The sequence below is a fragment of the Vibrio sp. 10N.247.310.17 genome (genome assembly GCF_041466605.1).
Classification (GTDB): domain Bacteria; phylum Pseudomonadota; class Gammaproteobacteria; order Enterobacterales; family Vibrionaceae; genus Vibrio; species Vibrio tasmaniensis_A.
Map to the genome: position 1 here is coordinate 1 of NZ_JBFSTC010000006.1, position 104,994 is coordinate 104,994.

Annotated in this window: 97 protein-coding genes and 2 tRNA genes; 20 read left to right on the forward strand and 79 right to left on the reverse strand. The window is 43.7% G+C overall.

Annotation, left to right across the window (positions count from 1 at the left end):
• Window positions 1–101: 101 nt before the first annotated feature.
• The 7 genes from rlmM to pomA all read right to left on the reverse strand — a co-directional run bounded on the left by rlmM (window position 102) and on the right by pomA (window position 7,283).
• Window positions 102–1,193 (reverse strand): 23S rRNA (cytidine(2498)-2'-O)-methyltransferase RlmM, encoded by a 1,092-nt coding sequence (gene rlmM / locus AB6D80_RS03275; RefSeq protein ID WP_029223102.1) that lies wholly within the window; start codon window positions 1,191–1,193, stop codon window positions 102–104.
• Window positions 1,190–1,588, reverse strand: coding sequence for a DUF423 domain-containing protein (locus tag AB6D80_RS03280; RefSeq protein ID WP_135383009.1), 399 nt, complete (start codon window positions 1,586–1,588; stop codon window positions 1,190–1,192). Before AB6D80_RS03280 ends, rlmM begins: the two co-directional genes overlap by 4 nt.
• Window positions 1,578–2,201: an alpha/beta fold hydrolase gene (locus tag AB6D80_RS03285; RefSeq protein WP_029223795.1), complete on the reverse strand. Its 624-nt coding sequence runs from the start codon at window positions 2,199–2,201 to the stop codon at window positions 1,578–1,580. Before AB6D80_RS03285 ends, AB6D80_RS03280 begins: the two co-directional genes overlap by 11 nt.
• Complete coding sequence (locus AB6D80_RS03290; RefSeq protein WP_017063339.1) at window positions 2,194–3,102, reverse strand: transcriptional regulator GcvA; 909 nt, start codon at window positions 3,100–3,102, stop codon at window positions 2,194–2,196. Before AB6D80_RS03290 ends, AB6D80_RS03285 begins: the two co-directional genes overlap by 8 nt.
• A gap of 668 nt (window positions 3,103–3,770) precedes the next feature.
• Window positions 3,771–5,219 carry a tRNA uracil 4-sulfurtransferase ThiI gene (gene thiI, locus AB6D80_RS03295; protein ID WP_372187766.1) on the reverse strand — a complete coding sequence of 483 codons (1,449 nt, stop codon included), beginning with the start codon at window positions 5,217–5,219 and terminating at the stop codon, window positions 3,771–3,773.
• Between the two features lie 339 nt (window positions 5,220–5,558).
• A complete protein-coding gene (locus tag AB6D80_RS03300; RefSeq protein WP_004734407.1) occupies window positions 5,559–6,506 on the reverse strand; it encodes a flagellar motor protein MotB in 948 nt (315 codons plus the stop codon).
• Between the two features lie 12 nt (window positions 6,507–6,518).
• Window positions 6,519–7,283, reverse strand: a complete 765-nt coding sequence (gene pomA / locus AB6D80_RS03305) for a flagellar motor protein PomA (protein WP_004734406.1) — start codon at window positions 7,281–7,283, stop codon at window positions 6,519–6,521.
• A 298-nt stretch (window positions 7,284–7,581) separates the two neighbouring features.
• Between pomA and xseB the strand changes: the two genes are divergently transcribed.
• The 3 genes from xseB to dxs are packed head-to-tail and all read left to right on the forward strand — an operon-like array spanning window position 7,582 to window position 10,634.
• Window positions 7,582–7,824 (forward strand): exodeoxyribonuclease VII small subunit, encoded by a 243-nt coding sequence (xseB, locus tag AB6D80_RS03310; protein ID WP_004734405.1) that lies wholly within the window; start codon window positions 7,582–7,584, stop codon window positions 7,822–7,824.
• Window positions 7,825–7,844: 20 nt separating this feature from the next.
• On the forward strand, window positions 7,845–8,729 hold the full coding sequence (ispA, locus tag AB6D80_RS03315) for a (2E,6E)-farnesyl diphosphate synthase (RefSeq protein WP_004734404.1): 885 nt from the start codon (window positions 7,845–7,847) through the stop codon (window positions 8,727–8,729).
• Window positions 8,730–8,750: 21 nt separating this feature from the next.
• Window positions 8,751–10,634, forward strand: coding sequence for a 1-deoxy-D-xylulose-5-phosphate synthase (gene dxs / locus AB6D80_RS03320; RefSeq protein ID WP_372187768.1), 1,884 nt, complete (start codon window positions 8,751–8,753; stop codon window positions 10,632–10,634).
• 125 nt (window positions 10,635–10,759) lie between these two features.
• On the opposite strand, the gene AB6D80_RS03325 is transcribed toward dxs, so the two are convergent.
• From AB6D80_RS03325 to AB6D80_RS03395, 15 genes are all read right to left on the reverse strand, one after another.
• Window positions 10,760–11,119 carry a putative quinol monooxygenase gene (locus tag AB6D80_RS03325; RefSeq protein ID WP_004734402.1) on the reverse strand — a complete coding sequence of 120 codons (360 nt, stop codon included), beginning with the start codon at window positions 11,117–11,119 and terminating at the stop codon, window positions 10,760–10,762.
• Between the two features lie 50 nt (window positions 11,120–11,169).
• On the reverse strand, window positions 11,170–11,676 hold the full coding sequence (pgpA, locus tag AB6D80_RS03330) for a phosphatidylglycerophosphatase A (RefSeq protein WP_029222743.1): 507 nt from the start codon (window positions 11,674–11,676) through the stop codon (window positions 11,170–11,172).
• A complete protein-coding gene (thiL, locus tag AB6D80_RS03335) occupies window positions 11,676–12,650 on the reverse strand; it encodes a thiamine-phosphate kinase (RefSeq protein WP_065606079.1) in 975 nt (324 codons plus the stop codon). Before thiL ends, pgpA begins: the two co-directional genes overlap by 1 nt.
• Window positions 12,651–12,764: 114 nt before the next feature.
• The gene (gene nusB / locus AB6D80_RS03340) at window positions 12,765–13,232 is read right to left on the reverse strand and encodes a transcription antitermination factor NusB (protein ID WP_004734399.1); all 468 of its coding nucleotides are present in this window, start codon (window positions 13,230–13,232) and stop codon (window positions 12,765–12,767) included.
• Window positions 13,232–13,702: a 6,7-dimethyl-8-ribityllumazine synthase gene (ribE, locus tag AB6D80_RS03345; RefSeq protein ID WP_004734398.1), complete on the reverse strand. Its 471-nt coding sequence runs from the start codon at window positions 13,700–13,702 to the stop codon at window positions 13,232–13,234. Before ribE ends, nusB begins: the two co-directional genes overlap by 1 nt.
• A gap of 280 nt (window positions 13,703–13,982) precedes the next feature.
• Window positions 13,983–15,092, reverse strand: a complete 1,110-nt coding sequence (ribBA, locus tag AB6D80_RS03350; protein WP_004734397.1) for a bifunctional 3,4-dihydroxy-2-butanone-4-phosphate synthase/GTP cyclohydrolase II — start codon at window positions 15,090–15,092, stop codon at window positions 13,983–13,985.
• A 108-nt stretch (window positions 15,093–15,200) separates the two neighbouring features.
• Entirely contained in the window at window positions 15,201–15,857 is a 657-nt protein-coding gene (locus tag AB6D80_RS03355) for a riboflavin synthase (protein ID WP_009847469.1), read from the reverse strand.
• An 84-nt stretch (window positions 15,858–15,941) separates the two neighbouring features.
• Window positions 15,942–17,066 (reverse strand): bifunctional diaminohydroxyphosphoribosylaminopyrimidine deaminase/5-amino-6-(5-phosphoribosylamino)uracil reductase RibD, encoded by a 1,125-nt coding sequence (ribD, locus tag AB6D80_RS03360; protein ID WP_372187785.1) that lies wholly within the window; start codon window positions 17,064–17,066, stop codon window positions 15,942–15,944.
• 40 nt (window positions 17,067–17,106) lie between these two features.
• On the reverse strand, window positions 17,107–17,556 hold the full coding sequence (nrdR, locus tag AB6D80_RS03365; protein WP_004734394.1) for a transcriptional regulator NrdR: 450 nt from the start codon (window positions 17,554–17,556) through the stop codon (window positions 17,107–17,109).
• Between the two features lie 156 nt (window positions 17,557–17,712).
• Window positions 17,713–18,963: a glutamate-5-semialdehyde dehydrogenase gene (locus AB6D80_RS03370; protein WP_102561151.1), complete on the reverse strand. Its 1,251-nt coding sequence runs from the start codon at window positions 18,961–18,963 to the stop codon at window positions 17,713–17,715.
• A 66-nt stretch (window positions 18,964–19,029) separates the two neighbouring features.
• Window positions 19,030–20,214, reverse strand: a complete 1,185-nt coding sequence (proB, locus tag AB6D80_RS03375; RefSeq protein ID WP_017084187.1) for a glutamate 5-kinase — start codon at window positions 20,212–20,214, stop codon at window positions 19,030–19,032.
• 76 nt (window positions 20,215–20,290) lie between these two features.
• Window positions 20,291–20,680 (reverse strand): sigma factor-binding protein Crl, encoded by a 390-nt coding sequence (gene crl / locus AB6D80_RS03380; RefSeq protein ID WP_009847473.1) that lies wholly within the window; start codon window positions 20,678–20,680, stop codon window positions 20,291–20,293.
• A gap of 143 nt (window positions 20,681–20,823) precedes the next feature.
• Window positions 20,824–22,077: an esterase FrsA gene (gene frsA / locus AB6D80_RS03385; protein ID WP_009847474.1), complete on the reverse strand. Its 1,254-nt coding sequence runs from the start codon at window positions 22,075–22,077 to the stop codon at window positions 20,824–20,826.
• A gap of 89 nt (window positions 22,078–22,166) precedes the next feature.
• Complete coding sequence (gene tet(34), locus AB6D80_RS03390) at window positions 22,167–22,631, reverse strand: oxytetracycline resistance phosphoribosyltransferase domain-containing protein Tet(34) (protein ID WP_009847475.1); 465 nt, start codon at window positions 22,629–22,631, stop codon at window positions 22,167–22,169.
• Window positions 22,632–22,715: 84 nt separating this feature from the next.
• Window positions 22,716–24,005 (reverse strand): NCS2 family permease, encoded by a 1,290-nt coding sequence (locus AB6D80_RS03395; protein WP_012604654.1) that lies wholly within the window; start codon window positions 24,003–24,005, stop codon window positions 22,716–22,718.
• A gap of 1,064 nt (window positions 24,006–25,069) precedes the next feature.
• On the opposite strand from AB6D80_RS03395, the gene AB6D80_RS03400 reads away from it, so the two are divergent.
• Window positions 25,070–26,542 carry an aminoacyl-histidine dipeptidase gene (locus AB6D80_RS03400; RefSeq protein WP_012604655.1) on the forward strand — a complete coding sequence of 491 codons (1,473 nt, stop codon included), beginning with the start codon at window positions 25,070–25,072 and terminating at the stop codon, window positions 26,540–26,542.
• A gap of 171 nt (window positions 26,543–26,713) precedes the next feature.
• Here AB6D80_RS03400 and AB6D80_RS03405 read toward each other — a convergent pair whose 3' ends face one another.
• Window positions 26,714–27,253, reverse strand: coding sequence for a DUF3332 domain-containing protein (locus tag AB6D80_RS03405; protein ID WP_041472888.1), 540 nt, complete (start codon window positions 27,251–27,253; stop codon window positions 26,714–26,716).
• Between the two features lie 260 nt (window positions 27,254–27,513).
• On the opposite strand from AB6D80_RS03405, the gene AB6D80_RS03410 reads away from it, so the two are divergent.
• Window positions 27,514–28,560 carry a succinylglutamate desuccinylase/aspartoacylase family protein gene (locus AB6D80_RS03410; protein ID WP_012604657.1) on the forward strand — a complete coding sequence of 349 codons (1,047 nt, stop codon included), beginning with the start codon at window positions 27,514–27,516 and terminating at the stop codon, window positions 28,558–28,560.
• Window positions 28,561–28,734: 174 nt separating this feature from the next.
• Here the strand turns inward: AB6D80_RS03410 and AB6D80_RS03415 are convergent, their stop codons facing one another.
• On the reverse strand, window positions 28,735–29,052 hold the full coding sequence (locus AB6D80_RS03415; protein ID WP_009847480.1) for a DUF3622 domain-containing protein: 318 nt from the start codon (window positions 29,050–29,052) through the stop codon (window positions 28,735–28,737).
• A gap of 347 nt (window positions 29,053–29,399) precedes the next feature.
• Window positions 29,400–30,584, reverse strand: coding sequence for an NnrS family protein (locus AB6D80_RS03420; protein WP_372030765.1), 1,185 nt, complete (start codon window positions 30,582–30,584; stop codon window positions 29,400–29,402).
• Window positions 30,585–30,889: 305 nt separating this feature from the next.
• On the opposite strand from AB6D80_RS03420, the gene AB6D80_RS03425 reads away from it, so the two are divergent.
• Window positions 30,890–31,444, forward strand: a complete 555-nt coding sequence (locus tag AB6D80_RS03425) for a gamma-glutamylcyclotransferase family protein (RefSeq protein WP_017096780.1) — start codon at window positions 30,890–30,892, stop codon at window positions 31,442–31,444.
• Window positions 31,445–31,812: 368 nt separating this feature from the next.
• Here the strand turns inward: AB6D80_RS03425 and AB6D80_RS03430 are convergent, their stop codons facing one another.
• Entirely contained in the window at window positions 31,813–32,739 is a 927-nt protein-coding gene (locus AB6D80_RS03430) for a LysR family transcriptional regulator (protein ID WP_017096779.1), read from the reverse strand.
• 100 nt (window positions 32,740–32,839) lie between these two features.
• On the opposite strand from AB6D80_RS03430, the gene chrA reads away from it, so the two are divergent.
• A complete protein-coding gene (chrA, locus tag AB6D80_RS03435) occupies window positions 32,840–33,988 on the forward strand; it encodes a chromate efflux transporter (protein ID WP_017096778.1) in 1,149 nt (382 codons plus the stop codon).
• A gap of 100 nt (window positions 33,989–34,088) precedes the next feature.
• On the opposite strand, the gene AB6D80_RS03440 is transcribed toward chrA, so the two are convergent.
• The 17 genes from AB6D80_RS03440 to AB6D80_RS03520 form a co-directional block, all read right to left on the reverse strand.
• Window positions 34,089–34,799 (reverse strand): class I SAM-dependent methyltransferase, encoded by a 711-nt coding sequence (locus tag AB6D80_RS03440; protein WP_371707089.1) that lies wholly within the window; start codon window positions 34,797–34,799, stop codon window positions 34,089–34,091.
• Window positions 34,800–34,808: 9 nt separating this feature from the next.
• Complete coding sequence (locus tag AB6D80_RS03445; RefSeq protein ID WP_017096776.1) at window positions 34,809–35,738, reverse strand: glycosyltransferase family 2 protein; 930 nt, start codon at window positions 35,736–35,738, stop codon at window positions 34,809–34,811.
• Complete coding sequence (locus AB6D80_RS03450) at window positions 35,735–37,507, reverse strand: hypothetical protein (RefSeq protein ID WP_371707090.1); 1,773 nt, start codon at window positions 37,505–37,507, stop codon at window positions 35,735–35,737. Before AB6D80_RS03450 ends, AB6D80_RS03445 begins: the two co-directional genes overlap by 4 nt.
• Window positions 37,508–37,533: 26 nt before the next feature.
• Window positions 37,534–38,538: a lipopolysaccharide assembly protein LapB gene (locus AB6D80_RS03455; RefSeq protein ID WP_102249115.1), complete on the reverse strand. Its 1,005-nt coding sequence runs from the start codon at window positions 38,536–38,538 to the stop codon at window positions 37,534–37,536.
• Complete coding sequence (locus AB6D80_RS03460; protein WP_012604666.1) at window positions 38,535–39,506, reverse strand: type II secretion system F family protein; 972 nt, start codon at window positions 39,504–39,506, stop codon at window positions 38,535–38,537. The genes AB6D80_RS03455 and AB6D80_RS03460 overlap by 4 nt, the downstream gene beginning before the upstream one ends.
• A 3-nt stretch (window positions 39,507–39,509) precedes the next feature.
• Complete coding sequence (locus AB6D80_RS03465) at window positions 39,510–40,475, reverse strand: type II secretion system F family protein (protein ID WP_012604667.1); 966 nt, start codon at window positions 40,473–40,475, stop codon at window positions 39,510–39,512.
• A gap of 9 nt (window positions 40,476–40,484) precedes the next feature.
• A complete protein-coding gene (locus AB6D80_RS03470) occupies window positions 40,485–41,936 on the reverse strand; it encodes a CpaF family protein (protein WP_029223095.1) in 1,452 nt (483 codons plus the stop codon).
• Between the two features lie 33 nt (window positions 41,937–41,969).
• Window positions 41,970–43,184, reverse strand: a complete 1,215-nt coding sequence (locus AB6D80_RS03475) for an AAA family ATPase (protein ID WP_012604669.1) — start codon at window positions 43,182–43,184, stop codon at window positions 41,970–41,972.
• 24 nt (window positions 43,185–43,208) lie between these two features.
• Window positions 43,209–43,700 carry a TadE/TadG family type IV pilus assembly protein gene (locus AB6D80_RS03480; protein ID WP_029223094.1) on the reverse strand — a complete coding sequence of 164 codons (492 nt, stop codon included), beginning with the start codon at window positions 43,698–43,700 and terminating at the stop codon, window positions 43,209–43,211.
• A complete protein-coding gene (locus tag AB6D80_RS03485) occupies window positions 43,700–44,128 on the reverse strand; it encodes a TadE/TadG family type IV pilus assembly protein (protein ID WP_029223093.1) in 429 nt (142 codons plus the stop codon). The genes AB6D80_RS03480 and AB6D80_RS03485 overlap by 1 nt, the downstream gene beginning before the upstream one ends.
• Before the next feature lie 2 nt (window positions 44,129–44,130).
• On the reverse strand, window positions 44,131–45,399 hold the full coding sequence (locus AB6D80_RS03490; RefSeq protein ID WP_102579748.1) for a TadE/TadG family type IV pilus assembly protein: 1,269 nt from the start codon (window positions 45,397–45,399) through the stop codon (window positions 44,131–44,133).
• Between the two features lie 16 nt (window positions 45,400–45,415).
• The gene (locus AB6D80_RS03495) at window positions 45,416–45,685 is read right to left on the reverse strand and encodes a hypothetical protein (RefSeq protein ID WP_029223092.1); all 270 of its coding nucleotides are present in this window, start codon (window positions 45,683–45,685) and stop codon (window positions 45,416–45,418) included.
• A complete protein-coding gene (locus tag AB6D80_RS03500; protein ID WP_012604674.1) occupies window positions 45,675–47,129 on the reverse strand; it encodes a type II and III secretion system protein family protein in 1,455 nt (484 codons plus the stop codon). Before AB6D80_RS03500 ends, AB6D80_RS03495 begins: the two co-directional genes overlap by 11 nt.
• A gap of 8 nt (window positions 47,130–47,137) precedes the next feature.
• Window positions 47,138–47,887, reverse strand: coding sequence for a Flp pilus assembly protein CpaB (cpaB, locus tag AB6D80_RS03505; protein ID WP_372187772.1), 750 nt, complete (start codon window positions 47,885–47,887; stop codon window positions 47,138–47,140).
• The gene (locus AB6D80_RS03510; protein WP_012604676.1) at window positions 47,880–49,229 is read right to left on the reverse strand and encodes an ATPase AAA; all 1,350 of its coding nucleotides are present in this window, start codon (window positions 49,227–49,229) and stop codon (window positions 47,880–47,882) included. The genes cpaB and AB6D80_RS03510 overlap by 8 nt, the downstream gene beginning before the upstream one ends.
• A gap of 37 nt (window positions 49,230–49,266) precedes the next feature.
• Window positions 49,267–49,797 (reverse strand): prepilin peptidase, encoded by a 531-nt coding sequence (locus AB6D80_RS03515; RefSeq protein WP_017096676.1) that lies wholly within the window; start codon window positions 49,795–49,797, stop codon window positions 49,267–49,269.
• Window positions 49,798–49,970: 173 nt separating this feature from the next.
• Window positions 49,971–50,141 carry a Flp family type IVb pilin gene (locus AB6D80_RS03520; RefSeq protein ID WP_012604678.1) on the reverse strand — a complete coding sequence of 57 codons (171 nt, stop codon included), beginning with the start codon at window positions 50,139–50,141 and terminating at the stop codon, window positions 49,971–49,973.
• Between the two features lie 193 nt (window positions 50,142–50,334).
• Between AB6D80_RS03520 and AB6D80_RS03525 the strand changes: the two genes are divergently transcribed.
• On the forward strand, window positions 50,335–51,084 hold the full coding sequence (locus AB6D80_RS03525) for an AraC family transcriptional regulator (protein WP_017099534.1): 750 nt from the start codon (window positions 50,335–50,337) through the stop codon (window positions 51,082–51,084).
• 90 nt (window positions 51,085–51,174) lie between these two features.
• Window positions 51,175–52,863: an AMP-binding protein gene (locus AB6D80_RS03530; protein ID WP_372187774.1), complete on the forward strand. Its 1,689-nt coding sequence runs from the start codon at window positions 51,175–51,177 to the stop codon at window positions 52,861–52,863.
• Window positions 52,864–52,910: 47 nt separating this feature from the next.
• Here the strand turns inward: AB6D80_RS03530 and AB6D80_RS03535 are convergent, their stop codons facing one another.
• Window positions 52,911–53,102 (reverse strand): hypothetical protein, encoded by a 192-nt coding sequence (locus AB6D80_RS03535; protein WP_017096672.1) that lies wholly within the window; start codon window positions 53,100–53,102, stop codon window positions 52,911–52,913.
• A gap of 99 nt (window positions 53,103–53,201) precedes the next feature.
• Here AB6D80_RS03535 and AB6D80_RS03540 point away from each other — a divergent pair, with 99 nt between their 5' ends.
• On the forward strand, window positions 53,202–54,107 hold the full coding sequence (locus AB6D80_RS03540) for a LysR substrate-binding domain-containing protein (protein WP_017099536.1): 906 nt from the start codon (window positions 53,202–53,204) through the stop codon (window positions 54,105–54,107).
• Window positions 54,108–54,235: 128 nt separating this feature from the next.
• Window positions 54,236–54,448 (forward strand): VF530 family DNA-binding protein, encoded by a 213-nt coding sequence (locus AB6D80_RS03545; protein ID WP_012604684.1) that lies wholly within the window; start codon window positions 54,236–54,238, stop codon window positions 54,446–54,448.
• Between the two features lie 189 nt (window positions 54,449–54,637).
• Here the strand turns inward: AB6D80_RS03545 and fusA are convergent, their stop codons facing one another.
• Window positions 54,638–56,725 carry an elongation factor G gene (gene fusA, locus AB6D80_RS03550; protein WP_009847514.1) on the reverse strand — a complete coding sequence of 696 codons (2,088 nt, stop codon included), beginning with the start codon at window positions 56,723–56,725 and terminating at the stop codon, window positions 54,638–54,640.
• Between the two features lie 234 nt (window positions 56,726–56,959).
• Window positions 56,960–58,339, reverse strand: a complete 1,380-nt coding sequence (gene radA, locus AB6D80_RS03555; protein ID WP_009847515.1) for a DNA repair protein RadA — start codon at window positions 58,337–58,339, stop codon at window positions 56,960–56,962.
• A gap of 161 nt (window positions 58,340–58,500) precedes the next feature.
• Here radA and AB6D80_RS03560 point away from each other — a divergent pair, with 161 nt between their 5' ends.
• A complete protein-coding gene (locus tag AB6D80_RS03560) occupies window positions 58,501–60,849 on the forward strand; it encodes a PilZ domain-containing protein (RefSeq protein WP_372187776.1) in 2,349 nt (782 codons plus the stop codon).
• A gap of 122 nt (window positions 60,850–60,971) precedes the next feature.
• Here the strand turns inward: AB6D80_RS03560 and serB are convergent, their stop codons facing one another.
• Window positions 60,972–61,952, reverse strand: coding sequence for a phosphoserine phosphatase (gene serB, locus AB6D80_RS03565; RefSeq protein WP_009847517.1), 981 nt, complete (start codon window positions 61,950–61,952; stop codon window positions 60,972–60,974).
• 109 nt (window positions 61,953–62,061) lie between these two features.
• On the opposite strand from serB, the gene AB6D80_RS03570 reads away from it, so the two are divergent.
• Window positions 62,062–62,673 (forward strand): YtjB family periplasmic protein, encoded by a 612-nt coding sequence (locus tag AB6D80_RS03570; protein ID WP_009847518.1) that lies wholly within the window; start codon window positions 62,062–62,064, stop codon window positions 62,671–62,673.
• A 113-nt stretch (window positions 62,674–62,786) separates the two neighbouring features.
• Here AB6D80_RS03570 and deoD read toward each other — a convergent pair whose 3' ends face one another.
• From deoD to AB6D80_RS03630, 12 genes are all read right to left on the reverse strand, one after another.
• Window positions 62,787–63,506 carry a purine-nucleoside phosphorylase gene (gene deoD, locus AB6D80_RS03575; protein ID WP_372030769.1) on the reverse strand — a complete coding sequence of 240 codons (720 nt, stop codon included), beginning with the start codon at window positions 63,504–63,506 and terminating at the stop codon, window positions 62,787–62,789.
• Window positions 63,507–63,569: 63 nt separating this feature from the next.
• Window positions 63,570–64,790 (reverse strand): phosphopentomutase, encoded by a 1,221-nt coding sequence (locus AB6D80_RS03580; RefSeq protein WP_102249126.1) that lies wholly within the window; start codon window positions 64,788–64,790, stop codon window positions 63,570–63,572.
• Window positions 64,791–64,866: 76 nt separating this feature from the next.
• A complete protein-coding gene (deoA, locus tag AB6D80_RS03585) occupies window positions 64,867–66,195 on the reverse strand; it encodes a thymidine phosphorylase (protein WP_135384157.1) in 1,329 nt (442 codons plus the stop codon).
• A gap of 222 nt (window positions 66,196–66,417) precedes the next feature.
• On the reverse strand, window positions 66,418–67,194 hold the full coding sequence (gene deoC / locus AB6D80_RS03590; protein ID WP_102249128.1) for a deoxyribose-phosphate aldolase: 777 nt from the start codon (window positions 67,192–67,194) through the stop codon (window positions 66,418–66,420).
• Between the two features lie 537 nt (window positions 67,195–67,731).
• On the reverse strand, window positions 67,732–68,994 hold the full coding sequence (locus tag AB6D80_RS03595) for a NupC/NupG family nucleoside CNT transporter (RefSeq protein ID WP_009847523.1): 1,263 nt from the start codon (window positions 68,992–68,994) through the stop codon (window positions 67,732–67,734).
• 204 nt (window positions 68,995–69,198) lie between these two features.
• Entirely contained in the window at window positions 69,199–70,011 is an 813-nt protein-coding gene (locus AB6D80_RS03600; RefSeq protein WP_372187779.1) for a TatD family hydrolase, read from the reverse strand.
• Window positions 69,992–70,147, reverse strand: coding sequence for a DUF5363 family protein (locus AB6D80_RS03605; RefSeq protein WP_009847525.1), 156 nt, complete (start codon window positions 70,145–70,147; stop codon window positions 69,992–69,994). The genes AB6D80_RS03600 and AB6D80_RS03605 overlap by 20 nt, the downstream gene beginning before the upstream one ends.
• Window positions 70,148–70,245: 98 nt before the next feature.
• Complete coding sequence (gene prfC / locus AB6D80_RS03610) at window positions 70,246–71,826, reverse strand: peptide chain release factor 3 (RefSeq protein WP_012604694.1); 1,581 nt, start codon at window positions 71,824–71,826, stop codon at window positions 70,246–70,248.
• A 172-nt stretch (window positions 71,827–71,998) separates the two neighbouring features.
• Window positions 71,999–72,454, reverse strand: coding sequence for a ribosomal protein S18-alanine N-acetyltransferase (rimI, locus tag AB6D80_RS03615; protein ID WP_135384159.1), 456 nt, complete (start codon window positions 72,452–72,454; stop codon window positions 71,999–72,001).
• On the reverse strand, window positions 72,447–72,845 hold the full coding sequence (locus AB6D80_RS03620) for a DNA polymerase III subunit psi (protein ID WP_009847529.1): 399 nt from the start codon (window positions 72,843–72,845) through the stop codon (window positions 72,447–72,449). Before AB6D80_RS03620 ends, rimI begins: the two co-directional genes overlap by 8 nt.
• Window positions 72,846–73,000: 155 nt before the next feature.
• Window positions 73,001–73,504 (reverse strand): GNAT family N-acetyltransferase, encoded by a 504-nt coding sequence (locus AB6D80_RS03625; RefSeq protein WP_372187780.1) that lies wholly within the window; start codon window positions 73,502–73,504, stop codon window positions 73,001–73,003.
• The gene (locus AB6D80_RS03630; RefSeq protein WP_009847531.1) at window positions 73,488–74,015 is read right to left on the reverse strand and encodes an SCP2 domain-containing protein; all 528 of its coding nucleotides are present in this window, start codon (window positions 74,013–74,015) and stop codon (window positions 73,488–73,490) included. Before AB6D80_RS03630 ends, AB6D80_RS03625 begins: the two co-directional genes overlap by 17 nt.
• A 257-nt stretch (window positions 74,016–74,272) precedes the next feature.
• Between AB6D80_RS03630 and AB6D80_RS03635 the strand changes: the two genes are divergently transcribed.
• The 3 genes from AB6D80_RS03635 (at window position 74,273) to AB6D80_RS03645 (ending at window position 78,390) form a co-directional block, all read left to right on the forward strand.
• On the forward strand, window positions 74,273–76,312 hold the full coding sequence (locus AB6D80_RS03635; RefSeq protein WP_009847532.1) for a bifunctional diguanylate cyclase/phosphodiesterase: 2,040 nt from the start codon (window positions 74,273–74,275) through the stop codon (window positions 76,310–76,312).
• A 167-nt stretch (window positions 76,313–76,479) separates the two neighbouring features.
• A complete protein-coding gene (locus tag AB6D80_RS03640) occupies window positions 76,480–77,493 on the forward strand; it encodes a peptidase U32 family protein (RefSeq protein WP_009847533.1) in 1,014 nt (337 codons plus the stop codon).
• A gap of 18 nt (window positions 77,494–77,511) precedes the next feature.
• Window positions 77,512–78,390 carry a U32 family peptidase gene (locus tag AB6D80_RS03645; protein WP_009847534.1) on the forward strand — a complete coding sequence of 293 codons (879 nt, stop codon included), beginning with the start codon at window positions 77,512–77,514 and terminating at the stop codon, window positions 78,388–78,390.
• Window positions 78,391–78,474: 84 nt separating this feature from the next.
• Here the strand turns inward: AB6D80_RS03645 and AB6D80_RS03650 are convergent, their stop codons facing one another.
• From AB6D80_RS03650 to rlmE, 17 genes are all read right to left on the reverse strand, one after another.
• Window positions 78,475–79,812: an MATE family efflux transporter gene (locus AB6D80_RS03650; protein ID WP_371707098.1), complete on the reverse strand. Its 1,338-nt coding sequence runs from the start codon at window positions 79,810–79,812 to the stop codon at window positions 78,475–78,477.
• Window positions 79,813–79,901: 89 nt separating this feature from the next.
• Window positions 79,902–80,309 carry a MarR family winged helix-turn-helix transcriptional regulator gene (locus AB6D80_RS03655; protein WP_041472897.1) on the reverse strand — a complete coding sequence of 136 codons (408 nt, stop codon included), beginning with the start codon at window positions 80,307–80,309 and terminating at the stop codon, window positions 79,902–79,904.
• A gap of 174 nt (window positions 80,310–80,483) precedes the next feature.
• Window positions 80,484–81,407, reverse strand: coding sequence for a lipoprotein NlpI (gene nlpI, locus AB6D80_RS03660; RefSeq protein WP_009847537.1), 924 nt, complete (start codon window positions 81,405–81,407; stop codon window positions 80,484–80,486).
• 124 nt (window positions 81,408–81,531) lie between these two features.
• On the reverse strand, window positions 81,532–83,652 hold the full coding sequence (gene pnp, locus AB6D80_RS03665) for a polyribonucleotide nucleotidyltransferase (protein ID WP_012604701.1): 2,121 nt from the start codon (window positions 83,650–83,652) through the stop codon (window positions 81,532–81,534).
• Window positions 83,653–84,012: 360 nt separating this feature from the next.
• On the reverse strand, window positions 84,013–84,282 hold the full coding sequence (gene rpsO, locus AB6D80_RS03670; protein WP_004734493.1) for a 30S ribosomal protein S15: 270 nt from the start codon (window positions 84,280–84,282) through the stop codon (window positions 84,013–84,015).
• A 218-nt stretch (window positions 84,283–84,500) separates the two neighbouring features.
• Window positions 84,501–85,454, reverse strand: a complete 954-nt coding sequence (truB, locus tag AB6D80_RS03675; protein ID WP_012604702.1) for a tRNA pseudouridine(55) synthase TruB — start codon at window positions 85,452–85,454, stop codon at window positions 84,501–84,503.
• Complete coding sequence (gene rbfA / locus AB6D80_RS03680; RefSeq protein ID WP_017097303.1) at window positions 85,454–85,867, reverse strand: 30S ribosome-binding factor RbfA; 414 nt, start codon at window positions 85,865–85,867, stop codon at window positions 85,454–85,456. Before rbfA ends, truB begins: the two co-directional genes overlap by 1 nt.
• 135 nt (window positions 85,868–86,002) lie before the next feature.
• Window positions 86,003–88,693: a translation initiation factor IF-2 gene (infB, locus tag AB6D80_RS03685; RefSeq protein ID WP_009847541.1), complete on the reverse strand. Its 2,691-nt coding sequence runs from the start codon at window positions 88,691–88,693 to the stop codon at window positions 86,003–86,005.
• A gap of 22 nt (window positions 88,694–88,715) precedes the next feature.
• On the reverse strand, window positions 88,716–90,203 hold the full coding sequence (nusA, locus tag AB6D80_RS03690; protein WP_009847542.1) for a transcription termination factor NusA: 1,488 nt from the start codon (window positions 90,201–90,203) through the stop codon (window positions 88,716–88,718).
• Window positions 90,204–90,238: 35 nt separating this feature from the next.
• The gene (gene rimP / locus AB6D80_RS03695; protein ID WP_004734501.1) at window positions 90,239–90,694 is read right to left on the reverse strand and encodes a ribosome maturation factor RimP; all 456 of its coding nucleotides are present in this window, start codon (window positions 90,692–90,694) and stop codon (window positions 90,239–90,241) included.
• 238 nt (window positions 90,695–90,932) lie between these two features.
• Window positions 90,933–91,009: transfer RNA gene (locus tag AB6D80_RS03700), tRNA-Met, on the reverse strand.
• A gap of 53 nt (window positions 91,010–91,062) precedes the next feature.
• A tRNA-Leu gene (locus AB6D80_RS03705) sits at window positions 91,063–91,147 on the reverse strand.
• A gap of 16 nt (window positions 91,148–91,163) precedes the next feature.
• Window positions 91,164–91,496, reverse strand: a complete 333-nt coding sequence (gene secG, locus AB6D80_RS03710) for a preprotein translocase subunit SecG (protein ID WP_009847546.1) — start codon at window positions 91,494–91,496, stop codon at window positions 91,164–91,166.
• Window positions 91,497–91,774: 278 nt separating this feature from the next.
• Window positions 91,775–93,115, reverse strand: coding sequence for a phosphoglucosamine mutase (glmM, locus tag AB6D80_RS03715; protein WP_017101803.1), 1,341 nt, complete (start codon window positions 93,113–93,115; stop codon window positions 91,775–91,777).
• A 21-nt stretch (window positions 93,116–93,136) separates the two neighbouring features.
• Window positions 93,137–93,967, reverse strand: a complete 831-nt coding sequence (gene folP, locus AB6D80_RS03720) for a dihydropteroate synthase (RefSeq protein ID WP_017101804.1) — start codon at window positions 93,965–93,967, stop codon at window positions 93,137–93,139.
• Window positions 93,968–94,056: 89 nt separating this feature from the next.
• The gene (gene ftsH / locus AB6D80_RS03725; RefSeq protein ID WP_371707099.1) at window positions 94,057–96,027 is read right to left on the reverse strand and encodes an ATP-dependent zinc metalloprotease FtsH; all 1,971 of its coding nucleotides are present in this window, start codon (window positions 96,025–96,027) and stop codon (window positions 94,057–94,059) included.
• Window positions 96,028–96,134: 107 nt separating this feature from the next.
• The gene (gene rlmE / locus AB6D80_RS03730; RefSeq protein ID WP_009847548.1) at window positions 96,135–96,764 is read right to left on the reverse strand and encodes a 23S rRNA (uridine(2552)-2'-O)-methyltransferase RlmE; all 630 of its coding nucleotides are present in this window, start codon (window positions 96,762–96,764) and stop codon (window positions 96,135–96,137) included.
• A 114-nt stretch (window positions 96,765–96,878) separates the two neighbouring features.
• Between rlmE and yhbY the strand changes: the two genes are divergently transcribed.
• Window positions 96,879–97,175, forward strand: a complete 297-nt coding sequence (yhbY, locus tag AB6D80_RS03735; RefSeq protein WP_004734509.1) for a ribosome assembly RNA-binding protein YhbY — start codon at window positions 96,879–96,881, stop codon at window positions 97,173–97,175.
• Window positions 97,176–97,299: 124 nt separating this feature from the next.
• Here the strand turns inward: yhbY and greA are convergent, their stop codons facing one another.
• Window positions 97,300–97,773, reverse strand: a complete 474-nt coding sequence (gene greA, locus AB6D80_RS03740; protein ID WP_009847549.1) for a transcription elongation factor GreA — start codon at window positions 97,771–97,773, stop codon at window positions 97,300–97,302.
• Window positions 97,774–98,288: 515 nt separating this feature from the next.
• Here greA and AB6D80_RS03745 point away from each other — a divergent pair.
• Both AB6D80_RS03745 and dacB read left to right on the forward strand, forming a co-directional pair.
• Window positions 98,289–99,317, forward strand: a complete 1,029-nt coding sequence (locus tag AB6D80_RS03745) for a porin (RefSeq protein ID WP_372187783.1) — start codon at window positions 98,289–98,291, stop codon at window positions 99,315–99,317.
• 112 nt (window positions 99,318–99,429) lie between these two features.
• Entirely contained in the window at window positions 99,430–100,863 is a 1,434-nt protein-coding gene (gene dacB, locus AB6D80_RS03750) for a serine-type D-Ala-D-Ala carboxypeptidase (RefSeq protein WP_017101807.1), read from the forward strand.
• A gap of 110 nt (window positions 100,864–100,973) precedes the next feature.
• Here dacB and AB6D80_RS03755 read toward each other — a convergent pair whose 3' ends face one another.
• Window positions 100,974–101,819: a magnesium transporter gene (locus tag AB6D80_RS03755; protein ID WP_009847552.1), complete on the reverse strand. Its 846-nt coding sequence runs from the start codon at window positions 101,817–101,819 to the stop codon at window positions 100,974–100,976.
• 451 nt (window positions 101,820–102,270) lie between these two features.
• Window positions 102,271–103,458 carry a tyrosine--tRNA ligase gene (gene tyrS / locus AB6D80_RS03760; RefSeq protein ID WP_135384165.1) on the reverse strand — a complete coding sequence of 396 codons (1,188 nt, stop codon included), beginning with the start codon at window positions 103,456–103,458 and terminating at the stop codon, window positions 102,271–102,273.
• 129 nt (window positions 103,459–103,587) lie between these two features.
• Between tyrS and AB6D80_RS03765 the strand changes: the two genes are divergently transcribed.
• Window positions 103,588–104,877 (forward strand): peptidoglycan DD-metalloendopeptidase family protein, encoded by a 1,290-nt coding sequence (locus AB6D80_RS03765; RefSeq protein ID WP_009847553.1) that lies wholly within the window; start codon window positions 103,588–103,590, stop codon window positions 104,875–104,877.
• Window positions 104,878–104,994 lie beyond the last annotated feature (117 nt).

Here is a 104,994-nt window from a genome sequence, read left to right on the forward strand (position 1 = left end):
GACAGCTCGGAAGGATCCTTCAACCGATCACTTTGGCTTTAACTGATCGGCATTACCCTTAAAGGAGCATTTTCTTTATCACTGACACACTAACGTAAATATTAGTACGGTGAGATATTCGAAAGCGACTGAATATGAACCGTGATCTCTTCGCGATCGTGGTAAAGGTGCTTCGCCTGCATCTTGAACTTCACTTTGTTATCAATCAGGAACTGCTTTAGGTTTTCGATATCCTGCAGAACTTCATCGTAACGGCCTTTCATTGGCAGTTTAAGGTTGAACAGTGCTTCTTTCGCCCAGCCTTTGATGATCCACTCACCCATAAGGTGTGCAACACGAGCTGGCTTCTCAACCATGTCACAGATAATCCAAGTGACGTTCTTACGGTCAGGTTCGAATTTAAAACCATCCACCATGTGGTGCTTAATTTGACCCGTTTCCATTAGGCTATCTGCCATCATGCCGTTATCAACACAGTGAACAAACATAGAGCGCTTAACCAATTGGTAAGTCCAACCACCTGGACACGCGCCTAAATCTACGCCCCACATACCCGGAGCCAGACGTTCGTCCCACTCATCACGAGGGATGAATACGTGGAATGCTTCTTCTAGCTTCAATGTAGAACGACTTGGTGCATCTGATGGGAACTTCAAACGAGGAATACCCATGAAGAACTGCGAGTTGTTGGTTGGGTAAGAGTAACCAACAAAACAGTGACCCGGAGCGATAAAACATAAGTGAAGCACAGGCTTCTTAACATTGTCTTTCGCTGTCATCAGCCCTTTACCGCGCATTGCTTGACGCATTGGCACAGTAAACTTACGGCAGAACTTCAAAAGCTCTTTCGCTTCATTGGTGTCTGGTGTTTCAATACGGATGTCGCCACAACGTGGGAAACCTTCTTTCTCAGAAAGCGCCTCAAGAATTGGAGAAATACGATCATCAGTCGGCAGATCTTTGATTTCAACCGCTACCGCGATCATTTGACGAGCAAAGATCAACGATTGGAAGTCGATCTCTTTTACCAGTTTATCGGCTTCGCCTGCTTGATAACATTCAAACAATACAAAGCCTGTATTGTTCTTTAAGCGAGGAAAACCAAACACTTCCAGTTGTGTTGCCTTGTCTTGAATTTCGCCAGCACATTCTTTTTCAAAACCAGAGCGACAATAAAGTAGTACGTGTTTCACTGAGTTACCTCTTTTATATTCAAAGCAGCGAAGGAGAAGACTCCCCAACCAATGATAAATAGTAGACCACCAAACGGTGTTATAGGGCCAAACCATTTTATTCCTGTCAGTGCTAAGCCATAAAGGCTGCCACTAAAACAAAGGATGCCGATGATAAAGCAAATTGCCGCAATGAAAAAATATTTTTGTGATTTAGCGCCAAGTTTCATCTGCAGCAGTGCACCACACGCCAATATCGCGAGCGTATGGATAAACTGGTACTGAACACCTGTCTCAAACACGTCTAGCAGATACTCTGGCAAGAGAGCTTTTAACCCGTGAGCGGCGAAGGCACCTAGCATTACGGCTATTGCGCCAGAGATACCTGCAAAAGTGAGTAAATACTTACTTCTCATTAAGTACCTCTTTGATAAACGCCGATAGTTTCTCAACGGTTAAAGCTATGTTCTGCTGTTCGGTGTAACCCGAGCTCTTACGAGGCTTAAAGCTGTGATCGCCATCAGGAATAAACTCAACACGAATTGAATCCGACAGGTCGAAATCAGCAAACTCTTCTCGCTTACCAAAGGTATCGCGTTCACCCTGCAGAATAAGGCATGGCTTTGCTAACTCAGCCAAGTGCTCACCTTTGTATTTCTCTGGTTTGCCTGGTGGATGGAAAGGAAAGCCTAAACAGGCCATTGCAGCCACCTTATCCACTTCAGACAAATGACTCGCCATACGTCCTCCCATCGACTTACCGCCAATAACAAGCTTATCGGCATCTACCTGTCCGATAATCTCTTGGTAAGCTTCGAGCAGTTTAGGGGCTCGATCAGGTGGACGACGCTTACCATCTTCAGCACGCTTGATCATGTAAGGGAAATTAAAACGAATCACTCGTATCCCTTTAAACGCCAGCCCTTTTGCTACCGACTGCATGAATTCATGATCCATGCCTGCGCCAGCACCATGTGCAAAGATAAAAGTTATTGGGTTGTCTTCACCATCAATGATGAGGTTATTCATCAAGTAAGTCCTCTTGTTCACTTTGCGCTTTCGCCAACATCCAATCACGGAAAGTCGCAATACGCCCCATGTCAGCTTGTTTCTCATGACACACCACATAGAAGGCGTTCTTACTTACCAACACTTCATCAAAAGGTGCAATCAAACGACCTGCTTCGATTTCAGGTTGCGCCAACACATTATTACCCAAAGCAATACCTTGCCCGTGAGCGGCCGCCTGCAACACCATGGTTGAGTGACTGAAGATAGGACCATGGTTAACGTTAACCCCATCGATGCCATTTTGCTTGGCAAACTGTTTCCAATCTTTTCGAGATGTATCATGCAGTAGCGTATGACATGCCAAATCACTGAGAGATTCTAAAGGTTTAGCTCCTAGCAACACGGAAGGTGAGCAAAGAGGGATCAAATATTCTTGGTAAAGCTTATCAGCTCTGAGCCCCGACCAATTCCCTCGGCCATAGTAAATAGCCACGTCTACATCATCGGTCAACGAGCCTTCATCCATATCAACGGCTTTGATTCTTACATCAATATCAGGTTCTTGCTGATTAAAGTCAGCGAGCCTTGGTACCAACCATTGAATAGCAAAACTCGGCGGCAAACTGATGGTCAATGCGCCCTTCTCACTTCGCTCAAGCACTTTGTCTGTCGCTTCTGCCAGTGATGTGAAAATATCTTTGATATCCAAGAAGTAGCTTTGACCTTCTTCCGTCAGCAGCAAAGAGCGGTTTCTTCGACGAAACAGCTTCAAAGATAAGAATTCTTCAAGCGCTTTGATCTGATGACTGACCGCGGCTTGAGTAACAAACAACTCTTCTGCGGCACGCGTAAAACTCAAGTGTCGAGCCGCGGCTTCAAACACTCTTAGCGAGTTTAATGGGGGTAATCGACGAGACATAGTTACTCTCTAAATAAGCATTAGTTTTTTTTATCTGAAACATTATAATTTGTCCATTGCCTAGCGGCCAGAGAAATTCTATATTTCATCCCGCAGCAGCTAGCCTGAACGGCTTGATTCTCTCTAGAATCAATTGGTTTAGCTCCTGCGATGTTGTGTTTGCAAACTCGTTCTTTTCGAGTTGGGTAGAGTTCTACCAAATGTTTTGTTGCAGTTCTATACTGAAACGAGGCATGTACTTCCTGTATTTATTTTGACCTGTCTGTCAAATTTGTTTACACCGCCTTATGGGCGGTGTTTTTTTATGTGCAAAGAAAAGTAACAATAAGTTTATCAATAGCTGTGCTAATTAATCTTTATTATTTTTCATCGCTAATCACAGAATCAGACACCCACTCAAATAAACAACTGAACACATACAAATAGCACCATTGAGTTGCACTAAAAAGTAACAGAATACTTCAAGATACTCACACTTCTTCAGTACTTATAGACCCGTTTAGATCTCACCAGTTCTATCAATCAAAAATTTCAAAGCTGAGCATGACGATAGCACGTCCAAACGCATGCCTCTGTCTACTGTCAATCCTTCATCATAGACAATAAAAAAGCCGCTTACTTTTCAGTATGCGGCTTTGCAAAATTATTAACGCTTGGTCAACACACCACTATGGGCGGTAAACCTTAACGTTGTGGAAGCCTTGTTCTTGCAAGTAAAGCGCTTGCAGACGGCTCATGACACCACGGTCACAGTACAACAAGTACTCTTTCGATTGGTCTAGGTCACCAAACTGAGTTGAAAGCTTGAAGAACGGGATGTGTTTGATTTCAACACCATCGATCTCTAGCGGGCTTTCATCTTCTTCGTCTGGGCTACGGATATCAAGAACGACAGCGTGCTCAGCAACGGCTTGAACTTGCTCCACTTCTGGTGCCTGTTCTTGGCTCTCTTTCTCTATATCACGGATATCCATAATACGAGCGTTCTCGATCACTTGATCCAGCACTTCGAAGTTAAACTTAGCTTCTTCCGCTTCTAGTTTGCCTTTCTTCGCTTTCACGGTTGGCTTCTTAGAGATAACACCACAATACTCGGGCATTACTTTAGCGAAGTCTTCAGTACCAATCTTACGAGACAGGTCGATGATGTCTTCTTTGTCCCAGTTGATAAGTGGACGAAGGATCAAAGTGTCCGTCACGTTGTCGATATGACGCAGGTTAGTTAGCGTTTGGCTAGAAACCTGACCAAGAGCTTCACCCGTTACTAGTGCTTCGATACCGAAACGCTCTGCAACCATACCACCAGCACGCATGAACATACGCTTAAGAACAACGCCCATTTGGCCGTCTTCAACGTTCTCAAGGATCTCTGCAACTACAGGTTCAAAATCAATAGAGATGAATTTCACCTTTGCAGATGAACCGTATTTATCCCATAGATAATGAGAAACCTGCTTAACACCAATCTCGTGAGCAGGGCCACCAAGATTGAAGAAGCAGTAATGCACTTTAGAACCACGTTTGATGTGTAAGTAGCTTGAAACACCAGAATCAAAGCCACCAGAGATCAAGCTAAGCAGATCTTCTTGAGTACCTAGAGGGAATCCGCCTAGGCCTTTATGACGTTCAATAACTTGGTTTAGCTTTTCGTTCTCGACTTCAACTTTAACGGTAATATCTGGATTCTTCAGTTTTACTTTTGCTGATTCAACCGCTTGGTTTAAACCACCACCTACGTAGCGTTCTAGCTCGATAGAAGTAAAGTCATGTTTACCACGACGCTTGGCTCGCACAGAGAAAGTCTTGCCTTCAATAAGAGCACCGCTTCGTTCAAGAACTTGCTCGTAAATATTGTGCAGGTCTTTAAATTCTGATTGCTGAACCTCAAGGGAGTGATGAATACCCGGAGTTTGCGTCAATACTTCGAGTGTTTCTTTAAAGTACTTGTCGCTCTCAGACGTCACTTCAATGTAGTCACGGCGGTTGAAGACAGCCACAGACTCAGTACGACGCTGAAGAATAGTACGAATATTACGTTCTAGAATCTTTGTGAAGCGCTTACGCACCGATTCACTTTTAATAAAAATTTCCGGATGAGGCTTAACAATAAATTTCATAGTACTTTCACGCCAATAAGGTTCACAAATTTTAGTAGGTTCATCACCACGTAAAAGGTCATTTCACATAGTTATTGAAGCAATAATAGATCAATATTAAATCTAAGGGCGCGAATTATACATGAGAAAGTGAAGCAAGGAAAAGAGTGGTTGCTTTAACCCGATAATTAAACCGCCTGTTATTAAAAGTAGCAGGTTTCAAAACGACATAAATACCACTGAGAGCATCATTGAAGACCAGAAAACAAAAAGCCCAACCTCATCATAAGGTTGGGCTTTCGATGCTATCTGCTGACTAACGTATGTATACCTGAAGACTAATCGCTGTCTCTCTGCCTACTACTGACCAATAACAGGTACTTCATCACTGTAAAGCGGCTCACCCTGCATAATGCTGATTTCAACACGGCGGTTGAGGCTACGCTGCCATTCAGTATCGTTCGGCTCTACTGGTTCTGTGTCGGCCATACCGCGCACTCTCAAGCGTTGATGAGAGAAGCCACGCACCTTTTCCATCTCTTGAGCCACAGACACCGCACGCTGCGATGATAAGTCCCAATTAGAACGATAAAGCTCTGAATCAAGTCTCTGGTTATCGGTGTGACCAGAAATACGAACAATGCCCGGTACATCTTTTACCAATTCAGCCACCTGTCTAACCAATGGTCGAAACTTAGGTTGTAGGAAAGCAGAACCCGACGGGAACGCGCCTTTCTCACGAATTCGAATAACGATCTGCTGGCCAAGGTTTTCCACCTCAATCGCGCCTTGGTCGATCTCTCGCTCCAACGCTTTCTTGATACTTTCCATCAAGGTTTCCATCTCTTGCGATTGAGCTTCAGCTTGCTGTTGCTGTTGGTCTGACTCAGAGTTTTGATTGTCGTGAGTTGAAACCTCTGGCGACTTGCCTCCCGTCATCTTGCCTTGGTCACGCATTGTGCCGCCAGCACGCTCAGATTCACCCTCATGAAACTCAAGCGTTTGCTGCGTAATATCAATGGTCTGCTGCATGATCACATCGATAGGAGTCGGCTCTGGACGACCAGGGCGAAACTCTTGCGCAATGATGCTAGTCCCTTTAGGAATATCTTTCACTTCCAAGCGGTTTTGTACACCAAACGCAAATTTCATCGATCCAGCGATCTGTTTGAACTTCAGTACGTCCATCTCAGAGAATGAGAGCAGCAGTACGAAGAAACACATCAGCAGTGACATCAAGTCAGCAAATGTCCCCATCCATTGAGGTAACCCCGGAGGAGGACATTTACATGGATTTTCTTCATCCATCTTCAAATCCTCTTACGCGGGTTCACCATCAATCGTGCGCTTACCTTCATTGAGGTAGCTCTTGAGGTAACCATCGATAACTCGTGGGTTCTGACCATCTTGAATCGCTAATACACCATCCATAACCAAACGACGGTTGAGTGTCTCTTGGTCACGACGCAGCGCAAGCTTGTCCGCAATTGGGAAGAACACCATGTTCGAAAGAATTGCACCGTACAGGGTCGTTAAAAGTGCTACCGCCATCGCAGGGCCGATCGCTTTTGGATCATCCATGTTAGAAAGCATGGCAACCAAGCCAACCAAGGTACCAATCATACCCATCGCGGGTGCTACATCACCAAATGCAGAGAACACCTTCGCGCCCTGCTCATGACGCTCTGTGGTTAATGCGATGTCTTTTTGCAGTGCAGCACGCACCACATCACCATCATGGCCATCTACCAATAGGTCGATGCCCTTTTGCATGAAACTGTTGCTGATTTCCATCTCTTCAAGTGCCAAGAAGCCACCTTTACGTGCTGCATCCGCCATCTCTACCACTTTAGCGATAAGATCTTCAGGCTCATCGGCCTTAAACATAAATGCTTTGCCAGCGATTTTAGTTGCTCCAAAGAATTGTCCCATGGTGAACTTCATTAGAACAACAAACGTTGAACCACCCACCACGATCAAAATGGATGTCGTGTCATAGAACATCCCGAGGCTTCCACCTAGGATCATTGCCATGATTACAAAGGCAAATCCACCAATCAAACCTATTAGGGTTGCTAAATCCACTGAGCACTCCTCATGCTTTTTTGTAGCTCTACGTCGACGATAATCTTTTTATCGGCCAGACTATAAGATCTTTTAGTAAATTCTTGGCCTAAATATCACACTTTTCGTTTTTGAATCACAATTATTGGCTTACTTTGCTCTTATCCTTAGCGCATAAACTCGATAAAGCTAAGGTTATTCAACCAAAGTGAGTTCAAGCCCCTTAAAAACGAACTTTCTAGCAAAATTTCTTGGTTACATTTGACCATCTCAGCGGCCTAGGGTAACGTTCGTTCATATTTCCAAACGCAGATTTATTATGGCTACTAAGAAACCTGAAAATATGAGCTTTGAAGCGGCTATCGAAGAGCTTGATGGCTTGGTTGATCAACTAGAAAATGGTGATCTAGCTTTAGATGATGCGCTGAAAAAGTTCGAACGAGGCATCTCCCTCGCTCGTGCTGGTCAAAGTAAACTAAACGATGCTGAACAGCGTGTTAGCATCTTACTGCAAAATGATGAAAATGCAGAACTTAGTGACTTTAACCCACAACCAGAATAACGAATTGTATGAGATCCCCTATGATCGAGACTTTATTGTCTTATCAAGCACGTAATAACGAGCAGCTGAACCTTTGGCTTGATCGCCTGCCACACCAAAATCAGAACCTTATCAACGCGATGCGTTATGGGTTACTTTTAGGCGGCAAACGCGCACGTCCATTTCTTGTCTACATTACAGGGGAAATGCTCGGCTGTACCGCTGAAGAACTCGATACTCCAGCTTCTGCAATCGAATGTATTCATGCCTATTCTCTGATTCACGACGACCTTCCAGCAATGGATGACGATGAACTTCGTCGTGGCCATCAGACTTGTCACATCAAATACGATGAAGCAACGGCAATTTTAACTGGCGATGCCCTACAAACTCTCGCGTTTACTATACTTGCGGAAGGCACATTAAGTGCTGACGGGGAAAGCAATCGCGTTCGAATGATTCAACGCCTAGCTGAAGCGTCTGGTGCACAAGGTATGTGCATTGGACAAGCTCTTGATATTGAAGCTGAAAACCGCTCTGTCACGCTAGAAGAGTTAGAAGAAGTTCACCGTAACAAGACTGGCGCTCTAATGAAGAGTGCGATTCGTTTAGGTGCTCTGGCTGCTGGCGAAAAAGCGTTTGAAGTGATGCCTCAATTAGATAAGTACGCCGATGCAATCGGGTTAGCCTTCCAAGTTCAGGATGATATTTTAGATATCATTAGCGATACCGAAACTTTGGGTAAACCACAGGGCTCTGACCAAGATTTGAACAAAAGCACCTACCCTTCTTTGTTAGGTTTAGAGGGCGCTCAAGAAAAAGCGCAAACTCTGCTACAGGAAGCGCTTCAAGCTTTGGCTGCAATCCCATACAATACCCAGTCACTCGAAGAGTTCGCCCGATACGTCATCGAGCGCAAGAACTAAGACAATAAGCGCGCATTACCTATGACTCTTGATATATCAAAGTACCCAACTCTTGCTTTGGCTGATAAGCCAGAGGATTTGCGTCTACTTCCAAAAGAGACGCTTACACAGCTTTGTGATGAATTACGTACCTATCTTCTTAACTCGGTGAGCCAGTCAAGTGGTCACTTAGCGTCAGGCTTAGGTACAGTAGAGCTAACCGTTGCTCTGCACTATGTGTACAACACGCCTTTTGACCAATTGGTTTGGGATGTTGGCCACCAAGCCTATCCACACAAAATTCTTACGGGTCGTCGCGACCGCTTGTCGACTATCCGTCAAAAAGATGGACTGCACCCATTCCCATGGCGTCAAGAGAGCGAATACGACACCCTATCTGTTGGTCACTCTTCAACATCGATCAGCGCCGGACTTGGTATGGCGATCAGTGCGAAGAAAGAAGGTAAGAACCGTAAAGTCGTGAGTGTGATTGGTGATGGCGCGATTACCGCAGGTATGGCCTTCGAAGCCATGAACCACGCGGGCGATATTCATAATGACATGCTGGTTATCCTTAACGATAACGAGATGTCGATCTCTGAAAACGTAGGTGCTCTGAACAACCATCTAGCTCAAGTTCTTTCTGGCAGTCTTTACACGTCAATTCGTGAGGGTGGCAAGAAAGTGCTATCAGGCGTTCCGCCGATTAAAGAGCTCGTTCGTCGTACAGAAGAACATTTAAAAGGCATGGTTGTCCCTGGCACCATGTTTGAAGAGTTAGGTTTTAACTACATTGGTCCAGTTGATGGTCATGATGTCAATGAGCTGATTAAAACGCTGAAGAACATGAGAGATCTTAAAGGTCCTCAGTTCCTGCATATCATGACCAAGAAAGGCAAAGGCTACGAGCCTGCTGAGAAAGATCCAATTGGTTATCACGGCGTTCCTAAATTCGATCCTGCACACTCAAGTCTGCCTAAGAGCATCAGCTCTAAACCAACTTTCTCTAAGATTTTTGGCGACTTCCTGTGTGATATGGCCGCTCAAGATCCTAAGCTAATGGCGATAACACCAGCAATGCGTGAAGGTTCTGGTATGGTGCGTTTCTCGAAAGAGTACCCAGAACAGTACTTTGATGTAGCAATTGCTGAGCAACACGCTGTGACACTAGCAACTGGTATGGCGATTGCGGGTGATAAACCGATTGTGGCTATCTACTCAACTTTCCTACAACGTGGCTACGATCAACTGATCCACGATGTTGCAATCATGGATCTACCGGTTATGTTCGCTATTGACCGTGCAGGTCTTGTCGGTGCCGATGGTCAAACACACCAAGGTGCGTTCGACTTAAGCTTTATGCGCTGCATTCCAAACATGGTGATCATGGCACCAAGCGACGAAAACGAATGTCGCCAAATGCTATACACTGGCCACCAGCACACAGGCCCAAGTGCCGTTCGTTACCCTCGTGGTAATGGCATGGGTACAGAGATTCAAAGTGAGTTTACTGCGCTAGAGATTGGTAAAGGCCGTATCGTTCGCGAAAGTGCAAAAGTAAAAGGTGGCTCGAAAGTCGCTATTCTGAGCTTTGGTACTTTCCTTGAAAGTGCACTTCAAACCGCAGACGCTATCGATGCGACAGTTGCAGACATGCGCTTTGTGAAACCGCTAGATGAAGCTCTGATCAAGCAACTTGCTGCTGACCACGATGTACTAGTGACTATCGAAGAAAACGCGATTGCAGGTGGTGCGGGTGCGGGTGTGATTGAATTCTTGATGCAAGAGAAGCTGCTAATCCCTGTATTAAACCTTGGCCTACCTGACAAGTTTATTGCTCAAGGTACTCAAGGTGAGCTGCATGAAGAGCTTGGCTTAGATGCGAAAGGTATTGAGAAGTCTATCTCAGACTACCTTGCCAAATAGCTTTCACAAGCAAACAGCATAAGCGACAAAACAAAAAAGGTTGGCCCTAGGGTCAACCTTTTTAGTATCTGCTAACTGATAAACTATTCGTTGTTTAGCTGTTAGTTATTAGCAATTAAGCCTGCTTAGCAACAAGGCTTAAGCACAGGTGCGTCATAGTTCTCTGGTTCGTCAGAGTAGATAGCAACGTTGAAGTTCTCAACTAAGCCTGTCTCTTCAACACACTGCTCTTGGAAGAACTGTTGAATCTCACGACGTTGACAGTGTGCTTCGAATGCTTCGTTGTCCGCCCAGATCTCATTGAATGCAATAGGGAAACTCTCACCCTCTGCAAATGGGCTCTGAATGTGACGAGTCACTGTATATTGGATACAACCGTCTTCACGCATTGTGTTTGGCTCTAGTGATTTCAGAACTTCAAACAACTCGTTCAATTTGCCTTCTTTAGGCTGAAATTGAGCAACACAGTAAACCTTCTTAGACATTGTAATTCCTTGTTTTTATCTATTATTGTTCGTTCTTTGGATATTGATTCTTAAACGAGCCAACCTGAAAAATGAGCCACTGCATACAGCGAAATCGCCGCCATAATACCCGCCACGATATCATCAATCATGATACCTAAGCCGCCGTGAACTCGCTTGTCTAACCAACCAATTGGCCAAGGCTTTACCATATCGAAAAAACGAAACAGAACAAAGCCAGCGAATAGCCATTTCCAATCATTAACAGGAATACCCAACAGCGGCACTAGGCCCATTGTGATCCAAAAGCCTGCAAACTCATCCCATACAATAGAGCCGTGATCGTGCACGCCCATGTCATCAGACGTCACTTGGCATATTTTGATACCAATAATGCAGCTCACAACCACAAGAATGACATAAATAGGGAAAGGTAACTGAACCAGCAATAGATAAAATGGGATCGACGCAAGCGTGCCCATGGTGCCGGGAATAATCGGCGATAAGCCACTACCAAAACCCGTTGCCAATAAGTGCCACGGATTTTTAAGAGAAATAAGAGAAAGTGGGTTTGTCATCAATTAACCTTAAAGTGATCGTAACCAGTTAAGCTCCAGCTTAGTGGTTCACCATTATTGTGTAATTCAAAATATTCTACAGGTCTTATCTGGCCAATGCAGGTGACTTTTGTACCAGTGTGTGACAAAGCACTTTCCAACGACCCTTTATTCTCTTCTGGTACAGTAAAGCACAGTTCGTACTCTTCACCGCTGGTGAGCGCATATTGCTGAGCTGAAGTGATATCAGGAGCGAACTGACGTAACTCTGGAGAGATTGGCAGCGTGCTTACATCAATACTCGCGCCAACTTGAGAACGCTTAAGGATATGTTTTAAATCAGCAATAACACCATCAGAGATATCAATAGCCGATGAAGCAAGGTTCACCAACGCCTGACCAGCCAATACTCGAGGAACGCTCAGGTAGTGCCTTTCTTCAAGTTCAAGAGCATAAGGTCTGACTTTGTTCTGTTCTGGCTCAAGCAATACTTCTAGGCCTGCTTTGCTATCACCTAGGTTACCCGTTACGTAAATCCAGTCGCCCACTTTAGCGCCATCTCTACGCAGTGCTCGACCTTCTGGCACAAAACCTTGTACAGTCAATGTCAGACTTAGTGGCCCTTTGGTTGTATCACCGCCAATTAACTGAATACCAAAGTAGTCAGCGAGCTTGAAGAAGGAGTCACAGAAGGGAGCAAGCCATTCTTCATCGACTTCTGGCATAGTTAACGCAAATGAAACCCAAGCAGGCGTTGCTCCCATAGCCGCAAGATCACTGATGTTCGAAGCCAAGGCTTTGTGTGCCACCCAAGCTGGGTTTGCTTCCGCTAGGAAGTGAGTGCCCGCCACTAAGGTGTCCGTACTGATCGCTATCTCAACATTGCTTGGCGCTTTGACCAAAGCACAGTCATCGCCCGCAGCCAGGTGTACGTCTTTACGTTGTGGTTGTCGATTTACAAAATATTTTTCAATCAGGTTAAATTCGCCAGACATCACATGCCCTATCTTTAGTCTCATAAAAATCGCCGTAATCATGGAGATTACAGAAATTTAGTTACAAAAAAGGCCAGCATAAAAGCTGACCTTTAGATTCAATATACGAACGTCTTATTTCTTACGAACGTGTGGTGCAGCTTTATCAAGCACACCGTTAACAAACTTATGGCTGTCTTCTGCTGCAAATACTTTTGCAAGCTCGATAGCTTCGTTGATAACCACTTTGTATGGTACATCTTCGCGACGAGTCATCTCGTACATAGCTAAACGTAGAAGCGCTAGTTCCATCAAATCCAGATCTTGCATAGGGCGAGATACGAATGGACGAAGCTTGCTATCAAGTTCCATGTGGCTAAGAGCAACACCAGTTAGTAAGTCGCGGAAGTATGCAACGTCTGTTTCTGGCATAGCTAGAGCAGGTTCTGCGGCATGATGCTCTTCTTCATCATACTTACCACCAGATAAGAACTGTTCTTCAACGGTAGCAATATTTTCTTTAGTAATTTGCCAAGAATAAATTGCTTGTAGAGCAAATTGACGTGCGTTACGACGTGCGGCTGGTTTCACACTGGCCCCCATTAGGAATCGATTTCAGAAAGAACGTTGATCATCTCAAGTGCGCTAAGTGCGGCTTCTGCACCCTTATTACCAGCCTTGGTTCCTGCGCGTTCAATAGCTTGATCGATCGTATCAACAGTAAGAACACCAAACGCTACTGGAAGAGAAAATTCCAGAGACACTTGTGCCAAACCTTTATTACATTCACTACAAACATAGTCAAAGTGAGGTGTACCGCCACGGATTACTGTACCAAGAGATACAATCGCATCGAACTTACCTGTTTTTGCAACGCGTTGCGCTACAAGTGGAAGTTCTACTGCACCAGGGCAACGAACAACAGTGATGTTGTCTTCGCTTACTTGTCCATGACGCTTTAAAGTATCGATTGCACCAGAAAGTAAACTTTCGTTAATAAAACTGTTGAAACGAGCAATAACGATAGCAATTTTTGCATTTGGCGCTGGGAAGCCACCCTCGATCACTTTCATAAGCCTTCCTTTAACTATTTTCATCAAGTGAGAATCGCCGGATTCTAGCACAAAACTGTGAGCAATATCTAATGCTAATTTAGAAGAACAGACACCGGAGATGTAAAGATGATAACGCAGCACGGCTCTCAACCATATAGGAGCAACCAGTAGTCAAGCTCGTGTATTTAACACGTTTTGAATCGGGCTTAACTACTTTGCTCTTTTGGCAAAACTAATCACCAAAAGAGCTACTGGAATCATCGGTAAATTATGTTGCTATAAACAGAGATATGTCGACTTACTCGCAAACATACTCAACAACGTTAAGACCAAAACCACCCAATGCGTGGTAACGCTTAGTGCTTGAAGAAAGCAGACGCATATCGTGTACGCCTAGGTCTTGAAGAATCTGAGAGCCGACACCAACACGACGCGAGGTACCTTGCTTCTTCGCCATAGTTGGCTGCTCGTTCTTGTCTTGCGCTTCGAATGTCTTCACTTTGTGAATCAAAGAATCAGACGACTCTTCGTTGCCCAGAATAACCAACACACCGCCTTCATCGCCAATGCGCTTCATCGCTTTATCTAGTGACCAGCTACGCTCAGTACCACGGTCTGAATGAAGCAGATCGGTAAACGTGTCATGCAGGTGAACACGTACTAGAGGAGCGCCTACAGACAAGTCGCCTTTTTGCATCGCGTAGTGGATCTGGTTATCAATCGTGTCACGGTAAGTCACAAGCTCAAAGTCACCAAACTCTGTTGGCAAATGACATTGTGCTACGCGTTCAATCGTCGTTTCTGTGTTGTTGCGGTATTCAATCAAGTCAGCAATGGTGCCTAGTTTGATATCGTGTTTTTCAGCGAAGACTTCAAGATCAGGGCGACGTGCCATGGTGCCGTCGTCATTTAGGATCTCAACGATAACAGATGCTGGCTCACAGCCTGCTAGACGAGCTAAATCACAGCCTGCTTCAGTGTGGCCTGCGCGTGTTAGAACACCACCTTCTTGAGCTGTCAGAGGGAAGATATGACCAGGTTGAACTAAGTCAGCCGCTTTCGCATCTTTTGCCACAGCCGCTTGAACGGTAACAGCGCGGTCTGACGCAGAAATACCCGTTGTTACGCCCTCAGCAGCTTCAATTGAAACCGTAAAGTTCGTCGTGTACTGAGCGTTGTTGTCTTGAACCATAGGCGCTAGACCCATGCGATTTGAACGCTCTTTGGTCAACGTTAGGCAAATTAAGCCACGGCCATACATCGCCATGAAGTTAATCGCTTCTGGCGTGACATGTTCTGCTGCCATGATCAAATCGCCTTCATTTTCGCGATCTTCATCATCCATCAGGATAACCATTTTTCCTAGGCGAATGTCTTCAATAATTTCTTGAGGAGTACTAATTGGCATTGTTCTATATCCTTTGAAATGGTTCTGCTTCCTAGAACCGACACTATTTAAACCTGATGATATTGCTTCGCTTTACAAAGTCTCGCTTAACACACTTTGTACCAACGATTAGGCAAAACCATTCTGCTGTAAGAATTCCATCGTTAATCGAGATTCAGGCTCAGACTCTTGCTGCTGGCCTTGCAGTAAACGCTCCATGTAGCGCGCTAATACATCGACTTCTAGATTCACTTTACGACCAACATTGAATTGATCAATGGTGGTTTCTGAAGAGGTGTGAGGAACGATCGTCAGCTTAAAGGCATTCTTGCGTAAATCATTCACAGTCAGGCTAATACCATCAACAGTGACTGAACCTTTTTGAGCTACGTACTTTGAGATCTCTGCAGGCATTTCAACCCAGAACTCAATCGCACGACCAACTTGGTTACGCTCAACAATCTCACCCACGCCATCAACGTGACCCGATACGATATGACCACCGAAACGCGTGGTCGGTAACATTGCTTTCTCTAGGTTGACCTTGTCGCCCGCTTGGTAATCCACAAAACCCGTTTTTTTAAGGGTCTCAAGCGAAAGGTCTGCACTGTAGCTGTGGTCGTTATACTCAACAACCGTCAAACACACACCATTGGTTGCGATACTGTCGCCTAACTTAACGTCAGCCATATCAAGATGACCAACATTAACCGTTACGGTGATGTCTTCTCCGCGGGGAGTGATTGCACTCAATGTACCTACGGCTTCTACAATTCCTGTAAACATTTTAAAACTCTTTTTGTTGTCAACAACACGTATGCAGTTGGAGTAACTATTTCTACTGTGGTTTCGTCACGATTTATTTCGCGACTATTGGTTAGCCGCAATTGGTTTCGCGACAGTAGGTTTCGTAACAATTGATTTCGCAATAATAGGTTTCGCGACGATGCGAATATCCACACCAACCTGTCGAACATCTTTAATTTCTAGATCAATAACGTCAGACATTGAAGTGAGCCCTAATGCGCCCATCAAACCTCGTCCGTCACTGCCCATAAGTTTAGGTGCTAAATAGAGGATTAGCTCATCCACTAGCCGTGCTTCAATCAAGCTTTTTGCCAATGTCGCGCCCGCTTCTACCCAAATATGATCAATATGGTTCGCTGGCAATTGACGCATTAGATCGTGTAAATCAAGCTGACCTGCCTTTGTGGTTCCGACCTCAATATCAGCAGACGCTTCAGCGACTCTCAATACCGATGTTGGAGTTTGGAATAACTTGAGCTCAGGACGCAGTTGATTTTGACGATCAAGAATCACGCGAATCGGCTGACGCAGCTCGTCTTCAGCGTAATGATCTTTGATACTGCTTGGCAACTCTGCCCAACGAACATTCAACGACGCGTTGTCTTCAATCACCGTCTGGCTAGTTGATAGCACAGCGCCTGACTTTGCTCGGTAATTCTGAACATCACGACGCGCTTCTGGCGATGTGATCCACTGGCTTTGACCATTTTCCAATGCCGTTTGCCCATCAAGGCTAGCGGCCATCTTTAACTGAACGAATGGCATGCCCGTTTGCATACGCTTGATAAATGCAGGGTTCAAGTCGAGAGCATCTTGCTCTAATAAACCGATTTCAACCTCAATACCCGCATCGCGTAGCATTTTGATACCACGACCTGCAACTTTTGGGTTTGGGTCCTGCATGGCACAAATCACTTTGGCTACTTGAGCTTTAATCAAACCTTCCGCACAAGGTGGCGTACGACCATAGTGCGAGCAAGGCTCTAGCGTGACATAAGCAGTCGCGCCTTTTGCCTTATCGCCAGCCATTCGCATGGCATGTACTTCAGCATGAGGTTCACCGGCTTTGGCGTGAAAACCTTCACCAGCGATCTGACCGTCACTTTGTACTATGACACAGCCAACATTAGGGTTCGGGGCAGTGGTGTAAATGCCGCGTTTTGCTAATTGAATAGCACGCGACATCATTTGAAAATCTAGGGGAGTAAAGTTTGACATGATTGAGACGTTAATCCTCTAATTTAGCGATTTCTTCGCCAAACTCTCGGATGTCTTCAAAGCTGCGGTAAACAGAGGCGAAACGAATGTACGCCACTTTATCCAATTCTTTCAATTGGCCCATCACAAGGTTACCAATCATCTCGCTTGGTACTTCACGCTCACCAGTAGCACGGAGTTGTGACTTAATCGTACTGATCGCAAGTTCAATCGCATCAGCACTCACTGGGCGTTTTTCTAGGGCGCGCTGTACACCACCCACCATTTTATCTTCATTAAATGGTTCGCGGTTTCCATTCGACTTTATGACTTTCGGCATCACAAGTTCTGCCGATTCGAAAGTCGTAAAACGTTCACTACATGCAAGGCATTGACGGCGACGACGAACCTGATGGCCATCGGCTACCAGTCTTGAATCGATTACTTTAGTGTCGTTCTCTGAACAAAAAGGACAATGCATATCACCTCCAAATAATTGAATATCAGTGTAACGGAATTGCCAAACGTTAGGAAAGAAAAAGGGCCAATTAAGGCCCTTTTGTGTGGTGATTCATTGATTATTGCTACTCGATCGCCATTTAAAAAATGAGCTGAGGAGTAAAATTAACGACCAGCGTTAACCGCGAATCAAATAGTTCGCTTTACCTACCCATTTGTAGCTTGTCAGCTCTTCTAAGCCCATTGGGCCGCGAGCATGCAATTTCTGAGTAGACACTGCGACTTCAGCACCCAGACCAAACTGTGCGCCATCAGTGAAACGTGTTGATGCATTCACATAAACCGCCGCAGAACCAACAGAGTTAATGAAACGCTCTGAGCTCTCTAGGCTGTTAGTCATGATCGCATCTGAGTGACTCGCGTTGTGTACGCGCATGTGGTCAATCGCCTCTGCCACATCCGCTACCACTTTCACGCCTAACGTGTAGCTTAGCCATTCAGTGTCAAAATCACCTTCAATCGCATCACGTTGATCTTCAAAACCTGCTAGCAGCGATTTTGCACTGGTATCAGCAACCAAGGTTACCTTGCCTGCTAAACGCTGTTTCAGCTTAGTTAGGAAAGCTTCAGCAACAGCTTCATGCACTAGCAGTGTATCTAACGAGTTACACGCTGACGGGCGTTGAACTTTTGAGTTTTCAACCACATCGACAGATTTCTCAAGGTCCGCACTTTCATCAACAAAGATGTGGCTGATACCAAAGCCGCCGATGATCACTGGAATGGTGCTGTTCTCTTTACACATCTTGTGTAAGCCAGCGCCGCCACGAGGAATAATCATATCCACGTAGTCATCCAGTTTAAGCAATTGAGAAACAAGTTCACGATCTGGCTTCTCGATGTACTGCACAGAAGCGGCAGGAAGCTCAGCTTTCTCTAATGCAGACTGGATAACTTTAACCAGTTCCATGTTCGAGAAGAACGTCTCTTTACCACCACGTAGAATGCTTGCGTTACCTGTCTTCAGACACAGAGCTGCAATATCGATGGTTACGTTCGGACGCGCTTCATAGATAACACCAACCACACCAAGTGGCACACGGCGGCGAGAGAGTGACATACCGTTTTCCAGTACCTTACTGTCCATTTCGCTGCCCACAGGGTCGTTAAGGCTAATTACGTTACGTACATCGTTAGCGATGCCGGTTAAGCGCTCTTCATTAAGAAGTAGACGATCAAGCAGTGCATCAGTTAGACCGGCTTCACGGCCTAATTCGATATCTTTTGCATTCGCTTCTAGAATCGTTGCAGCGTTTGCTTCTAGCTCATCAGCGATAATCGCCAATGCTTTATTCTTTTGCGCCGTTGATGCGGTCGCCAGGTGAAAAGCAGCGTCTTTTGCTGCGATACCCATGTTAGTTAAATCCACGTTTAACTCTCCCTAAATTCTGTCTGTCTTTGGATGCAAAAAGGCGATTCGCCTTATCATCACAAGCTACTCTTGGATTACAACAAGGTCGTCACGGTGAATGACTTCTGACCCATAATCGTATCCAAGAATGTCGCCAATATCTTTACTGTGCTTGCCTGCAATTTTTGCTAGGTCTTGGCTTGAATAACTGGCGATACCACGCGCAATTACTTTGCCTTTACTGTCTGTGACTTGGGTGACTTCACCACGAGAGAATTCGCCTTTAACTCGAACAACCCCTTTCGCCAACAAGCTACTGCCTTTAGTGTTAACTGCGTTCACCGCTCCATCGTCGACTACGATGTCACCAGCAGAAGCTGGGCCCGCTAGAATCCAACGTTTACGGTTTTCAAGCGCTTCAGCTAAAGGCAAGAAACGCGTGCCTTGTGGGTTGTCACTCAATGAATCAAACACCACATTTTCAGCACTGCCCGCAGCAATAATCACTTCAATACCCGCACGACGAGCAATATCAGCTGCCTGCAGTTTTGTCGCCATGCCGCCAGTACCTAACGTAGTACCGCTGCCGCCTGCGATCTTACGCAGTGTGTCATCAATAGTTTTCACTTCTTTGATGAGCTCAGCATTTGGGTCTTTACGAGGGTCTGCGGTAAACAGGCCTTTTTGGTCGGTTAATAGCAAAAGCTTATCAGCGCCGCATAAAATACCAACCAATGCCGACAAGTTATCGTTGTCGCCCACTTTAATTTCATTCGTGGCTACTGCGTCGTTTTCGTTTACTACCGGAATAATATCGTGCTCAACGAGCGCGTTGATCGTGTCACGTGCATTCAGAAAACGCTCGCGATCATCGAGATCAGCACGAGTCAGTAGCATCTGGCCAATCTTAAGGCCATAGATAGCAAACAAAGACTCCCAAACTTGAATCAACTGACTTTGCCCAACTGCCGCAAGCAATTGTTTGCTCGCCATTGAGTTGGGAAGTGCGGGGTAACCAAGGTGCTCACGTCCGGCCGCAATTGCACCAGACGAAACCATAACCACAGAGTGGCCTTGTTTTTTTAATTCAGCACATTGACGAACCAGCTCAACCATGTGAGCGCGGTCTAATGCCAATGTTCCACCAGTTAAGACACTGGTACCCAGTTTAACAACGACAGTTTTACGCTGTGTTGTTGTCCCGCTTTGATGATTTGTTGTCATGAAGTCTTTTATGAATAAAACAAATAAGAGGTGATGTTTTAGCAATCAACAGGGGAATTCACAAGCAGAAAAGGTGCGAAATCGCACCTTTTTGCTTTATAGAGAAGAGTAACCTTCAAAATCAGACGAATTCGACAGACTCTTCGTCTAACTGAACGCCGATTTCAAATTTCTTTTGAAGTTCATCAACCAGCTTTTGGTGAAAGGCTTCTTGAGTTCGAGAGACCTCAGCGATCGCCTTTTTAGGTAATGGCAAAGGATCCCAGTTACCATCGATGTTGTATTTACCCGTGTTGTACTTCGCCGAAAATCCTTCTTCCGACTTATCCAACTCCAACCACCAGCCCCAAAACTCACGTTCTTCTGGCGATTTTTTATCGTTCACACACACAGACAAGCAATCAAAAATATAGTGGCCTTCTTCTGATTGCGGCTCCCTTAAGTAAGGGCCTATAGCCTTTAAAACATTTAACAAGCGATAATGCGTAGGTTGTTGTGTCACTTCTGACATATTGAATCTCCATTTCAATGTTAAGAATGACGTTACTCAGAATGTTATACGTAGAAACTACGCAATTGGATTTTATAAATTATTTCTGAGTATCAGGTACTTACTTTGTACACTTTTCATGCTTAACTAATTTAGGAGAAATGTCATCTAAATAATTCATCCTCAAGCCACTTTATCGCCAATTCGAGGGATTGCTCATAACCTTGTGTAATTGATTTAGCTTTGATTTTCTTCGCTTTACCGTAATCACTGTAAATAGCAACAAGTTGGTTATCCATTGGAGGTGATACTGGGTCGCCCTCTAACGCTAATGCCAAGATAGGCACACTGGTTTTACTGTTTGACAGCAAACCTTGTACCTTGAGTGACCACGCCATCAATTGCCCAGAAAGACTATTGATATCAACGGCCCCTTTACCAAGACGTGAAGCCAAAACATCTAAATGCATTTTAGGCATCTGTTTCAGTTTGTCGGCATGAACAAAGATATCGTGAATTGGCGCGCCTAAAGAGATACACGCTTTAAGCTTATGCTGCTCAAGGAAAGATAATCTCACCATCGCATTGCCACCAAAGCGGAAGCCAAACAAGCCAACCTTGTGGTGATCGACCCACGGGATATTAGGCAGTTCATTCAAGACAGCTTGGTGAAGACAAGATGAGTCTTCTGTTAACGGCCAATGTGCACTGTGCCCTATCGATGGCATGTCTACCGTTAGCATTGCAATGTTCTTTGGTGCTAAGTAATCCCTAAACAAACGCCACATATCGGTTTGCAAGCTATCTAGACCAGCGCTGACAATCACAACCGGTTGTGGTTTGTCTGTTTTGGTAAGATGCAAGTTCGCTTTGATCTTCTTGTTTTGGTATGGAATATCAATCTGTTTGACGATCAACTTCGTATGCTTAATTGCTTCAGAATAAGCTGCGTTGGCCAACACTTGAGCCTGAGCCGCCAAATTGTCGTTCTTGAGATGTGGGTAGCCAGCAATGCTGAAGCACAACGATGCTGAAAACAGCTCTTCAGCCATTTCTTCACCCTTCTTCTCGTTCGAGCGATTTTGATGCTGCATACCCAGTTTGGTCCATTCGTATGCCCAGTTACCACTTCGGTAACCCATGACCGTATCAAGCCACTCATCGGTTGTACGAGAGTTATCTGATGACGCGATGCGAGCCAATACCGCTTCTTGCTCAATGGGGTTAACGCCTTGCCATACCCACTGAAGACGTCTTAGGTTTCGGTACCATGATGAGTTTTGCTGTTCACGCTTCTCATCCAATAGCGCTTCAGAGCTTGGCATGTATTGTGTCAGCATTGAGGTCTCTTTAGCCTGCTTGTGCTTTACAAACAAGGTTTCCGAAAGGTTCGAGCTCGTTTCTTCTGATTCAGACATTGGGATACTTAATAAGAAATGGTTGTTACTAATCATATAAAAAAAAATGACCCTATAAAGGGTCATTTCTCAAAAAACTAAGTTTACGCTTATTTTGACTTGCGATTTACCGGCTCAACGTAGCTTAGGCTAGTATCCCAAGGTTGCTCAATCCATGTGTCTTGAGCGATATCAACGATGTACTCATCTAGCAAGTCAGCACCAGATGGCTTTGCACACACAGCGATCAGTTTCGCTTTCGGGTACATTTCACGAAGCTTGCGTGCAGTGTCACCACTATCAACAAGATCTTCAACGATTAGGAAGCCTTCGCCGTCACCTTCAGGTGCTTTAACGACTGTCATATCACGTTGGTGATCGTGGTCGTAGCTAGAAATACAAATCGTATCTACGTGACGAATACCTAGCTCACGAGCCAAGATTGCACCAGGAACCAAACCACCACGGCTCACTGCCCAGATGCCTTTCCACTGCTCTGCTGGCATTTGCTTTTCAGCAAGTTGACGACAGTAAGTCTGCATGTTGTCCCAAGTGATAACGAATTTGTTGCTCATAGTATAAAACCTAATAATTTTGTCATGTTATTAGAGGCTACTTCAAACATAGCCTCTTCAGCGATTAAGCAGAAATCTAGACGATTAAGCGAAAGTATATTTAAGAATAAAGATAGCCGACATTACCCACACAGCAGGTGAAACGTCGCGACCTTTACCACTTAGCAGCTTAATTGCAGCGTAAGCGATGAAGCCTAGTGAGATACCCTCAGCGATAGAGTATGTCAACGGCATAAGCAGACATGTTACCACGACTGGGGCTGCTTCCGTAAGATCACGCCAATCAATACCAACTAGGCCAGACATCATCAAAATTGCTACATAGAACAACGCACCAGATGTTGCGTAGGCTGGAATCATACCGGCAAGCGGTGAGAAGAAAAGAGCCAGTAGGAACAAGATACCAACAACAACCGCTGTTAGACCAGTACGACCGCCCTCTGCTACACCCGCAACACTCTCAACGTAAGAGGTTGTGTTTGATGTACCTAACAATGCACCAATAGATGTTGCTGTAGAGTCAGCAAGCAGTGCTTTGTTTAAGCGCGGCAATTTGCCGTCTTCTTTGATTAGGTTTGCTTTCGTTGCAACACCAACCAGAGTGCCCGCTGTATCGAATAAATCGACGAACAAGAAAGCGAATACTACTGAAATCATACCTATTTCAAATACAGCAGAGAAATCAAGCTGCATGAATGTCGGTGCAAGACTTGGTGGTGTCGACATGATGCCGCCGTATTGAACGTCACCAATAGCAATACCAACAGCTGTGATAGCTAGAATAGCAATCATCACTGCACCTTTTACACCACGGTGAACAAGAGCAATCGTAAGGAAGAAACCAAGCGCACCTAGGATAGGAGCAATCGCGGTAATGTCGCCCAGTGAAACTTTCGTTGCTGGGTTAGAAACAACGATGCCTGCATTGCTAAGAGCAATAAACGCTAGGAAAAGACCGATACCTGCAGAGATACCAACACGCAGAGACATTGGGATCGAGTTGATAATCCATTCACGGATCTTAAAGATGCTTAAGAAGATGAAGATCACGCCCGATACGAAAACCGCTGCCAGAGCAACTTGCCACGTATAACCCATCCCCATTACAACAGCGTAGGTAAAGAATGCATTCAAACCCATGCCTGGAGCTTGAGCAATTGGGTAGTTAGCAACAAAGCCCATGATGAAACAGCCAATAGCAGCTGCTAAACAGGTTGCTACAAATACAGCGCCATGGTCCATACCAGCATCAGCTAGAATCATTGGGTTTACAAAAATGATGTAAGCCATTGTTAGGAAGGTTGTTAGACCTGCGATGATTTCAGTGCGCACATTGGTGCCATTTTCACTGAGTTTGAATAGCTTTTCGAACATTATCGAATCCTATAAGGGTAAAAAGTAAACGGTTGCGTAATCGATTGGCTGTGGATTATAAAGTTATCAAATAACAAATTCCAGATAGAATTAAGGCTCTAATCGATCTTTATCAGAATGCAGTATGAAACAGAGCGATTAAAAATGAAGATTGAAAGATAAAGTAACGATTAAAAACAATAAGATAAGTAAGATAAATACGATGAAAGTACTTGGCCATTTTTTAAACCATCAGTTATTTTCATTGAGAATCTAGCTAATAAATTCCGAATTCAAACCCACAATAGTTATGTATTTTTCAACAGGATCAGTAATAAGGCGCAAATTGATATTTCGGCGTTTAAAAAACAACCACGCAGAACAGCAGGAAAAGTGATAAGCGAAAGCGGTTTGGAAAAGTAGCAGGCAAAAAAAACGCCACTCAAAACTGAGTGGCGGTAGAATCTGTCAACCAAAAGGGCTGTAAAATAATTCCAATATATAGGGGTGAACAAAACTGTTCGAGTTACATGCTTGTGGTATTAGTAACCAAAGCTTGTAGGGTATGCAAAGTTGCTAGTGTAAACAGAGCTGTTAATCCAGAACATTGCAGATGGTAAACCTTTCATAACTATCACCTTAATAAATCAATAAAAAACGAATTTGATTTCTCGGTTCCTTGGAGGCGATAAAACGGACTCATCCTTTGAGCATTTACTCTTCACTTCAGAAGTTGGTTATTAATATACCCTAAAGAAAAAAGATTACAAGTGTTTTTTGATATACGTCACACTTTTGGCTATTTACGGTTATTTTACAAACTCATTTCTGTAATTAAATTACAAAATAGAATTAAACAAACGTTTACCTGTACCGTTTATAAGCATCAACGCGCTTATTTATGATCAGATAGACAAGATCGCTTTCAAAATTTGAGCTATTTGAGGTTTAGAACCGCTACTCGTCAAAACGCTCAAGTGGTATGCTGTTGCCATCAAAACAGACCCATATTTTAGATTTTTGTTCTAGTTTTTTGCCATTACAAAACCTAAATATATGGCTATCAAATAAAAAAGGAGTCATCCGTGTCTGAATTCCATTCTGAGATCAGTAAATTGTCCCCTGCCCCTATTTGGCAGTTTTTCGATAAAATTTGTTCAATCCCGCACCCTTCGAAACATGAAGAAGAACTTGCTCAATACATTATTGCTTGGGCAACAGAGCAAGGCCTAGATGTACGTCGTGACCCAACGGGTAACGTATTCATCAAAAAGCCTGCAACGGCGGGTATGGAAAACAAAAAAGGTGTCGTGCTGCAAGCTCACATCGATATGGTTCCACAAAAGAACGAAGACACAGTTCATGACTTCGCTAAAGATCCAATCCAACCATACATTGATGGTGAATGGGTTACAGCGAAAGGCACAACGCTTGGCGCTGATAACGGCATGGGCATGGCTTCTTGCCTAGCGGTTCTGGCTTCGAACGAAATCCAACACGGCCCTATCGAAGTTCTACTTACCGTAGATGAAGAAGCAGGCATGACTGGTGCTTTCGGTCTTGAAGCGGGTTGGTTAGAAGGCGATATCCTTCTTAACACCGATTCAGAACAAGAAGGCGAAGTGTACATGGGTTGTGCTGGCGGTATCGACGGCGCAATGACATTTGAAATTGCACGTAACGCGATTCCAGCTGACTTCGTAACACGTAAGCTAACGCTAAAAGGCCTAAAAGGCGGTCACTCTGGTTGCGACATCCACACAGGTCGTGCAAACGCAAACAAACTGCTTGCTCGTTTCCTAGCGGGTCACGCAAAAGAGCTAGACCTTCGCATCGTCGAATTCAAAGGTGGTAGCCTTCGTAACGCTATTCCTCGTGAAGGTTTCGTAACGGTTGCTGTTCCTGCTGAAAACCAAGAGAAACTGGCTTCGCTATACAACTACTACACAGAGCTGCTTTCAACAGAGCTAGGTAAAGTAGAAGACAGCATCGTGACTTTCAACGAAGAAGCTTCTGTAGAAATGGGCGCACTTGCGTCAGCAGACCAAGCTCGCTTTATCGCGGCACTTAACGCATGTCCAAACGGCGTGATTCGTATGAGTGACGAGATTGAAGGTGTTGTTGAAACGTCTCTAAACGTAGGTGTTATCACAACAGAAGAGAACTCAATCACAGTGCTTTGCCTGATCCGTTCTCTTATCGATTCAGGTCGTAGCCAAGTAGAAAGCATGCTTCACTCTGTTGCTGAACTAGCAGGCGCTAACATCGCATTCTCTGGTGCTTACCCAGGTTGGAAGCCAGATGCAGATTCAGAAATCATGCACATCTTCCGCGACATGTACGAAGGTATCTACGGTCACAAACCAAACATCATGGTTATCCACGCTGGTCTTGAGTGTGGTCTATTCAAAGAACCTTACCCGAACATGGATATGGTTTCTTTCGGCCCAACCATCAAGTTCCCTCACTCTCCTGATGAGAAAGTGAAGATCGATACGGTTGAGCTATTCTGGAATCAAATGGTTGCACTGCTTGCAGCTATCCCAGAAAAAGCATAATTCGATAAACTATGTATGTTCAATAAATGGTGTTTCCAATAAATAGGGCTCTTCACTAAATAGCACTTTTCAGTAAACACCGTTTATAGACACAAAATAAAACAGGTACTCAATGAGTACCTGTTTTTGTATCCAATCTTTGTAGCTATGTACTTGTGACTAAATAAACAATTAAGCGCGTGAAGCCGCGTAGCTTTCTAACTCATCAATTGAAGTTTGTGCTACTACTTCGCCGTCGATGAAATATGTCACCATCTCACCATCACGAACTCCGATCAATGTCGCACGCTCACCAGACTGGTAAGTGATGTCCATTTGGATCGTGTTTTCGTCGATCTGCTGCATTTGACCCTTCTCAATCATATCAGCACTCGTAATAGGACCCACTGGTGCTTCAGTCAGTGACTTATCAAGCTGATGGTTGATATCAAGGTAAGTATCAATCTTAGTATCAAATATATGCGGTGCACCTGTTAGTGGGTTGCTGCCCGTCCAGAACTCTAGTGAGTTGAATACCAAGTAATCAGCTGCAACTGTTAGACCGTAAGCCGGTGCAAGCAATATGTTCAAACCACCACGAGCGTAACGGTTATCAACGGCTTTAAGGTTGAACTTCATTAGGTAACCCGTTACTGCATTGCTACCAACACAGCCAGATAAAGCAACAGATACCACCGCTAGTGCTACAACTTTTGAAATTGTTTTTTTCATTTTCATCTCGATATTTGAATTTGGCCGCCAAAAAATGGCGGTGGATAATAGCAACCAACCAAATGACAAATATCAGTGTACTGTCAGAAAAACCACAATTTGAAACACCCTATAATGAGTCAAATTAAAACTGGAAACTTATTTATAGACAACTCCATAGAAAAATTTTGTCGTCACCGCAAACCGATTGATTCGTACTAAAAATCAACGATTGGTACATTCCGTGTTAACGAATTATCACCATGTTGAGAACAACCTAAATGGCAAGACTAAAACCTAATCAACCATTCGAATTACTTGGTTATACTGTTCAGCCAGGACAGCGAATGGAGATTGAACTGCAAGCGGCTCAGCTTTACACGCACTCTCCACTTTCGATCCCGATTGAAATTATTCACGGTCGCCAAGCAGGCCCAACACTGATGGTAAATGCGGCTATCCACGGCGATGAGCTAAACGGTGTTGAGATTGCACGACAACTGACAAACGCGATTGATCCAAAGAAACTGAAAGGTACCTTGATTGTTGTGCCTATCGTTAACGTGTTTGGCTTTATCCATAAATCTCGTTACCTACCAGACCGTCGTGACCTAAACCGTTGCTTCCCTGGCAGTGAGAAAGGATCGCTAACATCACGCATCGCTTACACTTTCTTTGAGAATGTGGCGAAGCACTGTGATTTTATTTTGGATCTACACACAGGTGCGATTCACCGTACTAACTTGCCACAGATCCGTGCAAACCTGTCGAACCCAGAAACATTGCGCATCGCAAAAGCGTTCGCAACACCAGTGATCATTGATTCTCCGCTGCGTGATGGGTCACTTCGTAGCGAAGCGGAAAAATTGGGTATCCCTGTATTAACTTACGAAGGTGGTGAAGCGTTGCGTTTTGATCACCTAGCGATTCGTGCGGGTTACCTTGGCGTACATCAAGTGATGAAAGAAATCGGCATGCTGCGCCCAAACCGTAAAAAGTTGCCAGAGCCAGTGTTGAGCAAATCCACCAGCTGGATCCGCGCTGAGTCAGACGGTATTTTGCGTAACATGGTGAGACTTGGCGAACAAGTTGAAGCAGGACAAACCCTCGCTTACATAAGCTCTCCGTTAGGTCACCAAGAAGGCCAAGTGATCACAACCAAAGGCGGTATCGTGATTGGCCAACAAACTCTACCGTTGGTAAACGAAGGTGACGCAGTATTCCACATTGCTTACTTCAAACAAGATGACGATGAAGTGGGACAATCAGTTGAGAGCTATATTGAAGAAGTAGCGGAAGATGATTGGCTAACGGCGCTTAACAACTAATCAATGAATGACATGTAGTCACTAGCAAGAAGTGGCTACATTTTCGAAAATAAACTCCACAAACTAAAAAGCCCCAATACACTTTTGACTAGAAAGAAAAAAGTTATATTGGGGCTTTTTTTACTTGTCCCTTATCTTAAAATTAAGGAACCTGTAAATTAATTAAGCGCTAAATTACTCAGCGTCTTCTTGCTCTTCTTCACGAGCTTTTGCGCGTGCTTCACGTGCTTGCTCAGCTTTAAGCTCTTTAGTATGACGTAGTTCGTCACGCTCTTTACGCTGCTCTGATTTACGCTCGTTACGTTCAGCTTGGTTTGCGATGAAAGATGCTAACTCTTTCTCTGCCCACTCTTGTGCTAGAGCTTCAGTTTCAAAACCAGACTCACGCTTAGATACTGTTGTGCTGCGAGACGTTACTTGACGAGTAATCTCTGCACACCAACCGTTGCGTTTTTCTGTAAGGCGGATATCAAATTTTTTGTTCTTAGACATGTTCTATTTTTCCTAAGGGAGATCATTAAGGGATCGGTCAACTTTGATAACTCCATCTAAGTGAGCATCTTTTAACACCATCCCTTGGTAAGCGCGGTATTAGAGCACAAATCAATGAATATTGCTGCAAATATTTGCAGCGGATCACACTCCAGTGCTGTAAATCGTTTGTGCCGGATTTCAATGGGTTCGTAACTCTCCGATTCACCATCAACTTCTATGCTATTTTATCGACAACAATGAAATGAACTGTTCTCAAACAGAGACAAATTAAAGCGATAACTAGCTGCGATCAAAAAGGGAAGCTCAGTGCTTCCCTTTAAAAATGTGTTAGAAAATCAATACGCTTACCCCGGATGACCATCCACTCTTGGTGTTAACAGCATCATGCCAAACTTCCAGATAAAAAGACCAAACGCCAACGTCCATAAACCCGCGCTGATGTTGACCATCTCAAATAAGTAAGCAGGGAAGAAAGTGACACCTAAGCTACGAACTAATGCCGCGATAAAGATAGCCGAGAACGCCAGTGCCATACTTGGCCCTTTATAGATAGCACGGCCTGTATGTCCCATGGTGACACGTGTGATCATCGCAAGAATGAGCCCACTCAAACCGCCAATCGCAAACAGGTGCAGCATGTTATGGCTTGCAAATGGATTATCTAACAAGCCTCTTAGCAACAAGCTCAAAGGAATACACAGATAAGCCGCATGCAGTGACCACACCAAAGGCTCAGACAACGTTGTCCAAGGCTTCCAACGAACAAAGCGCACCAATTGAGTCATACCTGCAAACACCATCAACTCATTGCCCACTTGAGCAAAGGTCAACGGGAAGAAGCTCAGCACAAACAATCCAACCAAAGGCAGATTCGCTAGCCATTCCAACCAAACCAGTGGTTGTGCTTTTTCAAAGTCAAAACGACGGGCCGTGAAGAACGGGATAACTCGTCCACCCATTACGGATAATAGCAAGGTAAACCACCATAACATTGCGTGCCATACTGCAGACGATGGGAATGGAGGCATGCCTTTAATCGTCGCGTAACTAGCAAAGTTGGCGACGATAGCCAATATAAACAGCGGCACAAAAAACAAGTTCTTCCAGCCTTTCGATTTCACGACACGGAAACCAATCTCGTAAGCGGCAAAGATCAAGAACAACGCTTCAACCGATGAGATTAACCACAATGGCGCCGGTGTCCAAAATAGAATACGAGGTGCGAGCCACAAACCAACGAGCGCTGCTAATCGATAATGTTTAGTTCCGTTGACTCCCGTCCACGTTTGCACCGCAGTCAGAACAAAACCAACCACAATCGCCATAGAAAAACCAAACAGCATTTCATGTACATGCCACCAAAGCGCGGGTACTTTTAACACTTCAGGCTGACCGTTTTGGAACATGACAACCCAAGCGACGATAGCAATCACGGCATAGAGACTGCCAAGAAAGAAGAAAGGTCTAAAACCTAAACGAAGATAAGCTGGAATCGCATCTTCTACGCTTTTATCTGTGATATTTAACAAACTCATTCCTCATTTCAGATAACAAGCCAAGTGTGGCTTATATTGAATTGCTACCAATAGCCAAATTCAAGGTGCAGTAATCATCACCGCAATATTGCCTAACACAATGCATGAAACGCGCCAAAGATATAAAACCAATAAAAACAAGCAACAAGGTGTATTTAGAGAACAAAAAGTGTCAATTAAACACACCACAAAAAGTCATTTAGACTCGAATGCGTGTAAAATAAAAACTACTGACATTTGATGAAGCCAAACATATAGTAAGACTAGTCTCAAATACAAAAGAACAGACAGGGAACGCGATGTATATTTTTGGTTATGGTAGCTTGATCAACTCCTCTTCTCGTCAACTCACAGGTCAAACAGGACAAGCTATTCCTGCGATAGTGCACGGCCTAGTGCGTCACTGGAGTAAAATCGACGACAGCTATGTTTTGTCACCGTTGATCGTCAATCTTGGTGAGGGACAAGTGAATGGTGTTTTGCTTGAGGTTGATGATGTTGCGTTGGCTGAATTTGATCGCCGTGAGCGTGGTTATCACCGAATTGAGTTAAGAAGCGATCAGATAGAGAGCCAAACCGACTTTAAAGCGGATCAATCGATCTGGGTATACATCAAAGACGAAATCGAAGCGCCTTGTGAAAACAGCCCTATCGTTCAAACCTATGTTGATACCGTCATGGCAGGATGCTTAGAGGTGTCTGAAAGCTTTGCAGCGCACTTTGTGGAACATACACAAGGTTGGCACCATCCATTAGAAAATGATCGCCACCAGCCGAAATACGGCAACCTTGCTGGGGTTTCTGATCACCACCACAGTGTGATTGATGGCTTGATACTGACCGTTCGTAGCTAGTTGATACTCATAATTTGTCGGTCTACATAGCTTGTTGCACTTAGTCAGTGAGCTCGACCGTTAACTGTTCTAAATCGAGATTAAATAACTCAAACCTGTAAACACCTAAGGGGTTAGAGCTAACTTCGAACAAAAGAAAAAGCGCTAGGGGGAGCTAGCGCTTTTAAGACCAACTAAGTCCGTTTAGCCCGGTAGTTTTTTTCAGCTATATCATTAAGATATAAACAATTTTTTTACTTAGGTAAATCAAAAAGCCTATTCTTTACGACTACTTTTAGTCGTAAATTAAGTATAGTCGGGTTCTTATAATAAGCCGGATTTTTCTAAAAATAATTCACATAAAATTGATGACCAAACAACTGCTGCAACTATGCAGCAACCACAGATGAAACGGCTTGTGTAAAAAGCTTTCTAAGTAGCTTATTTTTATCATCTAAATGCTTAGCCTTGCGATAGATGAGCTGTATATCAAAATCAGGCACATCGATAGGTGGCTCCACTGCTACCACGGTATCTTGGTCTTGAGTATCATTGCGTGCCACCAGTTTGGGGACGATACACAATAACTCCCTACCTCTTATCAAACGTTTTACTGTTAAAAAATTGCTTGAAGATATAGCCACTTTTCGGCTGAAGCCTAATTCAGCCAAACGTTTATCGACGCCAGTCTTTAAAGACCCAGCAGGAGAAACAAGAGCATGCTCGACAGCAACAAACTGTTCTAACGATATCGGCCCCTCAATAGATACAACCGACTTGTCGAATAAACAGACATGTTGCTCTGTGTACAAATGCGTGGTTCGATATTGCTTTGAGACCTCACCAAAACTGCCTATCGCCATATCAAGCTTGGCGTCTTCAAATACTTGCTGATAGTTACTCCGGTTTACATTGAACAGCACGACTTGCGAATTAGGAGAGGATTGCTTGATGAGGTCAAACAATGCTGGCGCGAACATCTGCTCAGCATAATCGGTAAGACCAATCTTCCAAGTCCCTTTATAAGTCGCGGCATCAAACGATTTAGACAGTAACACCTCTGACTGGATGGTATTGAGCAGAGCTTCTACCGTACTGGACAGTTCAATGGCTCGATCGGTCGCCTCCATCTTGCTACCCACACGCTCAAACAAAGGGTCATCAAACAACTTTCGCAGTCTTTGTAAGCTATGACTCATCGCTGATTGGCTGACATAACAACGTTCAGCGGCCTTGCTAACGCTGTTGGTTTTATACAATGCCTGCAGTGCAATCAACAAATTAAGGTCGACCCCTTTCCAGTTAAAATCAGCCACAAATCAATCCTATATCATTCATAATCACAATTAAAACAATTAATTTGAATCATAATCTAACTCCACATAAATTACGCTAAACATTTATCTGGAATCGATCATGCTTTCAATTTTTAAAACCTTTTTCTGGCTTGGCTGGATTAGCTTTGGCGGACCAGCGGCACATATTGGCTACTTCCGTAAAACCTTTGTTGAGAAACTGAATTGGTTATCCGACGAAGAGTACGGGCAAATTGTCGCCCTCAGTCAATTTCTGCCTGGTCCAGGCTCAAGTCAGGTTGGCTTCGCGGTTGGTTACAAAAAAGGTGGCTTAACCGGTGCGATTGCCGCATTTGTCGGTTTCACCTCCCCTTCTGTCATCCTAATGTTGATATTGGCCTTAGTGAGCAACCAGTTGTTGGAAGCACCGCTTTTCATTTCAATCATCCACGGACTTAAGCTACTCGCGGTCGTGGTTGTAGCTGACGCCACTTTCGGCATGTACAAAAACTTTTGCCAATCAAAGATGGCAACAGCACTGTGTGTGATCACCGCGATTGTTCTACTTTTGATTCCAGGGATCTGGCCTCAAGTCTTAGTACTCCTATTTGCAGCGATGGTTGGCAGTAAGTTCTTAACCTCGCAAGACTTAAAAACAACGCCTTCGACACATAAGATATCCATAACACCGCTAGTGATTTTTGTAGCACTACTGATTGGTTTACCTCTGTTCAGTGCATACTCTCAAGGCATTGAAGTCTTTGGTTTATTTTACCAAGCAGGCAGTTTGGTATTCGGTGGCGGACACGTGGTTCTTCCTCTGCTACAAAATGGTATTGGTGATCAACTGTCCCAAGATACCTTCCTAACAGGCTATGCCGCTGCGCAAGCTGTACCTGGCCCAATGTTTACATTAGCCACTTATCTAGGCTATGTGTTGATGCCATCGGCACCGATTACAGGTGCACTGCTCGCAACAGTTGCGGTGTTCTTACCGGGTTTCTTATTGCTACTGGCTGTACTGAAGAATTGGCAGGCGATTGCAAGCAAGCCTTTGGTGGCAGGTGCGCTTACCGGTGTGAATGCAGCAGTTGTTGGTCTATTGCTTGCGGCCCTGTATCAACCCATCTTCACAAGCGCAGTGAGCAGCGGCATAGACTTCGCTCTGATCATTGTTGGTGTGTGGTTATTAAAAACCGTAAAGGTCCCGATTGTAGGGTTAGTGGGTGTGTTTATGTTGTTTGGCGCAATTACAGGTTTGGCGATCTAAGCTATCAATTAATAGACAGACAAATAAGAAGTGAGAGGTTTGATCGCTTACTTCTTGTTTTCCCGCTCTTCTTTCAAAAACTAAAAGCACCTTTTACTTCCTATAGTGGTTTAACCCCGTGGAAGTTAAAGAACAAATTGCAATCAATAAGCGGTACAAAGCTCAGCGGCCAAAATGATTTTTGGTGTTCAGGAAGGTAATACCTTAAGAAAGCGATTAAGTTATTACATGGATTGACATGCTCTCTCGCCATAATGTAATCGTAATGCCACCCCTTCTGTAAGGCGTGTTTTCTTGTCGTCATATAACGGCCTATTTTCCAAGCGACCCCAGGATCGGTAGGAATCAAAATAGACAGAGTGCCTCCAGGTTTTAACACTCGCAACCACTCTTTGATCACCAAGTGAGGCTCGTATAAGTGCTCCAATATATGAGTTGCGATCACGCGATCAAAACTATTGCTTTCAAAATCTAACTCACAAGCATTAGTTACGTTAAAAGTGAGTTTGTCATAAGAATTGATACGACTGAGTTGCTTATCTGCTACTTCGAGTGCTGATGCATCGCCATCACTAACAATGTATTCGTCGAAGGTGTGCTTAACATGCAATAAGTGTTCGCCCGTTCCTGAGCCCACTTCTAACACTCTCGAAAAGTGTTCACTTTCACCAAATGGCTTTTCACATGCTATGTGGCCAGCTCTCATCACATAACCCGTTGTATTGCCGTTATAAACTCGCTCATCATATTCGTCACTGAAACGGGACAAATAATCGATCCACTCTTTGTCTTCATCCTTGCTTGTTCTCATGATTGATTCCTATTCAGATAGCGTTTTATCACTCGTTCTTAATATAGAAAGAATCCTCATCTCTCGCCTACCTCGTGATACGTTGTCGAGTATCAACCCACAGAAAAAAGACATCACCGCTATCAACGCAATTGAGCTAGACAAAATCGCAGTAGGCACCCTTTCGACAAGCCCAGTATCGATGAAGTCGATGATAACGGGGATTCCTAAAACCAATGAAATGAAGCAAAGCAACATAGACAACACGCCAAAGAAAAACATTGGCTTTACATCTCTCAATAAGAACAAAATGAAATTGAGAATTTTGAGCCCATCACTAAAGGTATTCAATTTGCTGGCTGTGCCTTCAGGCCTTGATTGATATTGCGTCGAAACTTCTTTGATTGGCATATTATGATGTAGCGCATGAACGGTAAGCTCTGTTTCTATTTGGAAGCCATCACTGAAAATGGGTACGGTTTTGACAAATCGATGGCTCATAATTCGATAACCAGAAAACACATCACTCAATTGAGCATTGAATGCTAAATTAATCAGCGATGAAAACAGCTTATTTCCTAGGATATGCCCTTTGGGATAAGCCATTGAAGCTCGCTCTCGACTTCCAATAATCATATCGAGTTTTTCATTATCCAATTGTTCGATCAGCGCAGGACATATTGACGCATCGTAAGTGTCATCACCATCAGCCATCACATAGATATCAGCATCAATATCAGAGAACATTCTCCTGACAACCTCCCCTTTACCTTGGCGAGGCTCATGTCGAACAATAGCCCCAGCTTGCAAGGCCTCGTTTACCGTGTTGTCGGTTGAGTTGTTGTCATACACATAAATAGACGCATCAGGTAAAGCCTGCTTAAAAGACATAACTGTCTTTCCGATAGCACCCGCTTCATTGAAACATGGGAGTAATACTGCAACTTTTATACTATTCATAAACTCTCCCTAACCCTAAAGATTCGGTAGCCATCAGGAACATCGTCATATATGGTCTCCAACCAGCTGGGAACATTTGAGCTGTATAATTTGTTTATAAGAGCCTCTTCACTTGCTGATTTTTTCAAAACCATTAAGTGGGCGTCATTTCCTATAACAATATAATCAATGTTCTTAGCTTGGATTTCGTCCTTGGCTAAACTCATATCCCCCTCTAACATAACCTCTATAAGAAATTGATTACCAACAATATTTCTATGATAAGGGGCTGCAATTATGCGGTTATTAGTGTGTGCCAACACAGGTGCTCCCGTCTCAATCCCAGTAAGAATAACCTTTGATTCGATGCCCTTTTCTTCCAATACTCTAAATAGAGTTTTCTTGTCATTTTCAACCGCATTTCTTTCGAAGTCATCATTACCAACCGCTATCACTAGAAATGCCATTACTAATGGAGCTCCTAATAATATAATCAACACTTTAAATATTGAATATTTTACAAACTCAGACAACCTTATAACTACATAAGCCTGAAAAGGGCTTGATAAAATAAAACATAATCTTATCACCCTAACCTGCCAGAATATGGCAAGGAATAAATTCAATACGAAAATAATATACAAGATTGTACAATGATGATTATTAACTCTAAAAAAAGGATACAATAAAGCAGGGATGACCAGTAACACATAATTATCAATAGATAATAATCCATTCTCACTTATATACTGAAAAATTGATTTAGCTTCAGAAACATGGTCAAGCCAATAAGTCTGAAGTATAGGTGGATAATCGACAAACAAAGCACTGGTAATATTTGGATATAACAAAGCTACTGGAGTCACATATCCAACACCCAATATAACAAACACAAACGAACGCAACCCAAAAGGCCAACTATCAAATTTAAACCAATTGTAATTATTAATAAAAGCCCAACCGACAAAAAACAAAACCACAATAACAAATGACACTTCATCGTACTTAAAATAAAAGAACTCATTATAAGGTCTGTTTAATAAAACGGAGATAACAACTGAAACACAGCAGAACAGATATAGCCTTGATACATAAACAAACCAACTCTTGCTAACAAAAAAACAATACACAGTGTAGACGATAAAAAAACTCGCAAACAAAAGGATATTGTCTAACCCAGTCCATAACGACAATGCCAATAGAATAGATTGAGCATACACTCGCCATAATTGATTAATTTGACTTACAGTTATAGGTGTTAGAGATAGGAACAAGATAGCCAAAATAAGCTGAATATTATGGTGATCTATGGAGCCAGGAATAAAATGCATAACCGATGGGGAAAACAGAGCAAACATCATGCTCAAAAACCGATAGCGCTCTCCGAAGTAGTGGTTACATAAATAGAAGCATGACAGTGAATAGAGGAGTAGATAAAGCAAAGGTACAATAGAAATAGACAGTGAATAAGCGGTACTTTCATCCACAACAAACAATAAAGGATACGCAATAACAGAAAGTATCAGATCGGGGAATCGGGACCAATGGATAACAATACCATCAGCGGCATTGAAATTATCCATTGGTTTTAGATACCAACGCCCACTATTCATCCAATCTTGAAATTGAACAAAGCGCATGTAATCGTCATTATCATTTAAAACCAGTGTTGAGATACTCTCCCATTTATAGAAAAATATCGCAGTCGCACACAGCAGCCAAACAACAGAAATAATGATGATATCTTTATTAAAACTTTCACTCTTAGGCAAGATGAATATCCTTTTCATTAACCCAAAGATAATAATTTAAGTCGTTACTGCTCCATCTCTCTTACCTCAGATAACGCTCTATTTAAGTTGTCATTCGCCACTTTATAATAAGATGCTTTTTTATCGATAGCTTGTTGTAGATAGGGAATGGCTTCGTCAGGCTTACCCTGCAAAATTAAAAAATAACCGACATTATTCAAAGCTTCAGGAGCTTCCATGTGTCTCATAAAAACGTTGGTTGCCTTTTTGATATCCCCGGCAGCCAAGTAAATAAGCGCAAGGTTGTTTTGAGCCTTTTCATTATTAGGTTCTATCTCTAAAGCCGAACGAGTGTATTGATACGCTTCCTTGTAATTGCCATACATGTAGTGGGAGTACCCCATATTCAACAAAGCTTTAACTGAACTTTTGTCTATTGTCAGTGATTTTTTAAAGTACTCTTGCGCTATCTGGTGTTTTCCATCGACATCTTCCAGCACACCTATCCCCATGAAAGCTAATTCGGGAGACATGCTATCAACCTTCAAACCAGCCACTTCACTTTGACTTAAGGCTTGGTAATTTTTAATTGTTTCACTACTTTTTAAACGAACTTGATCTGCATTAATCGCTTTAAAGAAATAACTCCGCCCTTCCTCTTTGCGACGCTGCTTTGTATACAAAACACCTAATTGCTCTAGGACTTCGGTATGTGCAGGGTTAAAATCTAATGCTGCTAAATAAGCTTTCTCGGATAGTGCATAGTTACCACGAGATGAATGAATTTGGCCTATCGTAAAAAGCGTTTTATCGTGAAACTCTTTCTCAGGAAAGGATAGAGAGCGAATATATTCATAAAGGGCCAAATCGATATTGTTATCCCTCAATGCTACATCACCACGCATAATGGCTTCTTTCTCACTCAGTGGAGGGTCATCACTGCTTAAGGTATCGATTGGTTTACCTGAATACAACTCTGCATCAAATTGGTTTGTCGGCTCATCCGAGGATGCACAACCAAGAATAACGAACACTAATAAAGCTAGAAAATATCTACTCACTCGTATCATAAACTTACTCCTGGTGCACCAAGTGCATCAATAACAATAATGATCCCAGGCCCTAACGCGACAATAAAAAAGCAAGGCCAAATAAACAACAACATAGGGAACAACATTTTAGTCGGTATCTTGGCCGCGATTTCTTCAGCAGCTTGCTGACGCTTATCTCGAAAATCTACCGTATAATCACGAAGAGTCTGCGCTAAGCTTCCCCCCATTCTAGACGCATGAGAAAGCAAAGAAACCAACCCCTCTAATTCGACTAGCCCCGTCCGGTCAATGAACTGCCTTAGCGCATCTGGCATGGTGACACCTGCTTGTATCTTGGCAAAAACAGTCTCCAATTCATCGGCTAACTCTGGCTGAGAAACATAAAGCTCAGAAGCAACTCGTCCAAGTGCTGCATTAAAGCCTAGACCAGATTCCGTACAAACTACAAGAAGATCAAGAGCATCTGGTACACCATTTCTAATTTTCTTCTGTCGCTCTTTTTGCAACTTGCTCAAGATAATATTGGGAGTGAAAGTCCCAAGAAAGACGCAGGTCATGATCAATAAATTATTGTAGCTACCACCGAATGAGATGTAATAAACCATAAAGCCCGCGATGATACCGACCAAACTCGATAACACTTTCAATGCATAAAAAACCGATAACGCATTTTTTTCATGAAAGCCTGCATGCATCAACTTTTGTGAGTAGGTTTCATTATCCTTTTTATTACCTTTACTAATAAAAGGACTCAGCGACTCCAACGTATTAGAGAAGTCATAAGGCTTTCTATTATTGGGTGAACCCGTTTCTGATATCTGTTTGAGCTTTTTATCTAAAGGGGATCGGGTTCCCAAAATAAACAACCCTAGAGTCAATGTTAACAAAATGGTGGTAAGCAAAATCATTACGTAGATAACCATCTGAGAGCTGACTCCAAAGTCCGCTAACATTTGCTTCCAAACTTCAATGTTTAATAATTCCATAGGTTAAATCTCTATGCTGATGATTCGCTTAATCCATAGGGCTCCAATCGCTAAAAGTACGATACCAACACTGACCATTGAAACGCCGCGAGGGTCATTATAAAGCGGCTCAATATAATCTGGATTCGCCACTTTTAAAGCAAAAAACAAACCAAATGGGGATAAGGTTAATATCCATGCTGATAGCCGACTTTCAGCAGAAAGCGTTTTTATTTTCCTTTCTAGCTTAAAGCGAGATCTTAGAACTTCGGATACTTTTTGAAGATTTTCGGAGAGGTTACCCCCCGTTTCTTTCTGCAACATTACGGCACTAGAAAAAGCTAACATTGATACGGTGGGGACACGCTCTGCCATTTGTAAGATAGCCAAACGTAAATCGTAACCATAGTTAAGTAGGTTATAGGTATTTTTAAACTCGGCACCGATAGGGTCAGGGAGTTCTTCACCAACCTCATTGAATGATTGAATTAGCGGCTGCCCAGCTTGTAATGCTCGTCGAATAATATCCAACGCTTCAGGGAGCTGCTCTTCAAATCGAGCCATTCGATAACTCACTCGATTTTGCACATACAGGTAAGCAACAACCCAGACAGCAATGAATGCAGTTAGGCTAATGAACCACTCTTGTTGAGTCATTATTGATATCAGAGTGAGCGACACACCGCATAGAGCAACAATGAGTAAAAAGCGACTTAGCGAAACTCTAATACCGGCTAACTCCAACATCCGTTTTAAGCCAGCAAAATAAGGGATAACGATGAGCTTGCGATCTAATGGGGATAAGTCTTTATTATAATGCTCTTTGAGTAGCGATAAGCTCTCTTCATCGATATTACGTTGGGTCTCTTTCAAACGTCGAGAAAGCTCTTTATGCTTAGCTTTTTTCCCCGCAGCAGGCAATAACAAAGCTTGGGAGATAAAAAGCACCGCGATGAATAATAGGCCGAGTGAAACACTTACATTATCCATAATATCTCCTTAACCATGAGTCTCAGTGAAGAGCTCGAAAGGCAGATCGAGTCCACGTTTAACTAACTGGTCATGATATTGAGGTACGACCCCCGTCGCAGTGAAATAGCCGATAATATTGCCATCTTCATCAATACCTTTACGTTGAAAACGGAAAATTTCCGACATGGTAATCACCTCCCCCTCCATGCCGTTGATCTCTTGAATGCTCACCATACGGCGCTTACCATCTTCTTGTCGCTCCATTTGAACAACAAGGTGGATAGCCGAAGCAATTTGGGCTCTTAAGTTTTTGGTTGAAATGTTCCAACCAGCCATAGAGAACATGTTTTCAACACGGCTTAAGGCATCTCGGGGGGTATTGGCGTGAATAGTTGCAAGAGACCCATCGTGACCAGTATTCATTGCCGCCAACATATCAACGGCTTCGCTACCACGCACCTCACCAACCACAATTCGGTCTGGTCGCATACGTAAGGTGTTTTTGACCAACTCTCTCTGACTAATCTCCCCTTTCCCTTCTAAGTTAGCAGGGCGGGTTTCTAGGCGAATAACATGGGGCTGTTGAAGTTGTAACTCTGCAGAGTCTTCTATAGTAATGATTCGTTGGTCTCGAGGGATGAAACCAGAAAAGATATTCAGTGTGGTTGTTTTCCCTGACCCCGTCCCTCCTGAAATCAAGATATTAAGTTCTCCTTTCACGGCAGCTTCGACAAACTTAGCCATTTGAGGCGAGACGGAGTCGTAGCTAATCAAGTTATCCATCGTCAAACGATCAACGGCAAAACGACGGATTGAAACGGAAGGACCATCAAGAGCCAAAGGAGGGATAATGGCGTTAACACGTGACCCATCAACTAAGCGCGCATCTACCATAGGTGATGCTTCATCTATCCGACGCCCTACCTGACTTACTATGCGATCAATAATGTTTCTCAGGTGACGGTCATCCAGAAAAGTGTATGGCGTTTTTTCGAGTTTACCCCTTCGCTCAACGTAAACACTTTTAGGGCCGTTGACTAATATATCGGAGACCGTTTGATCGGCTAATAGAGGCTCAAGCGGCCCAAGGCCAAAAACCTCATCTTCTATCTGCTTGATAACCCGCTTACGCCCTTCGGCACTGAGTGCATGGCTCCCATCGTCAGCCATCAATTGTACGATGGCTTCATGTAGGTCTAGCTTAGCTCGCTCTTTTTCCAAGCTTGAAAGCAACCCTAAGTCTAACGTTTCAAGGAGCTGCTTATGGAAAAAGTGTTTAATTGATAGCTCTTGCTCGAGAACTTTCCGAGCCTCATCAATCGCCTTTTCTTTTTCTACATGAGCTTCTGCACTGCGAGAGTGGCTAGACACCTCAACGCTTGATAAACGTTCAACAGGATTGGCATCTTCTGAATCATGCGAAATCTGTTCTACTCTTTTTTCAAACTCTGGATTTACATTTTTTCGTTTAAAGAACATCACAATCCCTCGCGTTTACTTTTTATCAACCCATTATGAAAACAGCTTTTTCAGCCACCCTTTCTCTTCCTGCTCTGGTGGTGAAAGAATGTGTGACAAATCGATAATAGAGCGAGTAATAGAACTTTTCTTTCTCGACTGAACTAGCGGTTGCCCCAAGTTGGCACTCTCTAATGCAACTTTGAAATCATTAGGCATAAGGTGTATGTCATGCTTACCTACCGCCTGTTCAATATCTTTTAATTTAATTGAGTGTCGCTTTTCATAACGGTTCAGAATGACCTCAATAGAATCACTTTGTAAGCCATACTCAAATTTCAGAGACTTAATGAGTCGACTTGTGTTTTTGACTGACACTAGGCTCTGTTGCAAAACAAGAAGCACCTTTGTTGCTGGTGATATTGCGGATGCAAACACATGGTCTAATCCTCTAGAGAGGTCAATGATCACATATGGGTAAAAACGGCGTAATATAGGAAGCAATCGGCCTATTTTCTGTGCCTGTTCAAAGTCATCAGCATTGTTCTCATGCTTAAAGCTTAGAACATGTAAGCCAGATTCGTGCTTATTTACCAAAGTTCCCAACGATATTTCATCTAGGTCATTCGAACTATTGATCGCATCCGAAACACTATAAGTAGGAACAATATTTAAATAATCAGGAATCACACCAAATTGAAGGTCGATATCAAGTAACAAAACCTCACCGGGGTGCTGACTGGCCATCTCAATAGCGGTATTCAACGCCAAGGTGGTCGCCCCCATTCCCCCCTTGGTGTTTAAAAACAGAATAAACTCACCGTAGCTTGAGTTCTCAAGCTTTTCGGCCGCCGTTTTCTTGAGCAGTGGGAGCAAATCAGAAAGCGTCACGTTGTGAGATAAGAAATCAGAAGCCCCTAGACGCAGCGCGATTTTTAATGAGCCATTGTCACTTTCATCACCGAGTACAACTAAAGATAAATCTTGTTCTTCTAGCGATAGATCATAACCCTGTAGCTCAACCATTTTTTGAGCCCAGTTGCCATGTGCTTCAACAAAAATAAGTTCTGGAACATCGGCACTTTTTAAGTACTCCTCACTCATTGCTCCGAGAGAAAATGATGTCACATGCACATTTCGACATTTCTTCAGCTCTTGGCTCATGTGTGAGAGAAAACCCTCAGTACTGTAGATCAACCAGACTTTTAGGTTTGTTCTCAAACGCGTAATATCGTTCTCATTAGGCGTGATTTTGATCGCTTCCCCCATACCGCTACTCCTGTATAAAATAACTTATGGACACCGATTCCGAGTTTCGGAGTCCGCCCTTACCACACCTAAACTTTCTGCAGGTAAGATGGTTTCAAATGAGGGAGCAGCCAAGTAACCACTCGTACCTAAAAAACTCAAATTATCAATTAATTGAATTCCGTACCCTGTCGCTCGTGCCCTTACAAATTTAATGCTACTAAAGACAGGATCCGTATCATAACCAGATGTAATTTCATTCCCACTCACATCTAAATATGCAACTTCCAAATTCGCCGCGGTAAAACCAACAAGAGGGAGATCAGCAACAACCATTCCCGCGATATTGTCCCTATCAGCAACGTAGCAAACCGTGGCTAACCTTGCTGCCTTTCTGGTCGCTTCACTGACCATTTGAAGCGAAAATATGTAAGCACCCAGCGCTAAAATAAGGAAGACCAAGAGAAAGACTAGCCAAGACACTATGGTAAATTCGATAATAGCGATGCCTTTAATACGCCCTTTGTACCGTTTCATCACAACACCCTCATTATCGAAGAGACACTAATCGGAATAGAAAAGCTCGCCGAAGAAAACGGGATCGACACAAAGTGAGGAATATAATTGTAGGTCACACTCACACGTACATAGCTATCTGTATTCGGTGGGCTAATTGTCACGTCAGAAACAACTAAATTCGACAATATCGCCGTTCCAGCTGTGTTTTGACCATAAACCACCACATTCTGTATTTCTGACGACGGAGCCAGCGTTCCACCTTTGGTTCCATAGACTTCACTAACCGCATAGCGGGCGCCATTTTGAACGGATTTAGATATCACATTGTAGTGAATCATCATATTGCCCAGTTCAAGCACTAATATAAGGAAGAACAGCAATACAGGAGTCGCGATTACCATCTCGATAGCAGCAAAGCCACGATTAGATTTAATTAAAGGTTTCATAATCAAGACTCCCCACTATCAGGATCCTTATACAAAACAATCTTATAAGTTCCTTCCGTTGTTGATTCTGTACTACCTGAACCACCAACCACACTACAGGAGTGAATGAACTCACCAAAGACGGCTGGTGTACCTGAGTTATTAGTTGGTGCTTTTTGCAACAAGAAAAAACAACCAATTTTATTCACAGTAAAGTCAGTGGCACCACCACTTTTACCTGTGCAATCCACCATAGGTATCGGTAAAATACGACGCCAAGCGACACCATTTGCTGCGCACCCTGAACCATTACTTGCTATACATGCGTTGGTATCAGCTTCATATTGCGCGTAGGTATAAGTGCCATCAAAATCGATATCCCCTGTACTTGCATCAATCGTAATCTCATCGCTAGGCTCTGTAGTTATGTAGTCAGAAGGGTAATCTGATGCCGTTAAGCCACCACCATAATCGCCAAAACGAGTATTCAAGCCATCGCCTGTTGGGCCAACCGTGCCGCCAGGTTTGGTCGTGATATCTTCACCAATTTTAACGGGTTGGTCATAACTACCACCTAACCCCTCTTTTATAGCCTTACCACCAGACCCAAAGTCTAATAAATGATAATTACCGTTACCCATTTCAGATAAGCTACTGTCACCCACCTTCAATGCATGGACAGTCCCGACTTCATAACCAAACACGCTCGTTATTGCATCGCCAGTAACGTCATGATATCCATCTTCAGGATCGACGTCGTTGTCCGAAGTTCCGTCACCAATGCAAACCCCAATAGGCACAACGTTATTGACAACCTCTTGCCCGGAGCTTGGCCCAGCGACGGCACTTGCTGAAACCTCTTTTACTAGTCCAAACATTTGAATAAAGAACTCATCCATATCCAACGAATCTACTCGAACGCGTACATATACATCATCGTCATCACCGAAGGTGGCTGTTCCAGTAAAATCCTGAGGATCGTTAGAGTAATCAATGTTTATGGAAGCGGTGGTAAAATCAATCTCATGATTCCCTGTTGACGCTGCCATTGCATTTAACGCAGTGCCTATTTCAGCATCCACCGCATCTTTGTCTTTACTATTGTCCAGTATGGTTGCTGCAGCTAACGCCGCTGAATCTACGGCATTTTGTAAGCGTGTTTTATTAACCAGCATATGGTTAACATCTACAGCCAACGCTGACACAGCTAAGAAAACAAGCAGAGCAGCGGTAACTAATACGACAACTAAGCCTTGCTGTTTTCTGGGACTTTTTGATACTCGATACAACATATGAGTACCTCCAGATTTAGTTAAATTCTTCTAAGATCTGGCTACTACTTCCAGACAGTTCGTTTTCACCTCTGCCTACATATCTATCGTAACCAGTCTGCATCCGCTCCCCTGTACCATCCGGTACCACGAGTAAATTCTCTTGGGTCGCATTAGGGTTATACGTTTGTTCTGTTTTTACGAGTGCTACCGAATGCCCTAAACGAGCATCATTAGCACAGCCAACTAACACCATTACGAGAAAGACCATCATTATTCTAATCATATCTATCTCCTTATAAATCATGTCCAAATGAGCCTTCGCTACCACCATCTGTTGGTGATATTCCCTGTGAAGCTTGAGATTGCTCTGAATCCGATTCAGACGGTTCAGCGATATAAGCGCTTCGACCTAATAAGTAATATTCCAGATCATTCGGATCAACAAAGGCGTCTGTTGGTAACGTTACTTTACTTCGGTCAATAGGACTCGCAAGTCGAGGGGTGACAAGAATGACAAGTTCTGTTTCACCAGATACATACTCTTGACTATTAAAGAGTTGCCCTAAGATAGGGACATCACCAATACCCGGCATTTTGTTACTCACATCCCTAACATTCTCGCTGAGCAACCCAGCAATACCAATAGTTTGTCCGTCGGCTAGCTCAAGCGTCGATGACGCGCTTCGACGAGTAATTGGTGGGATAAAGTAGGTCGCATTGGTTGTTCCTGGGTCAATCGTTAACGAGCTGCTATTGGCAATTTCACTCACATCAACAGCCAAGTTTAGATTGATCTTTTTATCACTCAGAACCGTTGGGATAAATTTCAATCCAACTCCATACTCTTTATATTCAATCGTAATGCCATCTTCATCTGGCACAGGGATAGGGAATTCACCACCCGCTAAAAACTCAGCTTTGGAGCCACTTAATGCCGTTAAGTTAGGCTCAGCTAATACTTTCGCCACACCATTCTGTTTGGCTACATCCAGGGCGAATGTAAACAGGGTATTACTATCAATAAACGAGCCTAAAATGCCGTAATCAGTAGAGGTTGGAATATCAAAGATTGGCGTAGCCCCTAGAACACCAGCAGGAACTGACGACGCCCCCCAAGAAATATTCGATCCGCTCGTTTGGAAGAAGTGAAAGTTTGCATCAAATTTTCTCACCAAGCTTCTTTGAACCTCGGCAACCGTCACTTCCAACATAACTTGTTGAGCACCACCAATAGACATCAAGTTGATAACACCTGTCGCTGCAGCTTGCTCGCTACCACTTTCCTTCGATTCATCAGCCGTTTCACCCGAAGAGTAGGTTTCTGCTATTCGCATCGCTACATTCATTTGTTGCTGATTACTCACCTGCCCACTCAGCAGCAAGCGATTCTGGGCACTGTGCACCTCTATAGTTTCATCAGGAAGAAACTCATATAACTTCGCTTTTAAGCTATTAAGATCATGAGTGACTTCGATGTTGATCGATTCAATCAGCTGGCCACGGGAGTCCCACGCCATTAGGTTAGTAGCACCTAATTTTTTTCCGATTAAAAACAGCTCGCTCGATTTCAACATCACAATATCAAGTACATCAGGATCACCAAGCGACACTTTGCTCGCTTTCCCTGACAACACCACATGTGTTGATTTGTGATGAGGAACCGTTACCGTTTTACCCGTTTGTAGAGCAGCAAAGCTCAGTGTAGAGAAACAAACAAAGCTCAAAATACACGTTATTATTATTTTCATAACTCACCTCAATCCTTGACGCGAACACTAGATGCTTGAGTACCTTTAATGATCGTCACACTCGGCTTAGGTACGTATCGACGAACAACCTTTTTCTCAACTTCATGAGGTTTTCTCAGTGTCAGTTGAATACTGCCTTTACTCTTCGCTGTTAAAAGTTTTTCAGCATCTTTAGGTGAAACCTCTAATGTCACAGCTCGTACGATAATAGGACTGTTTTCATTCGTTTTTGCCGTTTGGTCTACTGCCAATACCTTGATATCTTTCAACACGGTACGAGTTGCTGCTGAGTTTTTGCTGTAAGAAACGGTGCTAAGTATGTCAACTTTATTACCTGGTAATAGAAAACCAGCCACACCAATAACATCATCCACTCGTATTGTTACCGCACGTTTATTCTCAGGTATTAATGCAGCAAGCGTTGAGCCTTCTCCTGGAATAGTAAAACGCATTTTATGAAGCACTTCTCCAGCATAAATAGTATTGGCCACCACTTTGCCAACCAATTCAGAAGCATCGGAAAAATTATTTTCATTAATCCAATCAACTTCCATCAACTTTGTCGCTAAGAACTGCTCCTCAATAATGGTTCCAGCTTCAATTTCTTGTGATGCCACCACGACTGGATGACGCTCCACAGTTTCAACTTCAACGGTTGGTTGAACTTGATCTTCCATCCACTGCTTAGCAAAAAATACAGCCGCTAAGCCAAATACTACGGACAGTAAAAACAGTAGGAAAACTTGACTCTTATTCATTATTTTCTTCCTCGTGTCCATCAGAGGTAAAATAGACTTCCCATGCCATGGAAAGAATATCGAAGGTAATAACAGGCGGGAGTTGTTCAAACGAAAGAATATCTTTGCTTATACCAACGAGATCTTTCGGTAAACATGGGAAAAGTGGCACCTTAAGAAGCGTGTGCATTTGAGACAAACGCTCAAAGAATCCATCTTGAAGCTCTACTTCTTTATCAGCAACGACGCTCATCCATAAAGCTTCATAGTCTCGTTGGTTAAGTGGCTTGAATTCAATCTTGTAACCTAAACGACGCAAAAAGGCAGGGTCGCTTATTTTCTTGGGATTTAGATTGGTAGAGAAGGCCAGCGTTAATACAAATGGCATCGTTATCTGCTGACCATTAGGCAGCGACAAATAATCGAATGAGTACTCCATCGGTACTATCCAACGATTAAGAAGCGCATCCACAGGCATGGGCTGACGACCAAGGTCATCAATGATAAAAATCCCATTGTTTGCCATCATTTGAACTGGAGCTAACCAGACTCGACTATTTTCTGAGTGATTGACTTCAAGCATATCCATCGTCAGTTCTCCCCCAACCTGGATATTGGGTCTTTCACAATTAAGCCAACGCTTGTCGTACTGATCTTTGAGGGAAATACTTTGATCGCTGCCGTTACTATCCAACGGCTTATGATGTTGCGCCGAGAACACCTTGATAATGTTACCCAGAGCATAGACGGCATAAGGGATAAATACAGAGGTATGTAAAGCATTCACAATACGGCTCGCAACAAATGTTTTACCCGTTCCTGCATGTCCATACAGCAACAAAGCACGTCCCGAATTGATTGCAGGCCCAAGTACTGAAATCATTTTGTCGACACCATATACATCATTCAGTGCCGCCTCGACATGTGGCCGAGTTACTAACTCAGCTCTCAAGTCTTGTTGTTTTACCACCTCACTATATTGGGTAAGCGAAACCGGTGCGGGGCCTAAATAGGCATCACGCTTGAAAGCAAGATCCGCTTCTTCAAGCCCTTTTTCTGATAGTGAATAACGAACATGACTATGTGACACAGATGAGAGGGAAATATCTGAAGTAGGCTGAAATACCTCGATTAATGACTTCTTTCTTAAAACGGCTAAAGCACTTTCCACGATATGAGTCACAACACATAAATAATTAGAAAGCTCTAAAACATCCGATTTTGGGTAAGCTGACAAATGCTTAAGTACGAGATTTTCAATAACGACTTCAGGAACACCCAACATATCAAGAGATGTAGGGACGATTGGGGCTGAAATTTGTGGCTTCAAGGTTGTTGGAGCAGTACGCCCTATAATATCCATATATTATGTCTCCCCACAAAGCTAACCAACAACAGATTTAAGTAAAGTAGCTATACATCGCTAACCCTATAACAACAGAAGGAGCAAAAGGCATCGTTACTTTATTTGAATACCGAGTATGTAAATTAGCTGTTTTATCAATGACTGGTGCAGCTCCACCAAGCACAATTATCTTATTTTCAAAATAGCTTTTAATACTAAAACAGCTCGAGTTGGACAGGTTGTATAGCAGGTAGAAAACCCCAACAACTCCAGAAGAAACCAAGATAAAGTACGATGCATCGAGTAATTGTCCCCACCCCAAATACATTCCTACAACACCTAATAACTTCACATCCCCTGCAGACATTGCTCTTAAAAAATAGAATAGCAATCCAAAACAAAAGAATACGACCGACCCAAATAAAGACATTAAGAAACTATCAAAGGTGTAATTGCTGTTGAACATTGATAAAAAATAGAAAAACAAAAAAAGAATCAATATTTTGTTTGGTATACGATGTTTCTCAACATCGTATACCGATACAGCAATTAGCAATGCCCAAAAAACAGAAGGCTCATTAATCATAATTTCAATTCATACGCTCGATATAATACTTTGAAATTTACTCACTAATGTCGTAGCCATTCCAGAGAAAATTAGCCCGACAAAAATTATGAGCGAGGCAGCACCAATGACATACTCAATAGTCGTTAACCCCTTTTGCTGTCTCACTCTCCGAGCAACCATGGCAGTAATCATTAAATACTGTTAATGATGTTATTAAGCTTAGCGGATAGGGCGGCCCCAAAACCAGTAAATATAGTGGTCAAGCCTAATACCAGTAACGCTGCACCAATTACATACTCGATAACAGTCAACCCTTCTTCATCTTTCATGAATTCTTTACAATTATTCAAAAACTTATCCATGAGAACCTCTCCTTGATTTACGTATCAGGCTTTGTTTGCCTGTAAAGTAAATCTAGAGGTGAGAGATATATTTGGTTAGGATTTTTTTGCCATTTACTTGCACTTTTTTGTGGTACTTCTAATCTAAATATAAAGCTTCATTAATTAGCCACTTTTAGACTAAAAGAGAATATGAAATGCATTGGGTATCTGTATGAAAATAGTAACCCCGTTATTATCGGATAAAGAGAGTGATTTCAACTCCGTTATTATCAATAAAATAAGTCACTATTTCTCTATTGCCAACTTCAAACAAGACATATCTATAATCAGTAACTTAGACGTCAGACTGGTATTTTTCATTTTGAATACCCCTGATAAAATCCAACTACTTACCATGGCTTTATCTATTTGCGAAAATTTGAACAAAAGAATTGTTATTATTTGCTCTGACCCGTTACCTAATATCGTTCGAAATCATAAGAATATATTTTTCATCATAGAAACAAACAGTAATCATCTGACCAGTCAATTCGAAGAGCTTAAGGCTAAGACACAGCATATGTTCGAGTCCCATTTCGATATCGACAGAGACACAAACAATAACAACCAGCTTCCTGTAAAAGCCTTCACATCCGAAGTCGTTAACTTTGTGATGGACAACATCAACAAAGAAATCAGAGAAATAGAGATCGCCGAGAAATGTCACTGTTCAACCACCTATTTTTCTAAGAAGTTTCATCTACACTTTGGAGTAAGCTTTAGAGACTTCGTGTGCGATAAACGCATTCTACTTGCCAAAAAGTTAATCGAAGCAGATACCGAATCAAAAATTGCTGTCATTGCCTATCAATGTGGATACAAGGATGTGTCATATTTCTCGAGAATTTTTAAGAAACGGACTGGAGTAACGCCTGCAAGTTACAGGCGAGCCTGCACAGATAACGGAAAACAAAGAACATAAACGCTAATTTTACTCCCTAAAAGAAAAAATCATGGTACATTTAACATGATTTTAACAAAAATAACTTAGCGAAAAACATGGAGTTAGACAATGATTCAGCCTAACGAGTTTAGCCAAGAACAAGCAACAGCTCTCCCTACACCCAATGACATGATTTTAAAATGGGCAGAAGAACGCCCAGATGAAGTCTACTTAAAGCAAATTATTAACCGCCAATTTGTTGAGTTTACTTATAAAGAAGTGGCCGACAAAGCACTGAAACTGGCGTCAGCATTAGAAGGACTCGGAGCCCAACCCGGTGATCGAGTCGCTCTCGTATCGAAAAACTGTGCAGAATGGTTTATCTGCGATCTTGCCATGATGTTAGGAGATTTTGTCAGCGTCCCAATCTTTCCAACAGCGGGTGCCGATACCATACAGTACTGTATTGAACACAGTGAAAGTAAAATTGTGATTGCGGGTAAACTCGACGATCCTAAGGCCACTCAAATAGTACTGGATGATAATCCAAACTTGGTGAGTATCTCACTTCCCTACGATAGCGCAGCGAAGTGCCAACATACTTTCGAACAACTCATCGATACCCATGAACCCTCAACCAAGCGTCCTCAGCATCACGATGATAAAGTAATGTCGCTTGTTTATACTTCGGGTACATCAGGGCTACCAAAAGGCGCGATGCTCACATACGGCGCCTTTACGTGGTCAGTTCAACGGTTGATCGATCATATTGGTATCCAACCCGGCGATCGCTTGTTCTCTTATCTACCGCTTGCCCATATTACAGAACGCGTTTACATCTTTGGCTCATCGGTGATGGGCGGTATAGTCACTGCTTTCCCGGAGTCTTTAGATACCTTTATTAATGATGTGAAAATGCATCGCCCTACTCTATTTATTTCAGTTCCTCGCTTATGGACTCTGTTCCAGCAACGAATCCAAGATAAGCTTCCGCAGAAGAAACTGAATTTCTTACTTAAGATTCCGTTTATCAACAACATCATTAAGAAGAAACTGGCTGATGGCCTAGGGTTAGATCAAGCCCGCGTTTTGGGATGTGGTTCAGCTCCGGTATCACCGGCTCTACTCGCATGGTATGAGAGTGTTGGCCTACACATTACCGAGGCTTGGGGAATGACTGAGTCTTTCGCCTACAGCACGATTAATCACCCGTTTAGAGCCGACAAAATTGGTACTGTGGGTAATGCTGGTCCGGGCATCGAACTCAAAATTGCAGAAGATGAAGAAATTTTGGTTCGAAGCAAAGGTATGTTCTCTGGTTATTACAAAAATGACATAGCCACCCAAGAGTCTTTTAACTCTGAGGGATGGCTTCATACTGGCGATATTGGTGATATCGACAGCGAGGGCTACCTAACGATCCGGGGGCGTAAAAAAGACACCTTTAAAACTGCGAAAGGTAAGTTTGTGGCTCCAGTGCCAATCGAAAACAAACTGTTTGAATACAGCCGCGTAGAAATGATGTGTTTGATCGGCTTAGGCTTACCTGGTCCTATCCTACTCGTGGTACCGCATGACTTCCCTAATTTTGATCGGGCTCGTTATGAAAGAACAAGTAAACGTGTCATTGAAAAAATGAACGAACAGTTAGCCTCGCATGAGAAGATCAAAGGGGTACTGATGATTAAGGAACCGTGGAGCATCGACAACGGTGTACTTACCCCTACTCTCAAGATAAAGCGACATATCCTTGAGCAGAAATACCATGAAACCGGTCATAACTGGCCGAAAGATAAATTGGTGGTTTGGGAAGAGTAGTCAAAACCGAGAGGGAGCCATTACGGCTCCTTTTTCATAAGCTCAAGTTACAAGTATTTAGTGTAATCAGCCGCATCATTACGTTCATAGTCCAAACCGATATCCTTTCTCATCCGATCGCTCAAAGATTCCGAGCTAATAACTTGTCTTGATTTAGCCGCCTTACTATTCTTTTTTTTATCATTAACTTGAAAAATATAAGTAACTAATCTGCCAATCCAACAGGTCATTGCTTTCATTTTATCTCTCTTGTTTTTCCTATTAATTTGTCGTTATTATGGAAATAAGCAGCTCGATAAGCGAACAACCATTATTAACAAGGACTATAAGCTGAGGTTATGGATAATAGACTGCGTCACCTTTCAGGCCTCCGTTACTTTGAAGTTGCGGCACGCTTGCATAGCTACAGTAAGGCAGCTGAGGAACTGTTTGTTAGCCAAGCAGCCGTCAGCCAAAAGATTCGCCAACTAGAAGAACAGGTTGGATGTAAGCTTTTCATTCGTAAGGGGCGTGTTATGGCCTTAACACATGAAGGGCGCACACTTTTCAAACATGTTTCTGATGGGTTTCAAGAGGTATTGCTAGGTTTAAACAAGATCCAGTCTGAACCCATTCAAGGTCTGCTTGTTGTTAGAAGCCCTCCTTCATTTGCTTCACGTTGGTTACTACCACGGCTTTGGAAGTTCTCGGTAAAGCACCCAGAGATCCCGATCAAAGTGCTAACAGGCTGCGATACCCCAAATTTAAAACACGGTGAGGTTGATGTGGCTATTCGACAAGGTGAAGACCTATGTGTGGAAGATGGTTTAACTCTTGAGGTACTAATCAACGAACCTATCTATCCTTTTTGCTCACCAGAATTAGCAAACTCTCTTAAATTCACCTCACCAGAACAGCTACTTAAATGTTGGTTAGTTCAATTCGAGGGTGGTTGCTTCCCTTGGGAAAGTTGGTTTAAACAAGCTAATGTTCCGATGCAAGACAGTTCTATTCAATGGATGGAAGTAGGTACTTTTGATATGGGATTAACGACAGTTATGGCTGGTCATGGAGTTTGCCTTGCAACAGACAGTTTAGCTGGTGACTTCATTGAACGCGGCTTGTTAGTAAAGCCATTTGATATAGGCATGACGCCTGGCGTTCAAGTAAATCTATGTTTTGACCCTAACTCGCCTAGAGAAGTGCGTATAACGGCATTTACCAATTGGTTACATGAAGAAGTAAATGAGATATTGGAGAACTAGCTCTTGTCTTTCAACTCCTGAAATAGGCAGTTCTTCAATAACTAAACACAAACTACCAGCTTAAATGGTCTGATAATTCATAAAGCGAAACTGATATACTGAGCTCAAATAAATGCCGAGAACATCTCATGACACAAGACAATAATCCACTGCACGGTATCACTCTACAGAAGCTACTGACTGAATTGGTTGAACATTACGGTTGGGAAGAGTTGAGTTACATGGTGAACATCAACTGCTTTAAAAAAGACCCGAGCATTAAATCAAGCTTAAAATTTTTGCGTAAAACAGATTGGGCACGCACCAAGGTAGAGCAGATTTACATAGACTTAAAGCGTTAGTCTCTCCCTGCTTTATCAGTCCCGTGTTGAATAAATACGGGACAACCACTGTGTCTACTTTTTAGGGGCTACATCAGCACCTCGCACCTCGCACCTCGCACCTCGCACCTCGCAGTATATTACAAACAATAAAAAGCCCCGCAAGCTTTCACTTGCGGGGCTTTTTTAGCTAATTTAGAAAAGGGCTAATTACTTACCAGCTTCTTTTTCTGCTTTAACTTTTGCAATCACTTCGTCAGCAACGTTAGTTGGACATGGTGCGTATTGCGCGAATTCCATAGAGAATTGGCCACGACCAGAAGTGATAGTACGTAGGTGACCGATGTAGCCGAACATCTCAGAAAGAGGTACGTCAGCTTTAATACGAACACCAGTAACGCCAGCTTGTTGATCTTTGATCATGCCACGACGACGGTTAAGGTCACCGATAACATCACCAACGTGATCGTCTGGAGTGAACACGTCAACGTTCATGATAGGCTCAAGAAGTTGCGCGCCAGCTTTAGGCATAGATTGACGGAATGCGCCTTTCGCTGCGATTTCAAATGCGATAGCAGATGAATCGACTGCGTGGAAACCACCATCGAAAAGTTCAACTTCAACGTCTAGCGTAGGGAAGCCAGCTAGTACGCCGTTATCCATCATGCCAGCAAAGCCTTTCTCAACTGCAGGCCAGAATTCTTTAGGAACGTTACCGCCCACAACTACTGAGTTGAACTTGAAGCCAGAACCTGCTTCACCTGGTTTGATACGGTAATCGATCTTACCGAATTGACCAGAACCACCAGACTGTTTCTTATGCGTGTAGCTATCTTCAATTGCTTGAGTGATAGTTTCACGGTAAGCAACTTGAGGAGCACCAACTGTTAGGTCAACGCCGTAAGTACGCTTAAGGATATCTACCTTGATGTCTAGGTGAAGCTCACCCATACCTTTAAGGATAGTTTCGCCAGTTTCTTCGTCAGTCTCAACTTGGAAAGATGGATCTTCAGCAACCATTTTACCGATCGCGATACCCATTTTCTCAGAACCGCCTTTATCTTTTGGAGATACAGCGATAGAGATTACTGGAGTTGGGAAAACCATTGGCTCAAGCGTTACTTGGTCTTTTGGATCACATAGAGTGTGACCAGTTTGAACGTTCTTCATACCAACGATCGCAATGATGTCACCAGCTTGTGCGCTAGTTAGTTCGTTACGGTCATCAGCTTGCATCTCAACCATACGGCCAACACGCTCAGTTTTACCTGTGAATGAGTTAAGGATCGTGTCACCTTTGTTCAATTTACCAGAGTAAATACGAACGAAAGTTAGAGCACCGAAACGGTCATCCATGATTTTGAACGCAAGCGCTTTGAAAGTTTCTTCAGTAGAAACGATAGCGTGGTTGCCTGTTTCTTCGCCGTTCTCATCCATTAGAGGTTGAGGATCAACTTCAGTTGGAGAAGGTAGGTAATCTACTACAGCATCAAGGATAACTTGCATGCCTTTGTTCTTGAACGCAGAACCACAGAACGTAGGGAAGAATGCGATATCACGAGTACCTTTACGGATACAACGTTTGATATCTTCGATAGAAGGCTCTTCACCTTCCATGTAAGCTTCCATTAGGTCATCGTCTTGCTCTACAGCAGTTTCGATTAGCTCTTCACGGTATTGCTCAACGTCATCAACCATGTCCGCAGGAACATCAGTGATTTCGTAGTTTTCAGGAAGACCAGTGTCATCCCAAACGTATGCTTTACGGCTTAGAAGGTCTACAACACCCACGAATTCATCTTCGCGGCCGATTGGTAGAACCATAACTAGAGGAGTTGCACCTAGAACGTTTTTAACTTGGTCAACAACGTTGTAGAAATCTGCACCCATACGGTCTAGTTTGTTAACGAAGATCAGACGAGATACTTCTGATTCGTTAGCGTAGCGCCAGTTAGTTTCTGATTGTGGTTCAACACCACCAGAACCACAGAATACACCGATACCGCCATCAAGTACTTTAAGAGAACGGTATACTTCAACTGTGAAGTCAACGTGTCCAGGAGTATCGATAACGTTTAGACGGTGACCGTTCCAGAAACAGCTTACAGCTGCTGATTGGATAGTAATTCCGCGCTCAGCTTCCTGTTCCATGAAGTCAGTAGTTGATTCGCCATCATGTACTTCACCAGTCTTGTGGATCTGACCAGTTAGCTTAAGGATACGCTCAGTGGTAGTTGTTTTACCCGCATCAACGTGCGCGAAAATACCAATGTTTCTGTATTTCGATAAATCTGCCATTGTCTTACTCTGTTAATAGGATATAAAATGCGCGCAGAGTATATCACAATCTGTGAGGACTGATAGCTTTGCATGCATTTGGGACTAAAAAACTTTGCCTTTTTCTAACATATAGAAAAAGGCAATCTGAAGAAACAATCTAAATGATTGTTAAGTTTAGTGCTAACTTAAAGCGAAAATAGCGTTTAAGTTAGACTGAATTTCTGCTGTATAGAGTAGCTGAAGTGAGCTCAATTACAACTCATCAAAAGCATTAATTGCTTCCGATAATTTTTTCACACCGTGGATCTGCATTCCTGGAATGCCACCTTTAGGCATGTTAGCCGCTGGTACAATGGCTCTCTTGAAGCCGTGTTTAAACGCCTCATTTAAGCGCTCTTGACCGCTCGGTACAGGTCGAATCTCACCAGCAAGGCCTACTTCGCCAAAAACCACCACATCTTTTGGCAATGCGCGGTCTCTGAAACTCGAAAGTAAAGCCATTACCAATGCAAGATCAGCACTGGTTTCGGTTACTTTAACACCACCAACGACATTCACAAACACATCTTGGTCAGCCATTTGTAAGCCGCCGTGTTTATGCAGCACGGCTAGTAACAATGACAGTCGATTTTGCTCGAGACCAACAGCGACACGACGCGGGTTAGCCAGCTGCGAATAATCCACCAGCGCTTGGATTTCAACAAGGAGTGGACGCGTTCCTTCCCAAACTACCATCACTGAACTGCCTGAGGTTTCTTCTTCACCACGAGACAGAAAAATAGCCGATGGATTGCTAACTTCTTTTAGCCCTTGCCCTGTCATAGCAAACACACCTAGCTCATTCACTGCACCAAAACGGTTCTTGTGGCTGCGCAAGGTTCTAAAACGACTGTCCGTTCCGCCATCTAACAGCACCGAGCAGTCAATAATGTGTTCAAGTACTTTTGGTCCAGCTAAGGTACCGTCTTTAGTTACGTGCCCGACTAGGAATACGGCAACGTTGTTCTGTTTCGCATAGCGCGTTAATGCGGTTGCCGATTCGCGCACCTGAGCAACACTACCTGGAGACGATTGAACATCAGCGACATGCATAACTTGGATTGAATCGATAACCATGATCTTAGGCTGCTCTCTTTCTGCAACCTGACAGATTTTATCAACATTGGTTTCAGAGAGCATTTTGAGATGCTCTTTTGGTAACCCTAATCGAGATGCTCGCATCGCAACTTGTTGAAGAGATTCTTCGCCAGTGACATAAAGTGTCGGTAACTGGGAAGAAAGCTGACACATAGTCTGCAATAACAGCGTTGATTTACCGGCACCAGGGTTACCACCAATAAGAATCGCAGCGCCAGGTACAACACCACCACCAAGTACACGATCAAGCTCTTTGAAGCCACTACTAAAGCGCGGGACCTCTTGCAAGTCGATTTCCGATAGCGTTTGAACCGAAGATTCAGTTGCACCACCAGCGTAACCACTTAGTCGTTCATTGCGCGCGACCTGAGGTGAAGCGGCTAACCTAACTTCTGTAATCGTGTTCCAAGCACCACATGCATTGCACTGCCCTTGCCAACGTGGAAAGTCAGCACCACAGTCATTACACACATAAGCTCGCTTTGCCTTAGCCATAAAACCTCAATAATTTGCTTAGTAACGGGTAAATGTTGCTATTTTGTGACCCCGTTGACCGTACAGGTGAAAATAAAAGTTGCAGTAGGGCCACGAATACCTAAAGATCAAATACAACTCGTCGATAACAATAACGCACCATCCATTCTAACAAGAAAAGTATGCAGCAATCTGAAATTCTATCTGTAGCAGAACGACTTATTCCGGCCTACCATGCCGAAGATTTCGAATTCCTTCTTTCTCAAATGACAGAAGGCGAATCACCGTCTCTAAAACTGCTCGTTAAAATGGAACTGAATCGTATCATGGCTCCGTGCACAAAGAGCATTGATTTGCGCGGGCGTATTGATAATGAATGTCGTCAATTCACGCTAGACGAGCGTAAACATTGGCTTGATGACATAGCTTTGAACGCGTATCAACGTGGTACTAAAAAATTTAAAGGTTATACCGAGGGCGTGTGGGAGTTAGTGATGACACCTCGCATTCAACCTCTTCGTAATATTGTTAAAACATCCTCTCAAGATGACCACGATATCACTAACGCTGATAGCCCCTATGAAGCAGAAGCCATTAACCTCGGTTACGATTTAAAACGCAAAGAAAATAGGCTCAAGATTAGCTCACAGGTTGAAATCACCACACCAAAAGGACAAAGCCTGCATGGTGTGACAGTTGATATTTCTCCGTCGGGTGCAAAGTTCAAGGTACCAAGGGCGTTTAAATACAACCTAGGGGAAATCATCAGTGTTAAATTCACTGAGCTTGTTGAAAAGTCACTAGAAGCCGATGTTAATGAGGCGGTTGAATTTCGTATTCTGGGTATTGATGAATCCTACGAGAACAATGCAGTTAAATTTTTAAGGTGCATGAGAATCAGCGATACAACGAGTGTGGCTCGTTTACTCGATGAATCTCTAAATAGTGTCAGCAAGAAAACCAGCCATGAGAATCAAGATAGGCTCATTCGAACGCGAACTCGCGGTATTGAACACACCTATCTAAAGTACACCTGTAATCTCCCTCTATTCTTCAGTGGTAGTGAGTTGAAGCTCGCGCTGCTCACGGATAACAATCATCCCCAATGGCAATACTGGCATGATGAGCGTAACCAACAAGCTCTGGGTACTTTGTTCAACGAACAACGTATGAACTTACTCGCTAAGCCTGGCGTGAAGGGAACCAGTAACGTTATCTACTCTTTTACCCATGAACATAAAAATAAGACCTTGTTCTACTCGATGATGCTGCCTGAAGCTTCTCGTGAAGAGAGGCAACTGTTCTGGCACATCGGCGGTAAACGTAAAAGTTGGAAGGCGTTCAAATTCTCGGTTTTCGAATTATCCGACTCTGAGCGACAAGCCTTAGCTGAGCATTCAGATACGCTTGCTCAAAGCTCTGCGCAACTGACTCATTGCGGTATCTTGCAAGAGATCGGTGATCACGAAAGTGCTGCCGATTACCTATTAAGTGAAAAACCACGCATTCCAAGCAGTGACCTTAGTCGCTTTCGTCATCCGCGAACGGTGGTGGGGAACATTCAAAGTATCTACTTTGATTCCCAAAGTCGTCGTAAAGAACCGAGATATAGCTTTAAATCGCCAATTCAACTCACATCACAAGATAGCCCAACAATAAATGGACACACTGTAGACATATCAAAACGTGGCCTAAGCATTACCCTTGAACACCCAATGGTACTCAAGATTGATGATCCGGTTGTGGTGAATTTTAATGAACTGCAACTCTATGATAAAAACTTGCCATTAAGCACAGTGCCTTACCATGTAATTCGTGTAAGCCCGAACGGTTGCAATGTTCAATTGGTTATCACCGAGAATGCAAAAACAATGCGTACCATCGCCTTCCTCAATGGGCTTATCGATCAGAACCAAAGTAAGCTAAATAAGAAGCAAGAAATACTGCCCACCGATTCACTGCTTAAATCACTGCACACTGTTTTGCTTAACAAAATGGTCAGTAATCCAATTTTCATTGATAAGCCGGGCTCAACGTTGCGTTGTAAGCTCATTGGTGTGAACTTCCCGCTGAACAAGCATCTAGCGTTACTCGCTAAACTTGGGCACAACCAAAAGTTTTCACTGGAACCGATTTTCAAAGGTCACTCTAATTCACTATTAGCTGAGCCACTGAAAAGAATTGAAGGTGCAGAGCCAAAACATCATGACGTATACATTGCTGCGATAAAGTTTGGTAACAAGATTCAATCTGTACATACGAAGTTGGTGAAAGACTTTGCATCTACGAAAGAACGTATTTCGTTCATCAAAAAGGCGCAAGATCTGGGTGATGTGTATGTACTGCGAGTCACAACCGCCCCTATCTTTAATCCATTAACCAGTTTGTTCCAATCAGACTTAGCCGAGCTTTCTCGCATCAGTATGCACCAAGCGAAGAAGTTAGAGAGTGAGGTCACCGCTTTTATTGGTTATGGTGAGATAGAAGACATTACCGATGAAGTATTGATTCGATTGGAACTCTCGCACTAAATAGCCAGATCAACTTACCGGTTTGTCGACTTATCGGATTTAAAAGTAGAAAAAGCAGGCTTATCGCCTGCTTTTTTGTGTCCGTTGTAAATGCGCTTTTGTTTAGCGTTTGACGAATATGACTAAGGCTTCGCTTGCCAGCTGATTTTTTGCTGCTTAGCTAATACACCTGACAAGATACAAAGCACCCCACCTAAGCCAGCATAACGCACAGCAGTTTGAGCTTGTTGTTCAACTTTCGGTTTTGCATGGTAAGCAATCCCTAAACCGGCAGAACCCATCATAACCAAGTCATTGGCACCATCACCCACGGCAACGGTGTTATGCAGTTCCAGTTCATACTCTTCAGCAAGTTCTACCAAGATATCCGCTTTGGTCTGTGCGGAAACAACATCGCCTAATACTTCACCCGTCAATTTACCATTGACGATCTCTAGCGTGTTTGACTGAGCGTGGTCAAGATCAAGCGTATCTTTCAGGTAGTCTGAGAAATAAGTAAAACCACCCGATGCAATCGCCGTCTTCCAGCCAAGTTTATTCAGAGTATTCACTAGCTCAACCAAGTCTGGCATGAATGGTAATGACTGGCGCACTTGCTCCAGTATCGACTCATCCGCACCTTTCAGTGCCCCAACGCGTTGGCGTAGGCTCTGTTCAAAGTCGAGCTCGCCTTGCATCGCACGCTCTGTTATTTCAGAAACTAACTCTCCGACTCCTGCGAGCTTTGCTATCTCATCGATGCATTCAATTTGAATTGCTGTGGAGTCCATATCCATCACGATCAAACCTGGCTTAGATAAGTCTGGGACCTCGCTAAGGCAAGCATAATCAAGCTTCAGTGCTTGTAAAATTTCTTCGTGTGCCGGGGTTAAGTTCCCTGACATCAGTGCCACTTCGTAATGTCCCACCTTCCACGTATTGAGGATGGTGTTGTAGGTACCAGTGAAAAAGTCGATGTCATCAAATGATTGTGGAGATAAGTACTCACCGAACACAATCCAATTGGCTTTAGATTTTGCGAGTTGAGAAGCGAAACGTGTCTCGGGGAGTCGGGTTAATAATGTCGTATGCCTTTTAATCGGCAGATATTTCTGAGCGTCCATGTGTATGATTCCTAATTAACTATGCTAAACGTTAACCTATTGCAATTTGAAAACGCAAGTCTCAATATGTCTTAATCATAACATTTGTTTATTTCAGGCTTCGTGAAACATGAATGAATCATTGTTCTCAATACGTAACGCTTTACGAGTACTAGCCCTAATTCTGTTGGCTGCTATGTTCGTGGTAACCATTAAAAACACAGTAGTGATCAGTAAAGGTAATGAGAAGATCCAAGCAAAACAGTTGGAAACGCTGACCAAACTACTGATCTCACAGGCATCACTTTCAGCCAGTAAGATGATCACTCAGCAAGACCAAGAACGCCTACTAGAGCTCACTAACCAACTCTCTCAGGATCGATTGGTATTTGATACCACCATCTACGATGCAGAAGGGATCCGACTGGCTTCGAGTGAAAAAGCGCTCTCGGTACGCGAGGTTCTTGGCTTAGACACACCTCTTTCAACAGCAAGTATCGGCAGGCAGCAACTCGTTGAACCTATTTACTCTCCAGAGAGTACGATCATTGGCTTTATCCGCGTGACTTTTGAGACAGGAAAAATGACAGCTATTTCTGATCATCACTACCGTAAGAGCGATCGCTACATGATCGGTATGGTCTTAATGGGATTTGTCAGTGGCGTGTTGTTCATCATGCTTATTCGTAAAAGAAAGGCTAAGTCTGGGGAAAACTGGCTGCTTAAAAATGTCAGCTCTTAACGGCTTAGTTTAACAAATTCAATAAAAAGCCCCGAAGCTCAGGCAGCAACGGGGCTTTTGTTATCTATTAAACTTTGCGGTATCTATTAAGCTTTTTGAAATCTATTAGCTGATTAGTCTTGGTCACCAAGAAGCACAGAGTCGAGTGCGATAACCATCATGTCATTGAAAGTCGTTTGACGTTCATCTGATGTGGTTTGCTCACCAGTTTTGATGTGATCAGAAACAGTACAAATAGTCAGAGCTTTTGCGCCGTATTCAGCACATACACCATAGATACCCGCCGCTTCCATCTCTACGCCGACAATGCCGTACTTGTCCATGACTTCGAACATTTCAGGATCTGGCGTGTAGAACAACTCAGCCGAGAATAGGTTGCCGACTTTGACGTCTACACCACGCACTTTGGCTGCATCTTCTGCCGCACGCACCATTTTGTAATCCGCAATAGCCGCGAAGTCATGACCTTTAAAGCGAATACGATTCACTTTTGAGTCGGTACACGCACCCATGCCGATAACCACATCGCGTACTTTGATATCTTCGCTCACTGCACCACAACTGCCGACACGAATGATCTTTTTCACACCAAAGTCTTTGATCAGCTCAGTCGCGTAAATAGAACAAGATGGAATGCCCATACCATGCCCCATTACCGAAACCTTACGGCCTTTGTAAGTCCCCGTGTAACCAAACATGTTACGAACATCGCACACTTGAACCACTTCTTCTAGGAAGGTTTCAGCGATGTATTTTGCACGTAGCGGATCGCCGGGCATTAGAACTACGTCAGCGAAATCACCCATTTCAGCATTAATATGTGGAGTAGCCATTGAAAATATCCTTAATCTCAAAACAAAAAAAAGAGAGAGGTTTCCCTCTCTCTTCGTTAACTATTATAGAAAGCTTGTACCGTGTCCCATTGGCGATGTGCCAAAGTAAGACGCTAAGCTTTGACCAATATCAGCGAAGGTATCACGACGGCCTAGAGAGCCAGCAGGAACCTTGTTTCCGTAAACAATCACAGGGATATGTTCACGAGTATGGTCAGTACCTGGCCATGTCGGATCACAACCGTGGTCAGCAGTTAAGATAAGTACATCATCTTCTTTCATCATATCGATGATTTCATTGATACGGCCATCGAAGTACTCAAGTGCCGCTGCGTAACCTGCAACATCACGGCGGTGGCCGTAAGCTGAGTCGAAATCAACGAAGTTAGTGAACACGATAGTGTTGTCGCCCGCTTCAGTGATCGCTTCTTTAGTTGCTTCAAATAGCGCAGGAATACCTGTTGCTTTCGTTTTCTGAGTAATACCACAACCTGCGTAGATATCAGAGATCTTACCGATTGAGTGAACGTTACCGCCCTTCTCATCAACCAACTTCTGAAGAACTGTCGCCGCTGGCGGCTCAACAGAAAGGTCACGACGGTTACCAGTACGTTCGAACTGACCTTTACCTGGGCCAATGAACGGGCGCGCAATAACACGGCCGATGTTGTAGTCTTCTAGCTCTTCACGAGCAATCTGACAAAGGTCTAATAAGTTCTGTAGACCGAATGTCTCTTCATGACATGCGATTTGGAAAACAGAGTCTGCTGAAGTATAGAAGATTGGCAAGCCACTCTTCATGTGTTCTTCACCTAGGTTATCTAGGATTTCTGTACCCGATGAGTGACAGTTACCTAAGAAGTCAGATAAACCTGCACGCTCAAGGATGCGGTCAGTCAGTTCTTTTGGAAAACTGTTTTCTTTGTCGGTGAAGTAGCCCCAGTCAAACAGTACCGGTACACCTGCGATTTCCCAGTGACCTGATGGCGTGTCTTTACCAGAAGACAGCTCAGCAGCGTGACCGTACGCGCCAATGATCTCAGCGTCTGCGTTCATACCAGGAGCAAAGCGACCTGTAGACTCTTTGTGAGCCATAGCTAAACCTAGCTTAGACAGGTTTGGCAGCGTTAGTGGACCTTTACGATCCGCATTGTCTGCAAGACCTTGATCACAATGGTCAGCAATGTGACCCATAGTGTCTGAACCTACATCACCGAATGTGTCCGCATCTGCTGTTTCGCCGATACCGAATGAATCTAAAACTAAAATAAATGCTCTTTTCATTTTCTTCACCAACTTATTGCTCTTTGCACCAGAACTCTGTTTATCGGCATACACAAGGTATGCCGATACCTGTTATTTACACGTCTTCAGAACGAATCTGACGGTAAACGTCTGGCGTTGCTGTATATTCTCCGCCCACAGTGATTGCATTTTGTAATGCTTTTGCAGCTTCTTGCCACTGTTGTTCATTGCGAGCATGAATCATTGCTAATGGTTTATCGGCGCTTGCTACTTCGCCAAGGCGAATGAAGCTATCAAAACCGACTGCGTAATCAATGCTGTCTGTTGCTACTCGGCGACCACCGCCCATACCAACGACAGCCATACCAATTGCACGCGTATCCATCGCTGATACTACACCGCTTTCTAGCGCATACACTGGTTTAACAATTTCTGCTTTTTCTAGGTAGTTATCGTAGTTCGTTACGAAATCAGTTGGACCACCAAGGCCCGCTACCATTTTACCGAAGCACTCTGCTGCTTTACCGTTATCCAGTACTGCCATCAGTTTTTCACGCGCTTCGTCTGAATCTTTTGCAAGGTTACCCAGAACCAGCATTTCAGCACACGATGCCATCGTAATTTCTAGCAAACGAGGGTTACGATATTCGCCGGTTAGAAATTGAACCGCTTCACGTACTTCTACTGCGTTACCCGCTGAAGAAGCCAGAACTTGGTTCATGTCCGTTAGGATTGCCGTTGTTTTAGTACCCGCGCCGTTTGCTACTGCAACGATAGATTTTGCTAATTCTTCAGACGCTTCGTAAGTCGGCATGAATGCGCCTGAACCTACTTTAACGTCCATCACTAGAGAATCAAGACCAGCAGCCAATTTCTTAGACAGAATTGAAGCTGTGATCAACGAGATGTTGTCGACTGTTGCCGTGATATCTCGAGTCGCGTAAACGCGCTTATCAGCCGGTGCTAAATCACCAGTTTGGCCGATGATCGCTACGCCAGCTTCTTTGGTTACAGCACCAAACACATCGTTGGTTGGTGTAATATTGTAACCAGGGATAGATTCAAGTTTGTCTAGCGTACCGCCAGTGTGGCCTAAACCACGACCAGAGATCATTGGAACGAAACCACCACATGCTGCCACCATAGGGCCAAGCATCAGAGAAGTTACGTCACCAACACCACCAGTAGAGTGCTTATCAACGATTGGGCCATCAAAGTTCATGTGGCTCCAGTCAATCACCATGCCCGAATCACGCATTGCACACGTCAGTGCTATACGTTCTGGCATCGTCATTTCATTAAAAAAGATAGCCATTGCGAATGCTGCAATTTGGCCTTCAGAAACCGTGTTTTTAGCCACGCCTTGAATGAAGAAGTTAATTTCTTCAGTCGTTAGGACTTCACCATCACGTTTTCTGCGAATAATTTCTTGAGGTAGATACATTAGTGCCTCCCAAACTCTAGTGAGTATGGTTTGTAGGGAAAGAGGTAATATGGAGTGACTTAACACCACTCCATCAAACAGACTTGTTATTATCAATACTCTAAATATTTGGCGTTGCAACTAGACGACCAGTTAGTTCATTCCTATGAGCATAGAAGCTCTATGTGATTAGGATGAACTTACGCAGTCAACAACGCTGCGGCGTCAAATATGACGAGTAAATTAGTATGCTGCTGGATCAGCAGTTTGGTCTGTCACTTCTAATGTATTAAGAAGGTTAGTCAGTAGGCTTGAAGCACCAAAACGGTAGTGCATGTTGTCTGCCCAGTCAGCGCCTAGTAGCTCATCAGCCATTGCTAGGTAAGCTTGAGCATCTTCAGCTGTACGTACGCCACCAGCAGGTTTGAAACCCACTGTTTTAGCTACGCCCATGTCACGAATAACTTCAAGCATCATGCGCGCGTACTCTGGAGTCGCGTTTACTGGCACTTTACCTGTTGAAGTTTTGATGAAGTCTGCACCTGCTTCGATACAGATCTGAGAAGCTTTCTTGATCAGTGCTTCTTCTTTTAGCTCACCAGTTTCGATGATCACTTTAAGCGTGATGTCACCACAAGCGGCTTTACATTGCTTAACTAGCTCAAAGCCAACTTCTTCGTTGCCAGCAATAAGAGCACGGTATGGGAATACTACGTCAACTTCGTCTGCGCCGTACGCTACCGCTGCTTTTGTTTCTGCAACAGCAATTTCGATGTCGTCATTACCATGAGGGAAGTTAGTTACAGTCGCAATGCGTACTTCTGGAGTACCTTGCTCACGCAACGCTTTCTTAGCGGCTGGGATAAAGCGAGGGTAAATACAGATTGCAGCGGTGTTGCCAACTGCAGTCTTCGCGTCATGACAAAGTGCCACTACTTTTTCAGTAGTATCGTCGTCATTTAGCGTAGTTAGGTCCATAAGTTTAAGTGCACGTAGAGCTGCTGCTTTTAAATCGCTCATTTCTATCTCCGATCAATATATTCAAATAGTTAACTACTTCACCATCCATCCAGTATAGATGGATATTTTAGTAATGCTCAGTAGTCACAAATGAACGGACTTGGTTCCCTGAAGACTTGATAACTTTCGCTACCAATTGCAATCCTTGTCACCGCACAGTACCAGTTTGGTCTATGGCACAACAAATCAGTCATGTTGTGTCTAACATCTATAGTGTATTGCTAATATAGCGTATTGCTAAGTTTGGCTTAATCCCAGAAGAATAACGTTCGAGCTAATCTCAATGTTACTTTCTTGCCAGCAGAGACATCCTATCCCTTTAGCTAATACATTATAGGTATCCATCAATAAATTGTAGTGCTCCTTAGAACGCAAACGGTTTGTATCTCAAAAAAACATTCTAGACCCATTTTCGACTCCAAGCATTCACTCATGCAAATGCTCAAAATCACTAGGCCCAAAAACAAAAAAGCCCCGCAGCAATTTCTTGCTACGGGGCGATATTATTATGGCGTCTATATATCGATTTCTAACTGATTAGAAAGACAGGAAGAAGCCAGCAATTGTTGCTGCCATCAGGTTAGATAGAGTACCAGCTACAACCGCTTTAACACCCATACGTGCGATGTCGTGACGACGGTTTGGAGCAATACCACCTAGACCACCTAGAAGAATCGCAATTGAAGAAAGGTTTGCGAAACCACATAGAGCGAACGAGATAATTGCTTGAGTCTTAACAGACATTACTTGACCAGTCGCTTCAACGATTTGAGCGTTTTCACCGATGTATGGTACGAAGTTTAGGTATGCAACGAATTCGTTAACAACTGTCTTCTGACCAATGAAAGAACCAGCAATAGTTGCTTCTTCCCATGGAACACCAATGATGAATGCTAACGGTGCGAAGATCCAACCTAGAAGAAGTTCTAGAGTTAGGTTTTCCATACCGAACCAACCACCGATGCCACCTAGGATACCGTTGATAAGAGCGATTAGACCGATGAATGCTAGTAGCATTGCACCAACGTTAAGTGCTAGTTGTAGACCAACTGACGCACCGCCAGCAGCGGCATCGATAACGTTAGCAGGCTTGTCGTCGCCACCGTCGATGTCTGAACCTAGGTTCTCGTCAACTTCATCAGTTTCAGGCTTGATGATTTTAGCGAATAGTAGACCACCAGGTGCTGCCATGAATGACGCTGCTACTAGGTACTCTAGAGGTACACCCATAGATGCGTAACCCGCTAGTACACCACCAGCAACAGACGCTAAACCACCACACATTACTGCGAATAGTTCAGAGTTAGTCATTTTAGGAACAAATGGACGAACAACTAGAGGCGCTTCCGTTTGACCAACGAAGATGTTTGCAGCTGCAGACATAGACTCAGCGCGAGAAGTACCTAGAGCTTTCTGAAGACCACCACCAAGAACCTTGATTACAACTTGCATCGCACCAATGTAGTAAAGTACAGAGATAAGAGCAGAGAAGAAGATTAGTGTTGGTAGAACTTGGAATGCAAAGATGAATCCGATACCGTCAACTGAGAAGTTAACAAGGCTACCAAATAGGAAGCCAGTACCATCTTTACCGTAGTCGATCACGTTTGCTACACCAGCAGAGAAACCTGCAAGTAGATCACGACCCCAAGGGATGTAAAGTACGAATGCACCAAGTGCGAATTGGATAGCGAAAGCGCCACCCACTGTTCTTAGATTAATTGCTTTGCGGTTGTCGGATAGTAGTACTGCGATTGCAATCAGTGCAACCATTCCGACGAGGCTCATAAACAGGCTCATAGTTTATGACTTCCTTATTAGTTATTTATTGGCGTGTTACAAAATGGGGCTATAAAGCGGAGGCAATTATACTCATGCGACCACTAATAAAGTAATGCCGTCCTCACACTTTCGTAGAAGATTCATGTACCATTCACACGTAAATGTGAGCCGAATCACAAGCCAAGTGCAATTTACGCAAACGATAAACAAAAACCTTCGATTTTATTCACATATACCGAATGCGCGATGGCTATTTTGCCAAATTTGCGCTGCAACCGATTGCTTCGGTTCTTTTCTAAGCAAAAACAGTTCATTTAAGATCGTAACTAAATACTTGGAATGATTAACATTTCCTTGTTTTCCATGCATGGGCATATCCGGGGCATCCGTTTCTAATACCAGGCACTCAAGAGGCAGTTTTGAGATAGTGGTGCGTGTTTTTTGTGCTCTTGGGTAAGTAATCGTTCCACCGACACCAATATAGAAACCGAGCTTGATCCACGCCAAAGCCTGCTGTTCGCTCCCTGAAAATCCATGAATCACGCCACCCAAAGTAAATTTATACTGCTTTATTAGCTCAATAAGTCGGTTAAAAGACTTCCTTTCATGGATGATTAAAGGCAGCTTAAACGCCTTAGCTAGCTCTATTTGTTGAATGAAAAAACGCTCTTGTTTCTCCCGTGCAACATCGACAAAAAAGTCGAGACCACACTCTCCTATCGCAACACATTGACTGGTTTTTGATGAGAGTAATCGGCGAAGCTCTGAGAATTGCTCGTCATTGGCTTGCTCTAAAAAATAAGGATGGAAACCTAAAGCGTAGTAAACATTAGGGTAAGATTGAGCGATTTCATCAAGCTTCCTCCAGTTACTTTGGCCAATAGAAGGGATGATTAACTTCTCGACTTGCGCCTGTTTCGCCTCTTTAACGTAACCTTCAATACCTTTATCAAGTGAAAAACCTTGCTCAAAGATGTCAAAGTCCGCATGGCAATGGGTGTCAAACAGCGGAAATTCACTTAATTCTGGTGTCATCTTCCCTACTCTCTGTTTGTTGTCCTTGAGGATCACGGCGATAAGCCACACAGCTGCGCTTATTTTCAGGCGTTAAGCCAAGCTCTTCGCACCACTTATCGTATTTCTTAATCCAAGCTTTTATCCAACTGAACATACTTACCTTAAGCCTCCAACCTCAAAAGACACGAATAAAAAAACGCCTATTGCAGAACAATAGACGTTTTTGTTTAACTCGAATAGAACGCAGAGTGATTAGTGCTCGCGCGTCGCTCGGAATTGAACTTCTGGGAAACGTTCAGAAGCTAGGTTCAAATTCACCATAGTCGGTGCGATGTAAGATAGGTTATCACCACCATCTAACGCTAGGTTAGCTTGGCTCTTACGTTTGAACTCTTCTAGTTTCTTAGCGTCATCACATTCAACCCAACGTGCAGTTGCAACGTTCACACCTTCGTAAATCGCTTCAACGTTGTATTCCGCTTTCAAGCGCGCTACAACCACATCAAACTGAAGTACACCAACTGCACCAACGATCAGATCGTTATTTTGCAAAGGACGGAATACTTGAACCGCGCCCTCTTCAGAAAGCTGAACCAAGCCTTTTAGAAGTTGCTTCTGCTTCAATGGATCGCGCAGACGAATACGACGGAATAGCTCAGGCGCAAAGTTAGGAATACCTGCGAACTTCAAGCTTTCGCCTTGAGTAAAGGTATCGCCAATCTGAATTGTGCCGTGGTTATGCAGACCAATGATGTCACCCGCGTATGCTTTTTCAGCACGCGCACGGTCACCCGCCATGAAGGTTACCGCATCTGAGATACTCACGTTCTTACCAGTACGAACATGGTTCATCTTCATACCTTGGTCGTAAGTACCTGATACGATACGCATGAATGCGATACGGTCACGGTGTTTTGGATCCATGTTTGCTTGGATCTTAAATACGAAACCAGAGAACTTCTCTTCAGTCGCTTCAACATCACGCTCATTCGCTTGACGCGTTTGAGGTGCTGGAGCCCATCGAGTTAGGCCGTCAAGCATATGGTCAACACCGAAGTTACCCAATGCAGTACCGAAGTAAACTGGAGTCAACTCGCCAGCAAGGAACAGTTCGTGATCAAACTCAGGACATGCGCCAATAACCAATTCAAGCTCTTCACGAACGCTGCTCGCCAGATCTTCGCCAACAGCTTCGTCTAGTTCAGGGTTATCTAGACCTTTGATGATACGAACTTCTTGGATCTCATGGCCATGGCCAGATTCATACAAAATCGTTTCATCACGGTGAATGTGGTAAACGCCTTTAAACTCTTTACCACAACCGATAGGCCAAGAGATTGGAGCACAAGCCATACCTAGCTCGCTTTCCACTTCATCTAGCACTTCCATTGGGTCACGAACATCACGGTCAAGTTTGTTCATAAACGTTACGATTGGTGTATCACGTAAACGCGTTACTTCCATCAGTTTACGAGTACGATCCTCGACACCTTTCGCAGCATCGATAACCATCAAACAAGAGTCAACCGCGGTTAATGTACGGTACGTATCTTCCGAGAAATCTTCGTGTCCAGGAGTATCGAGTAGGTTGACTAGACAATCGTTGTATGGGAATTGCATTACAGACGTAGTTACCGAGATACCACGTTCTTTTTCCATCTCCATCCAGTCAGATTTAGCGTGCTGGTTAGAGCCACGGCCTTTTACGGTACCCGCTTTTTGAATCGCGTTTCCGAATAAAAGAACTTTTTCAGTAATCGTGGTTTTACCCGCATCCGGGTGAGAGATAATCGCAAACGTTCTACGTTTGCTCACTTCTTGTTGGAAAGACATAGTCGCCCTTTGCTGATCTAAAGCGTAAAAAGGGCAAGTAGATAATACTTGCCCTTGAATTCTGTGTGCGGATTATACAGAAAGCGTGTCACTTTCTAAAGGGTCAGTTTACACCCTATTTTGTGGCTAATTCCGGAGCTAGCGGTCTAGTTCGCGAAAAGACGTAACATGACTAGCTAAAAGACATAAAAAGATAGCTCATAATGATGGCATCTTCATTGCCTTGCTTGGTTGGATAATAGTTACGACGGCGATCAACTTCATTGAAGCCGGCCTTTTCGTAAAGATTAAACGCATTTACATTACTTTCGCGAACTTCCAGCCAAGCACTTTCCGCGTCAGCTTGTTCGCACATATCAAGGAAATGTTCAGTTAACGCTTTTCCATACCCTTTGCCTTGCTGGCTTGGGTCTACCGCGATATTAAGCAACGTGACTTCGCCAACGATGTTTTGCGCAAAGAAGTACCCGACCACTTGCCCATCGACTTCAAGAACATGATGACAAGCACCTCGACTCTCAAGATCTCGGATCATGGTTTCAGACCATGGATGAGAATGCGCGGCCTGCTCTATCAGCCAAATAGCATCTAGGTGTTGTTGTGAAGTCGGTAAAAATTGATTAGTCATAAGCACAAATTTGTTGCCATAAGTCGCGGCGATGTTGGTTATTACCGTTAATGTCAGACAGTAATGGAGATTGAAGTGTTTTTGCCTTCAGTTCATGGGCAGATTCGCAACCAGCAAACCATACCCATTCAACCGAACTTAAATCCACAGCAGACAAGTGTTGCGGTTGAAGGTGTAAAGCTTGAGATAAGTCGAGCTTGATACTTTTGAGTACTCGCTCAAACATCACGGCGAGATCATCCTGAGGTTTTTCTGGTGAAACCAACAGTAACTTGCAATCATTCGATAACAGAGTCAATTCAGATTCATAACCAGCCAAACGCTCTGGGTGACTTAACTCCCATTGGCTAATGCCCATCTCTTGTAGATATTGCGCGTGTGTTTGTGACATATCTAGCGGTCGTAACCTTTGGTTTGTTGGTATTAATATTCTTCGAGTGAACTTAAACGGTGCTCATTGGGGCTGATACTAACAAAAAATAAAGGAGCATCAAGCTCCTTTATTTAGACTAAATCAGTTTGTATCTTATTGAGTGGTAAATCAGCTTATAAGTCGTTGAACTCTGGGCTGTAAGCAATTTCACCAGAATGCCCAGCAAACGCCCCTTCTACCAACTCAATCGCTTGAAAAGCGCCTTCAGGCACATCCCAAACACAACTCAGGCCAAATTCGCTCGCCGCCTTGAAACCAAAACGACCGTAGTAAGCAGGATCACCGAGTACAACACAGGCTGGGTAACCAAAATCTACCAAAGTAGAAAATGCGTCTTCAACCAGTGATTTGGCAATGCCTTGATTGCGGAACTCTTCTTTCACGGCGAGAGGTGCGAGCCCCTGCCAGTTATGATCGTCACCATCAAGAGTAAGAGGGCTAAACATCAGGTGACCAACCACCTCCCCTTCATCAGAACAAGCCACCAGCGATAGCGTTAAATGGCAATTCTCACGCAAGCTCATAACCAAATTAGCTTCTGCATCCGTTTCAAAAACAGATTTCAATAAACGATCGATGACAAGTATATCTGCCGGTGCTTCAGTTCGAATAAGCATTCATTACCTCACTTTGTGTATCTGGGGATTGTACTCCCTTCTGCACAAAATCAGCTAATTGATTTAACAAAGTTTTCATAGGAGTCGGCAATAAGTCTAAATCGACGCTATCCATCAAATTTTTCACTTCCAAGCCTAGCTCGGTATCGCCCTCAATAGACAGTCGACGTTGGAAGAAAAGCGTATCTGGGTCTTCTTTTCGCCCAGCAATCAACACGAGATCATTTAGATTGCCACTAAAACTCACATCTTCATTGACCTCTTTATCAGCGACAACTAGTTGCTCATTTTTGTAGCTAATACACCAACTTAACCCCATATCTTTTATTGAAACTTTAAGCCACTTGTCTTCTAAGAACTCAAAATCACCATCCTCTAAAGCCTCCTTGAATACATTTTTCAATGCTTCTAATAAGGCTTTTTTTTGTACTGATTTTGGTAATAACTGGACTGGAGATCGCAAAATTGATGCGGCATTTTGAACTAGTTGAGTGCGTATCTTGTTTATCACGTGACTTATCCGTAACTTTGTCAATAATATAGAAAGCATCATAGATGATGTTGAGATCTCAGTTACTGTTATGTATCAAATTAATTCAGTTTGATGCTCGACCTTTAATATATTGATAATCACAGTTATAGTAACTCTGGTCATGAAAATCACAGCGAATCGCTGCACTCACAAGTAAACATCGATAGCTGAACAAAAAGCAATCAATGTTTATCGATAGTGAATATTCAAGCTCTTGGAGAATTGGTAGTACTTTGATGCCTCCCCAGCAACTACAACATTGGTTTACACAGCTTACTGCAAACAGCCCGTTCTTTTTTGCGGTACTTGATGCTCAACATAACTATTTTATGGTGAATGAGCGTTACTGTGATATTGCTGGTTTAAGTAAAACAGAGCTTGTAGGCATGAATGACCGCCAAACCTTGGGCGAGCAATTCTACCAACACCTTAAGCCTTACTATGAACGTGCATTCAATGGCGAAACAATTGAGGCGGAAATCACCCTAAACGAAACGGCTTTAGACACTAGCCTTCATTTCAGCCTATCTCCGCTTACCAATGGTAAAAAGACTGAATACATCATCTTTCACGCCTTCGATACATCTGAAAACCAAGTACTTGTCCGTTCTTTAGAAGAGTCTGAAGCGAAATTCCACAAGCTATCTCACCTGCTCCCAGACGGATTGCTATTAGTTGAAAACGACTACATTCTGTCTTCGAACCCTGCAGCTGCACGCTTACTTGGTTTTAACTCCACCACAGAATTGATTGGCGAAGAGTTAGGCCGATTATTTATCGATGAACAAACCAAAACAGTCTTTAATAATGACCTCAGCTCCATTATTTCTGAGTCTGGCTTGGTTTGTTTAACGGGTGCTCGATGTGGCTTTGAACGTAAAGTTCAGTTAAATATCGACTCGACGGTCATTCTTGGAAGCAGTACCCAACTCGTACTTATTCAAGACGCTCAAGAAACAACAAAACAATACACACCCGCTAACAGTGAAGATGCCTACATCGATACACTGACTAAGCTCTACAACCGACTTGGGTTTACCAAAAGCCTTGAGCAGTTCATTCACAACAAGACCCCTGTTGTGATGCTCTACTTAGACATCGATAACTTCAAAAATATCAATGACTCACTTGGCCACCACATCGGTGATAAAGTGATTAAAGAGGTCGCATCTCGCTTAAAACGACAACTGCCTCGTCAAGCTATTATTGGCCATTTAGGCGGTGATGAATTTGGTATTATTCTGCCTGAGCCTGAACACCCACGAACACCTGAAATACTCTCTGAAAAGATCATATCTCTGATCAACCAACCCTTCGATCTCCACCATTTTAGCAAGCGTTTAGCCTGCTCGATTGGTAGTGTGAGCTTTCCTCACGATGGCAGTGACGCACGTATCTTGCTACAGAATGCTGACACCGCAATGTATGAAGCTAAGGATCGTGGACGCAACCGCCTGATCAAGTTCAACGAACAGATGAACAAAGAAGCGCGAATGCGACTGTGGCTTGAGATAGAACTGCAAAAAGCACTGCAACAGAACGGGCTTGAGGTTTGGTACCAACCAAAAGTAAATGCGCGTGACTTCACCATTAACGGAGCAGAAGCTCTGGTACGTTGGAAACACCCCGTAGAAGGTTATATTAGCCCTGCCGCATTTATTCCTGTAGCGGAACGAGCTGGCCTTATTGAACAACTTGGTCGTGTGGTAATGCGCGAAGTATTTGCCACGGTGAAACGTTGGAAGATGCAAGGTATTTTACCTGGTCGCGTCGCGATCAACCTTTCACCAGAGCAGTTTGGTAATCCAAAATTGATTGATTTCATGGAGAAGTTGCTGCGCTCTACTGAGCTAGATCCAAGTGCGATTACCTTTGAGCTTACAGAAAGTGCCGTAATGAGTGATAGTGAGCACACGCTTCAAATGCTGAACGCGATTAAGAGACTTGGCTTTGCGTTATCCATTGATGACTTTGGTACGGGTTACTCTTCTCTATCTTACCTTGCTCGCTTTCCGATTGATGAGCTTAAAATTGACCGAGCTTTTATCTCAGATATCGATACCTTACCAAAGCAAATTACCGTAATTGAAAACATCATCAACCTTGGGAAATCTCTCGATTTAACCGTGGTTGCAGAGGGTGTCGAAACCAGTGAACAAGCAACCCTGCTGTCTAACCTCAACTGTGGCTCAATTCAAGGTTTCCACTTCTATCGCCCTCAACCAAAACAAGAGGTTGAAGAACTGTTCGCCCAAAACCGTCGTCACAAGAATTAATTAAACACGCCCTCCAACACCAAGCTAAAGCATAAATTCGCCATTCGTCAGTACCTCAAATGGGGTAAAAGCAGATTTATCCATCTAAACCTGCCTTACATCAATTCCGTCATTCATAATTCTTCATAAAATACTCGCTTCAATTTTATTCTATTGGTAGTGAGCAAATGGAACTCTTATGCCCAGCGGGTAACTTACCTGCTTTGAAAACCGCTATTGATTGCGGTGCGGATGCTGTCTATATCGGATTCAAAGACGATACGAATGCCCGACACTTCGCAGGCCTTAACTTTGCGGGTAAAAAGCTCGATCGTGCTGTGCAGTATGTGCATGACCGCAACAAGAAAATTCACGTTGCCTTAAATACTTTTGCTCACCCAAACGGCTTCGAACGCTGGACTAACGCTGTAGATAACGCCGCCGCACTAGGCGTTGATGCGCTGATCATCGCTGACATTGCGGTGCTCGAGTACGCTGCAAATAAATATCCAGAACTAGAGCTGCACTTATCAGTACAAGCATCTGCGACCAATGCAGCCGCTATCGACTTCTATCATAAAAATTTCAACGTTAAGCGTGTGGTATTGCCGCGCGTATTGTCAATCCATCAGGTCAAACAGCTTTCTCGTAACATCACTTCTGACGTTGACCTCGAAGTATTCGCTTTTGGTAGCTTATGTATCATGGCAGAAGGCCGTTGCTACCTCTCTTCATACATGACGGGTGAATCGCCAAATACGGTTGGGGCATGTTCTCCAGCAAAATACGTTCGCTGGCAAGAAACTGATGGCGGACTTGAATCTCGCTTGAACGAAATCCTTATCGACAAGTATGAAGCAGGTGAGAACGCAGGTTACCCAACGCTATGTAAAGGCCGATTTGAAGCAGAAGTAGATGGTGAGCGAAAGCGTTATCACGCACTTGAAGAGCCAACTAGCCTTAACACACTATCTATGTTGCCTGAGCTTTTCGCCGCGAATGTTGCTTCTGTGAAGATTGAAGGTCGCCAACGTAGCCCTGCTTATGTCGAGCAAGTCACTCGCACTTGGCGCGCAGCCATCGATCGCTACTTAGCGAACCCTGAACAATACCAAGTGGAACAAGCTTGGAATGCGACACTGGCGAATGTATCTGAAGGTACACAAACCACGCTTGGCGCTTACCACCGTAAATGGCAATAGAGCCAAATGGAGAACTCAATGAAATACGCATTAGGCCCTCTACTTTATTTTTGGCCAAAACAAGATGTTGAAAGCTTCTATGAGCAAGCAAAATCAAGCTCTGCCGACATCATCTACCTCGGTGAAGCGGTGTGCTCAAAGCGCCGTGAGATGAAAGCAAAACACTGGATGGACATAGCAAAAGAGCTGTCTGATTCAGGTAAGCAAGTGGTACTTTCAACCATGGCATTGCTAGAAGCCCCAAGCGAAGTCAACATCATGAAGAAGTACATTGATAACGGTGACTTCGCCATTGAAGCCAATGATGTATCTGCGATTCAACTGGCAAGTGAAAGTAAGGTGCCTTTTGTTGTTGGCCCTGCGGTGAACACCTACAATGCACGCACTCTGAACCTGTTCTTGAAACAAGGTATGACGCGTTGGTGTATGCCCGTTGAGCTTTCTCGCGAGTGGCTAAGCAACGTAATGAAACAGTGCGAAGAGCTTAATATTCGTAATAAGTTCGAAGTAGAAGTGTTTAGCCATGGCTACTTACCTCTTGCTTACTCTGCACGTTGCTTTACAGCCCGAGCAGAGAACAAAGCCAAAGACGATTGCGAAACCTGCTGCATCAAATACCCAACAGGTCTACAGGTCGAAAGCCAAGAAGGCCAATCGGTATTTAACCTTAATGGTATCCAGACGCAATCAGGTTACTGCTACAACCTAGTCAATGATCTACCGAGCATGCATGACTTGGTCGATGTCGTTCGCCTGAGTCCATTGGGTATCGACACTTTCTCTGAAATCAATAACTTCAGAGCGAACGAGCAAGGTCAAAAACCAATGAAGATTGAAAGCCGCCAGTGCAATGGCTACTGGCATCAGCTTGCGGGTTTAGACGTTAAAAACATCTAGTTTCTAGAGTTAAACCCATCAGCCACAGAGACAAAAAGGTCTAGCATTCGCTAGACCTTTTTAATTCTACTTAAGAAATACGACCTATGCCGCCGCTGTATTCATCGGTGAGACATCGAGCTTCTTTACATCTTTGTAGAGCATCACCATCACCACCACGCTTAGCGCAATATTAGACAGTGGGTACGCAACCCAGATCCCCGGCACACCGTACAACTTAGGCATAATGTACAAGAAAGGTAACTGGATAAGCATATTACCTAGCATGACAAACATCGCTTTACTGCCTTTGTTGACCGCCTGATAGTAAGCACCCGCTACCACTAAGAAACCATCAAGCGCCAGTGCAAACATGTGTAATCGAATACCCAACACGGTGTACTCGACTAGCTGAGGTTCATCTGAGTTAAAGACTGACACAAACTCACGTGGGAACGCGTTCAGAAGCAGCACGAACGCCACACCAATCAATACCGAACTCATCATCGCAATCTTAAGTAGCTTACGGATATTCGCTTGGTTACGCGCACCATGGTTATAACTCACCAATGGTTGCATGCCGTTGGCGATACCTTCAGCCGTGAGATAATAAACCGTCACTATGTAGCCCAAAATCGCGTAAGCACCAATCATCAACTGGTCGCCATATTGAGAGAACAACGCATTGTGCAGCGCAACCATCATCGAACCGTAAGCGTACATAAAGAAGCTTGATGTACCAATGGCAAAGATTTGTGGAATCACATCAAGCTTCAGTCTCAGTTCATTCCAACGCAAGCGCAGGTTTGCTCGACGTGAGAAGAAGTAAGCTAACCCCAAACCTGTTACTACAAACTGAGCAATCGCGGTTGCCAATGCAGCACCCTTCAACTCCCAACCAAGCTGAGCAATAAACAGATAATCCAGAGCTATATTGATCACCGCACCGACAATCATCAGTATGGTGGCCAAGTTCGGGCTGTCATCGTTACGCAGTAAAAACGGCATCGCGATCGAACCTAGCGTGAAGGCACTCGCGCCAATCAGAATGTGTAAGTATTGTAGGCCAAGTTCATACACTCGCCCTTCTGCGCCCTGCCAAAGCAAGAAGTTGTCAGCAAACAAAAACAGCAATGCTGAAACAATGGGGGTTATCGCCAACAACAAGGTTAAACCTGTTGCTAAGATCTGCTTAGCGCCTTGAGTATCTTTTTCACCTTGGCGAATCGAGACAAGCGCACCTGTACCTACACCCACCAACATACCAATACCGAGAATCGAACCAATCACAGGCCACGCAACATTGATACCTGCAAGTCCATCAGCCCCCACATAGCGGCCAATGAAGATGCCATCCACCACTTGGTAAAGGCCATTAACCAACATGGCAGCCACAGTAGGGATTGTGTATCGCCAAAACTGGCGACTAATTGAGTTACTCATTTCTTACTCTACTTTCATCTGTGAGTCGCATATCAACAAGATATGACTCGAAAAATTAGTTAACAAGGCTAACTAAATATCTAAATTATTTACTTCAAAGCTTTATTTAATAATAGGTTTAGCTGCTGAGACTCTTGCTCAGACAAACGACTTTCCAATATCTGTGCCATGACCTGATAGATCTTACTTTCTTCTTCTAAGCCGACTTCAGCTTTGCTGGTCAATACGACCAACTTAGACCTCGCATCTTCGAGCGAAACTTTACGCTCAACAAGCCCCTTTCTCTCTAGTCTCTGAACCATAGTGGTTGCTGAAGGCTTTGTAACCTGCATCTCAATCGCAAGATCAGTCAATCGGATCGGTTCAGGAGAAGATTGAATGACCTTCAAATAGTCATACTCATTGAAGCTCAATTGGCAAATAGGATCTTCATTTACCTGAGTTCGCCATATCTTAGAGGCGAAGCGCTCAATCTTTTCTAAATTCTGGTTCAGCATACTCACCTAATCAAGAATGGCATTTAGTTAGCAAGGCTAACTATTTTAGTGTTGTTTAAATAAAAAGCAATTAAAAGCGAGCCCCCCTTTTTTTGTTTATAAAAACGGAGCATAAAAAAGGAGCATAAAAAAACCGCTGACAGGCAGCGGTTCTTCGGAATCAAAATATATCGTTTACTTTGTGTCGGCTTTTTCTTCGGCCTCAGCCAACTTAACTTTTGCTAAGTGCTCGGCTTTAAGAGTAGTAAATATACGACTTAGCTCTAAGAAAGAGTAACGATGCTCTACATATTCATACACATTGAAAGACACTGACAACTTGTACAGAGAGATCGCATTCGCGTAGTCCCCATTCATGTGGTAACGCTTAGCAAGGTAGAAATATGTCTCAGTTAGGCGCTGCGCAAGTAACGTGTTGTCACGAGTACCGGTCAAGATGGCCTTAAAAGCCTGCTCTTCAGTAATGTCATCAAGCATAATCGCGACTAATACCCAACCCCACTGCTCATCACGGCTCTCGTAACGTTTTTGCAAATCAAGCTTGGCTTGCTCTGGCGTGAGTTCGTGCTGAATGATATACAACCAAAGCGCACGGAATGGATCACTTGGGTCATCGGTATAATGCTTCGTCATCTCTTCATTGGCTAAATCATAACGTTCGCCGTAGTAGAGTGCGATAGAGCGGTTTCTTTCTGCGTAAGAGTTTGCAGGATCAAGCTCTAACGTAGAATCAAAAGATTCATAAGCGGCATCAAACTCCCCTACCTGCGTAAAGTAAACCCCCAAAAGGTTGAAGATATCAGGTTGAGCAGGGTTCAATGAAAGAGATTGGTTGAAGTCGAGACGTGCTAGATCACGCAGGCCAACACTATCGTAGTAGTTACCACGTTCAAACAGCATCTTAGATCGAACTTCATCATTCAAGTCCGGGCGCTGTAATAATTGACTAAGACGTGCAATTTGAACCTCTTGCTGAACGCTTGGTTGCAGCGGCACAGCCATTGGTGGATAAACCCAACGTGAGGTGTTATCTGATGTTGTCGCACAACCTGTCAGTACAAGCAGTAAACACATACTCGCGGTTTGAAACCATTTCACAAATAATTACTCCTGTTATGACCGCAATAAAAAAGGGGAGCGATATGCTCCCCTTTATAACATGCTTTTTTACCAATGGGTTAGAAATCACTAAAAAGCGATAGTCCCATTAATAGGCTAAGAATTACTCAGCAGCAGGTGCTTCGCCTTCAGCAGGCGTTTCAACTGCTTCTTTCATGCTTAGACGTACACGGCCTTGACGGTCAATTTCAAGAACCTTAACTGGTACTTCTTGACCTTCAGTTAGGTAGTCAGACACTTTCTCAACGCGCTTATCAGCGATTTGAGAGATGTGTACTAGACCATCTTTACCTGGAAGGATAGTAACGAATGCACCGAAGTCAGCTAGACGAGCAACTTTACCTTGGTAAATGCGGCCAACTTCAACTTCAGCAGTGATCTCTTCGATACGACGGATAGCTTCTTTAGCAGCTGCGCCTTCAGTAGCAGCAATCTTGATTGTGCCATCGTCTTCGATTTCGATTGTAGTACCCGTTTCTTCACAAAGAGCACGGATAACTGCGCCGCCTTTACCGATAACATCTTTGATCTTATCAGAGCTGATTTTCATTGTGTGGATACGTGGAGCGAATTCAGAGATATCTTCACGAGCACCAGAGATAGCTTCATCCATTACAGAAAGGATGTGCTTACGTGCACCTTGCGCTTGGTTAAGAGCAATTTGCATGATCTCTTTAGTGATACCTTCGATCTTGATGTCCATTTGAAGTGCAGTGATACCAGCGTTAGTACCTGCTACTTTAAAGTCCATATCACCTAGGTGATCTTCGTCGCCAAGGATGTCAGAAAGAACAACGAAATCGTCGCCTTCTTTAACAAGACCCATTGCGATACCCGCAACAGAAGCTTTGATTGGAACACCAGCATCCATAAGAGCTAGAGATGTACCACATACAGAAGCCATTGAAGAAGAACCGTTAGATTCAGTGATTTCCGATACAACACGAACTGTGTATGGGAATTCATCAACAGAAGGCATTACTGCTTGGATACCACGTTTAGCAAGCTTACCGTGACCAATTTCACGACGCTTAGGAGAACCAACGAAACCAGTCTCACCTACACAGTATGGAGGGAAGTTGTAGTGTAGAAGGAAGTTGTCTTTCTTCTCACCCATTAGGCTGTCGATGATTTGTGCATCACGTTGTGTACCAAGCGTTGCAGTAACAAGTGCTTGAGTTTCACCACGAGTGAATAGAGAAGAACCGTGTGTACGTGGAAGAACACCAGTACGTACGTCTAGCGCACGAACCATGTCTTTTTCACGGCCATCGATACGTGGGTTGCCAGCAATGATGCGGCTACGTACTACGTTTTTCTCTAGAGAACCAAGCATGCCGCGGATTTCGCGCTCATCTAGGTTTTCGTCTTGTGCAATTAGAGCTTCAACAGTGTCGTTCTTGATTGCGCCAACTTGCTCGTAACGAGCCATTTTCTCAGTGATCTGGTACGCGTCAGATAGACGAGTTTCAGCAAGTTCAGCAACTTGAGCTTTAAGCTCAGTGTTAACTGCTGGCGCTTCCCAGTTCCAAGATGGAGTTGCAACTTCAGCAGCAAACTCGTTGATTGCTTTGATTACAACTTGTTGTTGGTCGTGACCGTAAACAACAGCTGAAAGCATTTCTTCTTCAGATAGGTTATCTGCTTCAGATTCAACCATAAGTACTGCGCCTTCTGTACCAGACACAACTAGGTCTAGTTTAGAGTTTTCAAGCTCAGTATTTGATGGGTTAAGAACAAGTTCGCCGTCGATGTGACCAACACGTGCAGCACCGATAGGACCATTGAATGGAGCACCAGAGATAGCAAGTGCAGCAGACGTTGCGATCATAGTGATCATGTCTGGGTTTACGTCAGGGTTGATAGAAACAACCGTAGCGATAACTTGAACTTCGTTTTTAAACGCACTTGGGAAAAGTGGACGAATTGGACGGTCAATCAGACGAGCTGTTAGTGTTTCGCCTTCAGATGGACGACCTTCACGCTTGAAGAAACCACCAGGGATTTTACCCGCAGCGTATGTACGCTCTTGGTAGTTAACTGTTAGAGGGAAGAAATCTTGACCCGCAACAGCTTCTTTTTTAGCAACAACAGAAACGAATACTGATGTATCGTCCATAGTCGCCATTACAGCAGCAGTAGCTTGACGTGCCATTACGCCCGTTTCTAGAGTAACGGTGTGGTTACCGTACTGGAATGACTTTACAACTGGTTTTTCAAACATTGTATATCCTTCATCTGAAAATCTCTTTTCAGAATAAGTGAATGAATGCTCAGCAATAACTAATCGCGACTAGTAAAAAAAGACGAGAAGTTCAATCAGACTAAACATCTGCTTTTAATAGTCGCGACCTATTGGCCGACATCTGTGACTGTTATTGTTGAGCTAATTAGGGTGCGAAATAATCAAACAATTATTCGCGTGCGAGAGTATAAACTATTTTCTTGGCAAGAGACATTTTCACGATTAAAAATCAGGTTAACCGCACAGAGAACCTTCATTTTTAACATTAAAAATATAACAGGCACAAAAAAAGGAGCATAAATGCTCCTTTTCTTCAAACTGTCTTTGCAGACATCGCTATTAGCGACGTAGGCCTAGACGCTTGATTAGGTCTTGGTAACGAGTAAGGTTTTTGCCTTTCAAGTAATCAAGAAGCTTACGACGGCTAGAAACCATACGTAATAGACCACGACGGCTGTGGTGATCGTGTTTGTGCGCTTTGAAGTGACCTTGTAGGTGGTTGATAGAAGCAGTAAGTAGTGCTACTTGTACTTCTGGTGAACCTGTGTCGCCTTCAGATTGTGCGTATTCTGCAACGATTGCTGCTTTAGTTTCTGCATTCAGAGACATAAATCTCTCCTGATAAGAGTAAGTTTATATTTGTAGCAGCCAATCTCTGATTCAGCCGCTACGCGAGCCGAGGATTATAGGGAAGTTTACGAGTTGGTGCAATAACAATCGAACTGATGAAAAACGAAAAAAGCGAACCATTAAAATTAAGGGCTCGCTTTCTATATTATTGATTCGCTTTTCCAGGCTAAGCGCCAATACCTAACTAGGTTTCAGCGCTATGCTTGTGGCTCTTCATCTCTGAAAACAACCAAACGCTTCGGTGCAACTCGGCCATCTTCAGCAATCTGAGCAACACCAACAAACAGTTTCTCTTCACCACTTGTCATGCGAACCGTACCTTCAGTTGGCGCACCAGAAACCTGAACGGGCATACCGTGCTGAACTAGGTCAGTCAGTTCCGCGTTTAAGTTAACTTCTGGTAAGTCTTCAACGGCTGTATCCATTGGCATTAATAGTGGATCAAGCAGCTCTTTGGGTGCAATTTCTTGCGCCTGCGCTTGCTCTAGGATCTCGTTCAACTGCTCCAAAGTCACCATACGATCGTACGGATACTTAGCAACACCAGTACGGCGAAGCATGGTCACGTGGGCACCACAACCTAGCATTTCACCAAGATCGTCGGTAATTGTGCGGATGTAAGTGCCTTTTGAACAATGCACTTCCATCTCAACTTCATCACCTTCAAAGCGAAGCAGTTCAATAGAGTAAACAGTGATTTTACGAGATTCACGAGGCACCTCGATACCTGCACGTGCGTATTCATACAAAGGCTTACCTTGATACTTCAATGCTGAGAACATTGATGGAATCTGGTCGGTTTCCCCTTTGAAGCTTGCAATGCAGCGTTCAAGTTGCTCTTGAGTCACGTTAACATCTCGTGTCTCTACCACTTCACCATCAGAGTCAGAGGTATTGGTACGCTCACCAAGCTTAGCGATTACTACGTAGCGCTTGTCAGAATCTAATAGAAACTGAGAAAACTTCGTTGCTTCACCAAGACAAATTGGCAGCATGCCAGTCGCAAGAGGATCAAGAGCACCGGTGTGCCCAGCCTTCTCTGCAAAGTAAATACGTTTTACTTTTTGCAGTGCATCATTAGACGAAATGCCCGTTGGCTTATCTAACAGAATTACCCCGTTGATAGGGCGACCTTTACGACGGCGAGCCATTACTCTTCGCCCTTAGACTGAGTTTCGTCAGTACGGCCAGACGCTTCTTGCTTACGCTTATCGTCGTTTAAAACTTCACTTACTAAGTTAGACATACGCATGCCTTCTACTAGTGTGTTGTCGTAAGTAAAACGCACTTCAGGCGTTAGACGGTGACGAATACGCTTACCAAGAGCCATACGAACTGGCACTTCATGCTCTTTAAGAGCAGCAAGACATGATTCAGGTGTTTGCTCACCGATACATAGGAAAGTAACGAACACTTTTGCGTAAGCAAGGTCACGAGACACTTCTACGTCTGAGATAGTTACCATACCGATACGTGAGTCACGAACTTCACGTTGTAGGATAAGCGCAAGCTCTTTTTGAAGCTGCTGAGACACACGTTGTGTGCGGCTAAATTCTTTTGACATTTTCTTTTCTCACTTAGAAAGATGGGGGGCTTGGTAATTACCAGCCCCCCATGGTGTATTCAACAACCGATTACCTTATTACCTTTATTAGTAATGTTAGTAACCTTAGTCAATATGTCGAGTCGTACAGACTGATTAGTCTAGAGTACGTTTAACCTCAACGATTTCGAATACTTCGATCTGGTCACCAACGCGAACGTCGTTGTAGTTCTTAACGCCAACACCACACTCGTAACCATTCTTAACTTCTTGAACGTCATCTTTAAAACGACGAAGTGACTCTAGTTCACCTTCGTAGATAACAACGTTTTCACGAAGTACACGGATTGGGTTGCTACGCTTAATCGTACCTTCAGTAACGATACAACCAGCGATTGCACCAAGTTTAGGCGACTTAAATACGTCACGAACTTGTGCAAGACCAATGATTTCTTGACGGAATTCAGGAGCAAGCATACCGCCCATTGCCTGTTTAACTTCGTCAATCAGTTGGTAGATGATTGAGTAGTAACGTAGATCTAGGTTTTCGTTCTGAACTGTATTACGCGCAGTTGCGTCAGCACGAACGTTGAAACCAAGGATGATAGCGTTAGAAGCTGCAGCAAGCGTTGCGTCAGTTTCAGTAATACCACCAACACCAGAACCTACGATGTTCACTTTAACTTCGTCAGTTGACAGTTTCAGTAGAGAGTCAGCAATCGCTTCTACAGAACCTTGAACGTCAGCTTTAAGTACAACGTTAAGTTCAGCAACTTCGCCTGCCGTCATGTTCGCGAACATGTTCTCTAGTTTCGCTTTTTGTTGGCGAGCTAGTTTAACATCACGGAATTTACCTTGACGGTAGTTTGCAACTTCACGCGCTTTACGCTCATCACGTACAACAGTCGCTTCATCACCTGAAGCAGGAACGCCAGAAAGACCTAGAATTTCTACAGGGATAGATGGACCTGCAGTTTCGATGTCTTTACCGTTTTCATCACGCATTGCACGAACACGGCCGTACTCTTGACCACAAAGAACGATATCGCCTTTGTTTAGAGTACCAGACTGTACTAGTACTGTTGCAACTGGACCGCGACCTTTATCAAGACGAGATTCAACAACAACACCAGATGCCATGCCTTCTTTAACCGCTGTAAGTTCAAGAACTTCAGACTGAAGAAGGATAGACTCTAGAAGACCATCAATGTTTGTACCCTGTTTTGCAGAGATGTGAACGAAGATGTTCTCACCGCCCCATTCTTCAGGAATAACGTCGTATTGAGCTAGCTCATTCTTAACGTTGTCTGGGTTTGCACCCTCTTTGTCGATCTTGTTCACAGCAACAATCAGAGGAACGCCTGCCGCTTTCGCGTGCTGGATTGCTTCGATTGTTTGTGGCATTACGCCATCGTCTGCAGCAACAACAAGTACAACGATATCTGTCGCTTGAGCACCACGAGCACGCATAGCAGTAAAGGCCGCGTGTCCAGGAGTATCAAGGAACGTGATCATGCCGTTGTCAGTATCTACGTGGTAAGCACCAATGTGCTGCGTGATACCGCCAGCTTCGCCAGAAGCAACGTGTGCTTTACGAATGTAGTCAAGTGTTGAAGTTTTACCGTGGTCAACGTGACCCATGATAGTAACAACAGGAGCACGACCTTCAGCGATAGCATCGCTATCACGGTCAGCTAGTACTGCTTCTTCAAGTTCGTTTTCTTTACGTAGGATTACCTTGTGACCCATTTCTTCAGCAACAAGTTGTGCTGTTTCTTGGTCGATCACTTGGTTGATAGTCGCCATAGCGCCCATCTTCATCATTACTTTGATAACTTCAGTTGCTTTAACTGACATTTTGCTAGCCAGTTCAGAAACAACGATAGTTTCGCCGATAGCAACGTCAGATTTTGCAACAGTCGCTGACTTATCGAAGCCTTGCTGCATTGAAGTTGGTTTAGCAAGCTTACCTTTACCGCCACGACCACGTTGGTTACGACCACCACGGTTATTGCCAGGCTGAGTTGCTGGAGCTGGTTTCTTCTTGCGACGACGAGGTGCTTTCTCATCTTTTTTGTCTGCCGCATCTTCAGCTTCACGAGCGTAAGTAGAAGTCGTCACATGGTAATCCGCAGATTTCTCTTGCTCTTTCTTCTTCTTCTCTTCTTCAGACCAACGTTCTTGGTTCTCTTCTGCTAACTTACGAGCTTCTTCAACAAGCTTAGCTGCTTCAGCTTCGGCTTTACGAGTTGCTTCTTGCTCTTGACGAGCTTTAAGTTCATCCGCTTCTTTTTTCGCTTGTGCGTTAGCGTCTGCATTTTTTGAATTCATGTCTTTTTTAGCCTTTTCAGCTTGTGCGCGTTGAGCCTTCTCTTCAGCTTCACGTTTTGCATCCGCTTCACGTGTTACTTTTGCTTCGGCTTCGCGCTGTGCTTTCTCTGCAGCATCACGTTTCGCTTGCTCTTCAGCATCGCGTTGTGCTTTCTCTTCCGCTTCACGATTAGCTACTTCCTCAGCTTCACGTTTCGCTTCATCTTCAATAGTGCTGCGCTTCACGTAAGTACGCTTTTTACGTACCTCAACTTGAACATCCTTACTCTTACCGCCTCCAGCGGCAACACTTAGCGTGCTGCGGGTCTTGCGTTGAAGAGTTAAACGAGTCGGTTCTGTTTCACCAGAAGTATCGCCGTGCTCCTTTTTAAGGTGCGTTAGCAATGTTTGCTTCTCTGAATCAGTCACTTGGTCCGACCCTGCTTTCTTCATGCCTGCATCAGCAAGTTGTTCAATTAAGCGGTCAACTGGCGTACCAATCTCTTCACTCAGTGCTTTAACTGTTAATTGTGTCATACCGCTCTCTCTCCTTGCTGAATTATTCTTCGTCGCCGAACCAACAGATGTTACGCGCAGCCATAATTAGCTCGCCTGCACGCTCTGCAGTTAGGTCTTCGATGCCTTCTAGTTCATCAACGCCTTGGTCAGCTAGGTCTTCCAATGTCGCAACGCCTTTTGCTGCTAGCTTGTAAGCCATTTCACGCTCAAGACCTTCAAGTGCAAGTAGGTCTTCAGCTGGCTCAACACCATCGAAAGTTTCTTCTTTCGCTAGCGCTAGAGTTGTCAGTGCGTCTTTCGCGCGGTTACGCAATTCTTCAACGATACCTTCATCTAGACCATCTACTTCAAGAAGCTCGTTCACAGGAACGTAGGCTACTTCTTCAAGCGTAGAGAAGCCTTCTTCAACAAGCATTTGAGCAAAGTCTTCTTCGATATCTAGGTGCTTCATGAAGTTTTCAATAGAAGCAACTGCTTCTTCTTGGTGCTTCTTCTCTAGATCAGCAACAGTCATTACGTTCAGTTCCCAACCAGTAAGTTGAGACGCTAGACGTACATTTTGACCGCTACGACCGATAGCTTGCGCTAGATTGTCAGCTTCAACCGCGATGTCCATTGAGTGCGTATCTTCGTCAACGATGATAGAAGCAACATCAGCAGGAGCCATTGCATTGATAACGAATTGCGCCGGGTTATCATCCCAAAGCACGATATCGATACGCTCACCGCCAAGGTCGTTAGATACAGCTTGTACACGTGCGCCACGCATACCAACACACGCACCAACAGGGTCAATACGTTTGTCGTTTGTTTTAACGGCGATTTTAGCACGAGAACCAGCGTCACGTGCAGCACCTTTAAGTTCAATTAGCTCTTCACCAATCTCAGGCACTTCAACACGGAATAGTTCAGCTAGCATTTCTGGCTTAGAACGAGTAACAAAAAGCTGGAAACCACGAGCTTCTGGCTTAACTGCGTATAGAAGACCACGAACACGGTCACCTGGACGGAAGTTTTCACGAGGAAGTTGGTCATCACGAAGGATTACCGCTTCAGCATTGTTACCTAGATCTAGAATCACTGTGTCACGGTTAACTTTCTTAACTGCGCCAGTGACTAGCTCGCCTTCGTTATCAATAAACTGTTCAACGATTTGAGCGCGTTCAGCTTCACGTACTTTCTGTACGATAACTTGCTTAGCTGTTTGAGTCGTAATACGGTCAAACGTTACTGATTCGATATCATCTTCGATGAAACCGCCAAGTTCGATCTCTGGATCATCGTACTTTGCAGCTTCAATAGAGATTTCTTTTGTTGGGAATTCAACTTCCTCAACAGCTTCCCAACGGCGGAAAGTTTCGAAATTACCCGTTTTACGGTCAATCTCAACACGAACTTCGATTTCTAGTTCGCTTTTCTTTTTTGTTGCCGTTGCAAGCGCGATTTCAAGCGCTTCAAAAATACGCTCACGAGGAACTGCTTTCTCATTAGAAACAGCTTCTACTACCGCCAAAATTTCTTTGTTCATTAATCTAGCCTCTTAAGCTCTTCTCTCTAGGAGAACTAAAATTTAGGGATCAGGTTAGCTTTCGCAATATTGCTCAGGACGAATTCTTCTTCTTGTCCTTCAACCAATACTTTCACTGTCTCGCCTTCGATAGATTGGATATCACCTTTCCATTTACGACGGTTGCCGACAGCCATTTTCAAAACGATGCTTACCTCGTGACCAATAAATTGTTGGTAATGCTCAGCTTTGAACAGTGGTCTCTCTAAACCTGGTGAAGACACTTCAAGGTTATAAGCCACTGAAATTGGATCTTCAACGTCCATTACGGCACTTACTTGGTGACTAACTTCAGAGCAATCATCTACATTGATACCATTTGGTGAATCGATGTAAATGCGTAGCGTTGAGTGCTCACCAGCACGAATAAATTCTAATCCAACTAACTCATAACCTGATGCTGCTACTGGAGCGTCAAGCATTTCAGTAAGTTGTCTTTCTAAACCAGTCATTTAACCACTCCAGAAACAAAAAAAGGGCTCAAAGCCCAATTTAAATTCCAAGCAAACATTATCATCTAAGATGCATTTATAAATGCTTAGATAACAAAAAACCCCGTATAAGTCGGGGTTTTTGTTGCTGGACCCTTATATGTTAAGTGTCATCATATTTGATATCACACTTAACTCACAGTGAGGTTCACACTGTGCAAACTTGCTACCAATACAAGCTATATAATAGCATTGAAATTGGTTGCGGGAGCCGGATTTGAACCGACGACCTTCGGGTTATGAGCCCGACGAGCTACCAAACTGCTCCATCCCGCGTCCGACTTGTGAGCATTATACGCCCAACAAGATGTTTTACAAGTTTGTAAACATGGTGCCGAGAGAGGGACTCGAACCCTCACACCCTAAGGCACTAGCACCTCATGCTAGCGTGTCTACCAATTTCACCATCTCGGCATCAAATCTTTACAGATTATTGTGGAATTTCGTCGCCTTGCGCCGGAACTTCACTCACTGCATCTTCAGCTTGTTGAATCACCTGACCTTGAGTCGGGTCAATCCACTGTGACTCAGTTTTATGTGTAGACATATTACCAAGCACTAAGCTAAGGATAAAAAATGTAGTTGCAAAAATTGCAGTCATTCGGGTAAGGAAATTTCCTGAGCCACCAGCACCAAACACAGTGTTTGAAGCGCCAGCACCGAAAGAGGCTCCCATATCTGCGCCTTTACCTTGTTGAATCAACACTAGGCCAATTACACCAAGCGCTGCCAACAGGTAAATCACAAGTAGAACTGTAAACATTTTTCCACCTATGTTCCTAATTGTTGAGCCAGCGCCGTTCAAAAAACTATTTTCAAGAACAAGGCTAGCGACCTCCTAACTGAAGGCCGAGCAATACTAGCGAATGCGACGATGACTGACAAGGGGAATTTACTAAAAAATAAGCCTTTACCAAGCAAGTGGTCAAAAAAAGGGCAAAAGGGACACAAAACTCATTTGCGTCCCTTTTTAATCATCACATAACTAAAACCCGGCCCCCACAAGTGAGACCGACTTCGCCTGTTACGGCAAACGTTTTATTAGCAATTCGCTTTTACTGCATCAGCAATTTTCAGTGCAGAACTCTGAACAAGTTCAGCATCTTCACCTTCGACCATTACGCGAAGTAGTGGCTCAGTACCCGATTTGCGTAATAGCACACGACCTTTCTCACCGAGTTCCGTCTCGACTTCAATAACAGCCGCTTTCACAGCTTCTGCTTCTAGTGGATTTGAATCACCACTGAAACGAACATTTTCTAGAACTTGAGGGTATAACGTCATACCTTGAGAAAGCTCATTCAGTGTCATTTCACTATCGACAACTGAGGCCAATACTTGCAGAGCAGCAACGATAGCATCACCTGTCGTCACTTTATCTAATAGGATAACGTGCCCCGAGTTCTCAGCACCGATCTTCCAGCCTTTAGCTAGAAGTTGTTCCATAACATAACGGTCACCAACAGCAGCACGTACAAATGGAATACCTAACTGCTTAAGGCCATTTTCCATACCAAGGTTGGTCATTAGCGTACCAACAACTCCGCCTTTTAGTTCACCACGACGTAGCGCATCACGAGCAATGATGTAAGCGATTTGGTCGCCATCAACCTTGTTGCCTAGCTCATCAACCATGATGATACGATCACCATCACCATCAAAGCCAAGGCCTAACGCCGCTTTTTCTTCAAGCACTTTAGCTTGCAGAGCGCGTACATCAGTCGCACCGACTTCGTGGTTGATGTTAGTGCCATTTGGCTCCACACCAATCGCAACAACCTCAGCACCCAGCTCTTTAAATACAGCCGGCGCAATGTGGTAAGTCGCACCATGCGCGCAATCCACCACAATTTTCATACCCGCTAGCGTCATTTTGTGTGGGAATGTACTTTTACAAAATTCAATATAACGGCCTGCTGCATCATTTAGGCGTACCGCTTTACCTAATTCGGAAGATTCCACGCACTCGATATCTTTGTCTAGCTCAGCTTCGATGGCGAGTTCAATCTCATCCGACAATTTAGTACCTTCAGACGAGAAGAACTTGATGCCGTTGTCATAGAAGGGGTTGTGCGATGCAGAGATAACAATCCCCGCTTCAGCACGGAAAGTTTGTGTTAGGTAGGCAACAGCCGGTGTCGGCATTGGCCCCGTAAACGTAGCTTGAAGACCAGCAGCAGCTAAGCCAGCTTCTAAAGCAGACTCAAGCATGTAGCCAGAAATACGAGTATCTTTACCAATGATCACTTTCTTTGTGCCCTGCTTTGCAAGAACACGACCAGCAGCCCAGCCAAGCTTCAAAACAAAATCAGGTGTGATTGGGTACTGGCCCACTTTTCCACGTACACCATCTGTGCCGAAGTAACGTCTTTTATCAGACATATTGATTTTCCTTAATTATGATTAGTGATTGTTATTCATCACTTCGATTATCTTCATCGCTTCCAATGTATCTTCAACATCGTGAACGCGAATAATTTGTGCACCTTTCATTGCTGCGATTGTTGCGCAAGTAACGCTAGCGACCATGCAGTCAGCTGGGACTTTGTCTAGTAGCTTAAAGATCATCGATTTTCTCGACATCCCCGCTAAGACAGGCAAACCAAGCGTATGAAACTTTTCAAGGTGCGCTAATAAATGGTAATTGTGTTCGATGGTTTTACCAAAACCAAAACCAGGGTCAAGAATCAGCTGCTCTTTTGATATACCGACCGCCTCACAAGCTTCAACCCTTTCTTGTAAAAAGTCTTCGACATCTGTTAGAACATCTTCGTAGCTTGGATTGGCTTGCATGGTTCTTGGCTGACCTTTCATGTGCATCAAGCAAATAGGTACATTAGCCTCTGCGGCCACTTCTAGAGCTCCGGGCTCTTGCAGTGCGCGTACATCATTGATCAAGTCAGCACCCGCTTCAACAGCTTGGCGCATCACCTCAGCTTTGCTGGTATCAATCGAGATCCAAACATCAAACTTGGCGCGAATCGCTTTAATCGCCGGGATAACTCGAGCTAACTCCTCCTTTAAGGACACCTCTGGAGCACCCGGACGAGTCGACTCACCACCAATATCAATAATGCTAACGCCAGCCTGAATCATTCGCTCTGCTTGCAGTAAAGCATTATCTAATGAATTGAATTTTCCGCCATCAGAGAAAGAGTCAGGCGTAACATTGAGGATACCCATCACATGTGGGCGGTCTAAAACGAGCGTTTTATTGTGTGCTTTTAATATCATGGAAGGTGGGTCTTAAAGGTAAAAAATATCTTGGGCTAGAAACAGAAAAACCCTGAGCGTACTCAGGGTTTTAATTTAAAGCTTAGCAATTAAGAATCTTTGTTTTGAGCATCATCTGATTCAGATTTAACTTCTTCAACTGTCGACTCTTCAGCTTTTGGCTCGGCTTCGGCTTTCTCTTCTGATTTAGCTTCAGGTTTAGCTTCTTCCTTTGCAGGTTCTGCTTTCGCCTGGTCACCCCAACCAGCAGGCTCACGAATGTCGTCTTTGCGTTCCATCAAGTCATCAATCTGACCTGCATCAATCGTTTCAAACTTCATTAGCGCATCTTTCATCGAGTGCATGATATCCATGTTCTCTTCAAGAATCTGTTTCGCACGAGCATAGTTACGGTCGATAAGAATACGAATTTCTTCATCGATTAATCTAGTTGTATCGTCAGAAACATGTTTCGCTTGGCTCATGCCGCGACCTAGGAAAACTTCGCCTTCCTCTTCAGCATAAAGAAGAGGACCTAGTTTTTCGGAGAAGCCCCACTGCGTAACCATCTTACGAGCAATATCAGTTGCACGCTCGATATCGTTAGACGCACCAGTCGAAACTTTGTCTTTACCGTAGATAAGCTCTTCAGCAAGACGACCACCGTACAAGCTAGAGATCATTGATTCTAGATGCTGGCGAGACATGCTTACGCGGTCTTGCTCAGGTAAGTACATAGTTACACCAAGCGCACGACCACGTGGGATGATTGATACTTTGTACACTGGATCGTGTTCAGGTACCAAACGACCAACAATTGCGTGACCTGCTTCGTGGTAAGCCGTTGACTCTTTCACTTCCTCAGACATCACCATTGAACGGCGCTCTGCACCCATCATAATTTTGTCTTTCGCAAGTTCAAACTCAACCATAGATACATTGCGTTTGTTACCACGAGCAGCAAATAGAGCCGCTTCGTTAACAAGGTTCGCAAGGTCTGCACCAGAGAAACCAGGAGTACCACGAGCAATCAGAGATGGTTCAACATCACCTGATAGTGGCACTTTACGCATGTGTACTTTAAGAATCTGTTCACGACCACGTACATCAGGTAGACCAACCACAACTTGACGGTCAAAACGACCAGGACGAAGTAATGCAGGGTCTAGTACGTCTGGACGGTTAGTCGCAGCGATAACAATAATACCTTCGTTACCTTCGAAACCATCCATCTCAACCAGCATTTGGTTAAGTGTTTGCTCACGTTCATCGTGACCACCACCAACACCAGCGCCACGTTGACGACCTACAGCATCGATTTCATCGATAAAGATGATACAAGGCGCTGCTTTCTTCGCTTGTTCGAACATGTCACGCACACGAGATGCACCAACACCAACAAACATTTCAACGAAGTCAGAACCAGAGATAGTAAAGAACGGTACTTTCGCTTCACCAGCAATCGCTTTTGCAAGCAATGTCTTACCCGTACCAGGAGGACCGACCAACAGGATACCTGTCGGGATCTTACCACCAAGCTTTTGGAAGCGACTTGGGTCACGAAGGTAATCCACAAGCTCTTTCACGTCTTCTTTTGCTTCGTCACAACCAGCAACATCAGCAAACATCGTTTTGATTTGTTCTTCGCTCATCATTCGAGCTTTGCTCTTACCAAAAGACATTGCGCCTTTACCGCCGCCGCCGCCTTGCATTTGACGCATGAAGAAAATCCACACACCAATCAGTAAGATCATTGGGAACCATGAAATGAAGATAGTGCCAAGCAGGCTCTGCTCTTCAGGTGGTGTACCCTGAACTTTTACGTTTTGATTAATTAAGTCATCAAGTAGCTTTTGATCATAAACAGGCATGTAAGTTACATACTTAGAGCCACCACCACGACGTGTGAAAGTGATTTCGCTGTTATTGAACTGTGCGTCTTGAATCTGGCCTTGGCCAACTTCCTGTACAAACGTGGTGTAATCTACTGCTCTGCCGTTACTTTCCCCAGGGCCGAAGCTCTGGAATACCGACATCAACACTACCGCGATAACAAGCCACAGAATTAAATTTTTTGCCATGTCACTCAAGGTGTAAGCCTCTCGATAACTAATTGTAATTAAAGGTAGGGTACTACAGTTTGTAACCTGTAGCCATGTTGTTAACTCTCACTCTTGGAAGAGAATCGTTAACCTTTGTAACCAGTTGCTACGATAAACACTTCACGAGAGCGAGCTCGAGAAGAGTCGGGTTTTCTAACTTTGACTGTTTTAAACATCTCACGAACGTCCTTAACATATTGGTCAAACCCTTCGCCTTGGAATACTTTTACAACAAAACTACCATTGGTAGCTAGAACTTGTCGACACATATCCAAAGCTAATTCAACTAAATACATAGCTCTTGGCTGATCCACAGAATTGTTGCCTGCTATATTAGGTGCCATATCAGACATCACGACATCAACCATGTTTGGTTGTATACGTTCCAACAACGCATCTAGCACAGCTTCTTCGCGGAAATCGCCTTGTAAAAAGCTCACTCCAGCAATCGGATCCATTGGTAACAAGTCACACGCAATGATTTGACCGTTGTCTCCGATAATCTTAGCAGCATATTGAGACCAACCGCCAGGCGCTGCACCCAAATCCACAATGGTCATCCCTGGAGTCAGCAATTTATCTTTCGTTTGAATCTCTTCCATTTTGAAATAAGCACGCGAACGATAGCCTTTTTTTCTGGCTTCATTTGCGTACTTGTCGTCGAAGTGTTCCTTCAACCAACGGCCTGAACTGGCCGAGTGTTTCTGTTTGCTCATTGGATACCTAAATTGGAGGAAAGTACTAATTGCTGAATAAATTATAGTCTTCAGCTTTAGATGGCGTTAAAATAGGTTTTTTCAACCCTAATACTAAATAAAATTGGCCGCGTAATGAACCTAAGTACCAAACAAAAGCAGCATCTAAAGGGCCTAGCTCACAGTTTAAAACCTGTTGTGCTAATGGGCGCAAATGGACTTACTGAAGCTGTTCTAGCGGAAATCGAATTAGCTCTAGACCACCACGAACTGATCAAGATTAAAGTTGCATCAGAAGACCGTGAGACTAAGCAACTGATTATCGATGCAATTGTACGTGAATCTAAAGCTGAGAAAGTACAGACTATCGGTAAAGTTCTTGTACTGTTCCGTCAGTCAGAAGCACGTAAAATCGAGATTCCACGCAAGTAAGCGAGCTTAATATAAGCTAACTTCATTAAAAGGAAGCCACTGCGCTTAGCTTTTAGTGTAGCGTGAGAAACGAAAAAGGTCGCATTAGCGACCTTTTTACTTATCAAAAACAAAGAAAATTCAATTAGATGTATTCTACTTTGTCGATTTCGAAGTCTTTATCACCACCTGGGGTAGAGATCAGTACTTCATCGCCTTCCATCTTACCGATAAGACCACGTGCAATTGGGGATTTCACAGAAATGCGACCCGTTTTGATATCGGCTTCATCTTCAGAAACGATTTGGTAGCGGAATTCTTCATCCGTATCTACGTCAATCAAAGTCACTGTCGTGCCAAAGATAATCTTACCTGTGTTATCCATCTGCGTTACATCGATGATCTGAGCCAGTGATAGCTTATATTCAATATCTCGAATTTGAGCTTCACAGATACCCTGCTCTTCACGAGCTGCGTGGTATTCAGCGTTCTCTTTCAAGTCACCGAGTTCACGAGCTTCACCAATAGCTGCTGAAATAATAGGACGTAGCTTAAGTAGGCGATCTAATTCGTCACGTAGCTGCTGAGCGCCACGTACTGTCATTGGAACCTTTTCCATTTTTTACCTCTATGCCAAAGCTTTCTTTGGCCAACATAAATCCACCCAACATACTTATTGGGTGATAGAAACAAAACGATTTGGCTTAGTGTAAACAAAGTTTATGGCTAAATCACCTTTATTCCACTTTGCGTTATAAAAGCTTTATCTAGGTCTAAATTACAGACATCACAAAAATGAATAATAACCTCACCATCAATAAGTTAGTGATAAAATATCTAAAAAAAACAAAAATAAACCAAATAAACACAGATCACACTTTTATAAAAATCACATAAAATCAATAACTTAAACATAGCCAAACTCAATAAAACAGTGTGCATAATTTTTATTGATATCATTTTACTACCTGATGGTGGAACTTTAGGGTTAAAAAGTACCCCACGGATTGTTCTGGCAAGTTTCACGCTTTTGTTCTAAGCATGATTATGAAGCTTGATTAATACGAGCAATACACAAAAAGGATTCAAATCCTTGATAAATACCTTTATGGACAGTAATTAGGAATTAATAACATGAACAAGACTATGATCGCGCTTGCTGTATCTGCTGCAGCTCTTGCTACTGGTGCTAACGCTTCAGAACTATACAACCAAGACGGTACTTCTCTAGAAATGGGTGGCCGTGCGGAAGCTCGTCTATCTATGAAAGATGGCAAAGCGTCTGACGAATCTCGCATCCGTCTTAACTTTCTAGGTAAAGTTGAAATCCAAGATGGCCTATACGGCGTTGGTTTCTACGAAGGTGAATTCACTACAGCTGACTCTACAGCAACATCGAATGATAACGGTTCTGACCTTGATAACCGTTACACGTACGCTGGTATTGGCGGCACATTTGGTGAAGTAACTTACGGTAAAAACGATGGCGCACTAGGCGTAATCACTGACTTTACCGATATCATGGCTTACCACGGTAACTCTGCTGCAGATAAACTAGCGGCTGCTGATCGTACTGACAACATGCTTTCTTACAAAGGTCAATTCCAAGACCTAAGCGTAAAAGCAAGCTACCGTTTTGCTGACCGCTCACTAAACAACGCTAAAACTGACTACGTTGATAATGGTGAAGACGGCTACTCTCTATCAGCTATCTACGCTATTGGCGAAACTGGTGCTAAGCTAGGTGCTGGTTACGCAGATCAAGATCAATCGAATGAATACATGCTGTCGGGTTCTTACTCAATCTCTGACTTGTACTTCGCTGGTGTATTCACTGACGGTGAAAAGCAAACTACAGGCACTATCAAAAATAAAGCTGTTGATTACACAGGTTACGAGCTAGCAGCGGCTTATACTCTAGGCCAAACTGTATTCTCAACTACGTATAACAACGCAGAAACTGATAGCGAAACGTCTGCTGACAATATTGCTATCGACGCAACGTACTACTTCAAGCCTAACTTCCGTGGCTACGTATCGTACAACTTCAACCTAATCTCAGCGGGTGATAAGATCGATACTACAGATCTAGCTTCAAACGGTGTCGCAACTTCTGCACAAGCTGAAGACGAGCTAGCTCTAGGTCTACGTTACGACTTCTAATTCTGATTATCTAATTGATTAATTAGTTAATTGAGAATCAAAACGCCCGCTCTATAGCGGGCGTTTTTTATATCTGTATACTGAAAACATCAGTCATCCAAGAAAACCTTCTATGCGCCTTCTATCCAGCTTACTCCTATGTGGTTTGTCACTGTGTAGCTATTCAATTAGTGCTTTCGAATACCTCCCTCTAGATAAACTGCCCGATGGCAGTAGCACAAGCTTGATACTGAAGTCATTGAGTGATGATTCGAGTGAGTTGAACACCAATAGCGATGGCTTTTACCCTCCCGCCAGTACGTTAAAGCTAGTCACCGCTTTGGCAGTCAAATTGGAGTTAGGAGATAATTTTAACTACACGACCAGCATTGCGCGTTCTAATAAAGATGTCGTGATCTCATTCAGTGGTGACCCTACACTACAAAGAGAGCATCTAAAAAACCTTTTAGATCAATATGCTAAATCGCAATCTAAAACAATCAAGGGCAACTTATACCTCGATAACTCAGCTTTTACTGGCTATCAACGAGCGGTTGGTTGGCCTTGGGACATTTTAGGCGTTTGTTACAGCGCTCCCTCTAGTGCAATGACCTTAGACAGTAACTGCGCACAAGCCTCTATTTATACAAAAGATAACGGTACAACACGCGTATATATCCCAGCTCACTATCCGATAGACGTGACAACCTCAGCAGCCACGGTAACTCGCTCTGGCCAAAAGGCAACGCAATGCGACCTTGAGCTTATTACTACCCCAGATAACACTTACAAGCTCTCTGGTTGCTTAGTTGAGCGTAAGAAACCACTGCCGCTCAAGTTCGCGATTCAAAATCCAGAGCTTTACACCTATCAAGTCGTTACATCGATTCTTAAAGAACTGAGAATTGAAGTAAAAGGCAATGTGGTCGTTGGCAAAAAAGCTAAAGCAGGCAAAAGCACGTTAATCGCAAGTCACAGCTCAGAGAAACTTCCCGAACTGATTAATATCATGCTCAAGAAATCAGACAATCTAATAGCAGACAATCTAACTAAAACGCTGGGTGCGACATTTTATGTTCAACCGGGCAGTTTTAATAACGGCACTGAAGCGATAAAGCAGATATTACTGACCAAAGCCGATATTGACCTAAGCCAAGCACAGTTGGTCGATGGTTCTGGGCTATCCAGAAATAACCGCATGACCTCGCAAACCATGGCTCAAGTGCTTCGTTATATCTGGGAAAACGACCAACAGCTCAACCTGATTGAGGCTATGCCTACATCTGGTACTGATGGCACGCTCAAATACCGTCAAAGCATGCGAAAAGCACCAATCCAAGGCAACATTATTGCCAAAAGTGGTTCTTTGTATGGGAGCTACAACATGGCAGGCTTTGGTTTAGATAAAGCGGGAAAACCAAACTCTCTATTTGTACAGTTTGTCCGTGATTACTTTCCTGACACACCAGATCCAGAAAAACCAGTAGAAGCACCCATCACCCAGTTTGAACGAGCTTTCTACACAGATGTAGTTGAATTCAGTCAAACACAGAGCAAACCTAAGTAATGTTCAACTCTGTTTAAGCTTCTACTTAAGCAATAAAAATGGCGCTGAAGATCTTGAATCTTCAGCGCCATTTTTGTCTCATAAGGTGCTTTTAGCTATTTTTATAAATGCTAAGCGATCCCTAAGAATGAATTAACCACAGTGAAGTAGATCCACATTCCAGAGATATCCACTATCGAAGCCAGTACAGGGCTCACTAACACAGCAGGATCAAGTTTGAAGAATCGAGCGACTATCGGTAACCCACCGCCGAGTACAGTTGATATGGTCACTTGAATAAACAGAGCAACAGCAATCGCGTAAGCAATCATATTAATGTCGTAACCACCCGTTGACTGGTTGTCACTGAATAATAAGATTCGGCCAATCATCACTAAGGCGATCGCAAGAGCTAAACAGATAGCAACTCTAAGCTCTTTCCATAGAACGTTGGCCCACTGGCGTTTCTTCAATTCCCCTGTGGCTAAGGCCCTAATGACCAAAGTCGCAGCTTGTGTTCCTGTGTTGCCACCCGCGGCAGCGATTACCGGCATATAGATCGCCAGAAGTACTAGCTGGCTAAGAATGTCTTCATACTGAGCAATGATAAGCCCAGAGACAATGCCCAGCAGTGCTAAGGCAATAATCCAACCGATACGCTGCCTAACATGGCTAAGCACTCCAGTTGAAAGGTAACCTTGTTGAGGTTCAACCTCTGAGTAGATCAGCCCTAGTTGGTGAGCTAGATGTCGAGAGCGCTTCTCAAAGCCCTGCTCTTCTAGCTCACTAAGTAAAGTCTGAATCGTACTAAGAGAGCATTGCCCAAGCACTAACACCGCATCTTCAAGTGGCATGCGGTTTAAAAGGTTAATTTGTTGCTCACGCCCATACTGTTGAAAGGCATTCGATACAGCTTGGATGTCTTGCTCTGAGTACAGAGCTTCAATAGATAAAAAAGTGTTGTTCATTACCGTCATGGCGAATCTCCCGATTGGCAAAGGTAACGACCATCAAAACAAGTAGCCTATAGAGAGTACCCCGAGAGTGTAAAGCGGTGTACACCAAGAGCGTATAGCTATATACATCAAGAATATAAACTAAGCGCACCAAGAGCTTAAAGCACTGATGTGTCTACTTGTTAGAATCTAGAGTGTGGAAAAGAATGAGGGGAAAACAGATACCCTACCCGAACGGCAGGACAATAGATCAATACCGAGACGAGTTATTCTTCTCCATTCAAACTAGGAGGATGGTCGGTATTGTTCATAAAAATCTCCAAAATTACTGTCAGCTCGACAGCGCGCATAGTGTAGCAATCCTGTAAAAAATTCTTCGTCAACTTTCTGTCAATAAATAAGGGGCAATAAATAGGGGCCCATAAAAAAGGCATCCGAAGATGCCTTTTCTATAAATCATTGAGATTTAATATTACTTAATAGTAATACGAGCAAACTTACGCTTACCTACTTGGTAGACCGCAGTACCTGCTTCAGGTACCAATTTGCTGTCTTCAATCTTCTCGCCTTCAAGCTTAGCTGCGCCTTGCTTGATCATACGCATCGCATCAGAAGTCGAGTTTACAAGACCTGCTTCCTTTAGAACGTTCGCAATTGGTAGGCCTGCTTCGAATTCAAATTCAGGCATTTCATCAGGAACTTGGTTCTTAGCAAAACGGTTAACGAACTCTTGCTCAGCCGCTTCAGCATCTGCTTCGCTGTGGAAACGAGCAATGATCTCTTTAGCAAGAAGTACTTTCACGTCACGAGGGTTTTTGCCCGCCTCAACGCCAGCTTTCAGTTCCGCAACTTCTTCAAGAGGACGGAAAGACAGTAGCTCGTAGTAGCTCCACATTAGATCGTCAGAGATAGACATGATCTTACCAAACATCTCGCTTGGTGCTTCGCTGATACCGATGTAGTTGTGCGCAGACTTAGACATCTTCTTAACGCCGTCTAGACCAACAAGTAGTGGCATCATCAGCACCGCTTGTGGTTTTTGACCTGCTGCTTTTTGCAGTTCACGCCCCATAAGAAGGTTAAACTTCTGGTCAGTACCGCCAAGCTCAACATCGCTCTCTAGTGCAACAGAGTCGTGACCTTGAAGAAGTGGGTACATGAATTCGTGGATTGCGATCGGTTGACCACCAGCGTAACGCTTTTTAAAGTCATCACGTTCAAGCATACGAGCAACAGTTTGGTTAGAAGCAAGACGAATCATGCCTTCTGCACCAAGTTCAGATAACCACTCAGAGTTGAAACGAATTTGCGTTTTCGCAGGATCTAGAATCTTGAATACTTGCTCTTTGTAAGTTTCAGCATTCTTCAATACGTCTTCACGGCTTAGCGGTGGACGTGTTGAGTTCTTACCTGATGGATCACCAACCATTGCTGTGAAATCACCGATAAGGAACGTCACTTCATGACCAAGCTCTTGGAAAGCACGAAGCTTGTTAAAGATAACCGTATGGCCTAGGTGGATATCTGGAGCGGTTGGATCGGCACCCAGTTTAATGCGTAAAGGACGACCTTCTTTTAGTTTCGCAATCAGTTCGTCTTCTGGAATCAGTTCTTCTACGCCACGTTTGATCTCGGCTAGTGCAGCTTCAATACTCGCCATTCTTGTTCACTCCCACAGATTTGGCAAAAATATAATAATTAGACATCTTACTTGAATAGCGATGTATTTTGAAACCAGTTACACTATTCCGTCGTCTATTTTCATAATATTTACAGAACGAACCGGAACATGTTGTCTATTTTTGCACGCCTTCCCATTTTGCACCGGGCATTTATCGCATTTTTTAGTGCCGTAATTTTTATCGCTATTTTCTTACTCCCCGACGTCAACAGCTTACGTGACGATACGGGAGCTTTAGTCGTTGGAAAACACTACCCACTGACGATCAGTGCATCAGCACTTGTTAGCTCAAGTGACGCACCACCGACGGCAGTACTCAAATGGGAGAAATACACCGTTCGCTCTGGCGAAAGCACCTCTGTTTTATTTGAACGTATTGGCCTTTCATACCGTTTACTGATCACTCTACTCAATACCAACAACGATATTAAAAAGCAGCTGTCCAATCTAAGACCTGGCGACGTATTACAATTCGGCTTTGATGAAAACAACGACCTTATTCAGTTGAAGCGACAACTTAGTGCGTTTGAAAGCTTCAAGATCACTAAGTCTGGCGATTCATTCTCCTCTAGCTTCGACAAAAAGGAAGTGGCCTACCAATACAACTATGCCGAAGCCAACATCACGTCTAACTTCTGGAACGCCGGCGTCAATGCAGGCCTAACTGCAAACCAAATTATGGAACTGGCGGGCATCTTCGGTTGGGATATCGACTTTGCGTTGGATATTCGCAACAACGACAGCTTTAAGATTTTGTACCAAGAGAAAGTCGTTGAAGGCGAAGTGATTGGTCGCGGCAAGATCATGGCGGCAGTATTCAAAAACCAAGGTGATTCATTTACCGCGGTATTAGATGATAGAAGCGGCAACTACTTCGATGAAAATGGTCGTGCTATGAAGAAAGCCTTCTTGCGCTCACCGATTGATTTTCGCCGTGTAACATCGAACTTTAACCCTCGTAGAAAACACCCAGTAACCGGTAAGGTTCGAGCTCACCGAGGCACCGACTACGCAGCCCCTGTTGGCACACCTATCTGGGCAGCCGGTGACGGTATTGTTCAGAAATCGGGTTACAACCAATTCAATGGTAACTACGTGTTCATTCGCCACAGCAACACCTATATTACTAAATACTTGCATATGAAGCGACGTATGGTGAAAACAGGTCAGCGCGTAAAACAAGGCCAAACCATTGGTACTTTGGGCGGTACAGGCCGTGTGACTGGCCCGCACTTACACTATGAATTCTTGGTCAATGGCGTACATAAAAATGCGCGAACCGTGAAATTACCGCAATCTAAGTCGTTAACCGGTAAAGCAAAAGCAACCTTTATTGCCAACTCAGAGATTCGACTGAATAACCTTGAGCGATACGGCCAGTTACTAGCGACTAATTAGGCAACTAGATACCAATTAGGTTAAGAGCCCTATAAACCAACGAAAAGAGCGCCCACCAAGGCTAATGCCGATCAGTTAAAGCCAAAGTGATCGGTTGAAGGATCCTTCCGAGCTGTC

What these genes read in the sequence shown, in the direction of transcription:
- AB6D80_RS03280 (WP_135383009.1), bottom strand. Translation starts at nt 1,588, where the DNA reads ATGAGAAGTAAGTATTTACTCACTTTTGCAGGTATCTCTGGCGCAATA.
- AB6D80_RS03285 (WP_029223795.1), bottom strand. Translation starts at nt 2,201, where the DNA reads ATGAATAACCTCATCATTGATGGTGAAGACAACCCAATAACTTTTATC.
- AB6D80_RS03290 (WP_017063339.1), bottom strand. Translation starts at nt 3,102, where the DNA reads ATGTCTCGTCGATTACCCCCATTAAACTCGCTAAGAGTGTTTGAAGCC.
- thiI (WP_372187766.1), bottom strand. Translation starts at nt 5,219, where the DNA reads ATGAAATTTATTGTTAAGCCTCATCCGGAAATTTTTATTAAAAGTGAA.
- AB6D80_RS03300 (WP_004734407.1), bottom strand. Translation starts at nt 6,506, where the DNA reads ATGGATGAAGAAAATCCATGTAAATGTCCTCCTCCGGGGTTACCTCAA.
- xseB (WP_004734405.1), top strand. Translation starts at nt 7,582, where the DNA reads ATGGCTACTAAGAAACCTGAAAATATGAGCTTTGAAGCGGCTATCGAA.
- ispA (WP_004734404.1), top strand. Translation starts at nt 7,845, where the DNA reads ATGATCGAGACTTTATTGTCTTATCAAGCACGTAATAACGAGCAGCTG.
- dxs (WP_372187768.1), top strand. Translation starts at nt 8,751, where the DNA reads ATGACTCTTGATATATCAAAGTACCCAACTCTTGCTTTGGCTGATAAG.
- AB6D80_RS03325 (WP_004734402.1), bottom strand. Translation starts at nt 11,119, where the DNA reads ATGTCTAAGAAGGTTTACTGTGTTGCTCAATTTCAGCCTAAAGAAGGC.
- pgpA (WP_029222743.1), bottom strand. Translation starts at nt 11,676, where the DNA reads ATGACAAACCCACTTTCTCTTATTTCTCTTAAAAATCCGTGGCACTTA.
- thiL (WP_065606079.1), bottom strand. Translation starts at nt 12,650, where the DNA reads ATGTCTGGCGAATTTAACCTGATTGAAAAATATTTTGTAAATCGACAA.
- nusB (WP_004734399.1), bottom strand. Translation starts at nt 13,232, where the DNA reads ATGGGGGCCAGTGTGAAACCAGCCGCACGTCGTAACGCACGTCAATTT.
- ribE (WP_004734398.1), bottom strand. Translation starts at nt 13,702, where the DNA reads ATGAAAGTGATCGAGGGTGGCTTCCCAGCGCCAAATGCAAAAATTGCT.
- ribBA (WP_004734397.1), bottom strand. Translation starts at nt 15,092, where the DNA reads ATGCCAATTAGTACTCCTCAAGAAATTATTGAAGACATTCGCCTAGGA.
- AB6D80_RS03355 (WP_009847469.1), bottom strand. Translation starts at nt 15,857, where the DNA reads ATGTTTACAGGAATTGTAGAAGCCGTAGGTACATTGAGTGCAATCACT.
- ribD (WP_372187785.1), bottom strand. Translation starts at nt 17,066, where the DNA reads ATGATGTCGCGTGCTATTCAATTAGCAAAACGCGGCATTTACACCACT.
- nrdR (WP_004734394.1), bottom strand. Translation starts at nt 17,556, where the DNA reads ATGCATTGTCCTTTTTGTTCAGAGAACGACACTAAAGTAATCGATTCA.
- crl (WP_009847473.1), bottom strand. Translation starts at nt 20,680, where the DNA reads ATGTCAGAAGTGACACAACAACCTACGCATTATCGCTTGTTAAATGTT.
- frsA (WP_009847474.1), bottom strand. Translation starts at nt 22,077, where the DNA reads ATGTCTGAATCAGAAGAAACGAGCTCGAACCTTTCGGAAACCTTGTTT.
- AB6D80_RS03395 (WP_012604654.1), bottom strand. Translation starts at nt 24,005, where the DNA reads ATGTTCGAAAAGCTATTCAAACTCAGTGAAAATGGCACCAATGTGCGC.
- AB6D80_RS03405 (WP_041472888.1), bottom strand. Translation starts at nt 27,253, where the DNA reads ATGAAAAAAACAATTTCAAAAGTTGTAGCACTAGCGGTGGTATCTGTT.
- AB6D80_RS03410 (WP_012604657.1), top strand. Translation starts at nt 27,514, where the DNA reads ATGGCAAGACTAAAACCTAATCAACCATTCGAATTACTTGGTTATACT.
- AB6D80_RS03415 (WP_009847480.1), bottom strand. Translation starts at nt 29,052, where the DNA reads ATGTCTAAGAACAAAAAATTTGATATCCGCCTTACAGAAAAACGCAAC.
- AB6D80_RS03425 (WP_017096780.1), top strand. Translation starts at nt 30,890, where the DNA reads ATGTATATTTTTGGTTATGGTAGCTTGATCAACTCCTCTTCTCGTCAA.
- chrA (WP_017096778.1), top strand. Translation starts at nt 32,840, where the DNA reads ATGCTTTCAATTTTTAAAACCTTTTTCTGGCTTGGCTGGATTAGCTTT.
- AB6D80_RS03440 (WP_371707089.1), bottom strand. Translation starts at nt 34,799, where the DNA reads ATGAGAACAAGCAAGGATGAAGACAAAGAGTGGATCGATTATTTGTCC.
- AB6D80_RS03445 (WP_017096776.1), bottom strand. Translation starts at nt 35,738, where the DNA reads ATGAATAGTATAAAAGTTGCAGTATTACTCCCATGTTTCAATGAAGCG.
- AB6D80_RS03450 (WP_371707090.1), bottom strand. Translation starts at nt 37,507, where the DNA reads ATGAAAAGGATATTCATCTTGCCTAAGAGTGAAAGTTTTAATAAAGAT.
- AB6D80_RS03455 (WP_102249115.1), bottom strand. Translation starts at nt 38,538, where the DNA reads ATGATACGAGTGAGTAGATATTTTCTAGCTTTATTAGTGTTCGTTATT.
- AB6D80_RS03460 (WP_012604666.1), bottom strand. Translation starts at nt 39,506, where the DNA reads ATGGAATTATTAAACATTGAAGTTTGGAAGCAAATGTTAGCGGACTTT.
- AB6D80_RS03465 (WP_012604667.1), bottom strand. Translation starts at nt 40,475, where the DNA reads ATGGATAATGTAAGTGTTTCACTCGGCCTATTATTCATCGCGGTGCTT.
- AB6D80_RS03470 (WP_029223095.1), bottom strand. Translation starts at nt 41,936, where the DNA reads ATGTTCTTTAAACGAAAAAATGTAAATCCAGAGTTTGAAAAAAGAGTA.
- AB6D80_RS03475 (WP_012604669.1), bottom strand. Translation starts at nt 43,184, where the DNA reads ATGGGGGAAGCGATCAAAATCACGCCTAATGAGAACGATATTACGCGT.
- AB6D80_RS03480 (WP_029223094.1), bottom strand. Translation starts at nt 43,700, where the DNA reads ATGAAACGGTACAAAGGGCGTATTAAAGGCATCGCTATTATCGAATTT.
- AB6D80_RS03485 (WP_029223093.1), bottom strand. Translation starts at nt 44,128, where the DNA reads ATGAAACCTTTAATTAAATCTAATCGTGGCTTTGCTGCTATCGAGATG.
- AB6D80_RS03490 (WP_102579748.1), bottom strand. Translation starts at nt 45,399, where the DNA reads ATGTTGTATCGAGTATCAAAAAGTCCCAGAAAACAGCAAGGCTTAGTT.
- AB6D80_RS03495 (WP_029223092.1), bottom strand. Translation starts at nt 45,685, where the DNA reads ATGATTTATAAGGAGATAGATATGATTAGAATAATGATGGTCTTTCTC.
- AB6D80_RS03500 (WP_012604674.1), bottom strand. Translation starts at nt 47,129, where the DNA reads ATGAAAATAATAATAACGTGTATTTTGAGCTTTGTTTGTTTCTCTACA.
- cpaB (WP_372187772.1), bottom strand. Translation starts at nt 47,887, where the DNA reads ATGAATAAGAGTCAAGTTTTCCTACTGTTTTTACTGTCCGTAGTATTT.
- AB6D80_RS03510 (WP_012604676.1), bottom strand. Translation starts at nt 49,229, where the DNA reads ATGGATATTATAGGGCGTACTGCTCCAACAACCTTGAAGCCACAAATT.
- AB6D80_RS03515 (WP_017096676.1), bottom strand. Translation starts at nt 49,797, where the DNA reads ATGATTAATGAGCCTTCTGTTTTTTGGGCATTGCTAATTGCTGTATCG.
- AB6D80_RS03520 (WP_012604678.1), bottom strand. Translation starts at nt 50,141, where the DNA reads ATGGATAAGTTTTTGAATAATTGTAAAGAATTCATGAAAGATGAAGAA.
- AB6D80_RS03525 (WP_017099534.1), top strand. Translation starts at nt 50,335, where the DNA reads ATGAAAATAGTAACCCCGTTATTATCGGATAAAGAGAGTGATTTCAAC.
- AB6D80_RS03530 (WP_372187774.1), top strand. Translation starts at nt 51,175, where the DNA reads ATGATTCAGCCTAACGAGTTTAGCCAAGAACAAGCAACAGCTCTCCCT.
- AB6D80_RS03535 (WP_017096672.1), bottom strand. Translation starts at nt 53,102, where the DNA reads ATGAAAGCAATGACCTGTTGGATTGGCAGATTAGTTACTTATATTTTT.
- AB6D80_RS03540 (WP_017099536.1), top strand. Translation starts at nt 53,202, where the DNA reads ATGGATAATAGACTGCGTCACCTTTCAGGCCTCCGTTACTTTGAAGTT.
- AB6D80_RS03545 (WP_012604684.1), top strand. Translation starts at nt 54,236, where the DNA reads ATGACACAAGACAATAATCCACTGCACGGTATCACTCTACAGAAGCTA.
- fusA (WP_009847514.1), bottom strand. Translation starts at nt 56,725, where the DNA reads ATGGCAGATTTATCGAAATACAGAAACATTGGTATTTTCGCGCACGTT.
- radA (WP_009847515.1), bottom strand. Translation starts at nt 58,339, where the DNA reads ATGGCTAAGGCAAAGCGAGCTTATGTGTGTAATGACTGTGGTGCTGAC.
- AB6D80_RS03560 (WP_372187776.1), top strand. Translation starts at nt 58,501, where the DNA reads ATGCAGCAATCTGAAATTCTATCTGTAGCAGAACGACTTATTCCGGCC.
- serB (WP_009847517.1), bottom strand. Translation starts at nt 61,952, where the DNA reads ATGGACGCTCAGAAATATCTGCCGATTAAAAGGCATACGACATTATTA.
- AB6D80_RS03570 (WP_009847518.1), top strand. Translation starts at nt 62,062, where the DNA reads ATGAATGAATCATTGTTCTCAATACGTAACGCTTTACGAGTACTAGCC.
- deoD (WP_372030769.1), bottom strand. Translation starts at nt 63,506, where the DNA reads ATGGCTACTCCACATATTAATGCTGAAATGGGTGATTTCGCTGACGTA.
- AB6D80_RS03580 (WP_102249126.1), bottom strand. Translation starts at nt 64,790, where the DNA reads ATGAAAAGAGCATTTATTTTAGTTTTAGATTCATTCGGTATCGGCGAA.
- deoA (WP_135384157.1), bottom strand. Translation starts at nt 66,195, where the DNA reads ATGTATCTACCTCAAGAAATTATTCGCAGAAAACGTGATGGTGAAGTC.
- deoC (WP_102249128.1), bottom strand. Translation starts at nt 67,194, where the DNA reads ATGAGCGATTTAAAAGCAGCAGCTCTACGTGCACTTAAACTTATGGAC.
- AB6D80_RS03595 (WP_009847523.1), bottom strand. Translation starts at nt 68,994, where the DNA reads ATGAGCCTGTTTATGAGCCTCGTCGGAATGGTTGCACTGATTGCAATC.
- AB6D80_RS03600 (WP_372187779.1), bottom strand. Translation starts at nt 70,011, where the DNA reads ATGACACCAGAATTAAGTGAATTTCCGCTGTTTGACACCCATTGCCAT.
- AB6D80_RS03605 (WP_009847525.1), bottom strand. Translation starts at nt 70,147, where the DNA reads ATGTTCAGTTGGATAAAAGCTTGGATTAAGAAATACGATAAGTGGTGC.
- prfC (WP_012604694.1), bottom strand. Translation starts at nt 71,826, where the DNA reads ATGTCTTTCCAACAAGAAGTGAGCAAACGTAGAACGTTTGCGATTATC.
- rimI (WP_135384159.1), bottom strand. Translation starts at nt 72,454, where the DNA reads ATGACTAATCAATTTTTACCGACTTCACAACAACACCTAGATGCTATT.
- AB6D80_RS03620 (WP_009847529.1), bottom strand. Translation starts at nt 72,845, where the DNA reads ATGTCACAAACACACGCGCAATATCTACAAGAGATGGGCATTAGCCAA.
- AB6D80_RS03625 (WP_372187780.1), bottom strand. Translation starts at nt 73,504, where the DNA reads ATGCTTATTCGAACTGAAGCACCGGCAGATATACTTGTCATCGATCGT.
- AB6D80_RS03635 (WP_009847532.1), top strand. Translation starts at nt 74,273, where the DNA reads ATGCCTCCCCAGCAACTACAACATTGGTTTACACAGCTTACTGCAAAC.
- AB6D80_RS03640 (WP_009847533.1), top strand. Translation starts at nt 76,480, where the DNA reads ATGGAACTCTTATGCCCAGCGGGTAACTTACCTGCTTTGAAAACCGCT.
- AB6D80_RS03645 (WP_009847534.1), top strand. Translation starts at nt 77,512, where the DNA reads ATGAAATACGCATTAGGCCCTCTACTTTATTTTTGGCCAAAACAAGAT.
- AB6D80_RS03650 (WP_371707098.1), bottom strand. Translation starts at nt 79,812, where the DNA reads ATGAGTAACTCAATTAGTCGCCAGTTTTGGCGATACACAATCCCTACT.
- AB6D80_RS03655 (WP_041472897.1), bottom strand. Translation starts at nt 80,309, where the DNA reads ATGCTGAACCAGAATTTAGAAAAGATTGAGCGCTTCGCCTCTAAGATA.
- pnp (WP_012604701.1), bottom strand. Translation starts at nt 83,652, where the DNA reads ATGTTTGAAAAACCAGTTGTAAAGTCATTCCAGTACGGTAACCACACC.
- rpsO (WP_004734493.1), bottom strand. Translation starts at nt 84,282, where the DNA reads ATGTCTCTGAATGCAGAAACTAAAGCAGCAATCGTTGCAGAATACGCA.
- truB (WP_012604702.1), bottom strand. Translation starts at nt 85,454, where the DNA reads ATGGCTCGCCGTCGTAAAGGTCGCCCTATCAACGGGGTAATTCTGTTA.
- rbfA (WP_017097303.1), bottom strand. Translation starts at nt 85,867, where the DNA reads ATGTCAAAAGAATTTAGCCGCACACAACGTGTGTCTCAGCAGCTTCAA.
- infB (WP_009847541.1), bottom strand. Translation starts at nt 88,693, where the DNA reads ATGACACAATTAACAGTTAAAGCACTGAGTGAAGAGATTGGTACGCCA.
- nusA (WP_009847542.1), bottom strand. Translation starts at nt 90,203, where the DNA reads ATGAACAAAGAAATTTTGGCGGTAGTAGAAGCTGTTTCTAATGAGAAA.
- rimP (WP_004734501.1), bottom strand. Translation starts at nt 90,694, where the DNA reads ATGACTGGTTTAGAAAGACAACTTACTGAAATGCTTGACGCTCCAGTA.
- secG (WP_009847546.1), bottom strand. Translation starts at nt 91,496, where the DNA reads ATGTTTACAGTTCTACTTGTGATTTACCTGTTGGCAGCGCTTGGTGTA.
- glmM (WP_017101803.1), bottom strand. Translation starts at nt 93,115, where the DNA reads ATGTCTGATAAAAGACGTTACTTCGGCACAGATGGTGTACGTGGAAAA.
- folP (WP_017101804.1), bottom strand. Translation starts at nt 93,967, where the DNA reads ATGATATTAAAAGCACACAATAAAACGCTCGTTTTAGACCGCCCACAT.
- ftsH (WP_371707099.1), bottom strand. Translation starts at nt 96,027, where the DNA reads ATGGCAAAAAATTTAATTCTGTGGCTTGTTATCGCGGTAGTGTTGATG.
- rlmE (WP_009847548.1), bottom strand. Translation starts at nt 96,764, where the DNA reads ATGAGCAAACAGAAACACTCGGCCAGTTCAGGCCGTTGGTTGAAGGAA.
- yhbY (WP_004734509.1), top strand. Translation starts at nt 96,879, where the DNA reads ATGAACCTAAGTACCAAACAAAAGCAGCATCTAAAGGGCCTAGCTCAC.
- greA (WP_009847549.1), bottom strand. Translation starts at nt 97,773, where the DNA reads ATGGAAAAGGTTCCAATGACAGTACGTGGCGCTCAGCAGCTACGTGAC.
- AB6D80_RS03745 (WP_372187783.1), top strand. Translation starts at nt 98,289, where the DNA reads ATGAACAAGACTATGATCGCGCTTGCTGTATCTGCTGCAGCTCTTGCT.
- dacB (WP_017101807.1), top strand. Translation starts at nt 99,430, where the DNA reads ATGCGCCTTCTATCCAGCTTACTCCTATGTGGTTTGTCACTGTGTAGC.
- AB6D80_RS03755 (WP_009847552.1), bottom strand. Translation starts at nt 101,819, where the DNA reads ATGACGGTAATGAACAACACTTTTTTATCTATTGAAGCTCTGTACTCA.
- tyrS (WP_135384165.1), bottom strand. Translation starts at nt 103,458, where the DNA reads ATGGCGAGTATTGAAGCTGCACTAGCCGAGATCAAACGTGGCGTAGAA.
- AB6D80_RS03765 (WP_009847553.1), top strand. Translation starts at nt 103,588, where the DNA reads ATGTTGTCTATTTTTGCACGCCTTCCCATTTTGCACCGGGCATTTATC.